The following is a 109,694-nucleotide window of genomic DNA, read 5'->3' on the forward strand; positions in this document are numbered from 1 at the left end:
GGTACTGCAGGGGGGACCCTGTGGGAGAGTAGGACGCCGCCGAACAATCATTGTGGGGAACCCCGCACCTTATGGTGCGGGGTTTTCTGCGTTTAAACTTCGGTTTATGAGTTACGTGATTCGTTCTATACGCGCCGACGAATGGGCCGCCGTCAAGGAGTTGCGGCTCGCCGCCCTTCAGGACCCGGTCGCGCACCTCGCCTTCCTGGAGACGTACGAGAACGCCGCCGCCTGGCCGGACTCCAGGTGGCAGGAGCGGGCCGACGGGGGCTGCGAAGGGGCCACCGGTGCTCAGCAGTTCGTCGGCGTCGCCGCTGACGGGACCTGGGCCGGGACGCTGACCGTGCTGGTCGAGGAGGCCGGGTCCACCGACTGGGCCGGGCATCCCGTCGAGCGGCGCCAAGGGCATGTCGTCGGCGTCTTTGTCCGGCCCGAGCATCGGGGCAGCGGGCTCAGCGAGGCGCTCTTCGACGCCGGGGTGAAGTGGGCCTGGGGCGCTCGGGCCGAACGGGTCCGGCTGATCGTGCACGAGAAGAACATGCGGGCCCAGGGGTTCTACCACAAGGTCGGCTTCGTCCCCAGCGGGCTCATCGTGCCGTTGCCGGGCTCCGAGGACGACGAGCTGGAGTTCGTGCTGGAGAAGCGGGCGTAGGGCCGTTGTCAGACCGGGAGTTCGGCGTGCGGCCAGCGGGACCGTGCCTGTTCGCGGGAGCGGAGCAGGGCCAGCGTCGGCAGGCCCTGCTCGGCACCGGACGCCAGCAGCTCCGGGAGCTGGGGGAGCGGGGCGACCGCGGCCACGTCGTCCAGGACGAGGGTCAGTGGTGGGTCGAGCCGACCGGCCGATGACCGTTCGGCCATGTGCCGGCCACGCTCGACCACGCTGGAGACGAGAGCCGTCAGGAGGGGCATGGCGCCCGGATCGCTCCTGGGGTCCTCGATGGACTCCCCCACTAGGTAAAGAGTGCCCCCTTCAAGGACAAAGGAATCCAGCGCGAGGGCATCTGTCCGGTTCGGTGTGCAGGCCTCGCGGATGTTCACCGTGGACAGCGCGGACAGTGCGCGGCCCGTCAACTCCTGCGCCATGTCCCGTCGTTCGGGATGGGCGGTGAGGGTGGCCTCCAGTTCGCCGGCGGCGCCGGGGGCCGCCTTCGGGTGGGTGCGCAGGATGCGGACCGCGTCCTGGACCTGGTTGCCCTGGGACCAGCGGTGGACATGGCGGACGGTGCGGCCGTCGACGGCGGCGGCGTGGACATAGCTGCGCAGGAGCGTTTCGGCCACGTCGGCCACGGCCTGGTCGATCTTCGCGGTCGGGCGGATCGCGGCCAGCAGTGCCGCCGCCCGTTCCCTGGCCGTGTCCTTCGACTCGCAGCCCGCGATGGGCGACCAGTGCAGGCGGGCCGGGGTGTCGCAGCGGTGGGCGGGGTCGTAGAGGTGGACCGGGCCCAGTTTGGCGCGGGCGTCCTTGGTCTCCTGCCACAGCGCCGGGTCAGAGGTGAGGACGAGGGCCGGGCCCACCGCCTCACGGACGGCCTGCGCGGCGGCGGCGCGGCGTTTCTCCGCAGGGCCGATCACGACGTTCTCCCAGCCGCCGTAGGCCGGAGGAACGGGAGCCGCCGGTTCCGGCACCGGCACCGGCACCGGTACGGGGACTGCGGGCGGCGCCGGGGCCGTGACGACCGGCGGGACGGGCGTCGGCGGGAGTTGCTGCGTCGGGTACGTGGGCTGCGGGGGCTGTGGTTCCGTTCTCGGGGCCGGGACTTCCTGGGGCGCCGGGGGCGGGGTGTGGCGGCGGGCGCGGGCCGCTTTCCAGTGGGCGACGCGGCTCATCGCGAACACCGTCAGCACGAAAAGCAGCATCAGCTGGCCGATGAACAGGCCCCAGAACAGGCCGTATCCGGAGAGCTGGGACGGCGGTGTGGTGGGCCAGGCGCCGGTGAGGTCGCTGGGCCGGCCGATGAGGTGGCGCACGGCGAGCGGCGTCCGCGTGAAGGTCACGCCGTGCGGCCAGCCGCCGCTCGTGAACCAGCCGGCGATGCCGGTGGCCGACCAGACCAGCAGGGTGAGGCCGAGGAGGAAGGCGAGGCTGCCGAGGAGGAGTCCGTCGGGGACGCCGCCCTGACCCTCGTTGCCGCGCTGCTGGTCCGGTCTGTTCACGGCCGTTCGCCTTCCGCTAGGCCACCGTCGACGAGCTGTCGTAGTCGCCGAGGTGCTGTTCGACGAAGGCCGCCGCCCGTTCCTCCGCTTCCAGTTCGGCGGCGCGCAGGGCGTCGTCGGCCTGGTGGTCGAGGGAGGACTCGGTCATCGCGCGGTCGGTGAAGACCAGGGGGCGTTCCGTCTCGGTGATCAGGTGTTTGACGACCTGGACATTGCCGTTGACGTCCCACACCGCGATGCCAGGGGTGAGGGTGGGGATGATCTCCACCGCCCAGCGGGGCAGGCCCAGGACGCGGCCGGTGGCGCGGGCCTCGTCGGCTTTCTGGGCGTAGATCGTTCTCGTCGAGGCCATCTTGAGGATCGCCGCCGCCTCCTTCGCGGCCGCGCCGTCGACCACGTCGGACAGGTGGTGGACGACCGCGACGAAGGACAGGCCGAGGCGGCGCCCGAACTTGAGCAGCCGTTGGAACAGCTGCGCCACGAACGGGCTGTTGATGATGTGCCAGGCCTCCTCGACCAGGAAGATGCGCTTCTTGCGGTCGGGGCGAATCCAGGTGTGCTCCAGCCACACGCCGACGATCGCCATGAGGATGGGCATGGCGATGGAGTTGCGGTCGATGTGGGAGAGGTCGAAGACGATCAGCGGGGCGTCCAGGTCGATGCCGACCGTGGTCGGGCCGTCGAACATGCCGCGCAGGTCGCCGTCGACGAGCCGGTCGAGGACGAGGGCCACGTCCAGGCCCCAGGCGCGGACGTCGTCTATGTCGACGTTCATCGCCTCGGCGGATTCCGGTTCGGGGTGGCGGAGTTGCTCGACGATGTCCATCAGGACCGGCTGGCGTTCGAGGATCGTCTCGTTGACGTAGGCGTGCGCGACCTTGAGGGCGAAGCCGGAGCGTTCGTCGAGGCCGTGGCCGAGGGCGACCTCGATGATGGTGCGCAGCAGGGCGAGCTGGCCGGTGGTGGTGATCGCCGGGTCCAGCGGGTTGAGCCGGATGCCGTGGTCCAGGGCTGCCGCCGGGTCCAGCCGGATCGGCGTTATGCCCAGCTCCTCGGCGATGAGGTTCCACTCGCCGACGCCGTCCTCGCCCTGTGCGTCCAGGACGACGACCTGTCGGTCGCGGAAGCGGAGTTGGCGCAGTACGTAGGTCTTCTCCAGGGCCGACTTGCCGTTGCCGGACTCGCCGAGGACGAGCCAGTGCGGGGCGGGCAGCTGCTGGCCGTAGAGCTGGAAGGGGTCGTAGATGTAGCCCTTGCCGGAGTAGACCTCGCGGCCGATGATCACGCCGGAGTCGCCGAGGCCGGGGGCGGCGGTCGGCAGGTAGACCGCCTGGGCCTGGCCAGTGGAGGTGCGCACCGGCAGCCGGGTCGTCTCGACCTTCCCGAAGAGGAAGCCGGTGAAGGCGTCGGTGAGGACGGTCATCGGGTCCCGCATCAGCGCATCAGCCCTACCTTCGGATTCCGGTGGCGAACGGCAGTGTGTTGACGAAGGCGCGGTGGTGCTCGCGGTCGCACCACTCCAGCTTCAGGTAGGACTTCCCGGCCGACGCCCGGATGGTCCGCTTGTCGCGGGCCAGGGCCTCGGGAGAACGGGAGGAGACGGTGATGTAGCCGACGAGGTTGACGCCGGCGGCGCCGCTGGCGAGGTCCTCGCCGCGTTGGTCGAGGCGGGAGTTGGCGGCGATGTCGCGGGGGTCGACGGTCCGGTTCATCTTGGCCTGGCGGCTGGCCTCGGCCTCGTCGTTGGTCTTCTCGGTGAGCATGCGCTCGATGGCGACCTCGGTGGGTTCGAGGTCCATGGTGACGGCGACGGTACGGATGACGTCGGGGGTGTGGACCAGGAGCGGGGCGAGGAAGTTGACGCCGACCGGGGTCATCGGCCACTCCTTCACCCAGGCGGTGGCGTGGCACCAGGGGGCGCGGGTGGAGGATTCGCGGGTCTTGGCCTGGAGGTAGGTGGGCTCCATGGCGTCCAGCTCGGCGGGCCAGGCGTTGCGCCGGGTCATCGCCTGGAGGTGGTCGATGGGGTGGTCGGGGTCGTACATGGAGTGGATGAGGGAGGCCAGGCGGCCCTGTCCGAGGGGCTGGCGGACGCGGATGTCGGCTTCCTGGAGGCGGGAGCAGATGTCGGTCAGTTCGCGGGCCATGACGACGGCGAGGCCGGCGTCCCGGTCGACCTTGCGGCCGCTGGTGGGGCGGGCCGCGCGGGCCATCGCCTGGGCCTCGGCGGCGAGTTCGCGGGTGTAGTGCATGCAGGCGACGAGGTAGGCGCGGTGCTGCTCGCTGCTCGTGGACACCATCGACTGCAACTGCTCGTAGGACTGGGTGAGCCAGCCCGGTGCGCGGTCGTCGCCGCGCTGGGAGACGTCCTTGGCGTGCGCGTCGGGGTCGGCGGGCAGGGTGCGGGCGAGCATCTGGAGGCGGGTGACGAAGCCGTCTCCGTTGGCGACGTGCTTGAGGAGGGTGCCGAAGCGGTCGACCAGGGCTTCCTGGTCCTCGGAGTCGCGCAGGCCGACGCCGGGTCCCTCGATCTCGATGGCGGCGGTGACGGTGCGCCGGTCCGCGTGCAGCAGAACGGCGATCTCGTCGGGGCCGAACGGGGCGGCGAGCCAGGTGATGCGGCCGATGCCGGGGGGCGGGCCGATCTCGATCTCCCGCCCGTCCAGGCGCACGCCGGCCTCCTGGACGCCGCTGCGGTAGAGGGTGCCGCGCTTCAGGGTGCGCTTGTAACTGCGGTTGATCTCGAACCACTTGTAGAACGTGCGGTGCTTGTAGGGCACGTACACGGCGGCGAGGGCGATCAGCGGGAAGCCGGTCAGCAGGACGATGCGCATCGAGAGGACGGGGACGAGGAGCCCGCACATCATGCCGAGGAACGCGCCCGTGATGATGAGCGCGATCTCGCCGGACTCGCGGTTGCGGCCGACGATCGCGTTCGGCCGGGCGCGTCCGATGAGATACGTCCGGCGGGGCGTGACCGGATGGGACAGGTGGGACTCGGTCGTCAACGCCCTTCACCTCCCGTGCGGTTGTTGCCGCTGTTGCTGGCGTGCGGGGTGTTGATGCCGGTGCTCGACCGGGGTGCGGGTGCGGCGGAGGGGACAGATCCGCCGCCTCCGTTCGGGGTGCGGGCGCTGTGGGCGGCGACGCCCCCGGAGACGGGGTTGGCCGGGCGGGGGGCGCTGGAGGACTGGCCACCGCCGCCGTCGTTGGATCGGGTGCTGTGGGTCTTGATGCCCTGCGCGACCATGGTGGCGGGGGAGCTGAGGACGGCGGCGGCCTTGCTCTCGGCGCCCTGCATGAGGCGGTTGTTGCGGGAGCCCGCGATCTCGTCGCCGAAGCCGGGCACGAAGCGGTAGATCATCGCGCTGGCGAAGATGGCGAGCAGGATGATCGCGAGGCCGGAGACGACGGCGGAGAAGGAGTTGGGGCCGTCGGCGCTGGAGAGGGCGCCGGCCAGGCCGAGGACGATGACGATGACCGGTTTCACCAGGATCACGGCGATCATGACGCCGGCCCAGCGGCGGACGTGGCCCCAGAGGTTCTTGTCGACGAGGCCCGCGTAGACGACGGTGCCCAGCAGGGCGCCGACGTAGAGGAGCGCGGCCCGGATGACCAGCTCAAGCCAGAGGACGCCGGCGGCGAGGATGCTGACCAGGGAGACCACGATCAGCATGATCGGGCCGCCGCCGATGTCGTTGCCCTTGTCGAGGGCGCCGGAGAAGTTGCCGAAGAACGTGGACTGGTCGCCGGTGGACTTCGCGAGGACGTCGGTGACGCCGTCGGTCGCCGAGACGACGGTGTAGAGGATCAGGGGCGTGAACGCGGAGGCCAGCACGGTCAGCCAGAGGAACCCGATCGCCTCGGACATCGCGGTGCCCAGCGGCACGCCCCGCACGGCCCGCTTGGCGACGGCCAGCAGCCACAGGACGAGCGTGAGGATCGTCGACGCGGCGAACACGACGGCGTACTGCTGGAGGAACTTGGTGTTGGTGAAGTCGACGTTCGCGGTGCCCTTGACGGCGTCGCTGAGCTTGCCGACGGTCCAGGAAGCGGCCTCGGCACACCCCTTGGCCAGGGAGGAGAGGGGGTCGGTGGTGGTGGGCACACTGGTGGTGCTGCCGGTGTCGGCGCTGCTGCCGCGCTCGCAGTAGTCCTTGGCGCGGCCCCGGATGAGGTCGCAGGCGCTGTTGCTGGCCGACGGGCTGGGGCTCGCCGTGGTGCTGGGGGTGGTCGAGGGTGTGGGGGTGGGTGTGGGTGTGGGTTCGGCGAAGGCGCGGGTGGCCAGCAGCACCATGGCCGTCTGCACCGTGGCGGCCGCTGCCGTCACCTTGAGGAAGAGGTGGTTAGCGCGCATACGTGAACCCTCCGAACTCCTCGACGGCCTTCGTCATGTCGTCAGCGGTGGAGGCCTTCTGGTCGTCCCCGACCGGGACGGGACCGTCCTTCTGCTGGAAGTCGGTGATCTTCCAGTCGTCGCTGATCCACTTCAGTCGGTACGTGGTGGTGTACCAGCTCTCCGAGACCGGGTTCGTCGACGTCTCGCCGGAGAGGCCGAAGAGCGAGGTGTACCAGACCTCGACGGTCGCCGTGCCGGCGCTGACCGCGGTGGCCTTGGTGCCCACCGGGATGACGCGGGAGACGAAGTTCTGGCCGCTCGGCGCGGAGCCGTCCTTGGTCAGGCCGATGCTGGTGAGGAACTTCTCGCTGGAGTAGGCGCTGTCCAGGCTCGACTGGTGGCTCGCGGCGACGTCGGCCGCGTAGACGGTGTCGACGATCTCGTGCCGTTTGGCGGTGTTGAACATCTCCGCCGACCCCAGGGCCACCGAGTAGTTCGCCGCTGCGCTTTCTGCGCCCTGTTTGGTGTGGGGGTAGCCCGTGGGGATGCCGGAGGCCTTGGTGGTGACCGGGTGTTGGCCGGAGGCGGCTGTCGTGGACGTCTCCGGCTTGGCGCTGCCCGCGTTGCCGGTGGCGGTGTCGTCGTCGCCGCGGTTCGCGAAGGCGATGGCGGCGATCAGTACGACGACGACGCCGACGACCGTGATGAGGCTGCGGGAGGAGGTGCGGCCGGAGCGGCGGGGGTCGCCGGGGCCCTCGGGCAGATGGGTGCGGGTCTGGCCGGTGCCGCCGTAGCCGCCGGGGCCGTTGTCGTCCGAGAGACTCATGCCGCGTCCGCCCCCTCGGCGTCGTGCGGGAACACGTGGGAGTACGACGGTAGCCCTGCCGGGGGCCGCGCGGGGGCGGTGTGGTGAGTCGACATCAGGGAACGCAACCTCAGCCGGGAGGGGAAAGGGAGGGGAGCGGGGACGGAGCGCCGGTCGGGGCGGTCAGACCGCCATGCCGTACACGATCGTGAACAGCGTTCCCAGTGAGCCGATGATGAAGACTCCCGTGAGGCCCGCGATGATGAGGCCCTTGCCCTGTTCCGCGCTGAAGGTGTCGCGCAGGGCGGTGGCGCCGATGCGCTGTTTGGCGGCGCCCCAGACCGCGATGCCGAGGCAGATCAGGATCGCGAACGCCATCACGACCTGGATCATCGTCTTCGCCTCGGTGCCCAGGGTGCCGAAGGGTCCCCAGTCGGGAGCGATCCCGCCGATGATGGTGTTGATGTCTCCCTTGTCGGCTGCGAAGAGCATGTAAGTCACCGCCCCTGGTGGGTAGTTCCGCTGCCTCTGCGGAGGTGCAGAGGCGGACCTCATTCTCGCTGACAATGCCGCTGTCGTATGTCGACTTGGCGTCATTGCTTGGTGGGTTTCGTACAAATAGCGCGTACGGTCACTCTGTGTATCACGGCAGGTCACGCCGGGCAATGAGGCCTGAGCGGAACCTGTGGTGTGGTTCCGTCGTTGACCCCTTCTATGGCCTGCGCCGCTGGCCCGGCCCGTTTCTGACGGTCGGTCGGGCGGATGGCCGGTTCCAGAGTATCCCGGCATGACGAACGGGCCGCGGTCGGTCGTCGCGGCCCGTTCGGTGCGGGAGGGTCAGCCGGTGAAGGCGGAGACCCCCGCGGGGGTGCCCACGCCGGTCGGGCCGTCGTATCCGGACCGCGCGGTGCAGAGGTAACTCGTGGTGCAGGTGCCGTTGTTGCCGCTGGTGACGTCGTTCAGGGCCGAGGTGCCGGCCGAGGCGTAGGGGAACGACGCCGGGGAGGAGCCGGTGGAGGGGGTGCCGGCGAGGGCGTAGACGCCCGCGATGATCGGCGACGAGGCGCTGGTGCCGCCGAAGGTGTACCAGCCGGCGGTGATGCCGTAGGAGTCGTAGACGGAGACGCCGGTGGCCGGGTCGGCTACGGCGGCGACGTCGGAGACGGTGCGCTTGGTGCAGCCGGTGTCGGTCTGCCAGGTCGGCTTGGTGTCGTAGGCGGAGCAGCCGGAGCCGGTCCCCTCGGAGCTGCTGGTCTTCCAGACCGTCTCGGTCCAGCCCCGGGTGGTGGAGGAGGTGGCCAGGGCGGTGCCGCCGACGGCGGTCACGTACTTGGAGGCGGCCGGGTACTCGGCGCCGTAGCCCTCGTCGCCCGCGGAGACGGTGATGGCGACGCCGGGGTGGTTGAAGTACGCGGTGTCGTAGCTGGTGTCGGAGGACGACTCGCTGCCGCCGTAGCTGTTGGAGACGTACTTGGCGCCCAGGGTGACCGCGCGGTTGACGGCGGTGCCGAGGTTGGCCATCGTCGCCGAAGTGGCCTCCACCAGAAGGATGTTGCAGTTCGGGCAGACCGCCGAGGCCATGTCGAGGTCGAGGGAGATCTCCTCGGCCCAGCCGCTGTCGGCGCTCGGCAGGGAGGTGGTGGAGCCGCTCTGGCTGACCTTCTTGAAGCAGCCGTTGGCCACCGTGCAGGCCGGGAGGCCGTAGTACGAGCGGTAGGTGGCGAGGTCGGCGGCGGCGTTGGGGTCGTCGTAGGCGTCGACGATGGCGATGGTCTCGCCGGCGCCGTTGGAGGCGGCGGCCGCGGTGAGGCCGTACGCGGACTGGAGGTTGCTCGGGCCGTAGCCGGAGGGGGCGGCGGCGTCGGCGGCCTTGGGGGTGATGCCGGTGCGGGCGGCCTGTGCCTGCTGGAAGGCGGTGAGGCCGCCGGTGACGCGGTAGGAGTCGCAGGTCAGTTCGCCGGGGTGGGCCGGGGTGGTGCAGGGGGTCGCGGTCCAGGTCGCCTGCGCGGTGGCGGCGGTCTGGGCGGCGTCGGCCTGGACGGCGGTGCCGAAGCCGGTCAGCAGCAGGGTGGCGGTGGCGGCGACCGCGGTGCCCGCGCGGCGCCAACCGCGCTGCGTGGCAGGTCTGTTGCGTGGGGTGGTACGCATCGTGCAGCCTCCTGATGTTCCTCGGGTGGAGTGGAACAGGGGCGGTGCGGGTGCGAGGCCGCCGGTACGGGGTCCCCGGCGGCGGGCGGCGGCCCGCCACGACGATGCGCTTGTCGGGTGCGCGACAAAAGGGGGTCGGCGGAGTTCTGACTTCCGCCTTACCGAACGCGGGCCGCTCCTTGCCGAACCGCGTCGGGCCCTTGACCCAACGCACAGCCGGTCCATGGGAACGGGCGTCGGCGCCGACAGGGCCAACTCCCGTGCCGGGCAACGGAAAACGGGCCGCGGCCGGCTGCCGTGACCCGTTTTCTTCCGTGCCGCCGAGGAGACCCCACGTACTCCTCATCCGGCGGCGCCCCGTGACCCGACGGGGTGGTCCTGCGGTGGTGGCTGACGTCAGCCGGTGAAGGCGTCCAGGCCCTCCGGGGTGCCCCAGCCGGTCGGGCCGTCGTAGCCCGAGCCCGCGGTGCAGAAGTAACTCGTCGAGCAGGTGCCGTTGTTGCCGCTGGTGACGTCGTTCAGGGCGGAGGTGCCGGCCGCCTTGTAGGGGTACTGGGCCGGGTAGTCGCTGCTGCCCGGGGTGCCGGCCAGGGCGTAGACCGACGCGATGATCGGGGCGGAGGCGCTGGTGCCGCCGTAGGTGTTCCAGCCGGTGCCGTCGTCGCCGTAGCTGTCGTAGACGGAGACGCCGGTGGCCGGGTCGGCGACGGCCGAGACGTCGGCGATCATGCGCTTGGTGCAGCCGGTGTCGGTCTGCCAGCTGGGCTTGGCGTCGTCGGCGGAGCAGCCGGAGCCGGTGCCCTCGGTGCTGCTGGTCTTCCAGACGCTCTCGGTCCAGCCACGGCTGCTCGACGACGTCGAGAGCTTGGTGCCGCCGACGGCCGTCACGTACTTGGAGGCGGCCGGGTACTCGGCGCCGTAGGCCTCGTCGCCCGAGGAGGCGGTGATGGCGACGCCCGGGTGGTTGTAGTACGAGGAGTCGTAGGTCGTGTCCGACGACGACTCGTCGCCGCCGTAGCTGTTGGAGACGAACTTGGCGCCCAGCTTGACCGCCTCGTTCACGGCGGTGCCGAGGTTGGCGTCGCTCGCGGACTTGGCCTCGACCAGCGTGATGTTGCAGTTCGGGCAGATGGCGGAGGCCATGTCGACGTCGAGGGAGATCTCGCCGGCCCAGCCGCTGTCGGCCGTGGGCAGGGCGGACGTCGAGCCGGTCTGGCTGACCTTGGAGAAGCAGCCGTTGGCCGTCGTGCAGGCGGAGAGGCCGTAGTACGAGCGGTAGGTGGCGAGGTCGGCCTCGGCGTCGGGGTCGTCGTAGGCGTCGACGATGGCGATGGTCTCGCCGGAGCCCTTGGAGGAGGACGCGGAGGTGAGGCCGTAAGCGGACTGGAGGTCGCTCGGGCCGTAGCCGGTCGGGGTCGCCGAGGTGGCGTCCGGCGTGACGGTCTTGGGGGCGATGCCCTTCCTGGCGGCCTGCTCCTCCTGGTAGGCGGTGGTGCCGCCGGTGACGCGCAGGGCGTCGCAGGAGGCGTAGCCCTTCTTCGGGGTGGCGTCGCACGCCGAGGTGTAGGTGACGTGGGCCTTGGCGACCTGGGCGGCGATCGTCTTGGCGCTCACCTTGTGACCGGTGCTCGCGGTCGCGGGGGCGGGGGCGGCGGTCGCGGTGACAGCGGTGCCGAAGCCGGCCAGCAGCAGTGCGGTGGTGGCCGCGGCTGCCGAGCCTGCCAGGCGCCATCTGCCGGATATGCGGGGGGAGTTGGGCGTGGGCGTACGCAACGTACAGCCTCCTGGGAGAGGTGGACAGAGGCCTGCGGAGGGGGGACCACCGGTGAGGTTCCCGGTGGGGGCGGCGACCCGCGACGAACACTGCGCTTGTTGAGTACGCGACAACAAGACGGGTTTCGGAATCCTGACTTCCGCATTACTGAAGGGGGCGGCGGGCTTACCGGACGATGGCGGGCCGGTGGGGGCGGAATGGCGGCCGCTTGACTTTCTTCACGGGAGGAACACACAGGCGGGAGGGGCGCGGGGGGTAAGGAGCGAGGGGGGCTCGGGTCCGTCCCCGGGGGCGGAGTGGGCCATCCGGCGCTACGGTGAGAAGAACGCAGCCGTCTCTCACCTTCGTGGGTCAGAGTGGGGCCCGATGAAGCGCATCTCACGCATCACCAGGCTCGTGTACGGCGCTGCCTTCCTTCTGGTGCCCGCCGTCACCTCGTCCTCGCTCGCGGCCGCCGACGACGGCCCCGGGCCCCTCGGCGTGACCGCCGTCGCCGCCCTGAACGCGCAGAGCGCGAGAGTCGGCGCCCTCTTCGGCAAGGGCCGCGCGGACAAGCTGCCCGGCGGCCACTTCTGCACCGCCTCCGTCGTGCACAGCCCCCACCGCAACCTCGTCGTCACCGCCGCGCACTGTCTCGACGGCGACGACGGCGGCAAGGGCGCCCTGTTCGTCCCGGCGTACCGGAACGGGCGGGCCCCCTACGGGGTGTGGACCGTGCGGCGCGTGTTCCTGCCGGACGGCTGGGCCAAGGGGCAGGACGAGGACAGCGACGTCGCCTTCGCGGTCCTGGCCGACCGGGACGGCAAGGGCGTCGAGGACTTCGTCGGCGGCAACCGTTTCGTCACCGGCACCACCACCGGGGCCACCGCGGTGACGATCACCGGGTACCCCAACTCCCGTGAGGTGCCCATCAGTTGCACCAACAAGCCGGTCGCGCACAGCAGCACCCAACAGCGCGTGGACTGCCCCGACTTCCCCGGCGGCACCAGCGGCAGCCCCTGGGTCAACGGCGACGGTTCCGTCGTCGGCGTCCTCGGCGGACACGAACAGGGCGGCAGCACGGACGACATCTCCTACAGCGTCGTCCTGGGCACGGAGGCCAAGGAGCTGTACGGGGACGCGGCCGGCGACCCGTGACCGGCGACCCGTGACCGGCGACCCGTGAGCGGGGGGCGGTGAGCGGCGGCCCCTCGCCAGTGGGCCGGGATCGTGCCCCTGTGCGCCCTGACCTGTGAGCCGGGTGCGCCGGGGGTGCCCCCTGTTCTTCGATTCCCTCACTCCATAACACCGCGGCCGCCTCTACACTGACCTGGGCGACGGACTCCCGGTCGGTGAGGGGCGGTTGACGGTGCGTAAGGCATGGGTCGTGGCTTCCGTGGCCGCAGGGTCAGGTCTGGCGTTCATGATGGTGCTGATCGTCGGCGTCTACCTCGTCGCCGGGAACGTCGCCGACGGGGCCGCCGGGGCCGGGAAGGCGCTCGCCAAGGGGGCCGTTCCCGCCGCCTACCGGGACCTCGTGCAGAAGTGGGGCAACCTCTGCCCCGCCCTCAACCCCGCGCTGCTCGCCGCCCAGCTCTACCAGGAGAGCGGCTTCAATCCGCAGGCCAAGAGCCCGGCGGCCGCGCAGGGAATAGCGCAGTTCATCCCCGGCACCTGGGCCACCCACGGCATCGACGGCGACGGCGACGGCGTCAAGAACGTCTGGGACCCCGCCGACGCCATCCCCTCCGCCGCGTCCTACGACTGCCAGTTGGCCTCGTACGTGAAGGACGTTCCCGGGAACGCGACCGAAAACATGCTGGCCTCCTACAACGCCGGCGCGTACGCGGTCATCAAGTACGGGGGCGTTCCGCCGTATTCGGAGACGCGGAACTACGTCAAGACGATCACCACCCTGGAGGAGAGCTTCGCGGCTCCCGTCTCCCGGGTCGACCCCTCCGAGCAGGCCGCCGGGGCGATCTACTACGCGCAGAAGAAGCTCGGCACCCCGTATCTGTGGGGCGGCACGGGAACGGCGGCCCAGAGCGGGCGTTTCGACTGCTCAGGGCTGACGCAGGCGGCCTACGAGAGCGTCGGCATCACGCTGCCACGCGTCGCCAACGACCAGTACAACGCGGGCCCGCACCCGGGGCGCGACGAACTCCTCCCCGGTGACCTGGTCTTCTTCTCCCACGACCCGAACGACTCCCGGGCCATCCATCACGTCGGCATCTACGTCGGCGGCGGCTACATGATCGACGCCCCCCGCACCGGCGCGGTGATCCGCTTCGACCCCATCGACGGGGCGGACTACTTCGGTGCCACCCGGGTCACCGAAGATGGCGCGAAAGCGCTCCCCACGACGGTCTGACCCGAGCCGGAACGCACCCCCTGAGCTGCGGCTATGAGTCTCTCTTCGATAACGTCTGCGTGATCATTCGGTGGAGTGAGGAACGTATGGGCAGGGGCTGTGCGTTCCTGTTGACGTAATGATCTACGCGGTGAGTTACGTGGTGCGCCATACCTCCGCCACTCCGTAGTGATCCACCGCCACGGGGGTGGGAGAGCGCGGCGCACGTCAGGTGCGCCGGGAAGCAGCCGACGAAGGGGCCGCAGCACGATGGCTGGACTCGCCGAATCCGGGTCGAACCCCGACATCGACCTGCTCTACGACATCAACGGCCTCGCCAAGGACGCCCCGCACTGGTTCGACCGGGGCATGGAGTTCGTCGGCGAGTACGGGCTGCCCGTCGCGATGGTGCTGCTGGTCCTCGGCTGCTGGTGGTCGGTGCGCCGCAGGGGCGGGGAGGACGCGCCCACCTCGGTGGCCGCGCTGGTCTGGGCCCCCCTCGCGGCCTCCGTCGCGCTCCTGGTGAACGTGCCGATCCGGGGGTTCGTCGAACGGCCCCGGCCCTTCGTCACCCACCAGGGCATCGACGTCCTGATCGCCGGGAAGACCGACTTCTCGTTCGTCAGCGACCACGCCACGATCACCATGGCGATGGGCGTCGGCCTCTTCGTCGCGCACCGCCGCTTCGGCCTGGCCGGCATCGCCCTCGCCCTGCTTGAGGGCTTCTGCCGGGTCTACATGGGCGTCCACTACCCGACGGACGTCATCGGCGGCTTCGCCCTCGGCACCGCCGTCGCCCTGCTGCTGTCGCCGCTCGCGATGGCGCTGCTGACGCCGCTGGCCAAGGCCGTCGACCGCTCCCCGCGGGCGGGCTGGCTGGTGCGGGCCGGCGGAAGCGCCCGCGCCGACCGCGACAGCCTGATCCCGGGCTCCCGCAGCGGCAGCCAGACGGCAGAGGAACGCGACCTGGCCGCGTGAGGTGAGTCAGGGCGGGGCCGTCCCGGTCACAGGGACTGGGGGTAGGTGAAGAAGGCGGTCGGGTCGTACTGCTTCTTCAGCCGGGTCAGCCGGGTCGCCGCGTCGCCGTAGTAGGCCTTGCGCCAGTCGGTGAGGGTGGGGTCGATGTAGTTCTGGTAGGCCGCGCCGGACGCGTACGGCTTCATCGCGGTGTGCGCGCCGGACAGCCAGGACCGCACGGCCGTACCGGAGGTGCCCGCCTTCCAGGCCCCTATGTACTGCGTCAGCATCCGCGACCGGCGGTGCACGAACGCCGTCGCCGTGGGCGAGACCCGGTTGACCGCGCCGCCCAGCGCGGTGAACGCGATGCTGCCCGAGCCGCCCCGCACCGACGTCAGCTGCGCCAGGAGCTTCTGGATGCCGGCCTCGGGCAGCGAACGGTCGAAGAAGTCGGAGTGCGCCGCGTACGTCTCCCGGCCGAGCGCGCCCTCGGGGGAACGCCCCGGTGTGGTCCCCGGCAGATGGCACTGGACCTGCGCGGAGAACGACGAGCAGCCCGCGTAGATCTCCATCGCCTCCTCGTAGCCGCGCCGGCGCAGCGAGACACTGGTCGCGTCGGCGCCCGCGAGGTGGGCGAGGCGGTCGACGGCGTTCTGGAGTTCGCCGTAGGTGCCCAGGGAGAACGCGGCCACGGAGATGGTCGGGGTGCCGCCCGCCGAGGCGTCCAGGTGCAGCGACGACCAGATCTCGTCGGGCTGGGAGGGGCCCCACTCCTGCCAGGCCTTGAACACGGCCGCCGCCTTCGACCACGGCCAGCTGAGGAAACCGGACACGGCTTGCGGCGCCGGGTGGGTTGTGAAGTGCAGCTCGGTGACGACGCCGAAGTTGCCGTTGCCCGCGCCGCGCAGCGCCCAGAACAGGTCCTTGTTGGTCGTGGCGTTCGCGGTGAGCTGCTTGCCGTCGGCCGTGATCAGGGTGGCCTGCGTGAGGCTGTCGCAGGTCAGGCCGTAGGCCCGGGAGACCACGCCGTGGCCGCCGCCGAGGACCAGGCCGGAGACGCCGACCGTGGGGCAGGAGCCCGCCGGTATCGTCGTTCCCTTCGCGGCGAGCGTCCGGTAGACGTCGATCAGCTTGGCGCCCGCGCCGACCACCGCCGTGTCGCCGCTGGCGCGCACCTTGTTCAGGCGGGACACGTCGACGATCAGGCGGCCGTCGCCGGAGGACCAGCCGCCGTAGGAGTGGCCGCCGTTGCGGATCGAGACCTTGACGCCGTGGGCGCGCGCGTACGCGAGGGCCGTGCGGATGTCGTCGGTGTGCGCGACATAGGCGACGGCGGCGGGCTTCAGGTCGTCGAAACGGGTGTTGTAGAGCTGGCGGGCCGCCGCCCACTCGGCCTCACCGGGGCGGACCAGGGTGCCGTCGAGACCGCGGCCGAGGGCGGTCCAGTTCGCCGGGGCGGCGACCGCGCCGGTGGTCCGGATCGAGGTACCGGTGTGGCTGCCGGCGGCCGTGGACGCGGTGTCCGCCGCGCTGGCGGAGCCGCCGCCCTTGCAGGACGCTGTGGTCACCGCCGCCACCGCGACCGCGCCGCCCCCGATGAACGTCCGTCGTTCCATGCTGTGCCTCCCGTGCGTCTCCTGGTACAGGACGGCACGCCGGGCTGCGGGGTTCCCTGAATCGACACTCCGTGCGAGCGGCGGCCCACGGGAGGAGGGTGAGGTCTGTGCCACCATCGCGGCTGCCGGGACGCGATCCCACCGTGAGCGTTCCGTGACCTAACCACACCGACCGCAGGGGTTCACCTCCCGTTCATTTACGGCCATAGGCGCCTTCACCTGTTCTGCCTAATTTCGGCCTTGCACGATGTGGAGCGCACTGCGAAGACCGCGCCCACATCCCCACAGACTTCGCACGCCGCCGGTTCAGGACGGCGGCTCCTGGAAGGAACACTTTCAAGTGAAGCTTCAGCGCATGAACCGGCGGGCCCTCGCTCTCGGTGCTCTCGCGGTCTCCGGCGCCCTGGCCCTCACGGCGTGCGGCTCCGACGACACCGGCTCCGGCAGCAGCGACGCGTCGGCGTCGGCCAAGGCCGGCTCGATCGACTGCGGCGACGCCAAGAGCGGTCAGCTGCTCTCCGACGGCTCGTCGGCGCAGAAGAACGCGATCGACGCCTGGGTGGCCCAGTTCTCCCAGGCCTGCGGCGTGCAGATCAACTACAAGGCGGGCGGCTCCGGCGCCGGTGTCACCTCCTTCACCCAGGGTCAGCTGGCGTTCGCCGGCTCGGACTCGGCGCTGAAGCCCGAAGAGGTCACCGCGTCCAAGAAGATCTGCTCCGGCGGCCAGGGCATCGACCTCCCGATGGTCGGCGGCCCGATCGCCGTCGGCTTCAACGTCTCCGGCGTGGACAACCTCGTCCTGGACGCCCCGACGCTCGCCAAGATCTTCGACAGCAAGATCACCAAGTGGAACGACCCGGCGATCAAGAAGCTGAACCCCAGCGCGAAGCTTCCCGACCTCAAGATCCAGGCGTTCCACCGCTCCGACGAGTCCGGCACCACGGACAACTTCACCAAGTACCTGAAGGCCGCCACCCCGGGCAACTGGAAGTACTCCGGCGGCAAGGCCTGGCAGGCCCAGGGTGGCCAGGCCGCCGCCCAGTCCTCCGGCGTCGCCGCCCAGGTCAAGCAGACCAACGGCGCCATCGGCTACTTCGAGCTGTCCTACCTCGGTGACGGCGTCAAGCCGGTCAGCATCGACACCGGCGCCGGCTCGCCGGTCGCGCCCAGCAGCGACAGCGCCACCAAGGCCATCGCCGACGCCAAGGTCGTCGGCACCGGCAAGGACCTGTCGCTCCAGCTGAACTACAACACCAAGGCCGCGGGCGCCTACCCGATCACCCTCGTCACCTACGAGATCGTCTGCGACAAGGGCAACAAGTCCTCGACGCTGCCGGCCACCAAGTCGTTCCTCAAGTACATCGCCTCCGAGGACGGCCAGGGCCTGCTGCCGGGCCTGAAGTACGCGCCCATCCCCGCCGACATCATCGCGAAGGTCCGTACCACCATCGACGGACTGAGCTGATCTGAGCGTGCGGCCCGGTCCCGGGCCTGAACCGGGACCGGGCCGCATCGTCCGGTGCACCGCCGCCACGAGCCGTACGGTCCCCCGTACGGCTTCGCAGAGCCGCACTCAGCGTGCGGGTCCGCAGACCGGAGAACCCCGATGGACATAACCACCCAGAATCGCGAAGAAGCGCCCCCGCCCGCCCCGCAGCCCACCGAGGCCGAGCGCAAGCGCGCGGCCCGCGGTGCCACCCGACCCGGAGACCGGATCTTCCTCGGCCTCTCCCGCGGCTCGGGCATCCTGCTGCTGGTGATCATGGCCGCGATCGCGGTCTTCCTCACCTACCGTGCCGTCCTCGCCATCAGCGACGACCACGGCAACTTCCTCACCACCTTCGAGTGGAACACCAGCGTCAACCCGCCGAGCTTCGGCATCGCGGTGCTGGCCTACGGCACGGTGATCTCCTCGGTCATCGCCATGGTCATCGCGGTGCCCATCGCCGTCGCGATCGCGCTGTTCCTCACGCACTACGCCCCGCGCCGGCTGAGCGGCCCGATCGCCTACGTGATCGACCTGCTCGCCGCCGTGCCGTCGATCGTCTACGGCCTCTGGGGCGCCCTGATCCTCGTCCCGAACCTGACCGGCCTCTTCAGCTGGCTCAACGAGTTCTTCGGCTGGACCGGCGTGCTGTCCTGGGACGAGGGCGCGCCGCGCTCGATGCTCACCGTCGGCATCCTGCTCGCCATCATGATCCTGCCGATCATCACCAACGTGAGCCGCGAGGTCTTCCGCCAGGCGCCGCTGATGCACCAGGAGGCCGCGCTGGCCCTCGGTGCCACGCGCTGGGAGGTCATCCGGATGTCGGTGCTGCCGTTCGGCCGGTCCGGCGTGATCTCCGCGTCGATGCTCGGCCTCGGGCGCGCGCTCGGCGAGACGATGGCCGTGGCGACCGTGCTCTCCCCGGACTTCCTGATCCACGCGAGTCTGCTCAACCCGGGCGGCGGCACCTTCGCCCAGAACATCGCCAGCAAGTTCGGCGAGGCGGACGAGTTCGGCCGGGACGCGCTCATCGCGTCCGGTCTGGTGCTGTTCGTCATCACCCTGCTGGTCAACGGCGCGGCCCGGCTCATCATCGCCCGCCGCAAGGAGTACTCGGGGGCCAACGCATGAGCCACGCCGTCACCGAACAGCCGCCCAGCACGCTGCGCGGCGCCACCCTGCCGAAGTGGTCGCCGTGGGCGATCGCCGCCGGGTCCGTGGCCGTCGCCGTCCTCATCGGGACCGTCGCCGGGCTCGGCTCCACCGTCCAGTGGGGTCTGATCGCCGGGCTGCTGTTCCTGGTCGCCAGCTACGCCGTCGCCGCCAAGGTCGAGGGGCGCAGGCAGGCCAAGGACCGCATCGCGACCGCGCTGGTCTGGGTCGCGTTCCTGCTCGCCGTCGTGCCGCTGGTCTCCCTGGTGTGGACGACCGTCGCGCGCGGCACCAAGGTCCTGAACGTCTTCTTCCTCACCCACTCGATGGGCATCGTCCCCGACTCCCAGCCGGGCGGCGGCATCTACCACGCCATCATCGGCAGCCTGGAGCAGGTCGGCCTCGCCACCGTGCTGGCCGCGCCGATCGGCGTGCTCACCGCGATCTACCTCGTCGAGTACGGGCGGGGCGCGCTGGCCCGCGCGGTCACCTTCTTCGTCGACGTCATGACGGGCATCCCGTCGGTCGTCGCGGGTCTGTTCATCCTCAGCATCATGCTGATCTTCGAGATGGAGCCGTTCGGCTTCGCCGGTTCGCTGGCCCTCGCGATCCTGATGGTGCCGGTCGTCGTGCGCTCCACCGAGGAAATGCTCAAGCTCGTTCCCAACGAGTTGCGCGAGGCGTCCCTCGCGCTCGGCATCCCGAAGTGGCGCACCATCCTCAAGGTGGTCCTGCCGACCTCCCTCGGCGGCATCACCACCGGCATCATGCTGGCCATCGCGCGCATCGCCGGTGAGACGGCGCCGGTGCTGCTGCTGGTGTTCGGCAACCGGTTCATCAACAACAACCCCTTCGAGGGCGCCCAGCAGTCGCTGCCGCTGTACATCTACCAGCAGTACGCGAACAGCGCGGGCGCGAACGCGGCGTACGACCGGGCCTGGGCGGCGTCGCTCACCCTGATCGCGTTCGTGATGATCCTGAACCTGCTGGCCCGCGGCATCGCCCGCTGGAAGGCTCCGAAGAGCGGTCGCTGACGCGGCCTTGGCGACCGAGAATTCTGGAAGTGACGTAATCATGGCCAAGCGAATCGACGTGAGCGGGCTCACCGCTTTCTACGGCTCACACAAGGCGATCGACGACATCTCGATGAGCGTCGAACCGCGTTCGGTGACGGCGTTCATCGGCCCCTCGGGCTGCGGCAAGTCGACGTTCCTGCGCACCCTGAACCGGATGCACGAGGTCACCCCCGGCGGCCGCGTGGAGGGCAAGGTGCTCCTCGACGAGGAGGACCTGTACGGCGCCGGTATCGACCCGGTGTCCGTGCGGCGCGAGATCGGCATGGTGTTCCAGCGGCCGAACCCGTTCCCCACGATGTCCATCTTCGACAACGTGGCCGCGGGGCTGCGCCTCAACGGCAGCTACAAGAAGAGTGCCCTCAACGACATCGTCGAGAAGTCCCTCAAGGGCGCCAACCTCTGGAACGAGGTCAAGGACCGGCTCAACAAGCCCGGCTCGGGGCTGTCCGGCGGTCAGCAGCAGCGGCTCTGCATCGCGCGGGCGATCGCCGTCGAGCCCAAGGTGCTGCTCATGGACGAGCCCTGCTCCGCGCTCGACCCGATCTCCACCCTCGCGATCGAGGACCTCATCGGGGAGCTGAAGGAACGCTTCACGATCGTGATCGTCACGCACAACATGCAGCAGGCGGCGCGGGTGTCCGACCGGACGGCGTTCTTCAACCTCTCCGCCGTCGGGCAGCCCGGCAAGCTGATCGAGATCGACGACACGGAGAGGATCTTCTCCAACCCGTCGGTGCAGGCGACCGAGGACTACATCTCTGGCCGTTTCGGCTAGGCCCCGGGGTTTCTGGTCCCCTTGCCGGGGCCGGGTTTCAGCCCCTCGCGGTGCTGCATGGCGGTGCCACCGCGAGGACGAGAAAGGCCCGCCCCTGCTCAACAGGGGCGGGCCCTTCGCCGTCCCCGGGCCCGACGCCGCCCCCCCCGCCTGTCCTCAAGCGCCGGACGGGCTGGTTGATGCTGGCCTGCGTCGATGGGCTCGGGTACAGGACCCGGGGGCTGCGCCCCCAGACCCCCCTTTCGGCCTGGACGGCCTCGTCCTCAAGCGCCGGACGGGCTGGTGTGGGCTGGCCTGCGTTGACTGGCTCGGGTACGGGACTTGGGGGCTGTGCCCCCGGACCCCCCTTTCGGCCTGGACGGCCTCGTCCTCAAGCGCCGGACGGGCTGGTGTGGCTGGCCTGCGTCGGCTGGCTCGGGTACGGGACTTGGGGGCTGTGCCCCCGGACCTCGTCACCACGTCGGCCGAACTCGGGGCCGCGAAGCCTGCACCCGGGTTCTTCGAACGGGTCCTGGCCGCCGCCCATTTGGCCCCGGTCACCACCCTGTACGTGGGGGACAACCCCGCCAACGACATCGGGGCCCGGCCCAGCGCGCCGTGGCCCCTGGGGACACCTCTGGGCCGACACCCCGGAGGCGTCCGGCGCGGACTACCGCATCACCACTCTGCACGACCTGCTCGACATCGTCTCCGCCTGAGCCCTCTCCGGAGGCCGCTGGACGGCGCCAGGGTGAGCGCGTCGCGCACTCGTTGCGGTCCAACTCCGGCCGCAGCGGCGGCGAAAGCGTCCGCTCGTTCAACATCACGGGCAGCCGGATGTGCCGTTCCTTGTCACCGGTGTGGGGGAGACGGCGTTCGTGCGGGGCCGATAGCCTCGCGGGATGACTGGCTGTCTGACGGTGTCCACCGCCACTGAGACCAGGGCGCAGGCGGTGGCCCTCGCGCAGTCCGCTGTCGGTGCGCGGCTTGCCGCCGGTGCGCAGATCGTGGGCCCGGTCGTGTCCGTGTTCTGGCATGCCGGAGAGTTCGGCGAGAGCGAGGAGTACCAACTGCTCCTCAAGACGAGCGCCGCCCGCTACCCGGAACTGGAGGCCCACCTCCTCCAGAACCACCCGTGGTCCAACCCCGAGGTGTGCGCGGTTCCCATCAGCACCGGGTCAGCTCCTTACCTGGAGTGGATCGACCGTACGGCCACGGGCTAGGTCCAGAAGGGCAGTTGGGCACCTTCAGCTCGCCGTCCTCATGGGGCCGGTGTCAGCGTCGCCCACGCGTCGAGCCGCCGGACCACGCCATCCGGCGAGTGGACCCGGGCCTTCAACTCGGCCTCGATCACAGTCGTTTCCCTTCTCCTCGGGCGGTGTCGGTGGACAGGGAGTCGGCGTTCTTCGTGGGGTAGGGCGAAGCAGCCCTGTCTTCAGTCGTGCGGGGTGAGCGGGGTTGTTCTCACGGCGTCGGGGTCAGCCGCGTTCGCCCATGGCGGTGCGCAGCCAGTCGAGCGGAGCCTGCGCGATGAGCTGGTCGGCGAGTTGTCGGCCGGAGTCGGTGACGATGCGGGCCCGGCTGTTGTCGACCCACCGCTGAGCGGCCTCGTAGCCCTGCCCCTTGTACTCCAGCCCCTGGAGCATGCACTCCAGCTTGTCCGCGTCGCGTGCGCAGACCGCCTCCGGCGTCCGACCAGCCTCGTACTCGGCAACGACGGCACGGATCGCGGTCCGCAGCACCTCGGGCATGCCTGCCGTCTGGTCCGCCGTCACCGCGACGGCATCGCCCGGGGCCGCGTACTTCTTCCCCAGGTGGTTGACGTCCCCGGTGCGGGTCTCCTGCGAGTCGTGCCACACCGCCAGATGCGCGGCACGGGCAGCGTCGGCGCCCTCCAGGGTGGCGATGACCGAGGCCATCACCGAGGTACGCCACGCATGCTCGGCCACGCTCTCCGGATCACGCACACCGGCCATCCACCAGCCGGTCCGGCGCGCCGCCTTCAACGTGCCCGCCTCCCAGAGGAAAAGAGCCACGTCCGCCAGATCCTGGTCACCCACAGGTGTCCCCTTTCACGTTTCACGCCTCGGCGAGGCGAATCGCGTACCGGATACCGTCCAACTCCCGCCGGGCCTGCGACGAGAGCGTCCGCTCATCCAACATCACGGGTAGGCATTCGCGCAGTGCCCGACCGGCGGACGTCTGGATACGGAGCAGGTTCGGGCGCGCAGCGAGCAGAGTCCACAGGGTGTGCACGTTGAGATCGAAGAAGCCGTGCTGGGGTGTGAGTCCACGGACGAGGTGGGACATGAGCCGACCCCCGTGCCAGGAGTCGAGCATCGCGTCGCCGATGAAGTCGTCGGACAGTTGGAGGTGGGGGTACTCGCCGATCCAGTACGCCCAGTAGGCCAAGTTCGCTGTCTCGGACCGCTCGTCGGCGCCGAGGGTGCGGTCGATGAAGTGCGCCATGCGTTCGCGGTCGCCCTGTCGAGCGGCGACGGCCGCGACGGACCGGGCGTTGAGCCAGGTCGTCAGCCAGTCGTCCGGCCGCTCGGTCCGCTGCTGGTGTGCCACCCAGGCCGAGGTGTCGGCGGCCTGGTCGAATCCGGCGAGGTAGAGGGCCTGTCGACGCAGCAAGAAGTCCCGGCCGCCCCTGGCCTGCTCGGCAATCTCGCGCATGCGGCTGAAGAAGCGGCGCCGGTCGGCCGTGGAGAGTTCCGGCGCGGATGGCACCGGGCCACGCCGTGGGCGAGGGGGTGCCGGAAGGTTGCTCACGGAGACCGGCGGAATGCCGTTGAGGGGCCAGGTCAGCACCTCGACAAGCTCGCGTTGCATGACCCAGGCACCTAGCGGGTGAGGCTTGGAGGGAGTCGTGTCCTCGAGCACACCGGCCAGCAGTACATCCGCCTCCATCGCTCGCTCAAGAGTGGCGAGCAGTGCGGGCGCCGCGGCCATCTGCGTGAGTCGGTGACGGTACATCAGCATCTGGCCCACGGGCAGAGAGGTCAGCGGCCGCCGCCCCGTCTCCCATCCGGCGATCGTGTCCGGCGCCACCTCCAACTGTTCGGCAAGACGGTCCTGCGTATGTCCGAGTTGCTCGCGGACGACTCGAAAGACGTAACCGGTGATGATGCCCGTGCGGCCTCGCCCGGGTGTTCCCTGACCACCGGTCAGGGTTGCGTCCTTGCGCTGACCCATGACTTGCCCCCTTTTGCCCGGTATTAACGGGTACTTACTCGTACTCACGGTCACTGCAAGTGGTGATCACTCCTGCCTAACGTCGAGAGTGACGACCGGGAAACTCAGCGTAGTGGGCAATTCCCGGTCGGAGCAGAAAACTCCGGTGAGGCGGCATGACCTCCCGGGCCTAGCCGACTGCGAAGGAATCGACATGCCGCACAGAATGGCGAGTCCCCCTCAGAGGGAGACCGGGACCAGCACTCCGTGCGAGGTCCCGCCGGACGCCCTCCCCGCTCTGGCGCTGCCTGCGCTGGCCGACCTCGACGAGCACCAGGCTTCTGGCCGCACATGCGTCTGGGGCGGCGAGCGGCTGACCATCGAAACCGCCGTCGACCTGGGTGAACAGACGGACTCCGCCGGCCGCGTCTGCTTCCTGCGGGCCTGCCGCAGGCACGCCGGTCAGGCCGCCCACCGCGCCCTCATGGAACACGCGCCGAGCTGTGAGCAGTGCACCGACAACGCCGGTGGCTGCGACCTGGGCCGCATCCTGCTGCGCCTCATCCGGGACGGCCGACGGTGATCCGCCCGATCCGGTACTGGAACGGTGTCCCCGTCCCGTTCCTCACCGCCTGGTCCGGCGAGAACCCGCCGCCGCAGGCGTTGGCTGTGCGGCACGGCAGACAGGTCAGCGGCCTCGGCTTCCGTGACGAAGACCCCGCTGTCGACCGGCAGTTGAACGTGCTGTGGATGCGCATGCCCGCCGTACCCGGCGTCGGCGAGCCCCGCTGGGACACCGTCCACGCCCTGCGTCAACGGCAGACCATGACCCGCTCCCGCTGCCAGGTGTGCGGCGGGGGTGTCCTCGACGCCCGTGCGGATCAGCGGTTGTTGTTCCTGTTCGGGGCGTCGGCCGACCGGCATCCCGTCGGGGAGGGGGAGCGCACCTCCAGTCCCCCTCTGCACGCCACCTGTGCTCAACTCGCCGTCCAGCACTGCCCGTTCCTCCGGCGTGGCTGGGTCGCCGCCCTCGTCGGATACACCGTCGATTGGGGTGTGTCCGGCACGGTCTACGACCCGGAGACCCTCACCCCGTTGACGGGGCGTGTGGACGAGGTCCGTTACTTCTCCGACCCGGTCGCCCTGCGGTGGGTCCTCGCCGCCCGCCTCATCGTCACCCTGCACGAGATCGACCCGGTGACCGACCTGGACACCCTCGCCGCCGGGGAACACGCCCGCAACGAGGCCAGGCAGGCATCCCGGTGACCGCCCGACGCAGGTTCCGTGTCCCGCGCTGGTTACGCCGACGTCGGCGCCCAACTGGCCTGCCCTGTAAGCCGTTTCCCCCTACCGGCATCCCGGCCCTGGAACCCTCCCTCTACCGCGCCGAGGTCCGCGCCGAAGGTCCCGTCCACGGCACTGGCGAGAACGTGCAGTGCGTGCTGGCGACGTTCCAGTCCATCTCGCCCAAGCTGGTGCTCCGTTGGCTCAGCTCACGGGCGTTGCACCTCGCCGAGCGGCTCGATCCGACGCCCGCCCGGACGCCGTGGGTGTCGCCGCTGATGCACTCCTTCCGGCTTCCCGAACCCGAAGGCGCCGCCCGGCTGCGGGCCTGGGCCAGCGACTCCGCCGAACTCGACGCCGCCCGCGCGCACATCAAGAGCGGCTACCCCCTCTTCGTGAGGTTCACGGACACCGACTGCACCTACACCCTCACCGTCTGGCCCGTCGCCTTCCATCACACCAACTCGCCCGCCCAGCAAGGCCGTTCCATCCCCGCTCCCGTTCGGTATCGGGTCGGCGGGCTCGCTCACCCTCTCTACGTACTCGCAGCGCAGGACTCATGGACGTGACTGAGATCCCCAACTCCCCTTCCAAAGAAGCCGTCCAGGCTGCCGCCCGCGACGCCGCCCGCGCCGACAGTGATGTCATCATCCGGCGCTACCGGGCCCGCGAGCCCGTCTCCCGCATCGCCGCCGATTACGGCGTCACCGCCAACTGGCTCGGGCTGCGGCTCGTGGAGTGGGGGGTGCCCCGGCGTCACCGGCACGAGGCCCACGCCCTGCGCCGACCCGCCGGGCACGTCTTCCGAGGCCGCTCCCGGCGTCGTTCCACCGCCGAAGTGCGGGCAGCCCAGGCCCAGTTCACCGGCGACCGAGCCGACGTCACCGCCCGCTACCTCGCCGGAACCTCCATCACCAGCCTCGCCCGCGAGTATCAGGTCAGCCCCGTCTGGATCACCGAGCGGCTCGACTGCTGGGACGTTCCCCGGCGGAGGCGGCCCGGCCGGGACCCGGCGGAGTGACGGGGGCGTCCTCGAACTCGCCCACCACCTCACCGAGTTCAACCCGGCCACGCGGCTTCACGTTTCCGCCGCTTGCGCTCTGCACCGGTATCGGGCCTGGCAACTCGGGTGCTGACCAGGCTGGAACGGATACCTGACGTGTCCGCCCGGTGTCGGTCGTCGCGCCCAGGTTCGCCCTAACGGCTGGACCTGCCGGGAAACCCTCGCCGTCGTTGAAGATCGCGAACTAGCTTCGGTGGGCCGACGGAAACGGCCGGGCCAGGCACTTTTACACCGAAGGATGATGACGATCATGGGCGCGTACAAGCAGAGGACCCTCGAACTGTTCAATCTCCTCGACGTCGACCGCAACGGTTACGTCAACCCGAGCGACTCGGAGCTTTCCGCCCTCCGCCAGCAAGCGGGAGCCCCTGCGGCGCTGAACCCTGAGTGGCTCGTCATGGGATTCGTCAAGGAAGGCGACGCGAACCGGGACCGCAAGGTGTCCAAGGACGAGATGCTCTCCTTCGTGGAGAAGGCCATGGTCGGCAAGACGGTCGACACGATGCCTGCCTTCCTCCGTCGGCTCGCGGCCGAGGTCTTCGCCCTCATGGACACCGAGAAGAACGGCCAGGTGAGCAAGGACCAGTTCGCGCGGTACCTGAACGCCTACACCTACTCCTCCTCGGGCGCCGAGGAGGAGTTCACGCGGCTCGACCGCGACGGCGACGGGAACCTCACCGTCGACGAACTCCAGCACGCGACGTTCGCCTATTTCACCGACCCGGAGACCGACGCCCCTCAGCGCTGGCTCCACGCCGCCTTCGCGGACTGATCGGGCGGGCACCCGGTCATCTGCGGCGTTTCTTGCCGTCCAGTTCGTCCCACCATTCGTCGGACTTCGGGTCGCCCGACGGGTCGTCCCACCAGCGGTCCTCGGGGCCTCTGCGGTTCGCGACGATCGCCGCGAACGGCGGGATGACCATGGCGACCACGCACATGCCGACCGCCGCCGGGATCGACCAGATCCGGACGACCGCCCAGGCCAGGACGAACAGCCCGATACAGATCGCCATCATGACGAAGTAGACGCGCCGTCGGCGTGCGTACATGAGTCCAGGGTAGGTCCGGGCGGTGACGAGGGCGATACGCGCGGACAGGGCAGACGGAAGGGCCGCACCCTCCGAGCGGGGGTGCGGCCCTTCCGACTGCGCGCGGGGTCGTCAGACCGCGATCGCGACCTCCGCGAGGCCACCCGTCTGGGCGACCACCGTGCGGTCCGCGGTGCCACCGGGAACGAGGGCGCGAACGGTCCAGGTGCCCTCGGCCGCGTAGAAGCGGAACTGGCCCGTCGCGGACGTCGGGACCTCCGCCGTGAACTCGCCGGTCGAGTCCAGGAGACGCACGTACCCCGTCACGGGCTCGCCGTCACGCGTCACCTGGCCCTGGATCGTCGTTTCACCGGGCTTGATCGTCGAGGCGTCCGGGCCGCCGGCCTTCGCTCCACACATGTCACAGTCCTTCAGGTCGCAGCGGTTTGTTGATGGCGCTTACTTGTTGGCGCCCAGCTCGATCGGCACGCCGACCAGGGAGCCGTACTCGGTCCAGGAACCGTCGTAGTTCTTGACGTTCTCCACACCGAGCAGCTCGTGCAGGACGAACCAGGTCAGGGCCGAGCGCTCGCCGATGCGGCAGTACGCGATGGTGTCCTTGGCCAGGTCGACCTGCTCGTCGGCGTACAGCTCCTTCAGCTCGTCGTCCGACTTGAAGGTGCCGTCGTCGTTGGCGTTCTTCGACCACGGGATGTTGCGGGCCGAGGGCACGTGGCCCGGGCGCTGCGACTGCTCCTGCGGAAGGTGCGCCGGCGCCAGCAGCTTGCCGGAGAACTCGTCGGGCGAGCGGACGTCGACCAGGTTCTGGGCGCCGATCGCGGCCACGACGTCGTCGCGGAAGGCGCGGATCGCGGTGTTCTGCGGCTTCGCCTTGTACGTGGTCGCGGCGCGCTCCGGCTGCTCCTCGACCAGCTCGCGGGCGTCCAGCTCCCACTTCTTGCGGCCGCCGTCGAGCAGCTTGACGTTCTCGTGGCCGTACAGCTTGAAGTACCAGTAGGCGTAGGACGCGAACCAGTTGTTGTTGCCGCCGTAGAGGATCACCAGGGTGTCGTTGGCGATGCCCTTGGCCGACAGGAGCTTCTCGAAGCCCTCCTGGTCGACGAAGTCACGGCGGACCGGGTCCTGAAGGTCCGTGGTCCAGTCGATGCGGATCGCGTTCCTGATGTGGTTCTTGTCGTAGGCGGACGTGTCCTCGTCCACCTCGACGATCGCGATGCTGGGGTTGTCCAGGTTCTCCTGGACCCAGTCGGCGTCGACCAGGACGTCGCTGCGGCTCATGCTCTTTCTCCTCCGGGGCAGATACGGCGGGGCGTGCGAGTGCGGGGGGTGCGGGCTCGGCCGGAAGCGGCGCGCACCGATGCCCTGAGCAGGGCGGCGGGAGACGCGGAGGCGGAAGAACGCCGTCCGCTCAGAAGGTGCGACAGAGCATGGCGGCGACGCGGCACAGGTCTACTGCCCGCCGCTTCGTGAGGTCCGCCTGTCGCTTCATGGTTCCGATCGTAAGGACGGACAGCGCGCCATGTCACCGCCGTGTCGCATTTTGAGACGTGATTGTCCGGCATGTGAGAAGCGGTCGTCGACACCGCGCCACTGTAGGGCGTCCCGTGCCCGGAACCCCGGACCCGCATCTACGGTACGGACACGCGTGTCTCGCCCCTCGGGACGGACGGCCTCGACGCGCCGGTGACGACCAGCCGTTCGTCTACCCGGCCAGGGTGACGTTCGAACCCTTCACCGTGATCTCCACACCGTTCTTCGCGGCTTCCACCTTGTCCAGCCGGATGCCGCCGGGCAGCCCGTCGATCCGCTGCTGGAAGTCGGTGATCGACCGGACCATCGTCTCCGCGATCGTCACCGACCCGAACGAGGGCAACGAGTCCGCCCGCGCCCGCACCTCGTCACCCTCGACGGCGACCGTGCTCAGCACGGTGAGCGGACCCGGGATCTGCACGCCGAGCACCGTGGCCTTGAGGGTCACCTTGATCTTGCCGTTGCCGCCGTCGGAGAGGCCGGTGACCTGCGCGTTCACACCCGGCGCGACCCGCGTCGGCTCGGACTTGGCGGCCTTCAGCAGCTCGGCGTAGGAGATCGTCGCGGTCCCCGTCGCGCTCTTCGCCTTCGCGGAGCTGTAGTCACCGGAGAACGTGACGTCCTTCATGTCGGCCTTGAGATCGTCGATCCGCAGCGTGGACGGGCCCTGACCGGCCGCCGCCCCGGTCTGCGCCTCGTACGTGTCCATGCCGACCTCGACGCTGTCCAGCTCCCCGGACGCCACCTGCGTCAGGAACGGGAACCCGGCGATCGACACGTCCGGCGTCCGCGCCAGGTTCTCCGTGGACTTCAGCCGGTCGGCGACCTGGCCCTCGGCGAAGTGCAGCGCCAGCCGGTCGGCCAGCACGAACAGGCCGCCCAGGATCACGACGACGATCACAAGTGTGCGCAGGGCACGCATTCGGGGTCCCCCCACCTAGGCCGGTCGACGGCGGTGCCGGTCCCGGGGCGACGACGTGCGGCGCCGTCCGGTCCCGGTGTGCGGATGTCCGTCCTGCGCGAGCGTAACCCCGGCGCGGGGCCCGGCCGGGGGTTTGTCGATCACCTGTGACACCCGACCGCACCGAACCGGACATCCTGCCCGCCCCGCGCCCCAACTCCCGTTCCCCCAGGGCCGGTCCGCCTACGCGAGCGCCCGCCCCAGCACATACACCGCCGGTGCCGCCGCCGTCAGCGGCAATGCCACGCCCGCCGTGAAGTGCACGAACCGCGACGGGTAGTCGTAGCTCGCGACCCGGTGCCCGATCAGCGCACACCCGGCCGCCCCCGCCCCGAGCAGCGCCCCCTTCGCCCCGAGCCCCGTCATCCCGCCGACGGCGATCCCCGCACCCGCCGCCGCCAGCAGCGCGACGACGACGGAGACCGGCGTCGGCAACGGCAGCGCGCGGGCCAGTACTGCCACGGCGACCGCGGCCGCCCCGACCGACACCGCGTGCGGCGCGGCCCCCAGCAGGCCGGTGGCCATGATGGCCAGCGCCGCCGAGGTGACCGTCGCCATCAGCCCGTACATCCGCTCGTCCGGGTCGGCGTGCGAACGGAGCTGGAGGACCAGCGTGAGCAGCACCCAGACGCCGATGGTCCCGAGGATCACCGCCGGGGCGTTCGACCGTCCCGCCACCATCAGCGCCGCGTCCGCGACCAGCGCGCCGAGGAACGCCAGCGCGATGCCCTGCCGGGCCGGCCACATCCCGTTCAGCCGGAACCAGCCCGCCGCCGTCAGCCCCTGCAACCCGACCAACGGCACCAGCAGCGCCCACGACCCGACGGCCGCCGAGCCCGCGAGCAGCAGCCCGAGCAACGCCGTCAGCGCGGCCGGCTGCATGCCGGGCTCGATGATCGGCGAACGGCCTTCCAGCCGGGCCCGCTGGGCGTCGGTCACGCGCGCGTTGCCCGCGATGGTGGCGGGACCGTATCCGGCGTCCCCGTCGGCACCGGCACCGGCACCGGTGGCCTCGGCCGGAGGGGCGGGCGGCTGCTGTTGCTGGGCGTCCTGCCAACCCTGGCCCGGGTAAGGGGAGTTGGCGGCCTGCCCTGGGCCCGCGTAGGGCGAGGAGGCGGCAGCGCCGGGTGCCTGGTGCTGGTCGGCGTAGGCCGGGTGGGCCGGGGCGCCGGGTGCCTGGTGCTGGTCGGCGTAAGGAGAGGGGGCGGGGGCCTGGTGGCCGTAGGGCGAGTGGGCCGGGGTCGCCGGGGACTGGGCCTGGTAGGCGGGGTGCGCCGGACCGGTCTGCGCCGGGGAGCCCTGCCAACCCTGCTGCGGCTGCTGTCCGTGCCGCGCGTGATGGCCGGGCTGGGCCTGATGGCCGTTCTCCGGGGGCATCGGCGTGCCCGTCACCCCGTACTGCTGCTGCGCCTGCGGGGGCTGCTGGGGGAGGTACGCGGTCTCCGAGGCGTCGGCGGCCGGGATCGGGGGCTGCACCCGCGTCTCCCAGGTCTGCCCCTGCCACTGCTGGGCGTCCTGATAGCCCTGCTGGCCCTCGTGCTGCCGGCCCTGCTGCTGAGCGCCGGGCCAGGCCTGCTGAGGCTGCTCGGGCTGCTGCTGATAGGGGTTGTAGGACCCCTCGTACGGCTGCTGGTTCGTCATGTCACCCTCCTGCGAACGGCGGGAGCACCTCGACCGTGCCGCCATCGGCCAGCGGTACCGTCTCATGCCCTCGGGTCCCCACGGGGTGACCGTCGACGAGGAACGAACAGCGCCGCAGGACGCGGGTGAGTTCACCGGGGTGTCGCGCGCGCACCCCGGCCAGCGCGTCGCCGAGGGTGGCCGCGTCGAACGGCTCCTCGGCGACCCCGGCAGCGGCCTTCGCGGCGGCCCAGTAGCGCACCGTGACCTGTGGCATCGGTTCCTCAATCGATCGGACGTCGTACGGAAGCACCCGAAAATTCAGGGCCCAGGCTAGCCCGAGCGCCGCGCGCCCCACTCCCCGATGCGGGCCAGCAGCGCATCGTCGGCCGCGTGCTCGGCGTGGCCCATGCCGGGTTCCAGCCAGAGTTCGCCGTGCTCACCGGCCGCCTCGGCCAGCATCCGGGGGTGGTCGAGCGGAAAGTAACCGTCCTGGTCGCCGTGGACGATGAGCAACGGCGTCGGCGCGATCGCCGGGACCGCCGCCACCGGGGAGACCGGTACCGGGTCCCAGTCCCGGTGGTGGATGCGGGTGCGCAGGCCGTACCGGCCGACGAGACGGCCCTCGGGGCGGGTCACCAGCCAGTGCAGGCGGCGCATCGGCGCGGTGCCCCGGTAGTACCAGCGGGCCGGTGCGCTCACCGAGACGACCGCGTCGGCCCCGCCGTGCAGCGCCGCGTGCCGCAGCACCACCGAGCCGCCCATCGAGAAGCCGACGGTCACCACGCGCGCGTGCCCCAGCTCCCGCGCCCACCCGACCGCCGCCGCCAGATCGAGCACCTCACGATCACCCACTGTGGAACGCCCGCCGGAGGCGCCGTGACCCCGGAAGGAGAAGGTGACGACCGCCCCGTGCCGGGCCAGCGCACCGGCCACCCGTCGAACATGCGGCCGGTCCAGATCGCCGGTGAATCCATGGGCGATGACGAACACAAGATCACGGGAAGGTGGCCGGGAGAAGTCGTATACAACTCCGGACGTTTCGTATACGGAATCGATCGACACGCCATCGTCGGTGTACAGAAACGTCCGCAAACGTACGTCTCTGCTCGTCTCGGAATCCGGACGAACCGTGGAACGTGCCACATGACCTGCCCGACTGGTACCCATGTCGGCTATTCTGCTGGGCAGAGGACTCGGGCAGCGTAGCCCCCGGGTCCTTTTGTGCTTTCGGAAGCGTTGTATACGAAGCGGGAAACCGCAGGTGTACGGGGCCCCGGGATCGCAGAGCGAAGTGCCGCACCGCACACGTCCTCGCAGGGACCGAGGAGGAACCGACTGATGAGTTCTCTGCTGCTCCTGACCAACGCCCTCCAGCCGTCGACGGAGGTGCTCCCCGCCCTCGGCCTGCTCCTGCACAACGTGCGGGTCGCCCCGGCGGAGGGCCCCGCCCTCGTCGACACCCCTGGTGCCGACGTCATCCTCGTCGACGGCCGCCGTGACCTCCCCCAGGTGCGCAGCCTGTGCCAGCTGCTGCGCTCCACGGGCCCCGGCTGCCCGCTCGTCCTGGTCGTCACCGAGGGCGGCCTCGCCGCCGTCACCGCCGACTGGGGCATCGACGACGTCCTCCTCGACACCGCGGGGCCCGCCGAGGTCGAGGCCCGGCTGCGGCTGGCCATGGGCCGCCAGCAGATCGTCAACGACGACTCCCCGATGGAGATCCGCAACGGCGACCTCTCCGTGGACGAGGCGACCTACAGCGCCAAGCTCAAGGGCCGCGTGCTGGACCTCACGTTCAAGGAGTTCGAGCTGCTCAAGTACCTCGCGCAGCACCCGGGCCGGGTCTTCACCCGCGCCCAGCTGCTCCAGGAGGTCTGGGGCTACGACTACTTCGGCGGCACCCGCACGGTCGACGTCCACGTACGGCGGCTGCGCGCCAAGCTCGGCCCCGAGCACGAGTCGCTGATCGGGACCGTCCGCAACGTCGGCTACCGCTTCGTCACCCCGGAGAAGGCGGAGCGGGGCGCCGACGAGGCCAAGGCCAAGGCGGCGGCCCGGCAGGTCACGGACCCCGCCGACGCCACCGACGCCGCCGTCGCGGCGGAGGACACGGCCGCCCTGGACACCGTCGAGACGCACGCGGAGGCGTGACACCGCGCACGGGTGGGGCGCGACCTGCGAAGAGTGGGTCGTGAGGAGGTTTCCTCCGGCCCTGCCCGTGGCGGATCTCTCCGCGTAGACTCCGCGCGTGGCCAAGGTGACTCGGGATGACGTAGCGCGACTGGCAGGGACGTCCACTGCCGTCGTCAGCTATGTCATCAACAACGGACCCCGGCCGGTCGCACCGGCCACGCGCGAGCGTGTCCTCGCCGCGATCAAGGAGCTGGGCTACCGGCCCGACCGGGTCGCGCAGGCGATGGCCTCACGCCGCACCGACCTCATAGGGCTCATCGTCCCGGACGCCCGCCAGCCCTTCTTCGGGGAGATGGCGCACGCGATCGAACAGGCCGCCTCCGAGCGCGGCAAGATGGTCCTGGTCGGCAACTCCGACTACATCGGCGAGCGCGAGGTCACCTATCTGCGGGCCTTCCTCGGCATGCGGGTCTCCGGCCTGATCCTCGTCAGCCACGCCCTGAACGACCTGGCCGCCGCCGAGATCGACGCCTGGGACGCCCGGATCGTGCTGCTGCACGAACGCCCCGAGGCCATCGACGACGTCGCCGTCGTCACCGACGACCTGGGCGGCGCCCAACTCGCCGTGCGCCACCTCCTGGAGCACGGCTACGCGTACGTGGCCTGCATGGGCGGCACCGCCGACACCCCCGCCACCGGCGACCCCGTCTCCGACCACGTCGAGGGCTGGCGGCGGGCCATGGACGAGGCCGGGCTCTCCACCGAGGGACGCCTCTTCGAAGCCCCGTACAACCGCTACGACGCCTATCAGGTCGGCCTCGAAGTGCTCGCCGGGCCGAACCGCCCGCCCGCCTTCTTCTGCTCCACCGACGACCAGGCGATCGGCCTGCTGCGGGCCGCGCGCGAACTGCGCCTGGACGTGCCGGGCCAGCTCGCGGTCGCCGGGTTCGACGACATCAAGGAAGCGGCGCTCGCCGACCCGCCGTTGACGACCGTCGCCTCCGACCGCCCCGCGATGGCCCGCGCGGCCGTCGACCTCGTCCTCGACGACGGGCCACGGACACCGGGGACCCGGCGCGAACGCCTCAAGACGTTCCCGTCCCGGCTCGTGGTCAGGGGATCTTGCGGCTGCCGCTGAGCCCCCCGGGGCCCGAGGGGGCCAACGTGCTTGAGTCCAGGGGGACTTGAGGGCAGGTCGGCCGGTGCTCGCGGGGGCTGTGTGAAGGCTTTCTGAGAGAGTGTCGGCTCTCTGCGGGATGTCCTTTATTCCGGGCGAACGAGGTTCTGGCCCCCTTCTCAGCGGGCGCTCAGGAACCTCTCATGGTCGAGGGACAAGCTCTCTTACATGACCGAGAGCTTCCGCCGCAGCGGCGAGTACGAGGACCCGTACCAGGGTGGCCACAACGGCCCGCAGCACGCTTCTTCGCCCGTGAACCCCGAGTGGCCGCCCCCGCCGGCCCACGCACCGGCCGCGCAGCCGGCGGAGCCCGTCACCGAGATCCTCCCGACGACCGCCCCCGCCGCCCAGGGTCCCTACGCGGCCCACGCGAGCGCCGCGTACGGCGACGCCGGGCACGCCGGGAACGGCGGCCACGGGGGTGGGGACACCGCGCTGCTCGCTCCTGCGGCGCCGCCCGCCAAGCCGAAGAAGGCCCGTGGGCCGCTCGCCCTCCTCGCCGCCGTCGCGATCGTCGCCGCGGCCGTCGGGGGCGGCACCGCCTACGCCTTCCAGGAACTGACCGGCAGCAACACCGTCGCCTCCAGTTCCACCAGCACCAGCGTCGTCGCCTCCAGCAAGAAGGGCGACATCGCGGCCATCGCCGCCGCCGTCTCCCCGAGCATCGTCGAGATCAACGCCACCTCGAACTCCGGCCAGTCCACCGGCTCCGGCGTCATCATCACCAGTGACGGCGAGATCGTCACCAACAACCACGTCATCTCCGGCGCCACCTCCATCAAGGTCAGCACCAGCGACGGCAAGTCCTACACCGCGAAGGTCGTCGGCACGGACAGCAAGAAGGACCTCGCGCTGATCAAGCTGGAGAACGCGTCCGGGCTCAAGACCGCGACCCTCGGCAACTCCGCCGGCCTTCAGGTCGGTGACACCGTCGTCGCGATCGGCTCTCCCGAGGGGCTGACCGGCACCGTCACCAGTGGCATCGTCTCCGCCCTCAACCGGGACGTCACCGTGTCCACGGAGGAGAGCCAGAGCCAGAGCCAGGGGCAGGACAGCCAGGGTGGCAGTGGTAGTGGCGGCAGTGGCAGCGGGCAGTGGCCGTTCGAGTTCGGGGGGCGGCAGTTCAACGGTGACACCGGGTCCTCGACGACGACCTACAAGGCCATTCAGACCGACGCGTCGCTCAATCCCGGGAACTCCGGGGGTGCGCTCATCGACATGAACGGCAACATCATCGGGATCAACTCCGCGATGTACTCGGCCGCTTCGTCCTCTTCCTCGTCCTCCTCGGACGCGGGGAGTGTGGGGCTCGGGTTCGCCATCCCGATCAACACGATCAAGTCCGACCTGGCCACGTTGCGTGCGGGTGGCTCCGACAGCTGAGCCGACCTCGTCATCAGTAGGGAGTACGTCATGATTCAGCAGGTTTCCCATGAGGGTGTCGGGGGCGACGGGGTCGGTCCTGCGGGGGTTGAGCTGGCGCTCGCGGTGGCCTTCGCGCTGCATGCGCCTGCTGGGCGGGCGGTGGAGGTGGCTCCCGCGGGGAGTGGGAGTCGCCGGGTTGCCGGGCGCGGGCGGCGGGTCGCGGTTCGCGGCTAGTGCGGTGCCGTTGGGGTGGTCGCGCCCGCGCGGCGGAGCCGCAGATCGATACAGCCCCGCGCCCCTTAAAAGCAGGGCGTTGCCCGGGCGTGGGCTGGAAGATCGCGCCGGCTGGTCGCGCCCGCGCGGCGGAGCCGCACATCGATACAGCCCCGCGCCCCTTAGCGGCGTTGCTCGGCTGTATCTCTTGTAGGTCTGTTGGTTCCTTTACGTGCGAGGCTGAGTGGGTTGGTGGAAATGTTGTCGCACTCTGAGGGACCGCAAAGCATGAGCCCCGTTGATGGTGAACGTGAGACGCAGCGCATTCTGATCGTTGATGATGAGCCCGCCGTGCGGGAGGCCTTGCAGCGCAGTCTGGCCTTCGAGGGGTACGGGACCGAGGTCGCTGTGGACGGGGCCGACGCGCTGGAGAAGGTCATCGGGTATCAGCCCGATCTGGTCGTGCTGGATATTCAGATGCCCCGGATGGACGGGCTGACCGCCGCCCGGCGGATGCGCGGGGCCGGGACCACGACGCCGATTCTGATGCTGACCGCTCGGGACACCGTCGGGGACCGGGTCACCGGGCTCGATGCCGGGGCCGACGACTACCTGGTGAAGCCGTTCGAGCTGGACGAGCTGTTCGCCCGGATCAGGGCGCTGCTGCGGCGCAGCTCGTACGCCGCGTCGGCCGGTGCCGTGCCGGAGGACGACGCGCTGACCTTCGCCGATCTGCGGATGGACCTCGCGACCCGGGAGGTCACGCGGGCCGGGCGGCCCGTGGAGCTGACGCGGACCGAGTTCACGTTGCTGGAGATGTTCATGGCGCATCCGCGTCAGGTGCTGACCCGGGAGCAGATCCTGAAGGCCGTGTGGGGCTTCGACTTCGAGCCCAGTTCCAATTCGCTGGACGTGTATGTGATGTATCTGCGGCGCAAGACCGAGGCCGGGGGCGAGCCGCGGCTCGTGCACACCGTGCGCGGGGTCGGCTACGTGTTGCGTCAGGGCGGCGCCGAGTGAGCAAGGTCGGCCGCCGGTTCCGCGCCCTGCCGATCAGGGCGCGGCTGTCGTTGCTGGTCGCGGCCGCGGTGGCGTTCGCGGTGGCGGCGGTGTCGGTGACGTGCTGGTTCCTGGTGCAGGGGAAGCTGTACGAGCAGGTGAACGCCGACCTGGAGTCGAGCATGCCCCGCTCGCTGCCCGCCTCCCAGGTGCTGACCTCGCTGGCGAACTGCCCCCAGAAGCCGACGTCGTCCTTCCCGTTCGGCGGCCACTTCAAGGGCTACACGCAGATCGTCAAGTCCGACGGCAAGGCCTGTCTGCTCGGCAACTCCCAGGCCCTGGTGAAGGTGTCCGGCATCGACACGTCCGTCGCGAAGAGCCCCGTCACCAAGGTGGCCACCCTGCACAACGGCACCGACCAGGACGGCAATCCGGTCCGGGTGCTCACCGCTCCGCTCATCATCGACGGCGACGGCGGCACCAAGGTGCTCGTCCCGAACGCCGCCCTGGTGATCGCCGTTCCCCTCGACAGCACCGAGTCGACGCTGAACGAACTCGCCCTGATCCTGCTGCTCGTCTCCGGCATCGGCGTGCTCGGCGCGGGCGCCGCCGGGCTCGCCGTCGCGCGGGCGGGACTGCGGCCCGTCGACAAACTCACCGAGGCCGTCGAACACGTCGCCCGCACCGAGGACTTGAGCATCCGCATCCCGGTCGAGGAGGAGAGCGACGACGAAGTGGCGCGGCTGTCACGGTCGTTCAACTCGATGACCACCGCCCTCGCCAACTCCCGTGAGCTGCAACAGCAGTTGATCGCCGACGCGGGCCACGAACTGCGCACCCCGCTGACCTCGCTGCGCACCAACATCGAGTTGCTGACCCGCAGCGAGGAGACCGGCCGCCCGTTGCCCGCGGCCGACCGCAAGGCGCTGCTGGCGTCGGTGAAGGCGCAGATGACGGAGCTGGCCTCACTCATCGGCGACCTCCAGGAACTCTCCCGCGCGGAGGGCCAGCGCGGCGAACGCGTCCAGGTCGTCGCCCTGGAGGACACCGTCGAGGCCGCCCTGCGCCGGGCCCGGCTGCGCGGCCCCGAACTCACCATCACCGCCGACCTGGAGCCCTGGTTCGTCCGCGCGGAACCGTCCGCCCTGGAACGCGCGATCGTCAACATCCTCGACAACGCGGTGAAGTTCAGCCCCGAGTCCGGCACCATCGAGGTCCGCCTGAACGACGGTGTCCTCACCGTCCGCGACCACGGTCCCGGCATCCCCGAGGACGAACTCCCGCACGTCTTCGACCGGTTCTGGCGCTCCCCCAGCGCCCGCGCCCTCCCCGGCTCCGGCCTGGGCCTCTCGATCGTCGCCCGTACGGTGGAACAGGCCGGCGGCCACATCACCCTCACCCGCGCGGCCACCGGCGGCACCGGCACGGTGGCCACGGTCCGGCTCCCGGGGGCGCCCACCCCGCCGCCCGGCGACCCGCAGTAGGCCACCCCCGCGCCGGGCGCCGCCGTGCCCCGGTCTCTGGCGTACCGTGCTCGCACCACTCAGGGTGTGCGGCGGGCGGATGGGGTCGGCGAGGATGAGGGCAGTGCGGTTCAGCCGGTTCGGCGGGCCCGAGGTGCTGGAGATCGTCGAGCTGCCCGATCCGCATCCCGGGCCCGGCGAGGTCCGGATCGCCGTGCGCGCGGCCGGGGTCAATCCCAGTGACTGGAAGAAACGCCAGGGGCTGATGGACGAGGAGCTGCCGCAGACCCTCGGCTACGAGGCCGCCGGTGTCGTCGACGAGATCGGCGCCGGTGTCGTCCATGTCGGCCTCGGCGACCGGGTGTTCGGGTTCTCCCAGGGCGGCGCCGCCCAGGCCGAGTTCGCCGTGCTGGCGCACTTCGCGGCCGTTCCCGCCGCCCTCGGCTTCGCCGGTGCCGCCGCGCTGCCCGCCGCCGTCGAGACCGCCACCCGCGCCCTCGACCAACTCGGCGTCCGGCAGGGCTCCCTGCTCCTCGTCAACGGCGCCTCCGGCAGCGTCGGTGCCGCCGCCGTCCAGCTCGCCGTGGTGCGCGGCGCCCGTGTCATCGGCACCGCGAGCCCGGCCAACCACGCCTATCTCCGCTCCCTCGGCGCCGAGCCCGTCGCCTACGGCACCGGCATGTCCGAACGGGTGCGCGCGCTCGCCGGCGACGGTGTCGATCTCGCCCTCGACGTCGCCGGGAGCGGGGTGCTGCCCGAGCTGATCGCCCTCGCCGGGGACGCCGGGCACGTCCTCACCGTGGCCGACTTCGCCGGGGCCCAGGAGCACGGGGTGACCTTCAGCCGGGGCGACGCCGGACGCGCCCTGCACGCCCTCGACGACATCGGCGCCCTCATCGACGCCGGGCGCTTCGCCCTCCCCGTCGCCCGGACCTTCCCCCTCACCGAGGTCGCCGACGCCCACCGGGCGGGCGAGCGGGGGCACGCCCCCGGGAAACTCGTCCTCCTCGTCGACTGACGCCGACTGCCCACCTTCCACAGCGCCAACGGCGGCTGGAAGGTGGGCAGTTCGGTTCCCGGCGGGGACGGGGTCACCAGCGCAGGATCATCGTCTCGTCCATCGACTGCGGGGCGTCCGCCACCGCGTCGGGGAGGGGGTGGGCGAGGCGGGCGTAGGCGCCGTCCCTGGCCAGGAGTTCCTGGTGGGTGCCGGTCTCGACCAGACGGCCGTGGTCGACCACGAGGATGCGGTCGGCGTCGGGGGCGAGGCTGAGATCGTGGGTGATCATGATGGTGGTGCGCCCGGCCATCAACTTCCGCAACGGCTGCACCACTTGGCGGGCGGCGACCCCGTCGAGCCCGGCCGTCGGCTCGTCCAGGACGAGGACCGGCGCGGCGCGCAGCATGGCGCGGGCGATGGCGACGCGCTGGAGCTGGCCGCCGGAGAGGGCAGCGGTGCCGGGGGCGATGAGGGTGTCGTAGCCGTCGGGGAGGGCGGTGATGAAGTTGTGCGCCGCCGCCTCGCTCGCCGCCTGCCGGATCTCGTCGTCGCTCGCGCCGGGGCGGCCGCAAGCGATGTTCTCGCGGATCGTGCCGTTCAGGATGAGGGTCTCCTGCGGGAGCAGGGCGACGTTCTCACGCAGGAAGGTGAGGGGCAGGTCGGGCAGGGGGACGCCGTCGAGGGTGATGGTGCCCTGCGCCGGGTCGTAGAAGCGGGTCAGCAGCTTGGAGAGGGTGGACTTGCCGGCGCCGCTCGGGCCCGTGACGATCACGAGTTCGCCGGGCGAGGCGGTGAAGGTGACGTCGCGCAGAGAGGCCTTCGGGGACTCCGGGTAGCGGAACGACACCTGGTGCAGGGCGAGTTGGCCGCGCACCGGCCAGGCGGGGACGGGGTGTTCGGGGTCGGTGACGGCGGGCTCGGCGTCCAGGATCTCGCCGAGCCGCTGGGCACCGGCGGTCGCGGCGGTGAGCGTCAGCCCGAGCTGGCCCAGGCTGCGCACCGGCGGGTAGAGGTAGCCGATGAACGCGGCGAACGCGAGCAGCTGGCCCAGCGTCATCCGCCCGGCGGAGATCTCCCACACGCCGACGCCGATCACCGCGAGCACGCACATCGTCTCGACGACCTCGACGAACTGCTCGTACATCTCGCTGAGCCGCGCGCCGCGCACGCTGGCCCGCATCCAGGAACGGGCCTCGCGGTCGAGGCGTCGTTCCTCGTCGGCGCGGCGGTTGTAGGCCTGGGTGAGGACGATGTTGCCGAGGGACTCCTCGACGACGGAGGTGATCGCGCCGTCGGCGACCCGCTCGTCCTGCGACGCGGTCTTGATGCGCCCGGAGAAGCGGCGGGCGGCCAGCAGGAACAGCGGCGCGAGCACGAAGGTGACCAGCGCGAGGTCCCAGCGCAGATAGAGCGCGGCGCACGCGTAGAACACCGCCGAGAAGGCGGCGGAGACGGTGCCGACGACGCCCGAGACGACCATCTGCTCGATGGACTCGACGTCCCCGGTGAGCCGTTCGACCAGGTCGCCCTGGCGGTGCTTCTGGAAGAAGTGCGGGGGGAGGTCCTGGACGTGCCCGAACACATGGGCGCGCAGCCGCAGCACGAAGCGTTCGGCGGTCCAGGTGGCGAGGGAGTTGCCGAAGTAGCCGACGAGGGCGCCCAGTACGGCGACCGCGAGCCAGGCACCGGCCGGCTCCCAGAACGCGCTGAGCGTTCCCGACTCCAGCGCGTCGTCGGTGAGGTTGGCGAAGATCAGGATCGAGGTGGTCTCGGCCAGCGCCGCGACCACCACACAGCCGATGATCGCCAGCAGCCAGGCACGGTCGCCGCGGGTCAGCGGCCAGAAGCGTCGGAAGGCCTCACGGACGTCCGTCATGGTGACAACTCCTCGGGTGTCGGGTGGGGACACAGCCGAGGCGGGGTCCCGGCGAGCGTGGTGCACTCACCGGGGACCCCGCCTCGCGGCGTGTGTCAGCCCTTGTGGCCGACGGGGCGGCGCTTCGGGGTGGCCTTCTTGTGGTGCTTCTTGGCCGGGGCGGGCTTGCGGGTCTTCTTGACGGGGGTGATCTTGCGGAAGCTCATGATGGTGTCCCTTTCGGTGCTGATGTATGCGGTGATTAATGTGCTGGCCCGACTGGTCGCCGCGGCGGCTCTGTCCTGGTTCTGCAACAGTTCCGGCAGATTCGGCGACAGCTCTGTTATTCGGTTGCTTGGAAACCCTGTGATCTACGTGTGTAAAACCCGGGTGAGCAATTACCTGGCGCCTTTTACTTGTGGCCGACCGGGCGACGCTTGGGGGCCGGGGCGGGCTTCTTGGGGGCGTGCTTCTTCGGCGCCGGGGCGGGCTTGCGGGTCTTCTTGACGGGGGTGATCTTGTGGAAGCTCATGGTCATGTCCTTCGCTGCTGGGGTGGTGCGTGGATGAGGTACGGGGTGGGACCGCGGACTACTTGTGGCCGACCGGGCGGCGCTTCGGGGCCGGGGCACCCTTCTTCGGAGCACCCTTCTTGGGGGCGGGCTTCGGGGCCGGGGCGGGCTTGCGGGACTGCTTGATCGGGTGGATCTTGTTGAAGCTCATGTCGTGTCCTTCGCAGGTCAGGTGGTGCGTGGCTGAGGGGGTTGGTGCGGTGCTGCGGTACTGCGGTGCTGCTAGCGGTTGCCGACCGGGCGGCGCTTCGGGGCGCCCTTCTTCGGAGCACCCTTCTTGGGGGCGGGCTTCGGCGCCGGGGCGGGCTTGTGGTTCTTCTTGACCGGGGCGATCTTGTGGAAGCTCATGATGATCTCCTTCGTACGCACGGATGTCGTTCGTTCTGCTTGCTGTCGTCCGGTCCTTCGGCCGGTGTTCCCGGCTGCCGTTCCCTTTCGACATGGAAAACATTACGGCATTTCCGAAGCCGGAAAAGCCTTTTTGCCTTAGACCTCGATAAGTCTGAATGTGCGTTCCCTCTGAAAATAAAAAATCATGCGACCCCAGGAACCGGACCACATCTCACACAGGTTTTATGCCGGAGCGGCGGGCTGGGACAGGTGTCCGGACATGCGAAAGGCGGCCGTGTCGGGGACACGGCCGCCTCTGCGGAACGGGGTGGGCCAGGAGGCCCGCGGAACGCCGGGGGCTACTGAACGACGGTGACGCGGTTCGGGGTCGGCGGGTCCAGCGGGGCCGACGCCGAGGAGGCGCCGGTGAGGTACTGGGCCAGCGCCGTCAGGTCGTCGTCGCCGACCAGGTCGTTGGTGCCGAGGCCGAGCGTCGGGAAGCCGTCGCCGCCGCCCGCGAGGAACGAGTTGGTCGCGACGCGGTAGGTGGCCGCCGGGTCGACCGCGGCGCCGCCCAGCCTGACGGAGTCGGTGACGACACGGTCGCCGCCGGTCCTGGTGAGGTCCAGCGTGTACGTCAGGTTGGCGGACGGCTGGAGGATCTTCGGGGCGCTCGCGTTGGTGCCCGACACCTGCTCCTTGAGCACCTGGATCAGCTGGGCGCCGGTGAAGTCCTGGAGGTTCACGGTGTTGGCGAACGGCTGCACGGTGAAGCCCTCGGCGTAGGTGACGACGCCGTCGCCCTCCGCGCCCTGCGCCGCGTGCGTGAGGCCCGCCCGGACGCCGCCCGGGTTCATCAGCGCGAGGGAGGTCTTCGGGTCCAGCGCCTTGCCGTACGCGAGTTGGGCGTCGGCGATCAGGTCGCCCATCGGGGACTCGGTGCCGGTGTTCGGGACGTCGGCGGATATATAGCCGATGGGGCGGTTGCCGATCGGGGCGGCGAGGGTGTTCCACTTCCCGACCAGGCGCGTCAGGTCGGCGGCCTTGGGGACGGTCCGGGTGACCACGTGGTTCGCGGACTTCACCGACGTCCGGGCGATGTCACCCGTCACGCGGTCGTAGGTCAGCGTGGTGTCGGTGTAGAGGCGGCCGAACGACGCGGCCGAGGTGACCATGCGGGGCTGGCCCGCAGGGTCGGGGATCGTGCAGACGTACGCGTTGTGGGTGTGCCCGGTGACCAGGGCGTCGACGGCGGGCGTGACGTTCTTCGCGATGTCGACGATCGGCCCGGAGACGCCGCTGCCGGAGCCCGACGCGTCGCAGTCGTCGTTGTAGTCGCCGGACGCGGGCAGGCCGCCCTCGTGGATGAGCGCGACGATCGACTTGACGCCCTGTCTGCGCAGCACCTCGGCGTACTTGTTGATCGTCTCGACCTCGTCCTTGAACGTCAGGCCCTTCACGCCCTCGGCGGACACCACACCCGGGGTGTTCTCCAGGGTCACGCCGATGAAGCCGACCTTGACGTCCTTCTTCTTCCACACCCAGTACGGCGCGAGGATCGGCTTGCCGGACTTCTCGCTCAGCGCGTTGGCGGCCAGGTAGGGGAAGTCGGCGCCCTGGAACTTCTGGTCGGTGTAGCAGCCCTCGGTGGGGTGGCAGCCGCCCTTCTGGAGCCGCCCCAACTCCTTCGCGCCCTCGTCGAACTCGTGGTTGCCGACCGAAGTGACGTCCAGATCAAGCTTGTTGAGGGCCTCGATGGTCGGCTCGTCGTGGAAGAGACCCGAGATCAACGGGGACGCGCCGACCATGTCGCCGCCCGCCGCGGTGATCGAGTAGGCGTTGCCCTCGCGGGCGTCGCGCAGATGCGTGGCGAGGTACTCGACGCCGCCCGCGTCAACGGTCTTCGTCGTCCCGTCCGACTGACGTTCACTCACCCGGCCGGAGGAACCCGACGGCGGCTCCAGGTTGCCGTGCAGATCGTTGAACGACAGCAACTGGACGTCCTGGTAACGGCTCTGGTGACCGTGGCCACCGCCGTGCCCCGGCTTGTTGCCGTGCGCGCCGGCGGGCAGGGCGGCGACCAGCGCGCCCGCCGTGGCGAGCGTCGCGGCGGCGGCGACGATGCCGAGCGCACGGCGGCCGGGCCGCGTCCGACGCGGCGTGGTGGACGAGGGTGACGAGGGTGACGAGGGTGACGAGGGTGTGGACGGGATGGACGAGGTGGAATCCGCAGGCATGCGCCCCCCTGAGTGTGCTGAGATCGTGGGCCCCGTTGCGGCGCAGCCTAGGGTCAACGCGCGTAGCGCGACAGGGTTTCCCTGGTCACATCCTGGTCTCCCTTTGCCCGCCCCTTTACCTTTTCCTTTGCCGCTGCTTTGCCGCAACCTCCCGGTACCGCACCCGTACCCTCGTACGCATGACCAGCGACGACACCGCACGGAACACCCCGGCCCGTTCCATCGAGACCTACCCCGCGCTCACCCCGGACCAGACCGAAGCCGTCCTCGCCCTGCTCGCCGAGTCCGCCCGCGAGGACGGGCAGCAGGCGGTCTCCGAACAGGGGCGGCTGCATGTGCGCGGGGGCGTTCGGGCCGGCATCTCCCACCTGCTGCTGACCAGCGACGGTGAGCTGACCGGCTATGCCCAGCTGGAGGACACCGATCCGGTGGAGGCACCGGCCGCCGAACTCGTCGTTCACCCCTCCCGGCGGGGGCACGGGCATGGGCGGGCGCTCGGAACGGCGTTGCTGGCGGCGTCCGGGAAGCGGTTGCGGGTGTGGGCGCATGGTGGGCATCCTGCGGCGCGGCATCTCGCGCAGGTGCTCGGGCTCACGCTCTTCCGTGAACTCCGGCAGATGCGGCGGCCGTTGACCGGGCTCGACCTGCCCGACCCGGTGTTCCCGCCCGGGGTGAGGGTCCGGACGTTCGTCCCCGGGCAGGACGACGCGGCCTGGCTCGCGGTCAACTCCGCCGCGTTCGCCCACCATCCCGAGCAAGGGTCGCTCACGCAGCGGGACCTCGACGACCGGATGGCCGAACCGTGGTTCGATCCCGCCGGGTTCTTCCTCGCGTTCCGGGGGGACGAACTCGTGGGGTTCCACTGGACGAAGGTCCACTCCGTGGAGGGGGTGGGGGAGGTGTACGTCGTGGGCGTGCTGCCCGGGGCGCAGGGGGGTGGCCTGGGGAAGGCGCTCACCACGGTGGGGTTGCGGCATCTCGCGGGTGCGGGTGTGTCCACGGGGATGCTGTATGTCGATGCCGACAACAAGGCCGCGGTCGCCGTCTACGAACGCCTCGGCTTCACCACCTACGAAACGGACCTGATGTACCGAACAGAGAGCTAGGCGCTCCGGTGGTCGGGTGCGGCGCCGTCGTGGTTGGTCGCGCAGTTCCCCGCGCCCCTTATGGGCGTTGCCGGAACCGGTGCTAGATCAGTGACGGTCGCTGGGCGTGCCCCAAAGGGGCGCGGGGAACTGCGCGACAAGCCCCCACCGGGCCGCAGCCGAACGTCGTCCCCTCAAGTTGCCCTTCGGTGAGGGGGTCGTTCGGCTGTGTACCTGGTCAGGATGAGGGTCGTGGTTGTGAGGATGTAGGTCCAGTGGGTGTGGGCCGGGGGCCACTCGGGGGCGCCGGGGGCTGGGAAGAGGGGCCAGTCGTCCGGGAGGAAGAGGGGGGTGAGGAGCGCCGTGAGGAGGACGGCTGACGCCACCTGCCGACCGGGTCGCGACGCCTGACTCAGCCGCACAGCCACCGCCGCCCCAGCGAGCGCCACCGCACACGCCGCCCCCGCCTCCAGCGTCACGTCCCCCACCGGCGGCCGAAACTCCCCCGGCACCGCCAGCAGCGTGGCCGCCCACCACACCACCGTCAGCGGAGCGACCAGCGCCAGCCGCAGCCACGTGCGCAGCGCACGCCCCGTCGGCACCGTCGCCGTGGTGTGCCGAGCCGGGTCGTCCAGGACGAAGGCCAGGCCCAGGGCGTACAACAGCGCGGCGGCACGCAGCAGACTGACGGTCTGCCAGGGCGAGGGCGCGGCATCGGTCACCCGCGGAACAGCGGCGAGCAGCGGCCCAGGACCGGCGGTCACCGCGAGCAGCCGCCAGGGCAGCACCCGCAGGGTGAACGGGGTCAGCGCGAGGAGCGAAGTCACCGGAGGCGGGTTCACGCGTCGCACGTGTCCGCCTCCTTCCCCTTCGGCGCCGGAGTACCCAGCAGGGTCGCCGCCCGGGCCGCCGTCAGCTTCGGGGCCGTCAACTCGGACCAGTTGGCCTTGACCTTGGCGGCGATCTCCGCGCGGGGCCGGGTGAGGGCGTCGCGGACGACCGCCGTCTGGGCCGCCGTCATGGACAGCGGGTCGGTCCGGGAGACGACGATCGCCGAGCCGGAGTCGCTGTCGTCGAGGCGGACGTCGCGCAGGGACCGCACGGGGTCGGGCAGGCCGTTCAGGGCGAGCCACATCACCGTGACCACGCGGCCGTCGCACAACCGGCTCGCCGCGCGTTCGTCCCCGGCGACCAGCACGCCCGCGACGGCGACGGCGAACTCGGGGACACGGTTGCCGCCCCACGCCGTACCGGCCGTCACCTGGTGGCGGACGGTGGCCGGGGTGAGCGCGGCGTCGCCGTCGAGGCCGTACCGCGCCTCGACGCGCTGGCGGACGACCAGGCGCTGGTCGGCGGCGCCGCCCCCGGCCCCGGCCCTGACCTCGCCGACGATCCCGGCCCAGGTCGCCGCGCGGGACGTCCACTCCGGGTAGGCGCAGTAACGCGTCGTGGCCGGTCCTGACGTGACGCAGGTCTGCACCTTCTCCGGGGTGAGCGTGGCCCGCGCCCGCGCCGCCCGCAGGTCGGCCGGCACGGCACCGGTCTGAACGGTTCCCGCGGTCACCGCCAGCGCCAACGCCCCGGCGAGCGCGCCCGCCAGAGGCAGGCCCCGGCCGCCGCCGCGCACCACGGCGAGCAGCGCCAGGGTGAGCGCGAGGCCGACGAGGTACAGAGCGTGCCAGCCGGCCGGGCGGCCCAGCAGGTCGGACGGGAGGGCCGCGGAACTGGACTCCCCGACGATCGGGACCAGCCACCGTGTCCCCCGCTCGCCGACGCCCATCGGGACCACCCCGACGACGAACGACGCGAAGAACAGCACGATGACCGTGGGCGCCGCGAGCACCGAGGGGATCAGCCGGGCCAGCAGCACACCGACCGCCCCGAACAGCAGCACGACCAGCGGGCCGACGAGCAGTTCGGCGGGCGACGCGGTGCCGACGGCGCCGGGCCGCAGCGCCTCGTACCCGAACTGTCCGAGCACGCCCAGCGCGGTGAGACCGGTCACCGGCAGCAGCGACAGCGCGTGCGCGGCCGTTCGGGCGCCGGGGCTCAACGGCAGGACGGAGAAGAGGCGTTCGGTGTCCTGGCGGCGGGACCGCAGGGCGGCGTGGTTGACGCAGAGCAGCACGGCGAGGGCGACGAGGAGCGGCGCGGCCTGCGTGTCCCGGTCGGCGTCCTGAAGCGCCGGAAACCCACCCTCGAAACCAGGCGTGCGCCACACCATCCAGCCGACGTACCCGACGAACGCCACCACCACCGGCACCCGCAGCACCAGCCGACGCCCCTCGAAGAGCGCCAACGCGAGCACCGCGGCCGGGGTCCGCACCGGGGCGCCCCCGGTCACCTCCGACGGAGCTTCCTGAACGACGGTCGTCATGCCCGCGCCTCCGTGCTCGCGTCGTCCAGGGTCAGGAGGTAGCCGTCCTCCAAGGTGGGCGGGAGGAGGTCCGCGCCCGGCGGCGGGGTGCCGACGTTGCGGAAGGTGCCCGTGCCGGTGCGCCAGCCCGCGTGGGCTCCCGGGTCCCGTCCGGTGCTGCTCCACACGCGTCCGGCGGCGCGCTCGGTGAGTTCGGCGGGGGTGCCGTCGAAACGGACCCGGCCGCCGGACATCACCAGCACCCGGTGGCAGAGCATCGCGACATCCTCGGTCTGGTGGGTCGAGAGCAGCACGGTGCGCCCCTCCCCGGCCCGCGCGATCAACTCCCGGAACCGCATGCGCTGTTCGGGGTCGAGCCCGACCGTCGGCTCGTCCAGCACCAGGAACCCGGGGTCACCGACCAACGCGGCGGCCAGGGCGACGCGTTGGCGCATCCCGCCGGACAGCTTCCTGATGCGCTTGCCGCGCACGTCGGACAGGTCGACCTCGGTGAGCACCCGGCGCACCTCGCGGTGGCGGGCGGCCCGGTCGGTCAGCTCCTTGAGGATCGCCACGTAGTCGACGAACTCGAAGGCCGTGAAGTCCGGGTGGAAACCCGGGGTTTGGGGGAGGTAGCCGAGTGCGCGCCGGACCCGTTGGCGGCCCGCGGTGCGGGAGGGGTCGTCGCCGAGCACGGTGAACGCGCCCCGGTCGGCCGGGATCGCGGTCGCCAGCACCCTCAACAGGGTTGTCTTTCCGGCCCCGTTGGGCCCGAGCAGCCCGGTGACCCCGGCGGACAGCCGCAACGACACGTCGTCGAGAGCGAGGGTCCCGCCGAACCGCAGACTCAGCCCGCTCGCGGACACCGTGGTGGAGGTGGCGGCAGCGGCGGAGGTGGCGGCGTTGGGTGTCGTCGTCATACGGCACTCCTGGTCATGACGTCACTCCTGCTCATGGGTACTCCTGCGAAAGTCGAGTGGGCCGAGTTAGTCGAGTAGGGCTAGTGGGGCGAGTGAGTCGCGTAGGGCGAGTGGGGCGAGTGAGTCGCGTAGGGCGAGTGGGGCGAGTGGGGCGAGTGGTGAGAACCGGCTGCCCGGGAGCCCGGATGCCGGATGCCCGGGCTCCCGGTCGCCCCGGGCCCCTCACCTCCCCCCGCCCCCCAGCGCCCGGTCGAAGCGGTCCCGGGACCGGAACAGCAGCGCCCCCGCCAGCACCGCGATCGCCGCCGCCGCTCCCTGGCCCGGGGCCGTGAACGGGGCCGAGGCCGTGCCGGTCGTCGTCTGGTGGGTCAGCGCCAGCAGCGTCAGCCAGGCTCCGCCGGTCAGGGTGGGGGCCAGGGTCGGGCCGAGGCGGGTCGTGAGGGCCAGGGTCGTGGTGGTGAGGGCGAGGGACGGGAGGAGCCAGGCCAGGGCGGCGAGGCCGGGGGAGGGCAGGGCGAGGGTGGCCAGGAGGTCGAGGCCGAGGACCGCGCCGAGCACCGCCGTCGTGCGGATCATCAGGAGGCGGAACCCGTGCACCGGGGAGACCACCGCCATCTCGTAGGTGGGGTCGAGGGCCGGGCCGTAGGAGAGGGCCACCCCGGCGAGCGGGAGCAGCGGGGCCAGGGCCAGGAACAGGGTGGGCTGGTCGCCGGGGCGGATCGCGTAGGTGGCCAGCACGGTCAGCAGCAGCACGCCGGCCACCGCGCCGAGCCACGACAGCCGCAGCACCGGCGTGGCCGCGAGCAGCCGGGCGGTGTGGTCGGGAACGCCGGCCCGCAGCAGCGCCGTTTCGAAGAAGCCCCGGCGGGGGGCGTCGAGTTCGGCGTCCAGGCGTTCCCAGCCGGCGTCGAGCGCGACCGGGTCGGCGAGGGCGGCGAGCCGGGCGCGGCACTCGGCGCAGTGGGTGAGGTGGGTGTCGGCGGACCACAGCGCGGGGGCCGTCAACTCGCCCCGCCCGTAAGCCTTCACGTCCTCTTCGGCCAGATGCCAGGTCATGCCAGTGCCTCCCGCAACTGCGTGCGGGCCCGCATCGCCCGCGTCTTGACCGTGCCCGGCGGGATGCCGAGCAGGACGGCCGCTTCCCGGGTGGTCAGCCCGTCGATCACGGTGGCCTGGAGGACCGCCCGCAGCTCCGGCGAGAGCTGGACCAGGGCGCCCGCGAGGTCCCCGTGCGCCACCGAGGCCAGCACCCGTTCCTCCGCCGAGACCTCGTCCCGGTGCCGCAGCCGGGCCAGCGCCTGCCGCAGCCGGCCGCGGGCCCCGTCGCCGCGCAGGTGGTCGACGAGCCGCCGCGAGCCGATCCGCCACAGCCACCCGGCGGCGTCCGGCGCCCCCTGGTCGCGGAACCCGGCCGCGCCGCGCCACACCGAGAGGAACGTCTCCTGGACGACGTCGTCGACGAGGGACGGGTCGGCGCAGCGGCCGCGCAGCCGGGCCGTCAGCCAGGGCGCGTACCGCCGGTACAGCTCCTCGAAGGCGCGCCGGTCGCTGTCGGCGGCGATGGCCCGCAGCAGCTCCTGGTCGCTTCTCGTTGTGCTCACGTCTCCTCATCGCACGAGCCCCGGCGGACGGTTCTCGGTCCGGGGTTTGACTTTTCCGGGGATCTTCCACCACCCTTTAACTACTCAATTAGTGAAAGGGTGGTGGAAGGCATGGTCGAGTACCGCATCGACCGGCGCTCCGGCGTCCCCACCTACGTCCAGATCGTGCAGCAGACCAAACAGGCGCTGCGACTCGGACTCCTTGAGCCGGGCGACAAGCTGCCGACCGCCCGCGAGGTCGTCGAGGCCACCGCCATCAACCCGAACACGGTGCTGAAGGCCTACCGCGAGCTGGAGCGCGAGGGCCTGGTCGAGGCCCACCGGGGCCTGGGCACCTTCGTGCGGCGCGCCCTGGCCACCACCCCGGCCGACTCCCCGCTCCGCACCGACCTCGACGCCTGGGCCGAGCGCGCCCGCGCCGCCGGGCTCGGCCGGGAGGACGTGGCCGCCCTCTTCACCGCCGTTCTCGAAGCGTTTTTCCAGGGAGACTCCGCATGACCGACACCGCTCTTGAGGCAGCCGCGCTGGGCAAGCGCTACGGGTGGCGGCCTGGGAGGTGGGCCCTGCGGGACTGCACCTTCCGGCTGCCGGCCGGCCGCGTCTGCGCCGTCGTCGGACCCAACGGCGCCGGGAAGTCCACGCTCTTCGCGCTCGCCGCCGGGCTGCTCGCGCCGACCGAGGGCGCCGTCACCGTGCTGGGCACCGACCCGGCGGCCGCCCGTGCCCGGGTCGGGTTCGTCGCGCAGGAGAAGCCGCTGTACCCGCAGCTCACCGTCGCCGACACGTTGCGGATGGGCGCCGACCTCAACCCCGGCCGCTGGGACGCGGCGGGCGCCGAGCAGATCGTCGCGGGCGGCGACCTCGACCCGGGGGCACGGATACGCACCCTCTCCGGCGGCCAGCGCACCCGCGTCGCCCTCGCCCTGGCCCTGGGCAAACGCCCCGAACTGCTGCTGCTCGACGAGCCGATGGCCGACCTCGACCCGCTCGCCCGGCACGAGCTGATGGGCGCCCTGATGTCCCAGGCCGCCCGGCACGGCACGACCATCGCGATGTCCTCGCACGTCGTCGCCGAACTGGACGGCTGCTGCGACCACCTCCTCCTGATCGGCGACGGCCGCACCCGCCTCGCCGGTGACATCGAGGACCTGCTCGCCGCCCACCGCCGGGTCACCGGGCCCGCCGCCACCGACGTCGCCGCCCACACCGTCGTCGAGTCGCGGACCACCGGGCGTCAGCTGACCGCGCTGCTGCGGCCCGCAGGACCGCTCCCCGACGGGCTGAGCGCCGACCAGCCGTCCCTGGAGGAACTGGTCCTGTCCTATCTGCGCAACCCGCAGGCCCCGGACCTCACCCCGGCCGCACCCCGGAAGGCCACCGCATGACCACCACCGCCCTCGCCCCCACCGTGAGCGCCCCGCACCTGGTGCGCTGGCTGCTGCGGCTGCACCGGCCCGCGCTGGCCGTGTGGACGGCGGCCGTCGTCGTCCTGGGCGGCGCCCTGCTCTGGCTCGGCGGGCCGCTCGCCGACGCCGCAGCGGCCGGCTGGCAGCAGTACAAGGCCTGCCCCGCCGGTACGAGCTGCGCCTGGGACCAGGCCGCGGTCCTGCGCTACCAGGACGTCTACCTGTACCTGTCCTGGGCCGTGCTCGTGCTGCCGTTCGCGGTGGCCGCCTGGTCCGGGGCCGCGCTGATCGGCCGCGAGGTCGAGACCGGCACCGCGCGGCTCTCCTGGACGCAGGCCGTGAGCCCGACGCGCTGGCTGGCCGCCAAGCTCGCCGCGCCGGGCGTCCTGATCGCCGTCGGCACCGGGCTGCTGGCGCTGCTGCACCGCAGGGCCTGGCTGGCCGGTGAGCACCGTGTCTACGCGGCCAGGTCCTGGTTGTCGTTCGAGACGTACTACGCCAACGGCCCGCTGCCCGTCGCCCTCGCCCTGGCCGGGCTGACCGGCGGCGCCCTGATCGGCGTGGCCAGGGGCCGCGCGCTCGCCGCACTCGGCGGGGGCCTGTCGCTGACGCTGCTGCTGTGGGGCCTGGTCCAGCTGGCCGTGCCGCGCCTCTACCCCGCCGTCACCACCTACACCGGCCTGCGCCACGACGGGCCGGGCGGCTCCGGCCTGAGCCTCGACTCCGGGCTGGTCACTGCCGACGGCACCCGCGTCCCCGACGTGCACTGCGGCACCATCGACTACCCGCCGTGCCGGGCGGTCTACGACAGGCTCGACGTCGTCAGCTTCTACCACGTCTATCACCCCGAGTCCCACTACTGGCCGCTCCAACTGGTCGGCACCGGGCTGGTGTCGGCCGTCGCCGGGCTGTGCGCGGTGGCCGCGTTCGCCCTGCTGAAGCACCGGACCACGGCGAAGGCGGTCGCCGTATGAGCGCCGTCGACATCGGGCTGGCCCGGGCCGTGCTGCGGCTGCACCGCCACGCCCTCGCGGTGTGGGGCGCGTTCGTCGTGCTCGTCGTCGCCGCCCTGGTGCTGCTGGTCGAGGTCGTCGCCGACCGCGTCCACGACAAGATCGCCACCTGCGCCCGCACCACCGGCGTCTGCGCGGCGAGCTTCTCCACCGTCGACTACGGCATCCCGCTGAACGCGACCGGCAACCTCGTCACCCTCGGGTTCTGGGCCGTCGCCGCCTGGGCGGGCGGTGCGCTGATCGCCCGCGAGCTGGAGAACGGCACCGCCCGCCTCGCCTGGACACAGGGCGTCTCACCGGGGCGCTGGCTGGCCGCCAAGCTCGCCCTGCCCGCGCTGACCCTGGTCGCCGGCGCCGGTGTGCTGGTCGCCGCCTTCCGGTGGGCCTGGGCCGCCCATCCCGACCTCGCGGACGCGGACTGGTCGGCCTCCGCCGAGTTCCTCACCAACGGCCCCGCCCTGATCGCCTACGCCCTGTGCGGCCTCGCCGTCGGCACCCTCACCGGGCTGCTGCTGCGCCGCCAACTGGCCGCGCTGGGCGTCTCGTTGGCCCTGGCCGTCGCGTTCGGCCGGCTCATGGACCACGTCCGCCCGCACCTGTGGCCGACGGTGACCCGCACCGGCGCCGGCGCGGGCGACCTGGTACCGGCCCACGCCTGGGAGGTCGCGGCCTCCTACCAGACCCACGGCACCTCCTGGGCAACGTTCCACCCGGCGTCCCACTTCTGGCCCATCCACCTGGCGGAAACGTCGATAGCCCTCGCCGTAGCCACATTGGCAACCGCCGCCGCCTTCACCGTGCAACGCCGCACCACGGCCTGACCTCCACGGCCACCGGGCCGGTGCGCCGCCGGGCTGCGGGGCTGCGGGGCTGCGGGGCCACCGGGCCAACCGACTCCTCAGCTCCCCAGCCTCCCGGCAGCCGCGTGATGGTCATGTGAAGGGTTGGGCGGGCTCCCTCCTCCCCCTCCCGGCGGTCGTGTGACGTAGCCGTTCTTTCGGTCTTTGGGGGAGCGGCGTACCGTCCAGGAGTGGGGCGGGGGCCCGGCAAACCTTGGTGTGGGGGTTCTTACCGGACATCTCCGGATTCTTTCCGTGCCGACGTTCGCGAGCCGCCCCGCGATATCCCCCACGCCATGTCCCCGTAACCAGTGGTTCAGACAAGCTTGCGACGCTCGCCTCATGACGCCCGCCGCGCCCGCGCCTTCGCCGCCCCCCGGGGGAACCGCCGGAAACGGGGACGCCCCCACCGCCGCACCCCCGCTCACTCCCGCTACGTCCGACGCGCCCGTAAAGGCCCGTACGCGGAAGAATGGGGGCATGAGTCAGTCAGACGCCCAGGAAAAGGTCCAGCACGCGCAGCCCTCCGTGGGCTCCATAGCCGCGCACCGCCCGCACACCGTGGCCGCCGCCGTCTCCGACCTGGAACCCGACCTCGACGCCGACCTCGACGAGTACGAGGAGTCGCCGTACGACGGGCCCCAGCTGCCCCAGGGCCGCTTCCTGGACCGCGAGCGCAGCTGGCTGGCGTTCAACGAACGCGTCCTGGAACTGGCCGAGGACCCCAACACCCCCCTGCTGGAACGCGCGAACTTCCTGGCCATCTTCGCCAGCAACCTCGACGAGTTCTTCATGGTCCGGGTGGCCGGTCTCAAGCGCCGCATCGCCACCGGCGTCGCCACCCGCTCCGCCTCCGGCCTCCAGCCGCGCGAGGTGCTGGAGATGATCTGGGCCCGCTCCCGCGAGCTGATGGCCCGGCACGCCGCCTGCTACCACGAGGACATCGCCCCCGCCCTCGCGGAGGAGGGCATCCACCTGGTCCGCTGGAGCGAGCTGACCGAGAAGGAACAGGCCCGCCTCTTCACCCTGTTCCGGCACCAGATCTTCCCCGTGCTGACCCCCCTCGCCGTGGACCCGGCGCACCCCTTCCCCTACATCTCGGGTCTCTCCCTGAACCTTGCCGTGGTGGTCCGCAACCCGGTCAGCGGCCACCGGCACTTCGCCCGGGTCAAGGTCCCCCCGCTGCTGTCCCGGTTCCTGGAGTGCTCCCCGGGGCGTTACGTCCCCATCGAGGACGTCATAGGCGCCCACCTGGAAGAGCTGTTCCCCGGCATGGAGGTCCTGGAGCACCACGCCTTCCGCCTCACCCGCAACGAGGACCTGGAGGTCGAGGAGGACGACACCGAGAACCTCCTCCAGGCCCTGGAGAAGGAACTGATGCGGCGCCGCTTCGGGCCGCCGGTGCGCCTGGAGGTCGAGGAGTCCATCGACCGCGAGGTTCTCGACCTGCTGGTGCGCGAGCTGAAGATCTCCGAGGCCGAGGTCTACCCGCTGCCCGGCCCCCTCGACCTCACCGGCCTCTTCCGCATCCACGGCCTGGACCGGCCCGAGCTGAAGTACCGCAAGTTCATCGCGGGCACCCACCGCGACCTGGCCGAGGTGGAGTCGGCGTCGGCGCCGGACATCTTCGCCGCCCTGCGCGCCCGGGACGTCCTGCTGCACCACCCCTACGACAGCTTCTCCACCTCCGTGCAGGCGTTCCTGGAACAGGCGGCGCAGGACCCGGACGTCCTCGCCATCAAGCAGACCCTGTACCGGACCTCCGGCGACTCCCCGATAGTCGACGCGCTCATCGAGGCCGCCGAGTCCGGCAAGCAGGTCCTCGTCCTGGTGGAGATCAAGGCCCGCTTCGACGAGCACGCCAACATCAAGTGGGCGCGCAAGCTGGAGGAGGCCGGCTGTCACGTCGTCTACGGCCTGGTCGGCCTGAAGACGCACTGCAAGCTGTCGCTGGTGGTCCGCCAGGAGGGCGACACGCTGCGCCGTTACAGCCACGTCGGCACCGGCAACTACCACCCCAAGACCGCCCGCCTCTACGAGGACCTCGGGCTGCTCACCGCGGACCCGCAGGTCGGCGCCGACCTGTCCGACCTGTTCAACCGGCTCTCCGGCTACTCCCGCCGGGAGACCTACCGACGGCTCTTGGTCGCGCCCAAGTCGCTGCGGGACGGCCTGATCGCGCGGATCAACAAGGAGGTCCAGCACCACCGTGCCGGGCGCCCCGCGTTCATCCGCATCAAGGTCAACTCGATGGTCGACGAGGCCATCATCGACGCCCTGTACCGGGCCTCGCAGGCGGGCGTCCCGGTCGACGTGTGGGTGCGCGGCATCTGCGCGGTGCGGCCCGGCGTCGCGGGGCTCTCCGAGAACATCAAGGTCCGCTCGATCCTCGGCCGCTTCCTGGAACACTCCCGGGTCTTCGCCTTCGGCAACGGCGGTGAGCCCGAGGTGTGGATCGGCAGCGCCGACATGATGCACCGCAACCTCGACCGCCGTATCGAGGCCCTGGTCAGGGTCGTCGACCCGGCCCACCGCGCGTCCCTGAACCGGATGCTGGAGACCGGGATGTCCGACACCACCGCGTCCTGGCACCTCGGCGCGGACGGCGAATGGGTGCGGCACGCCACCGACGCCGAGGGCGGACCGCTGCGCAACGTCCAGGAGATGCTCATAGACGCCCGGAGGCGCCGGCGTGGCACAGCAACACCTTGATCCCACGGCCGGGTCCACCCCCACCGGGTCCTGCCTCGCGCAGTACCTGCGGGCCCAGGCCACCGAGTTCCTGCGGGCGCTCAGACTGCACCGGGAGTCCGGCAGCGGCTCGGCCGGCCCGGACTCCTCCACCGAGGCGGCCCAGGCCCTGCGCCGTTCGGTGCGCCGGGTCAGCGCCAGCCTGCACACCTTCCGGCCGCTCCTCGACACCGAGTGGTCGGAGGCGCTGCGGCCCGAACTCGCCTGGGTGTCAGGCACGTTGGCGATGGAACACGCCTGCGCGGCCCGCCTCGAACGGCTGCTGAGCGCCCTGCACCGGCTGTCGGGAGCGGCGGCCTTCCCCGCCCAGGCCGACGGCGCGGGCCGCACCGGCACGCAGGAGCGCGGCAACCTCACGGTGGGCGCGGCCAAGGCGGGCGCCCTCCTGGAACGCCAGCTGACCCTGGCCAGGACCCGCGCCCACTCCAGCGCGCTCCAGGCGCTGGGCTCGTCCCGGTTCCACGCGGTCGCCGACAAGGTCGCGGTGCTGGCCAGCGAGGTGCCGCTGACCGGCCCCGGCGCCGATCTGCGCCCGTCGGCGTGCGCGGCCGAGGAACGCCTCTCCGCCGCCGTCTCCTCCCTCCCGCTCCTCACCGCGGGCCACCCCTACAACGCGGAGGCCCTCGTCCACGGCCTCTCCCCGGACCCGGCCCCGCATCCGCAGGACGCCCCCTGGCACCAGGTCCGCCTGCTGCTGCGCCTGCACCGCTACTCCCTCGAAGTCCTCAACGACGGCGACACCGCCCCCAGCGACGTCCGCCTCCTCACCGCGAGCGAGGCCCTGGACCGGCACCGGGACGCCTCGGAAGCGGCGGCGGCAGCGGCTGCGGCGGCCCGCACCCCGCGGATCGCCCCGGCGACGGCGTACGCGCTGGGGGTGCTCCACGCCGACCAGCGGCACGAGGTGGAGGCGGCCCGGTTCGCGTTCCAGCAGAGTTGGCAGAAACAGGCGGTACCCACCCGCTGACCCCACGACACGAAGGCGGCGCCACGGTGACCAGCACCCACGACCCCCTGATCCGGGCAGCCGGCTGCGTCCTATGGCGCCCCTCCCGGCTGGACCCCGGGCCTGGAGGTCGCGGCCGGCCCAGCACGGCCGGTCCGTGACCGGATGTGACCACGGCCAGCACTGCCCCACCCGGCTACAGCTGATCGCATGACGCACGAGCCCCGGCATGTCTCCCAAGTCGGGGCGTGGCGGGGCTGTTTCCATTTTTCGTTGTCCGCGACGGGACGCCGAACGCAGTCGTACTCTGGCCGCATGACGTATACGGGAAAAAAAGTCAAGGACACCGGGCGTGGAACTCGGATATGAGACCAACGGCCGCCACCGCACCGCCTACCTCGTCCACCCGGACGGTTCGTGGGCTCGCGCGTCCGCCGAGTGGACCGACCCGCCCGAAGTCCACCAGGGCGGCCCGCAACGGCTCTGGAACGCTCTCGAACGCATCCGCAACCGGCTGAACGCGGAAGGCTCGCTACCGCTGCTCGGCGCACGGGTCCGTATCACCCCCGACGGTGTCTGCCACCTGTCCCGCGGACACTGGCGCGCTTCCCTCGGGGCATAAAGACCCCGGCACGGCGGACAGGACGACCGTCCGGCAGCTCACCGTGCCCGACTGTGGCATCACGACCCGCTCACGTCCTCATCCGTGACGATGGCGATGAGCGCAGCCGCGACCAGGTCCCGGTCCCTGTCGTGCGTGAGTCGAGCATGGGCTTCATCCGGCGTGAGCCAGACAAGGTGACTGACCTCTTCGTTGGGCTCGAAGGCTCCCCCGGTTGCCTCTGCCGCCCAGTAGCGGACCTCTTTATGGCGGCCCTGATGATCGATGTACTGAGCAGAAGGCAACACTGCCCCCAAGCGGCACGTGTGACCGGTCTCTTCCAGGACCTCTCGAAGGGCTGCCTCGTCGAACCTCTCGCCTCGCTTGAGCTTGCCTTTGGGCCAGGACCAGTCAGCCCACCTGGGCCTGAAGACCAACCCGAGTTCCAGCCGGCCGACGGAGGAGCGACGCCACAGCACGCAGCCCGCCGCATGGACCAGAGATGCACGTTCCATGGATTCCATGTTCCCACCCTGGCGGGCCGTCCCAAGGAGGTTCGTTACTGGGTCGCCGAGGCCGTGTCCGGACGGTTCATCCCCAACGACGAGGTGGACCGCCTTCTCTGGCTGGCGCCCCCCGCCGCGATCGCCCGCCTCACCCAGCCCCGCGACCGCGACCTGATCGCGGCCCTCCCCCTGAACTGACTGAAGCGACGGGTCACCCCGCCCCCTCGTGGGAGGTGGCGTCGGTGCGGGCCTGGCTGCGGGCCCGGCGTGCGGGACCTCTCCAGCCGCATCCGCACCGCGCGAAACAGAACCGCCCCTGCTCGACGACCACCGTCCCGTGCCCGTCGGCCGCCGCAGAACCGTCCAACCCACGTTGCGCTGCCACCCCCTCACGGTACCCAGCACCGGTGAAGCCAAGGCATCCGCGTGACGGCGGCGCCCGTCCCGTCGTTATCCGGGCATTCAGGGGGCCCGTGACGGACGTACCGGGGGTAGGCGGACGATGGCGGAGCGACAACAGCACAGGTGGGGCGGTGCTCTCGCGGCGGGCGTCGCGGTCTGTCTCGGCGCGACGGGCTGCTCGGGCGGCGCGCGTGCCGACAACGCCCACCCCGGCGACCCGGTCGAGACCCTGCGCCGGGCGGCGGAGACGTTGGTCACGGCGGGCAGTTCCCGCACCCGCACCGCGATGGAGATGGCCACCGGCGGCACCCGCGTCACCATCCGGGGCGAGGGCGTCTACGACTACCGCCACCGCCTCGGCCGCCTCACGGTCACCCTGCCGCAGGACCCGGCGGGCACGGTCGAACACCGTCCGATCACCGAACTCCTCGCCCCCGGCGCCCTGTTCATGAAGAACCGCGGCGCCGGGGTGCCCGCCGACAAGTGGGTCCGCGTCGACACGGCGACCCTCTCCGACGGCAATCTCGTCACCGGCGGCGCCACCGACCCGTTCGCCGCCGCCGAGCTGCTGCGGGGCGTCCGCACCGCGGCCTACGTCGGCCGCACCGAGCTGGCCGGCACCCCGGTCCTGCACTACCGGGGCACCGCCGACCTCGCCCTGGCCGCGCGGGCCGCCCCCGCCGGTGACCGGGGTCCGCTGGAGGCGGCGGCGAAAGGGTTCGCCACGACGAAGGTGCCGTTCGACGTCTATCTCGACGACGCGGGCAGGCTGCGCAAGGTCAGACACCGCTTCAGCTTCGTCAACACGCAGCACGAGGGGGTCGTCGACGTGGCCTCGACGACGTTGCTCTACGGCTTCGGTGCCGCGGCCGAGGTACTACTTCCAGCCACGCGGGACATCTACGCGGGAAAGATCGCGGAGCAGTGAGGCAGGGGTACGGAGCGGGTCGGCGTCCTGCCCCGGGTGGAGACGGCGGCGGCGAGAACTAGCCCGTCCGTGCCATGCGCGAGGCGGAGCGGGCTCCTTACTCTAGAAAGCCGGTGACGGCAGAGACGAGGTGACGCACGTGGCTCCGGTCGGCGGTACGGCAGTTCAGGACCACGTGGCACTCGCCGAGATCGAGTTGTGCGGGGAGCTGATCATCGCCGCGTCCGCGGCGCACGGGGAGCGCCTGAGCCAGGAGAGCATCGACGAGGTCCTGAACGTGGGCCACCCCCGCACCCTCAAGTCCGACTGATCCGGGCCGATCCGGACTACTCCGGACTGATCCGGGCCGATCCCGCAGGTCAGGTCCGCAGCAACCGCCCGATCGCCTTGGTCGCCTCGTCCACCTTGGCGTCGATCTCGTCGCCGCCCTTGAGGGCCGCGTCGGCGACGCAGTGGCGCAGGTGCTCCTCCAGGAGCTGGAGGGCGAAGGACTGGAGGGCCTTGGTGGAGGCGGAGACCTGGGTGAGTATGTCGATGCAGTAGACGTCCTCGTCGACCATCCGTTGCAGCCCGCGGATCTGCCCCTCGATGCGACGCAGCCGTTTCAGATGCTCCCCTTTGCGCTCGTGATACCCGTGCGTGACGGGATGCGCGACGCTCCCGTCCTGCCCTTCGGAGGGCGTCGGGACCGCGTCGGCCTCGGTGGTCGTCATCACGTCCTCCAGTTCCGGATATATACCCCTGCCGGGTATATGGTAACGAAGTTTGCCGGGTAGAGGGCTTGGGGAAAGCCCCCGTGCTGATCACTGTCCCCGATGGGCGACACTGGTCGGCGGCCCATTAGCCGTGGCCGGATGATGCCCTTAGCATCAGCCTGACCGAAACCGATGCATCCCGAGGACCCCTTGTGCGCTTTCGTCTGACCCCCAGGGAGACGAGCTTCTACGACATGTTCGCCGCCTCCGCGGACAACATCGTCACGGGCTCGAAGCTCCTGATGGAACTGCTCGGGGCGGACTCCTCCGCCCGGGCCGAGATCGCGGAGCGGATGCGGGCAGCGGAACACGCGGGCGACGACGCCACGCATGCGATCTTCCACCAGCTGAACTCCTCGTTCATCACACCGTTCGACCGCGAGGACATCTACGCCCTCGCGTCGTGCCTCGACGACATCATGGACTTCATGGAGGAGGCCGTCGACCTGGTCGTCCTCTACAACGTCGAGGAACTGCCCAAGGGCGTCGAGCAGCAGATCGAGGTGCTGGCCAGGGCCGCGGTGCTGACGGCGGAGGCGATGCCGAACCTGCGCACCATGGACAACCTCACCGAGTACTGGATCGAGGTCAACCGGCTGGAGAACCAGGCCGACCAGATCCACCGCAAACTCCTCGCGCACCTCTTCAACGGCAAGTACGACGCGATCGAGGTGCTGAAGCTCAAGCAGATCGTGGACGTCCTGGAAGAGGCGGCGGACGCGTTCGAGCACGTGGCGAACACGGTGGAGACCATCGCCGTCAAGGAGTCCTGAGCCGACGATGGACACGTTCGCGCTCATCGCGACCATCGCGGTCGCGCTCTTCTTCACGTACACCAACGGCTTCCACGACTCGGCGAACGCGATCGCGACGTCCGTGTCGACGCGTGCGCTGACCCCGCGGGCGGCGCTGGCCATGGCCGCCGTCATGAACCTCGCCGGCGCCTTCCTCGGCTCCGGGGTCGCCAAGACGGTCAGCGAGGGCCTCATCCAGACGCCGGAGGGCTCCCAGGGGATGGGCATCCTCTTCGCGGCGCTGATCGGGGCGATCGCCTGGAACCTCGTCACCTGGTACTTCGGCCTCCCCTCATCCTCCTCGCACGCCCTGTTCGGGGGCATGGTCGGCGCGGCGCTCGCGGGCGGCACCAAGGTCTACTGGGACGGCGTCCTCGACAAGGTCGTCATCCCGATGTTCGTCTCCCCACTGGTCGGCCTGGTCGTCGGCTACCTGGTGATGACGGCGATCCTCTGGCTGTTCCGCAAGGCCAACCCGCACAAGGCGAAACGCGGTTTCCGCATCGCCCAGACCGTCTCGGCGGCCGGCATGGCCCTGGGCCACGGCCTCCAGGACGCCCAGAAGACGATGGGCATCGTGGTGATGGCCCTGGTCATCTCCGACGTCCAGAGCTACGGCGACCCCATCCCGGTCTGGGTGAAGATCATCTGCGCGGTGATGCTCTCGCTCGGCACCTACGCGGGCGGCTGGCGCATCATGCGCACCCTCGGCCGCAAGATCATCGAACTCGACCCGCCCCAGGGCTTCGCCGCGGAGACCACGGGCGCGTCGATCATGTTCACCACCGCCTTCCTCTTCAAGGCCCCCATCTCCACGACCCACGTCATCACGTCGGCCATCATGGGCGTCGGCGCGACCAAGCGCGTCAAGGCGGTCCGCTGGGGAGTGGCCAAGAACATCGTCCTGGGCTGGTTCATCACGATGCCGGCGGCGGCGTTGGTGGCGGCGGGGGCGTATGGGGTTGTGAGTCTGGCGTTTTTGTAGGGGGGCCTCCCGGTGCGGGGGAGGGGCAGCCTCAGCCCATCTCAGCCCGTCCGGCGCTTGAGGACGAGGCCGTTCAGGCCGAAGGGGGGTCTGGGGGCAGCGCCCCCAGGATCTTGTGCCTGGCCAGGCGACGCAGGCCGGCATCAATCAGCCCGTCCGGCGCTTGAGGACGAGGCCCGTTCAGGGCTGAAGCGGGGGTTCGGGGGCGGGACGCCGACGCCGGGGGACGTTCCAGTCGTCGAGCCGCTCGGTGACCCAGACGGGGTTGACCTGGTATTCGCGGGCGAGGCTGGTGATGGATGCCCCGGCGAGGTAGCGGGCGGTGACCTCAGCCTGGTCGGCGGTGAACTGGGCCTGGGCGGCCCTGACTTCGGCGGTGGAACGGCGCTGGGTGCGGCCTCGGAAGACGTGCCCGGCGGGTCGGCGCAGGGCGTGGGCCTCGTGCCGGTGACGCCGGGGCACCCCCCACTCGACGAGGCGCAGGGCGAGCCAGTTGGGGGTGACGCCGTAATCGGCGGCGATGCGGGAGACGGGTTCGTGGGCCTGGTAACGCCGGATGATGACATCACTGTCGGCGCGGGCGGCGTCGCGGGCGGCGATCTTTTCGGCGGGAGTGAGGGGGGCAACGGCCTTGGTGCGGGCGGGAGTTGTCACGGTGACGTCCATGGGTCCTCCGGCGCGAGGACGTAGAGGGGGTGGGCGAGCCCGCCGACCCGATGCCACACCGGCAACGGGGCGGGCGTGGGGGCGGGGGTGTAACTGTCGTGCGGGGTGCGGGAGTTCACGGGCCACACGGTGAGGGTGTAGGTGCAGTCGTCGTCGTCCGTGAAGGTCACGTAGAGCGGGTAGCCGCGTTTGATGTGGGTGCGGGCGGCGTGCAGTTCGTCGGTGTCGGCGGCCCAGGCGCGGAGTTCGCCGGAACAGCCGGGGTCGGGCACACGGAAGGCGTGCATCAGGGGTGACACCCACGGGGTGCCGGTGGGCCGGGGGGCCAGCCGGTCCGCGACCCGCACGGCCTCTCCGGCGAGCCAGCGCAGTATCAGCTTCGGGGAGATGGACTGGAACGTCCCGAGGACCAGCCACTTCGGTTCGCCGGTGCCGGGGGCGGACCACTCGGCGCGGACCTCGGCCCGGTAGCTCGACGGCTCCAGGGGAAGGCCGGTGCGGCGGGAGTGGTGGAGGGTGTTCGGCCACGCGGAACGGCGGCGTCGCCGGGGGCGTAACCAGCGCGGGAGGCGGAAGTTCAGCCGGGGGCGGGTGGTCATTTCGGGTCACGCTTGCAATAGGCGTTCGTGCGGCTCTGCGCGTTGGCACGGGCGAGTTCGGCACGCAGGCGCTGTTCGGGGCTGGCCGGCGAGACGTCGCGGGGATCGACGTCCCACTCGACACCCCCGTTCACGGGACGCAGGTACCAACGGCCGAACAACGCGGCCCGGAACTCACCCACCTTGTCGTGAGCGTCGACCAACAGGGTTCCGAGGGACGGGGCGGGTGGGGGTCCGTGCCTCGTGACGGGAACGGCACCCTTGGACCCGCCCGCGCCCAAGGCGACGGTGTTTACCTCTGCCGTAGGGTTGTCTTCATTCATGCTCGCCACCGCAAAGCTCCCTTCTTGGCTTTTCCTTAAGACAACTGCGGCGGATCAAGATCAGTTGGCACAGACCTTGCACAACGGGGGCTGGGTGTCACACATATGACGGCGCGTCGCACTGACCACATGCGACAGTGAACGCATGGAGAGCACTCCCGCGCCCGGTGAGAACATCGCCGTACTGCGCAAAGCACGAGGGCTGGGACAAGCCAAGCTGGCACGGCTGGCGGGTCTCTCTTTGTCCTACCTGAGCAAGATCGAAGTCGGGACCCGACCCGTCACGCCCCCGGTAGTGGCCGCCGTGGCAAAAGCCATGAGGGTGCCGACCGCGCGGATCTACGGACAGCCCTTCCTGGGCGTGACGGAGCAGGCTGAACTGCTCGACGCCCTACGGGACTCGGTACGGCGCTACACCCTGCCCCGGGAGGACGTTCCGCCACCGGCCCTGCTGGCGGCCGCCGTGGACAGGGCGATGCGGCTGCGGGCCGAGACGCGGTACCTGGAACTCCTCGCGATGCTGCCCAAGCTCCTGGGGCAGGTGACCGCAACGGCCCTGTCATCGCCGGGAGAAGCGGGAGCCTGGGCCCACGTTGTCGACGTGTACGGGTGCGCCTACGCGGCCGCTCACCGCATGGCACAGCCCGACCTCGCCGACATGATCGTGTCCCGGCAGGCCTGGGCCGCCCAGCAGACGTGGAACCCCGAGGCCGAGGTCGCCACGGCCTGGAACGAGGCCGGTACCTATCAGAGCGCCGGCCAGTACGCCGATGGAATCTCCATCGTCGAGCGGGCCATTTCCAAGTACGAGAATGTCGCGCGCGGTAACTCGCCCGCGAAGGCGATGAGTCTGGGCTCCCTCCACCTTCGGGGCGTTGTCCTTGCTTCGCGGCACAAGGACAAAGAAGCGGCTGCCGATCATCTCCGGAAGGCCCACGAGTACGCGGAACTCGTCCAGAGCGACCTGCTCTGGCACAACCTGACCTTCGGACCAGAAAATACGGCTCTCTACGAGCTGGCCGCCCACATCGAGCTGGGGAAGCCCGACAAGGCGGTGGAGATGGGCACGGTGCTGGTGGCCGCGCCTCCCCGGACCCTCACCCCGAACCGCCTCGGCCGGATGTACATCGACATAGCCCGCGCGCGGCTCGACACGAGGGACTACTCCGGCGCCGAAGAAGCCCTGGACAAGGCGTTCGCGGTCTCCCCGCAGATGACTGAGGTACACCCCATGGCAAGAGAGGTGATCCGGGTCCTCTTCGTCCTCCACCAGAGAACCCGGCCAGCACTCATGACGATGGCAAAGCGCACGGGCCTGTCCAACTGAGCCGATGCCCGGCGTGAAGGGTGCCGGGTTCGGCGGGGTCTGAGGCCGGGGACGTTGCCTCAAGTCCGTTCAGGCGGGCGGGGGTTGGTCGCCGTCTGTCGGGGTGTTCGGGGGCTTGCGTGGGTGCGGGTCCATTTGCCTTCCGTGCGGGGTGAGTTGGGGTGCGGGCCGGTCATGGGGGAGGGCCGTGCCCAGCTTCCCGGCCGGGAACTGCCAGGACGACTCCCCTTCGCTGACCCGCCGCCGCTACGCTCGACGCCCCCGCCAACTCCGTTTGCTCACAGGGGACTTGAACGGCTGATGCATACCGACCTCCCCGACCCCGCGATCCTCGCCCTGATCCAGGAACACACCGGCCCGGTCTCCGAACTCCGGTGTACCGCAGGTGGGTTCAGCTCGGATCTGACGGCACTGGTCGGCTGCGAGAAGGGCGCCTTCTTCGTCAAGGCCGTCCGCAACCGGCCCGGCGGCCGACGGGACTCCCTCCTCCGGGAACGGCTGGTCAACGCGTCCGTGCGGTCGCTGTCCCCGCCTCTGCTGTGGGATGTGGAGGACGACGGGTGGGTGGTCCTGGGGTTTGAGGCGGTCGAGGGCCGGGACGCCGACTTCGCTCCCGGGTCACTGGACCTGCCTCTCGTGGTCGACGCCGTTGCCCGGGTCGGCCGACTCCCGCTTCCGGAGGTGGCGCGGGACTGGCGTGAGACCCGGTGGGACCGGTTCGCGAGGGACCGTTCTGAGGCGGAACTGTTCCAGGGGGACTCGCTTCTCCACACGGACGTCAATCCGAGCAACTTCCTTGTCGGAGAACGGGAGTTGTGGGTCGTTGACTGGTCCTGGCCGACCCGGGGCGCCGGTTTCCTCGACCCGGCTCTCCTCGCCGTTCAGCTCATCGCCTCCGGACACACCCCGGCGTCCGCCGAGGGATGGGTCGCCCGATGCCCGGCGTGGCAACAGGCCGACCCCGCCGCGATCGACGCCTTCGCCGGCGCCAACTCCCTTATGGGCGAGGCGTTTTTGGCTCGCAAGCCGGATGCCGGGTGGCTGAGGGCGATGGCCGAGGCATGCCGGGCGTGGGCCGGGCATCGGGGGGGCGGGGTGGAGCAGGGCGGGTAAAGGAACGGGGAGCGGTGCTCTGGGCGGCCAGTGCGTGGAGGTCGCCGTCAACCTCGTTGCCCCGCAAGGGATCGCACCGGTCCGGGGCTACCTGCCGTCGGTGTCTTCGCCGAAGGTGACCTCCAGTTCTGCGGCCAGGGCCTCGGCCAGTTGGAGGGTCTGGGGGCGGTCGATGACGACGTGCCGGAGTGAGGTGAGGCCGCGGAGGTGGGAGAGGTCGTTGCCTCGGAGGTCGAGGCCGCGGTGCTGGCCGCCGTCGAACTCGGTGAGCCGGAGGTCGCAGGCGTCGAACAGGCCGGCGGTCAGCTCGGCGGCGTTGAAGAGGGTCTCGCGCAGTGCGCAGCCGGAGAAGATCACGGGTCCGGCCGTGCGGACGCGGGTGAGCGTGGCGTAGCCGAACGTGCAGTTGTCGAACAGGACGTTGTCGAGGGTGATGTCCTCCAGGGCGGCGCCCATCAGCTTGCAGTCACGGAAGACCGCCCTGCTCACCTTGGTGTCGGTCCACCGCAGGGAGCCCAGGTCGCAGCCGGTGAACTCGACGGAATCCACGCGGAGTTGGTCGAAGCGGGTGCGCCTGGAGGTGAGGCCGGTGACGCGGCCGTCCAGCAAGTGGGTCTCGGCCAGGTCGAGTTCGCGGAGGTCGGCGTCCGTGTACTGGAACTCCGCGAGCCTGCCCCGGCCGCCCTCCAGCGAGGTGACGTTCGAGAGGTAGCGGCCCGGCTCATCCAGGGCGGGAAGGGTGACGCTCGTACGGCGGATCGTGCGGGTTGCCATCAACGGCCTTTCAGCGCGGGCTACTTCTGCTCCGCCCAGGTGTTCCACGTGGGCCGGTTGTCCCACGCTCCTTCAACGATCGTCGGGGCAGGCGGGAGGCCGACTCCATGAGCACGTTCGAAGCCATCGGCAAGATGCCCTACGACTTCTTCCCAGCCCGCCTGCGCTGTCGTGAACTGGCCGAAGCGCTATCCGCCCAAGACGCACCCGTCACCCCCGCGCGTCAGCCCAGCCCGTCAGCCCCGGCGGGGTCCGCGCCGGGCGGCAGTACCCCCGCCAGCGACTCCAGTGACGGGCGGCGACCCCGTTCCACGTGGACGTAGGCCAGGGACGCGGCGAGTTCCGTGTCGCCTGCGCAGATCGCCTCGTACAGCTCGCGGTGTTCCGTGCACAGGATGCCCGGGTCGCGGTCGGAGGTCAGCCGGAACAGCCAGCGCACGCGGGCGCTGATGGGCGCCATCATCGAGTTGAGCAGGCGGCTGCCCGACAGGCGCACGATCGCTTCGTGGAAGGCCGCGTTGGCGGCGGCGATCTCGGCCTGCTGCCCCTCGGCCGTGGCGAGTTCGGCGCGGGCGAAGGCGGGCGAGAGCAGCGCGGTGGAGCGGGCGGCGGCCTGTCCGCTGGCGAGCCGGGCGGCCAGCACTTCCAGGCTCGTGCGCACGCTGAACAGTTCGTCGATGTCGCGCAGGGTCAGCTGGGTGACCATCGACCCGCGCCGGGGCAGCGTGGTGATCAGCCCCTCCGCCTCAAGCTGGGGCAGCGCCTCGCGGATCGGGATGCGCGAGACGTCGAGGCGCTCGGACAGCTCGCGCTCCAACAGCCGTGTGCCGGGCGGCAGATCGCCTTCGATGATGCCGTCCCGCAGGTACTCGTAGACCTTGTGGACCAGGGAACGGCCATCGGTGCCCGAGGACTCCGTGAGTGTCATGGCATACAAGATAGCCGAGGTTCCGTTTCAGCCCCCAGGGGGCTTGATCGGGTTCTGCGGCGTTTGAGTTTGACGGAAACCCCTCTCACCTGGGGTTTTTACGGGGCTGGAATCTGATGCCGTCAGCCCTTACGTCGAGTTAACATCGCAGCCCTGTGGTCATCTGAGCCCCGTTGGTATACCAATAGGACGCACTGGTTGACGGAGGCCCTCATGGATCGCACCGAAACGAGTCACCTGGACCGCACGACCCCGCCCCTCATTCCGACCCCCATCTCGACCCTCATCCCGACCCCGACCCCGACCCCGACCCTCGCCCCGAGCGCGGCCCCCGCATCCCCGGCGGGTGCCGTATGAGTGCGCCGAAGCTCTCCGCGCCGCAGCTCTCCGCGCCGCAGCTCTCCGCGCCGCAGGTCTCCGCGTCGCCGTCGGCGCACCCGGCCAGTAACACCCTCGCGCGGGCTCTCGACGAGGCCGGGTTCACGCGGGCCCAGTTCTGGGTCCTCATGATCATTCTGGCCGGGATGTTCTTCGACACCCTGGAGCAGAACTCCGTGGGGGCGATGGGCAGCCTCATCAAGTCGTCCCTGCACATCGGCAACGACGAACTGACGGCGATCAACAGCTTCACCGTGCTCGGCGGACTGATCGGCCGGTTCGCGGGCGGCTGGATCGCCGACCGGTACGGCCGCCGTACCTCGCTCAGCGTCAACCTCCTCGTCTACACCCTGGGCGGACTGCTCAGCGCCGTCGCGCTGAACTACCCGACCCTGCTGGCGAGTCGGCTGATCGTGGGCATCGGCCTGGGCGGCGAGTTCACCATCGGCATCGCGATGCTGTGCGAGATGGTCGCCACCCGCCACCGCGGCACCCTCGTCGCCATCCTCAACGTCGGCTCCGGCGGCGTCGGCAACTTCCTCTCCTACGGCCTGTTCCTGCTGTTCCTGGGACCGCTCGCCCCCACGCTCGGCGGCGATCAGCTGGTGTGGCGGTGGACGTTCGTGATCCTCGCCCTGCCCGCCCTGATCGTGGTGGTATACCGGCGGCGCCTGCCGGAGACCCCCCGCTTCCTCCTCTCCCAGGGCCGCGTCGAGGAGGCCAACCACTCCCTGGCCCGGCTGACCGGCGACCGGCTCGACCCGAAACACGTACGGTCCGTGCCGCCCGTGCTGACCGAGGCGGACATCCCCGCCCGGCAGGTGAAGGCGTCACCGGCGGCGGTCTTCGGCCGCTCGGTGCTGTCCCGTACGGTCACCATCGGCGCCGCCTCCTGGATGGCGTTCGGCGCGCAGGTCACCCTCAACTTCCTGATGCCGACGCTGCTGACCGAACGCGGCTACACCCTGTCCGACAGCCTGCTCTACACGATGATCATGAACGTCGGCTCGCTGCTCGGGGCCTGTGCCTCGGCGCTGCTCGCGAGCCGCTGCGGGCGGCGGCCGGTCATCGGGGTGGCCGGCGGCCTGGGGTGCCTCACCGCCGTCGCCTTCGCGGTGTTCGCCCACCAGACCGCGGCGATCCTCGTCCTGGGCGCGCTCTTCCAGTTCTTCACCATGCTCACCAACACCACCCTCGCCGTCTGGTCCCCGGAGCTGTACCCGACCCCGATCCGGGCGAGCGGCACCTCCATCGTCAACGGCATCGGCAACATCGCCGGAGCCGTCATGCCCTTCGCCGCCGTCGCCCTGTGGGGCCGGTTCTCGTTCGCCGGTGTCTTCGGGATGGTCGCGGTGATGTACGCGGTGCTCGTCATCGCCTCCCGGTTCGCCCCCGAGACCCGCAGCCGCACGCTCGAAGAGGTCAACGAGACCACGGCCCCCGCACCGACCCACGCCTGACCAGCGGCACCCGCGCCGCCGTAATCCCCCTGGAAAAGGACACCCACATGGACAAGCTCACCGTCTCCGCCACCGCCAACGGCCTGAACTACCTGCCCGAATACCTCGCCGATCAGGAAGGGCTCTTCCAGGACGCGGGGCTCGATGTCACCGCCGTCGCCTGCGACCCGTGGACCGGCGTCCTCGACGACCTCGAATCCGGCCGCGCCGACATCGCGCTCGGCGGCCTGTGGGTACCGGCCATGTACGCGGGCAGCCCCCGCGAACTGAGCGTCGTGTGCCAGCTCAACCACCAGTTCCCGATGGCCATCGCCCTCCGCAACGGCGGTGACACCTCCGCCGGCTTCGCTCTGGAGGACCTGCTCGGCAAGGTCGTTCTGGCGCCCGGCGCGGGCGGCAGCGCCCCCTACGAGTTCACCGCCGGGCTGCTGCGCGAGGCGGGCGTGGACCCGGGCGGCATCCGCTTCGTCCGCGACCTGTCCACGGCGATGCTCGTGGAACTGTTCACCGCCGGGCTCGGTGACGCCATCATCGCGGACCTGGTCACCGCCACCGAACTGGAGGCGTCGGGCGCCGCCCGGATCGTCTTCCGCCACCTCGACGACGGCGGCATCATGCCCAACAGCGTCTACTACTGCCGCACCGAGCGCGTCGAGGAACTCCGCGACCGCATCTCCCGCTTCGTCAGCGGCATCGACACCGCGATGCGGCTCGTGCCGACCGTCGACGCGGGGACCCTCGACGCCATCCTCAAGCACCGCTGGCCCGAGAAGGACCAGGGCATCCTGCGCGAGGCGCAGCGCCAGATGGCCCAGAGCGCCGTGTGGGACACCGTGGCCATCGACGAGAGCGCCAGCGACCGCTGGATGCGCATCCTCGCGGAAGGCGGCCTGGTCACCTCCGCCCCCTCCTACGCCGCCCTCGCCGACGACAGCTTCATGGCGGAGTACCGGTGACGCTGCTGCTCGGCTCCGCCGACCTCACCGGGCTGGTCAGCCGCGCCGAGGTGATCGGGGCGGTCCGCGCCGCCCTCGTCGATCTCGCCGAGGGGCGGGCCGAACAGCCCGCCCCCGTGGCGTTCCCCGGCACCGGCACCACCCAGTTCCTGCCGATGGCCGCGACCTCCCACCGGCTGGGTCTTTCGGCGGTCAAGGTCATGTCCGACGCGCCCGACAACCGCGCGGCCGGGCTGCCGACCCAGCGCTCCACGGTCCTGCTCCTGGACGCCCGCACCGGAGAGTGCCTCGCCGTCCTGAACGGCGAGGTCGGCACCCGGACGCGGACGGCGGCGGCCAGCGCGGTGGCCACCGACGCGCTGGCCCGCCCGGACGCCCGCGTGCTGGGGCTGGTCGGCGCGGGACGCCTCGCGATCGAGCACGTACACGCGCTGCGGGAGGTCCGCGCCCTGGACACCGTGCACGTCTGGTCCCGTTCCCCGGCCACCGTGCGCGCCTTCCGGGACGCGGTCGGTGACCTCGTCGACGTTGTCGAGGCGCCCGACGCGCGGGGCGTGGTGGAGGCGGCGGACATCGTCTGCACCCTCACCCCGGCCCGGCTCCCCGTCGTGCACGGGGAGTGGTTCCGCCCCGGCCAGCACATCAACGCGGTCGGCGCCCCGCCCCGCCCCGACCACCGCGAGATCGACGCGGCGGGCATGGCTCGCGCGAGCGTCGTCGTGGACAGCACCCCCACCCAACTCCTCAAGTCCGGAGAAGCCGTGCTCTCGATCGCGGAGGGAGCCACGACGGCCGAGACCTTCACCCGCGCACTCGGCGCGGTCCTGGCCGGATCGGCCCCGGGCCGCAGCGACGCGCAGGAGGTCACCCTGTTCAACTCGGTCGGCATCGCCCTCCAGGACCTCGCCTACGCGGCCCTCGCCGTGGAGCGCGCGCGGACCGCCGGGATCGGCCTCAACACCCTTACCGCGTACGGCACTTCGGGCCTGCACCTGGCGGCGGGAGCGGGGGCCGCGCGGTGACCGTGATCGCTGTCGTCAACTGCAACACCAGCACCGCCATGACCGACACCATCGCCGCCGGTGCCCGTGCCGTCGCCCTGCCCGGCACCCGCATCCTGCCGCTCACCCCCAGCTGGGGCGTCGCCTCCGCCGAGGGCTGGTTCGACAGCTTCCTCAGCGCCGCCGCCGTTCTGGACCTTCTCCAGAACCTCGACCAGCCGGTCGACGGGGTGGTCATGGCGGGCTTCGGTGAACACGGCCGTGAAGGGGCACGCGAACTCCTCGACGTGCCCGTCGTCGACATCACGGAGGCCGCCGCCCTCTACGCGCTCGTCCTGGGCCGCCGTTTCGGCGTGGTCACCACCCTCGCCCGGGCGGCGGGCCAGATCGAGGACAGCCTGCGCACCGCCGGGCTGCTCGACCGGTGCGCCGGGGTCTTCGCCACCGGCCTGGGCGTGCTCGACCTGGAACGCGACCCGGCGGCCACGGAGGAGGCGTTCCTCGACGCGGCCCGCCGGGCCATGGCCGCAGGCGCCGAGGTCATCTGCCTCGGCTGCGCGGGCATGAGCGGCCTCGACACCCGCATGGCCGACCGGCTCGGCATCCCCGTCGTGGACGGCGTCAGCTGCGCGGTCGGCCTCGTCGAATCGCTGGCCCACCGCCGCCTCACCACCAGCAAGAGCGGAACGTACGCGGCTCCGCTGCCCAAACTCCGCACCCTCGGGCCGGGCGTTCAAGGAGGTGAGAGGGGTGCCTGACGCGCGCCGGACCGTGCGGGCAGTGACGGGGGCCTCGCCGTCACCAGCCCGTGCGCAGCAGGTGGTTGAGGAGGAGGGCCAGTACGACCTGGGCGGTCAGCCAGGCGCGGGGGCGGGTCAGGAACGCGCAGGCCGGTAGCAGCCAGACCGCGAAGGGGAGCCAGATGCGTTCCGTCTCGGCCTTGCTCATGCCGGACAGGTCGGCGGCCAGGACGGCGAGCAGGCTTGCGGACACGAGAACGGCGAGGCGGACGTGCTCGGGGGGCCGGGTGCTCCGGCGCAGCAGCACGGCACCGGTCCGCCGGAGTCCCGGTGCCGTCGCCAGGCCGGTGATCAGGACCGTGCAGGCGAGGTTCGCCCACACCCAGTAGCCGTAGGGGCGGATGCCGCCCACGCCCTGGCGGTAGCGCGTGACCAGCAGCCGGTACGCCTCCCACCAGTCGAACCCGGCGAGCGTGAAGACCGCCGGGACGACGGCCAGACCGGCGAGCGACGCCGCGAGCAGCAGAGGTCGTTGCCCGACCCGCCGTCGGCCCAGCAGGAGCACCGCCGCGAGGAGAACGGCGACGAGGGTGAGGCCGTAGGAGAGGTAGCAGGTGAGCCCGGTCAGGAGGCCGGACGCCGCCGCCCACCAGGGCGACCGGCCGGTGACCGCCAGCGCCAGGAGCGCCACGGCCCACGCGGCGACCGCCGTGAAGTAGGCGTCGGCCGAGGTGCCCATCCACACCGCGGCCGGGGCCAGGACCAGGAAGGGCGCCGCCCGTCGGGCGAGGCTCTCGCCGGCCAGCGCCCGGACCGCGACCAGCACGGCCACACAGGCCGTGGCGCCGACGGCGATGCACCACACCCCGGCCCAGCCGCCGCCCCGCAGCCCGACGCGGTCGAGGAGGACGAAGGTGAGCGTCGCCGCCGGGGGGTGCCCGGCGACATGGGTGGGCCAGGGGGCCGGGGTGCCCAGCACGATGTGGTGGGTGAAGTCCCGCAGGGTGGCCGGGATGTCGTGGAAGCGGGCGACGGCCCCGAGGTATTCGTGCGGGTTGGAGAGCCGCCCCGCGATGCCCCGCTGCCAGCCGTCGACCAGGGCGAGGGAGACGATCCAGACGGTCGACGTCGCCCAGGCCGTCACGAGCAGGGCCCGCCAGCGCAGCCGGGCGGCGAGGGCGGGACCGTAGGCCACCCCGGCCGCCGCCACGAGGACGGCGGCCGGGGTGCCGGGGCCGACGTGCGGGGCCCAAGTGGCCAGCACGGGAGGCCAGTTGACGAACAGGTTGTGGTAGGTGAGCTGGAGGTGGCGTCCGACCAGGACGGCCGCCGTGACGAGGAGGACGGCGGCCACGACGGCGTACAGATCGCGCAGGAGGGGGCGGTTCACCCCCCGCACGCTAGGCCGGGCGAGGGCCGGGATACGTCCGTCCGGGCCGGACGTCAGCGTTTCGTCATGGGTCGTGGAGCCGTTGCGGGGGTGTGCCGGACCTACGGTCGAGCCATGACATGGTCTCCTTCCTCGCCGGGTTTCTGGCGCAGCCCCCTGCGCGGCCCGTGGCTGACCTCGGTGCTGGGCGTCGTCCTGCTCGGCGGGATCACGGTGCTGTTCGTGACGGGGCTGGTGTCGTACGCCGCCTACAACCCGAACCTGGCCCCGGTGAACGACCAGACCCCGGGCAAGGGGCTGCTCGGCTTCTACCTCTTCTCCTGGCCGACCCACCCGGCCTGGCTGTACCGGCTGAACCAGGGCGTGCACGTCACGCTCGGCATCACGCTGATCCCGGTGCTGCTGGCCAAGCTGTGGTCGGTGATCCCGAGGCTGTTCACCCTGCCGCCGGCCCGCTCGCTCGCCCACGCGCTGGAGCGGCTCTCGCTGCTGTTGCTGGTCGGCGGGGCCCTGTTCGAGTTCGTGACGGGCGTGCTCAACATCCAGCTGGACTACGTCTTCCCGGGCTCCTTCTACCCGCTCCACTTCTACGGGGCGTGGGTGTTCTTCGCCGCGTTCACCGCCCACGCCGTCCTGAAGACCCCGGCGGCGGTACGGAACCTGCGCCACCTGGGGGAGCGGGACCTGTCCACCCCGGTGCTGTCGGCCCCGGTTCCGTCGGCGCCGGTCCCGTCCGAGCGGGCCTCTGCCGACCTGGTCCCGTCCGTCTCGGTCGCCTCCGCCTCCGTCCCGTCCGATCTGGTCTCCCCGCGGCCCGATCCGGCGACCTTCTCGCGGCGCGGTGCCCTGTGGTTCGTCGGGGGCGGCTCGCTGCTGCTGTTCGTGACCACGGTCGGGCGCGGCTTCGACGGCGTGCTGCGGCGCACCGCCCTGCTGGCCCCGCACGGGGGAGCCGCACCGGGCAGCGGTCCGAACGGCTTCCAGATCAACAAGACCGCCCGGTACGCGGGGATCGACGCGGCCGAGACGACCGAGGACGCCTGGCGTCTCGTCGTCACCGGACGCACCGGCACCGTCCGCCTGAGCCGGGCCCAACTGGCCCGCCTCCCCCTGCACAGCGCGGCGTTGCCCATCGCCTGCGTCGAGGGCTGGTCGACGTCCGACCAGTGGTGGCGCGGGGTGCGGCTGCGCGACCTCGCCGCGCTCGTCGGCCACGACGTCGATCCGCCGGACGTGCTCGTCGAGTCCCTCCAACGGCACGGCGCCTTCCGGCACGCCGCCCTGCGCGCCAACCAGGTCGCCGACGCCCGCTCCCTGCTCGCCCTGTACGTCAACGGCGAGGAACTCTCCCCCGACCACGGCTTCCCGGCGCGGATCATCGTGCCCGCGGCGCCCGGCGTGCTCAACACCAAGTGGGTGGCCCGCATGACGTTCGGAGACCTGTGATGCGCCCGAGGATGCCGATGCGGGGACGGGTTAGGGGGCCGAGAATGCCGATGCGGGGACGGGTGAGGTGGCCGAGGATTCCGATCGGCAGTCCGTTCCAACTGCTGGTGCTCGCCGCGTCGTTCGCCCTCGTCGGGTATGCGGGCGTGCGGCTGCTGGCCGGGGACTGGTTCGGGGTGGCGGTGTGGTTCGTGGGGGCGGCGCTGCTGCACGACCTCGTGCTGGTGCCGCTGTACGCGGCGCTCGACCGGGCCGTCACCCGGGGGCTCGACGCGGCCCGGCACCGGGAGTGGACGGGGTACGTCCGGGTCCCGGCGGCCTGGTCCTGCCTGCTGCTGCTGGTGTGGTTCCCGCTGATCAGCGGGATGGTGGACCGGCGTTACCGGCTGGCCACCGGAGTCTCCCCGGCGGGCTTCCTGGCCCGCTGGCTGCTGATCACCGCCGTGCTCTTCGCGGCCTCGGCGCTGCTGCTGGCACTGCGGCTGCGCAGGGCGACGAAACAGCGCCCTCCGGCCGTCCACTGACCGACGGCCCGCCACCCGGCCCGGCGGGCGTGCCGCAGCAGCGCCGGGGTGCCCAGCCGCGCCCAGGGGAACGTGCCGTCCGGGCCGTCGCCGTGAGCGACGTCGACGACCTGCACCTCGGCCCGTTCGTCGATGTCCACCGGCGCGGTCTCGGCGATCAGCAGGCCACCGGGGCGAAGCAGCCCGGCCGTCCGGCGCAGCAGGGCGCGCGGATCGCCGCCGATACCGACGTTGCCGTCCATCAGCAGGACGGTGCCCCAACGGCCCTCGCCGGGCAGGGAGTCGAAGACGGAACGGCGCAGCGCCTGCCCTCCGAGCCGTACCGCGTGCTGAACGGCGGCCTCGCTGACGTCGATGCCGAGGGCGGTCCGGCCGCGCGCGGCGAGCGCCGCGACCAGCCGCCCGGGGCCGCAGCCGACGTCCAGCACGGCGCCCTCGCACCGGTCGAGCGCGTCCAGGTCGACCGGGTCGGCGTGCGCGCACCAGCGTTCGACGTCGAGCGGGAGCAGCCACCCGTCGGCCCGGCGCAGGAACAGCGGGCCCCGGCCGGTGCGCAGGGCGGTGGCGTACGGGTCGGCGACGGCCCAGGCGGCCGGAGCGGGCGTGCCGGTCATGGGAGCGTCACCGGCCGGTACCGGTCCAGGCGGGCCGCGAACGCCCCGTGCGGAACGAGCGCGGCGACCGCAAGGGCGTCGGCGGCCGTGTCGACGTCCCGCAGCCGGGGCAGGTCCCGCACCCGCAGCCCCGCCCGCACCAGCCGCTCCCGCTGGACGGCGCCGGTGACGGGCGTCGACATGGGCACGCCCCGCAGCAGCGCGGGGTCAGGGTCGGCCAGGCCGAGGGCCCAGAAGCCGCCGTCCTCGGCCGGACCGAGGTACGCGTCGCACTCCGCGAAGTCGACGGTGAGCAGCTCGGGCGTCACCTGGGGGGTGTCCATGCCGATCAGCAGGGCGGGGCCCGCGCACCCGGCGAAGGCGGCCGCGAGCCGTTCGTCGAGACCGCCCGCGCCCTGCCGAACGACGTCGAAGCCGGGCGGCAGCCAGGGGCCGGGTGCGCCGTCCAGCACGAGGACGCGGCGGGCGGCGGGCGCGGCGGCCACGGCCCGCAGGGTGTCGGCGAGCGCGGCCTCGGCGAGCGACGCGGCCTGCGAGGGCGTGAACGGCGGGGTGAGCCGGGTCTTGACCCGACCGGGCACCGGTTCCTTGGCGATGACGAGGAGGGTGGTCACCGGGCCGTCCGCTCGCCCACGGGTGCCTCGTTCAGCACGCGGCTCATGTCCCGCACCGCCTGCCAGGTGCCGCGCCAGGTGCCCGTCACCTTCGAGGCGCCGGTGCGGGGCAGGTAGGGCACGTCGTGCTCGGCGACGCGCCAGCCCGCGGCGGCGGCACGGACCACCATCTGGAGCGGATAGCCGCTGCGCCGGTCGGTGAGGCCGAGGGCGAGCAGGGGTTCCCGGCGGGCGGCGCGCAACGGGCCGAGGTCGTGCAGGCGCAGTCCGGTACGGCGGCGCAGCAGCCGGGCGAGCGCGAGGTTCCCGGCCCTGGCGTGCGCAGGCCAGGCACCGCGTCGCTGCGGTCGGCGGCGGCCGAGCACCAGGTCGGCCGCGCCGGAACGGACCTCGCGGACGAACGGTTCCAGCTGGGCCGGGTCGAGGGAGGCGTCGCAGTCGCAGAAGCACACGATCTCGGCGGTGGCCGCGGTGAGCCCCGTGTGGCAGGCGGCGCCGAACCCTCGCCGGGGTTCGTGCAGGACGGTCGCCCCGAGGGCCCGGGCGATCTCCCCGGAACCGTCGGTGGAGCCGTTGTCCACGACCAGGGCTCGCCAGCCGGCCGGAATCCGGGCCAGGACCCAGGGGAGGGCCTCGGCCTCGTTCAGGCAGGGGAGCACGACATCTACGTCCGCGTCGGTGATCACGGCTCTCACCCTACGAACCGGAATCGGGCATATCGGTCCTTAGCTCCTTACGAAACGCGAACGTCGGCTCCTGCGGAACGCGAACGTCCACTCCTTACGAAACGTGGACGTCCAGGCGCCGGGGGCCGACGGGAGCCGCACGGAGGCCGGCCGGGTGCGAGGCTGGGCGCATGCAGCAGCCGTACGAGACGGGCGGCGCGGACGCCCGCACCCGGGTCCTGGTCGTCGACGACGACCCCACGGTCGCGGAGGTCGTCGCCGGATACCTGGACCGGGCCGGATACGCCGTCGACCGGGCCGACGACGGTCCGGCGGCCCTGGCCCGGGCCGCCGCGCACTGGCCCGACCTCGTCGTGCTGGACCTGATGCTGCCCGGCATGGACGGCCTGGAGGTCTGCCGCAGGATGCGCGGCCACGGGCCCGTGCCGGTCATCATGCTCACCGCGCGCGGCGACGAGGACGACCGCGTCCTCGGCCTTGAGGTCGGCGCCGACGACTACGTCACCAAGCCGTTCAGCCCGCGCGAACTCGTCCTCAGAGTGGAGTCGGTGCTGCGCCGCACCCGCCCCGCGACGGGGACGCGGGTGCTGAGCGCGGCCGGGCTGACCGTCGACCCGGCCGCCCGCCGCGCCACCAAGAACGGCAGCGAACTCGCCCTCACCCTGCGGGAGTTCGACCTGCTCGCCTTCTTCCTGCTCCACCCGGGGCGGGCGTTCGGCCGGGAGGACCTGATGCGCGAGGTGTGGGGCTGGGACTTCGGTGACCTGTCCACGGTCACCGTGCACGTCCGCCGGCTGCGCGGCAAGGTCGAGGACGACCCGGCCCGGCCCCGGCTGATCCAGACCGTGTGGGGCGTGGGCTACCGCTTCGCACCCGACGGCGGGCAGGAGAGCTGACCGTGCGCGACACCCTCCTCATCGCCCTGTACGCCTTCGCCGGTGCCGCCGTCACCGGCCTGGCCGGGGCCGGTGCGCTGCGCCTGCTGCGCCGCCGTTCGCTCACCGCCTCGCTCGCCGTGACAGCGGCGGTCGGCGTGGTCGCCATGCTCACGGGCACGCTCGCCGTCGCCTGGGCGATGTTCCTGTCGCCGCACGACCTCACCGTGGTGACGACCGTGGTCGCGATGGCGGCCGTGGTCTCCCTCGCGACGGCGCTGCTGCTGGGCCGCTGGGTCGTCGCCCGCAGCCGCGCCCTCGCCGCCGCCACCCGCTCGTTCGGTGACGGCGGCGCCTTCGCCGCGCCCGACGGCCCGGCCACCGCCGAACTGGAGTCACTCGGACGGGAGTTGGCGGCGACCAGCGCCAAGCTCGCCGCGTCCCGCGACCGGGAACGCGCGCTGGAGACCTCCCGCCGTGAACTGGTCGCCTGGATCTCCCACGACCTGCGCACCCCGCTGGCCGGGCTGCGGGCCATGTCCGAGGCGCTGGAGGACGGCGTCGCCGCCGACCCCGACCGTTACCTGCGACAGATCCGCACCGAGGTCGAACGCCTCAACGGCATGGTCGGTGACCTCTTCGAACTCTCCCGCATCCACGCCGGCACGCTGCCGCTGACGTACGCCCGGGTCTCCCTCTACGACCTGATCGGTGACGCCCTCGCCGGCGCCGACCCGCTCGCCCGCGCGCACGGCGTACGGCTGGTCGGGGACGACGTGGCCGCCGTCCCGGTCGAGGTCGACGGCAAGGAGATGAGCCGCGTCCTGGGCAACCTGCTGGTCAACGCGATCCGCCGGACCCCGGCCGACGGCACGGTCGCGGTGGCCGCCGCGCGCTCGCCCGAGGGCGTGGTCGTGTCCGTGACGGACGGCTGCGGCGGCATCCCCGAGGAGGATCTGGCCCGCGTCTTCGACACCGGCTGGCGTGGCACGCACGCCCGGACGCCCCCGGCGGGCGCGGGACTTGGCCTCGCCATCGTGCGCGGCATCGTGGAGGCCCACCACGGCCGGGCCACGGTACGCAACATCCCGGGCGGCTGCCGCTTCGAGGTACTGCTACCCGCCGCCGTTTCCTGAACAGGGGGCGGCAACGACGGTCCCGGGACCTGCCCGACGGACCACACCGCAGACACGGCCCTCGGCACGCCGCAAGCCCTTCGAGGCTCTTGGATGCCCTTCACGCCCCTTCGATGCCCTTCGATGCTCTTCGAGCAGGCGGTACCCCACCCCCGACCCACCTCCGCCGCGCATCCGCCGCGCATCCGCCGCGCATCCGCCGCGCATCCGCGCGCACCAGGCCCAGTTCACGTCCGCCGCCAAGGCCCCGTTGCTTCCCCGCGACGCGACCGGCCGGACCGCCCCTACGCCCCCCGCGCCCCGGCCCGCGCGAACTCCGCCATGCCCTCCGCGAAACCGACCCGGGGCCTCCAGCCCAGTTCGGCCCGCAGCCGTGCCGAGTCGGCGGTGATGTGCCGGACGTCCCCGAGCCGGTACTCGCCGGTGACGACGGGCTCGGGCCCCCCGCACGCGTCCGCGAGCGCCCGCGCCAACTCGCCCACGGTGCGCGGCTCACCGCTGCCCGTGTTGTACGCCGTCAGCGCCCCGCCCGGCACCTCGGCCGCCTCCAGCGCGGCCACGTTGGCGGCGGCGACGTCCCGCACCTGCACGAAGTCCCGCCGCTGACGGCCGTCCTCGAAGACACGCGGCGCCTCACCCCGGGCGAGCGCGGACCGGAAGAAGGAGGCGACCCCGGCGTACGGGGTGTCGCGGGGCATCCGGGGCCCGTACACGTTGTGGTAGCGCAACGACACCGCCGTGCCGCCCGTCGACCGGGCCCAGGCGGCGGCCAGATGCTCCTGCGCGAGCTTGGTCGTGGCGTACACGTTCCGCGGATCGACCGGCGCGTCCTCCCCGACCAGCCCGGGAACCAGCGCCTCCCCGCACACCGGGCACGCCGGTTCGAACCGCCCCGCGTCCAGATCGGTGACCGTCCGTGGCCCCGGCCGCACGACCCCGTGCCGCCCGCACGCGTACCGCCCCTCGCCGTACACGACCATCGACCCGGCCAGCACGAGACGCGCCACCCCGGCGTCGGCCATCGCGGCGAGCAGCACGGCGGTGCCGAGGTCGTTGCGCGAGACGTACTCGGCCGCGTCGGCGACGCCGTTGCCGAGCCCGACCATCGCCGCCTGATGGCAGACGGCGTCGATCCCGGCGAGCGCGCGGGCGACCGCCACCGGGTCGCGCACATCGGCGCCGGGAGCCGCCCGGACGTCGTACACGACGGGCTCGTGCCCGTGGGCCGTGAGCGCCTCGACGACATGGGACCCGATGAACCCGGCACCGCCGGTGACCAGTACACGCATACGCCCACGCTAGATCCGCAACCCCGCCCCACCCCACGACCGCCCCACCACGTCACCACTCCGTAAGACCCGCCAGGCCCATCCCAACGGGGCGGAACGCCACCCCACGAGACGCGGTCCGGCCACGACGGCTCCGTCCTGCGGTTCCCGCGCTTGCGCCGGGCGGTCCCGGCCCCCGGAGACGTGGCGTGTCTTCGGGAGCCGGTCTGCTCTCAGCGCCGCGAGAGCAGGTGCGCGATCTCGGTGGCGACGCCGCCCGCGATGAACAGAAAGGCCTCCTTGGCCTTCCGCTTGAGGGCCAGCAGGTCGCGGCGGACCGTTCGTTTGGGCGCGGTGACCCGCCTCCGCCCGAGGTTCAGATCGAGATACGGGCGGGATTTCTTCGGCTTCTTCGCCTTGCGGGAGGTCTTCGTGGGCATGGCTGTCTCCTGTCCGTCCGGATGTGAGGGACAGGACTTTGAGGGACGCGGGGGTTAGCCCCGCAACTCCTGCCTGACCTGTACTTTCTCCGCTCGCGCGGGCGCTTAGCACAGACGGGGGTTAGCTCCGCAACTCCCGCTGTCCGGCGGTCTTCTGACTCGTTCGAGTGGAGCGTGCGGTTGGGGCGTGACCGCTGAAGCTCAAGGGAGGCGGCCGGGGAAGCGATTTTCTCGTGCTGCTCCGGAGGCAGGGCGTGCCATGAATTCTGCTGTCTTGTCGATGCGTTGAACGGCCTCCCCGAACGGGGCGGCCGAGGAATCCCGTTCGGCCTCTTCGGAAAGGGCCGTGCGCGGGTGAGGACACCATCGATGAAAGGACGGCTCAGATGACAGCCATCACGAACGCCTGGGTGTACGAGAGCGGTGCGCTCGGCTTCAGGCGCGGTGAGGACGTGCACATCACGGACCGGGGTCAGGGTGACATCCGGTCGATCGTGGACCTGGTCAGCGGTCTGCCTTCCGGCTGGGGGAACCCGGACTGCGTCTGGCACTACCAGAACAGCGGCGCCTACGGGGTCGTCCAGGGCGGGGAGGTCTACTTCAGCGACAAGTCCGACGTCCGGAAACTGCACGAGGCGTTCCCCACTCTTCCCAGCGACTGGCTGGACGGCATCATCGACGCGTGGGTGTACGAGAGCGGTGCGCTCGGCTTCAGGCGCGGTGAGGACGTGCACATCACGGACCGGGGGCAGGGTGACATCCGGTCGATCGTGGACCTGGTCAGCGGTCTGCCCTCCGGCTGGGGGAACCCGGACTGTGTCTGGCACTACCAGAACAGCGACGCCTACGGGGTCGTCCAGGGCGGGGAGGTCTACTTCAGCGACAAGTCCGACGTCCGCTCTCTCCACGAGGCGTTCCCGAGCCTGCCCAGCAACTGGTAGGCCACCGGAACAACTCCACCGTGAGGTGCGGGACCGAGCCGACCGTACCCGGGGAAGCGGCACAACCCCCGGGCACGGTCGGCCTCTTGCGCCGCCGGGACGGTAGGGACCGGGGTCCGGTGCCGATGCCAACGGCGGTTCCGTCAAGGTGAGTCGGGCTGCGCCGGCAAGCTCGCCCGCGAGGAACAGGGCGCCCCGCGATGACGAGGTCGCCGGGCGCTTTCTCTCCCGTCACAGGGTGACGACCTGTCCGTGTCCCGCCTCGTGGGCGAGGGCGACGGCCCAACGGGCGAGGGCCACGTCGAGATCGGGGCGGCCGACGCAGTTCACGTGCCAGGGGCGTCGCCGGGTGTCCCAGGGGGCGTCGGTGAAGTCGTGGACGGCGGGTCTGGCCCGTGCGGGGTCCTGCCCGGCCCACCAGATCGCCAGGGACTGGACGCCTCTCCGCAGGGTTCCTTCGAGGTCGTCGGCGATCAACGCCCCGCTGCGGGCGCACCGTTCGACGAAGGCCAGGGGCGCTTCGTGACCGCCGAGGTTCACATGGACGGCGTCGTCGTCGAGCCAGGAGCCGCTGAAGACGGGCGCGGCGGCCGTGGTGGCCGTCACGAGCAGGTCCGCGCCCTGCACGGCGTCTTCCGGGCAACGGGCCGTCACCAGCCGGTACGGGGTGGGACCGATGGCGGTCGTGAGCGCGTCGGCACGCAGATGGGGCGAGTAGAGGCGCACCTCGCGCGGGCCGGGGCCGTCCAGGCGGGCCCACAGCCGGGCCAGGGTACGGGCGATGTCGCCGCTGCCGAGGATGCCCACGACCTCGGCGCGGCAACGGTCCCGCACGACGCAGGCGTAGGCGGCGGTGCGGAGTGAGGACAGGAGCGTGGAGCGGACGAGGGCGGTCGGGCGGACGGTCGCCGGATCGTAGAGCACGTACAACGCGCAGGCCCGCGGCAGCCCCCGGACGCGGTTGAGCGCGTTGGCACCGACCGCCTTGAAACCCGCGGTCTCGGGGCCCGGCGCGGTCCCTCCCATCGCCTGTCCCTCCTGCGGTTCCCCGCGCGGGAGTCGAGGGTGTACCTCCGCGACCGGTTCGCCCGGTTCAAGAGCGAGCGGCGCGGCTGCTGGGGCCCGGCCGGAGCCGGTCACCGGAGGGCGAGCCTCCTGGGGTGATGACGGGGGAGGCGCTCGGTGGGCTCTCCAAGTGCCGTGGCTGAACGTATCGTTGGCCGATGCGCGCACACCCCGTCGACCGTCCGGCCGATCTCGACATGGTCCGTGAGTCCTACGACCGCGTGGCCGACAACTACGCCCACATGGTGGTGACGACGGGAATCGGTGACATCCGGCAGCACCACTGGCTGAAGGCGGCCATCGACGCCTTCGCCGACACCGTCGCCGGGCTCGGTCCCGTCCTCGACGTCGGCTGCGGCCCCGGCACGGTCACCGCCTACCTCGCTGAACGCGGGCTCGACGTGTCCGGCGTCGACCTCTCACCCCGGATGATCGAGAACGCGCGCCGACTGCACCCGGAGTGCCGGTTCAGCGTCGGGTCGGCCACCGAACTCGACCTCGACGAGGCGTCCCTCGGCGGGGTGCTCGGGTGGTGGTCGCTGTTCAACCTGCCCCGGGACGTCCTCCCGCAGGTCCTCGCCCAGTTCGTCCGGGCGTTGAAGCCGGGCGGGTACTTCATCACGGCCACGCATGTCGGCGACGAGGACGCGGTGCGCACCGAGGCCTACGGGGGTGTGCCCGTGCGCTGGACGACCCACAAGTGGCGGCCGGAACAGTTCGTGGACCTGATCGAACAGGCCGGTCTGGAGACGGTGGCCGAACTCCGGCTCCCTCCCGAGGAGTACAGCGGGCCCGGGGTGGTCGTCATGGCCAAGCGCCCCGGCTGACGGGCTCGGAGTCGGGGAACGTCGTTGCCCACCTGCGGTTCACCCGTTCGAGTGAAGATCATTGAGGCCACCGCTCGGGGCGCACAGCCGTATGGACACTGTGGACATGTCAACATTTCCGCAAGGCAACTTCACCATCGTCAACGACGAGACCGGCCGCTGTGTCCGCGTCCGGCTCGGCAGGTCCACGGATGTCAGCGACTGGAAGGAGGGCACCAAGTACCTCCAGACGGTGACCGAGAAGCCGTTGCTCGAACTCGGCGAGGCGGACAACAGCCCCGCGACCGTCTGGTGGTTCCACACCGGCGACGACGCTCAGGAGCGCCGGCCGTTCAACCAGATCGTCAGCTACCCCGTCGGCGAGTACCAGAACATCGGCCGTCACTGCGTGTGGCTCTACACCGACGCGCTCGAAGAGGAGAAGGAGAAGCAGCGCGCGGCCCGGCAGTTCGCCGACCGGCTGGACAGCATGCCCGAGCCGCTCAGGGAGAGGCTCGGTGAGCTGATCCCCGCCGACTGGAAGGCCCAGCATGCGAAGAAGACGGCCGGCGAACTGAAGTTATGGCAGTGGCTGCGGGAGATTCAGGAGCGGGCGCGTGCCAAGGTCGAGGCCGAATTGGAGGCTTGGGAGACCGACGAGGAGCCGTTGAGCGACGACCAGTTGGACGCCCTCGAAGCGCTCCGGGAGCGGGAACTGGAGTACGGGTTCGCGTGGAACGCGGCGCAGGCCAGGGACGAGGCGCTTCCGGAAGAGCCGGAGTGGACCGAGGAGGAGAAGGCGCTGCGGGAGGAGATCGCACCCCGGTACGAGGAGATCCGCGCCTACGCCGAGGAGTTCATCTCCGAGTACGAGGAACCCCGGCTCAAGGACCTGGAGTTGGAACGGCAGGCCAAGATCCTCGCGGACGAGCGGCGCAGCTGGCACGAGAACTGTGTTTTCCTCACGTTCCACGGGGAGAGCGGGCTCGGCAGCATGAGCAAGGAGCACCTCTCCGTGCTCCGCGCCTATCTCGCCGGGGCCGCCGAGGAGGGCATCCACCCGACGCCCGACGCGCCCGGCGCGCGGACCGGAATGTACGGCTCCGGCGCCAGTCGTGGCCGGGGCAGCACCTACCGGTGGGTGTACGACGGCACCTACATCTACGGCGCGGACAGCGGGACCGTGCCGTCGGAGCGGACCTACTGGACCGACGACAACGGCTACCTGGTCGGCAAGAACAAGGGCGGCCCCGGCCAGACGTGGACGATCGCCCCGTGGACGCCGACCCCGCGACCCGAGGCTCGCCCGTTCTCCCTCATGCTCACGGGCCTGTTCGGCCCCATCGGCGATTTCCTGCGCGTCTTCGGCATCTGACGGCCCCTGGGCGGAGAGCGCCGCGTCGGCTCAAGTCCGTTGCCGCAGAAGGTCGTTGGCCGCTCGGGGGAGAACGGCGGTGCGAACGGCCGTCGGGCTGACGGGTGCCGCGCGATGCGTGACGCGTGACGTGCGACGCGTGACGTGCGCGAAGAGCGCCGCGCCCCCGCCGGGAACGTTCCCCGGCGAGGGCGCCCCGCGGTCGGCATGGGCCTCCGGCGTCAGGTGCACGTGCCGGTGACGTAGCGCCACTTCTGGTCGGCGGCGCTGGCGCGGAGGGCATCCGCGACGGCGGTCTCGACGGCCTGTTGGCACTCCTCGGACATCTTGCCGACGCTGAGGGTGTTGGCCAGGCCCACCGCGGCGATCGAGGAGGAGCCGATCTGCGCCTGGATGTTCTGGCCGGCGAACGGGGACGACAGCACACCCTGGTTGTCGATGCGCATCGTGGCGTCGTGGACGATCGTCCCGCGAGTCCACAACTTCGGGTACTTCGTCGCGAGGGCTCCGCCCAGGGTGGCCAGCTGCTTCTTCTCCTTCGCGCTCGGCTCCTTGACCTTCGCCTTGCTCCCTACCTCGATCGTGATGTCGTTGGCCATGGTCGGCTCCGTTCGTCGCTGGTTTCTAACGGCCGCCGTCCTGAAGGAAGAAGCGGCCGCTGGTGAGGTCGTAGGGGTGGCCAGTCGCACCCCCTCGTACACATAGCCGGGGTCCCGGTTGCGGATCAGGCAGGTGCCGCCGCTCAGCGTGTAGGCGTCGCCGGGGTCGGCGTCGAGCGAGGCGTTGACCTGGAGCCGCGTCCCCGCCGTGGCCGGGATGGCGCAGGCGTAGACGCGGCACGGGTGGTCCCAGGTCGCCACGGTGGTCTCGGTCGGAGTGAACGACGCCCAGACCACGAGCGTGGGTGACGTCGGCGGCGGAACCTTGCAGAGCGTCACCCGTTGACCGTGGCGGGCTGGAACAGGCCCGAGGTGATGGCCTGGACGTCCCCGATACGGAAATTCGGGTTCGAGTCGAGGACGGTGTAGGCGTTGGGAGCCTCCGGGCCGGGGAATGACGGGAGTGGTGCTGAAGCGCGACTGGGATCTTTCCATGCCGGTGGCGGGGAATCGCAAGACCCGTCAGGAAATTGACTCGCCGGAGTGAGAGCGAACCCGTCGCGTATCTCCTTCACCCGTACGTGAAGGTTGATGATTCTACGGAAATGGATTCCCCTCGAATATCCAGGTAGGCGCCCTCTCGCCCGCCACTCCTGATCCCTGTCGAGATCGCCGCGTCAATCTCCGGTAATCGCGTTGTACCCGCACCCCGAGAAACTGGCGGATCGGCCGTGCTATTACCTTCCACGGGGGCTCACCTGGAACCCACCACCGTGGAGAACGGCACCGACAAGGACGTTCAGATCTCGGCGCGCGCCGACTGCGCCGACCCCTACGACACGGTCAGCGCCGGAAAGCGGGCGTCCTTCCATGTCACCCCCGTGGGCAGCGTCTATGACCGATTGAGCGAGAGCCGGTCCGAACACAAAGCCCGGCGCCCCTTTGTACGAGCACACCGATCCACCCCATCCGAGGAGTTCCCGTGTTCGACGAGATCACGTTCAAGAAAGCCGCCAAGAGTGCGGAGAGCCTCTACCGTGAGAACGGGCTCGACAAGAACATGAGAGGCGAGGACGCCTTCACCGACGCGGGGATCAAGGTGGCCTGGTGCGTGTACGAGGGGGTGACGAAGGCGCGCCAGAAGTACAAGGAGAATTTCCTCGGCCTGATCGCCGGTGGTATCGAAACCGATACGGACCCCGAGAAGCAGGGCGCCAGTATCGAAAAATATGTGCGGGAGAACTTCGGCACCATGGACGAGACACCCGCGACTTCTACGGCACGGGCGTCCTCAGCAGCGCGAACTGGTCGATGCTGGTGAACGACGCGTGGTTGCTCGCCGGGGTGCACAGCGGAGTCGAGTTCTTCCTCGCGTCACGGCGGACCGAACGCAACATCTGGGACGCGAACAACAAACGCCTGCGGGTCTTCGGGCGCGAACTGATCGGCATGACGTCCTTCGGCTTCACGTTCAAGGACAGCCAGTGGCCCCAACTGGGCGAAGTAGCGGTCAGGACCGGAAAGGCCCAGACCCCCGACTTCCTCACCTACCAGAAGGAGGTCATGGCCCGTCAGGGGAAGTGGCGCGACCTGCTCGCGCCCCCGTCGGCGCAACCGGTCATCACCGCCCTCACCCCCGCGAAAGGCCCGGCGGCCGGAAAGACGAAGGTCACCATCACCGGCAAGAACATGGCCAGGGTGATCAAGGTCGGCTTCGAGAACACCGTGGTCCCCGCCACGGACAACACCGCGACCAGCGTGCAGACCACCACACCCCGGCACGGCGCGGGACCGGTGTACGTCACCCTCTTCAACGACGACGGAGTGGCCTCCGAACCGCGCCTCAAGGCGTTCACCTACATCTGACCCACCCGCCGGAACGGCGAGGCCCACGCCGCGCGCTGGAAGAACCTGGAAGGACCTGGAAGAACGACGCCCCCGCCCCGGAGCCTCGCGCGTCCGGACGGGGGCATCGTCGATGCGTACGTCAGCGCACGCACCGCACACCGGCGCAGTGCGCCCGGCCGGTGATCACCCGCTGAAGTCGCCGCGATAGCCCACGGGACCCCCGCCCGGGAACTGCGCGGTTCCCTAGAAGCCGGTCCCGCCGTCGAAGAAACTGACATTGCCGCCGCCGTTAGCGTTGCTCCAGGAGAGCGTGGTGCCAGAGGTCGGGACGTTGCCGGCGTCCGGGAAGCTGCCGAAGCCGGTGTGGACCTCGGTGGGGTAGGACGGAGAGCCGTCGTCGGCGGTGGCGATCCCCCCGGTGGCCAGCAGGAGAACGGCGGCTGAGGCGGCCGCGAGGACAAAGGTGGGCGTGCGCATGAGAACTCCTTGGGGTCGACCGGCTGGATCACGGGACCAACCGAATGGCTTGCGGGACCATTCGACCGGCCCTCGACCCGCACCCCACGCCGACACGTCGACCCGCCGACACGAGTCGCCCCATCGGACGGTCACCCCGAGACCCCGGGCGAGCCCACCCACCGCCGGACGGCGAGCCCCGGGGCGGGCAGGAGGACAGGCAACGGCGACCTCGGCGTCGTTGGGAGTCCAACTCCCCTTGCTGGACAGGACGTTCACGACTCCCGTCGCGCGGGGTTCACATCACCGCGTCGGTCTGGAGGGGGCCTGCGGTGATGCGCAGTTCTCGGATGCGGACCGGCTCCTCGTCGTCGAGGTAGAAGATGTGCATGAACGGGGCGCGCACCACGTGGTCGGGGTCGGTCTTCCTGGCCATGGTGGCCTCGCCGCGCAGCAGACGGACACCGTCGCCCGCCGTCCAGAACTCCAGGACCTCGTGGGCGATGATCAGCGGTTCGTCGATCTTGACGAAGAACGCCTTGATGGCCTCGACGCCGTGGACGTGCGCGGTGCCGAAGAACATGTCGGTGTCCTCGGTCAGCGGCGCGAAGCCCTCGTCGAACTCCAACGTGTCGATGGCGTCCATGAACTTCAGGACCCACGCGGGGACGGGCGTCGCGTGGGCGGTGGTCGCGTGTCCGGTGTCGTTCATCGCCGTCAACTCCTGGTCGGGCTAAGGGCTAAGGGCTAAGGGCTACGGGCTACTGGCTATGGGTTGGCCTCGTCCGCGCTGCGGGAACCCTCCTGGGCGGGCAGGGGGCGCAGGGTCGACGCCTCCATCGGCGCGTGGCAACTGCCGCACGCGAGGTAGGGGTCGGTGGGGTTGCCGCACGTCGTGTGCATCAGGGGGTGGTGCACGGCTTCCCCGGCTGTCGCGTTGGCCTCGGCCCAGCGCGTGATCGCCACGATGGCCGGGACGATCAACTCCCGTGCACTGTCGGTGAGTTCGTACTCGTACCACGGCTTGTCGGCGCGGTAGGGCCGCTTGGAGAGCAGGCCCAACTCCGTCAGGCCGGCCAGCCGCGCGGTGAGCATGTTCGCCGAGATGCCGAGCGCCCGCTTGAGTTCCCCGAAGCGGCTGACCCCGAAGAACACCTCCCGCAGGATCTGGTAGTTCCAGCGCTCGGAGAGAGCACTCAGAAACTCCTGCCCATGCCGGAAGCTGACGCGTTCCGTCCGCTCGGACACGCCCCCTCCTCTCCGACGCCCCGATGGGCAGTAGCAGTAGCAGTAGCAGTGATGGGCAGGAGTAGTACGGAACAAGAAGTAGTACTGAAACGCTACCACTTGACCCCGGTCACGCCCTCGAACCCCGGGCACACCCCTGTCTCGCCGCGTGGGATCGTGCCGGTGTGCCGCGCGTGAGTTGAGGGTCGTGAGGTGATGTGCGGAGTCGGCGGCTGTGGTCGTGTTGTTCGGCAACCGGGGGATCAACTTTCCATCACAATAGGTGATCCCCTTATAACTCACGGTTGTGGATGATGGAGGTTCCGAGCCGCCTCGGGGTGGCCTGAGAGAGGGAGATCCATGCGCGTACGAGATGTGACGCCCCGCCGATCTGTCAGCAGGACCGCACGGTTGGTGCCGTTGGCGGCCTGCCTGCTCGTCGTGGCCTCGGGGGCGACCGCCGCGGGTGCCACCGCACGCGACGCCGCCCCCTCCTCCCTGTTCAACACCAACTCCGGCCTGTGTCTGAACGTCAAGGACAACTCGACTACCGAGAGCGCCCCCACCGAGATCTGGAACTGCGACGGCCGACGGTCGGAGCAGTGGCAACTGCGCGACAACGGAACGCTCTACAACCCGCATTCGAGCAAGTGCCTGAACGTCAAGGACAACGCGACGTTCCCCAGCGCCCGCACCGAGATCTGGTTCTGTGACGACCGGCGGTCGGAGCAGTGGCGACTGTACGGCGACGGAGTGCTCCACAACCCGAACTCCGGGCTGTGCCTGAACGTCAAGGACAACGCCACGTACCCCAGCGCCCCCACCGAGATCTGGAACTGCGACGGCCGGCACTCCGAGGTCTGGAAGCGCTTCGACCCGTCCTGACCACCCGGCACCACCGCCGAACGGGCCCTCTCGGCCCGGGACTTCAGCGGCGGAGGGCCGCCCTCCGCCGGAAAGGAACAGCGCATGCGCACCCGTGCCCTCACCGCTCTGCTCACCCTCGGCATCGGCATGGCCGTCTCGCTCGGTGCCGCCACCACCGCCACCGCCGCCCCCCTGGACGGCGGCGTCACCCCGCAGCAGTGCAGGGACGGCGGGGGGATGCCCATCCAGGACTTTCCCCAGAGCGGCTACTGCCTGGGCGGCGAATACGCCAGGCAGCCCCTCGACCTCGACTGAGTCACCCGGTCGCCGTAGATCCGGTTCCACCGGCGGTGGTGACTTTCCGCCGGTGGTGGTCCGGGAGGGGTTCGGGGTGGGTGGATGCGTAGGGAATGCCGTGGGTTCCCTTTATTTTAATGTCTTCACCGAATGGGTGCGGGAAACTCTTCGGGGGGACCGGAAAAGGGAATCAGGGGGTGAGATGTGGGCGTAAGTCCGACATCTTCGAGAGTCCTTCGGATTGGGTAAACCCGCATGTCAGAGGCTTGTAACAGGACGCCTGGCGGGTTGGATCGTCGAAAATCCTGTGATGGACTGTGGATTGTCCGAGGGGCGCGGGGAAGGAATCGCCATCCCTTTTCCGCGCTCGCGACTCAGTTCACAGAGGAGTGAAGATAAATGCCCAACCTCAAGCGTGCCGCAGTTGTCGCCGTCGGTCTCCTTGCTCTTTCCGGCTCCGCTGTCGGCGCGGCTCAGGCTGCCGAATCGGTGCACCAGGGCGCGGACATCATTTTCCCCGGCACCACCATCGAGGACTGCACGGCGGCCGGTGACAAGTTGCAGGCCGAGGGCAAGATCGTCGGCTACGCCTGCATGGTGAACGACAACGGCACCGTCTCGGTGACCCCGTACTACAACGACTGACCCCGCCCCCGTCAGAGGGCGCTGACCCGACCGGCACCGATCTGCCCGGTGCCACGGTGAGCGCGTGCGTCCCCCGGTGCCTGGCGCCGGGGGACGCACGCGTGGTGCCGGGCGGCTACAGGCCGAGGGCCTGGGCGGCGAGTTCGGTGCCGCGCACGCGGGCCTCGATCTTGGCGAAGGCCGTGTCGCGCGAGGTGCTGGTGTCGTCCGCGAAGGTGGCGAAGCCGGTGTCGTCGCAGGTGCCCAACTGCTCCATCGGGAGGTGTTGGGCGGCCTCCAGGACGCGGTCCCGCACCTCCTCGGGGGTCTCGACGCGAGGGTCGGCCGGGTCGGTGACCCCGACGAACACCCGCGCCCCGGACGGCAGTTGGTCGGCGACGACCTTCAGGACGCGGCCACGGTCGGGCTCACAGGCCAGCGGGAGGGAGAAGGTGCCCACCTGGAGCCGGAACAGCCTCGGCAGCAGCTCGGCGTAGTCGACGTCGAGGCTGTGGGAGGAGCCCTGGTCGGCGCCGGGGTCGGCGTGCACACCGAGGCGGGCCCGCTCGTCCTTGCTGAAACGGTCCAGGACCTTGTTGTTGAGGGCCACGAAGTCGTCGAGGAGGGCGCCGGACGGGTCGAGCTTCAACGACAACCGGCCCTCGGTGAAGTCCAGTTGGACGCGGTGCGCGCCCGCGTCGAGGCAGCCCCGGATCTCCGCCTCGGCCTCGTCGACGAGGTCACCGAGGAACGCCTCACGGGAGTAACCGTCGATGCCCCCGGCCGGGTAGAGCAGGCTCAGCAGGGACGGCGCGACCACGGCCTGCTTGACGGGGAGTTGGGTGCGGGCGCGGGCGGCACGGAGGTAGCTGTCGGCCCGCACCTGGTAGCGGAACGGTCCGCCGGTCAGCATGGGCAGTTGGCGGGTGTGCCCGTCGGCGAAGGGGATGGTGACGCCGTCGGGCGTGAGGCTCTTCAGGCCGGTGACGGGGTAGGTGAGGGAGTTCGGCTTGCGCTGGTCGCCGTCGACCAGCACCGGGCAGCCCAGCTGCGCCAGCCGGTCGAGGGTGTCCGCGACGGCGGTGTTCTGGACGCTCGCCAAGTCGGCGTCGTTGATCCGCCCTTGGGCATGATCGGTCAACGCCTGAATCAGCGTGCGGGGACGGGGAAGGCTGCCGATCGGCTCGGTGGGAATGCTCATGATCCGCACCCTAAGAGTGCCCGGTATGTGCCGGAACGGGAGCAAAATCCACCCGGTATCCACTCGATGCCACCCTTTCTCCCCGCCCCCAGGCCGTCCGGCACGGCATCAACAGGGCCTGCCCGCACCGAAGTTCACCCGATCGAGTGGGTGACAGGGGGGCGCAGGTTGATCACCGGAGAGCGCCACCGGACGGCCGCCTCTCCGGCGCCGACAGGCTCCCCGGGGTCAGGGGCTCCGAGGCGGTCAGGTCCTGGGTGCCGATGACCGACAGGAGTTCCAGCTGTTCGGCGCCCGGGGTGCCGGGTGGGGCGGTGAACCAGAGGAGGCGCTGGCGGCCGTTCTCGCTGAGGAGGTTGTGGCAGTCGAGTTCCATGACGCCGAGCAGGGGGTGGACGATCCGCTTGCGGTCCACGCGGCGCACCGCGACATCGTGGGTGTCCCAGAGCGCCGCGAACTCCTCGCTCTGGCGGCGCAGCGCGGCGATCATCTTCGTGACCTCCGCGTCCCGGCCGCGCCGGGCGGCCGCCGCCTGGAGGTCGGCCACGAACGACCGGGAGTGGTGCGGGTGGTCCTCGGGCGGATAGATCTCGCGCGCCCCCGGGTCGGTGAACCAGCGGTACACCAGGCTCGCCGCCGGACCCCGCCGCGCCGGGGACGTGCCGAGGAGCGTCACGGCGAGGTCGTTCTCCACCAGGGTCTCGTGCAGGTCGGTGATGACACGCGCGGGGGTGTTGGACAGCCGGTCCAGGAGCCCGAGCAGCGCGGGCTGCACATGCGCCGACGGTCCGTGCGCCGACGGCGGGACGGGACGTTCGGCCAGGTGGAAGAGGTGGTCGCGCTCGTCGCCGTTCAACCGCAGTGCTCGGGCGAGGGCGGCCAGGGTCTGGGCCGAGGGCTGCACGCGGCTCTTCGCGCCGCCCCGTTCCAGCTCCGTGTAGTAGTCGACGGACAGCCCCGCCAGCTGCGCGACCTCCTCGCGGCGCAGCCCGGGGACACGGCGGCGCGGGCCCTGCGGGAGACCGACCTCGGCGGGGCGGATGCGGTCGCGCCGGGTCCGGAGAAAGGCACCTAGCTCGGGAAGGTTCACGCCTCCATGGTCGCGCGTGCGGCGGGGCGCAGCCAGGGGGTGGCATCCCCTGGGTGGACGCAGCCCTGGCTGCGGACGCGGAACCGGCCGATCGTGGAGACACAGCAGGGCAACGGCGAGACCGCGGCCCGCCCCCTCCACCCCAGGAGCCAGCCATGCCAGCCCCCACCTCCCCCGACGGCACCGCCACACCGCGTGTCGCCATCGTCACCGGCGGCTCGCGCGGCATCGGCCGCCGGACCGTCGCCCGGCTGGCCGCCGACGGATACGCCGTCGTCGTCGGCTACGGCGGCAACCAGGACGAGGCCGAAGCCGCCGTCCAGGAAGCCGTCACCGGCGGCGGCCGGGCGATCGCCGTGCGCGCGGACATCGCCGACGAACATGCCGTCGCGGCCCTGTTCGACACGGCGGAGAAGGAGTTCGGCGGCGTCGACGTCGTCGTGCACGCGGCGGGCCGGATGCAGTTGGCCCCGATCGCCGAACTGGACCTCGCCACCCTGGACGACCTGCACCGCACCAACATCCGCGGCACCTTCGTCGTCGTCCAGCAGGCCGCCCGCCGGGTGCGTCCCGGCGGCGCGATCATGACGTTCTCCACCTCCGTGGTGGGGCTGGCCTTCCCGGGCTACGGCGCCTACGCCGCGAGCAAGGGCGCCGTCGAGGCCCTGACCCTGATCCTGGCCCGGGAACTGCGGGGCCGCGACGTCACCGCCAACTCCGTCGCGCCCGGCCCCACGGCCACCGACCTGTTCCTGGCCGGGAAGGACGAGGAGACCGTCGCCCGGCTGGCCGCCCAGCCGCCGCTGGAGCGCCTCGGCACCCCGGACGACATCGCCGAGGTCGTCGCCTTCCTGGCCTCCCCGGCCGGCCACTGGATCAACGGCCAGGTCATCCGAGCCAACGGCGGAATCGTCTGAGCCGCCCCCCCATGAACCCCCACTGAACCCACGAACCCACGAACCCACGAACCCACTGAACTCACTGAACACCCACAGTCACCGCGCCGATCGACGAAAGGCCCTGTCATGAAGAACGACGGCACAGGGGACGCCACCGCACAGGTCGTCCTCGTCACCGGGGCCTCCAGCGGCATCGGGGCACTGTCCGTGCGCGCGCTGGCCCGCGCCGGGCACACCGTGTACGCGGGCATCCGGCAGCTCGCCACCCGCAACGCGACCGCCGCGGCCGACCTCACCCGCTACGGCACCGACCACCACGTCGACGTCCACCCCGTCGAACTGGACGTCACCTCCCAGGACTCCGCCGATGCCGCGATCGACCGGATTCTCACCGAGCGCGGCCGGCTCGACGTGGTCGTGCACAACGCCGGGCACATGGTGCTGGGCGCCGCCGAGGCGTTCACCGTCGAGCAGCTCGCCCACCTGTACGACGTGAACGTCCTGGGCACCCAGCGCGTCAACCGGGCGGCCCTGCCGACGTTGCGCGCACAGGGCTCGGGACTGCTGGTGTGGATCGGCAGCTCCAGCACACGCGGGGGCTGCCCGCCGTTCCTCGGCCCGTACTTCGCCGCCAAGGCCGCGATGGACGCGCTGGCCGTCAGCTACGCCGCCGAGGTGCTGCCGTTCGGCATCGACACGGCGATCGTGGTGCCGGGCGCGTTCACCAGCGGCACCCAGCACTTCGCCCACGCGGGCGTTCCGGCCGACGCCGACCGTGCGGACGCCTACGACCGGCGGCACCAGCCCCTCATCGGTGAACCGGGCGATCTCGGCGCGCGCCTCGCCGCGCTCATCCCGCCGGACGCCGACGTGGCCGACGTCGCGGACGTCGTCGCCCGCCTGGTCGCGATGGACCACGGCACCCGGCCGCTCCGCACCCACCTGGACCCCAGCCGCGACGGCAGCGAAGTCGTCTCCGCGGTCGCCGACCGCGTCCGCGCCGACTTCTTCCGCCGCATCGGACTGGACAGCCTGCTCACCGCAGGCAGCTCCCTGTAACACCCATCGATCAACACCCCATCCAGAGAAGGAACTTCAGCCATGCCTTTCGCGAACTTCAAGGTCCTTGAGAAGACGCTCACCCGCGAGCAGAAGGAGAAGATCGTCACCCGCACGACCGAGCTGTACGTCGAGCTGTACGGCGAGCAGGCCCGCAACACCACCATGGTCCTGATCGAAGAGGTCCCCGACGGCGGCTGGGGCATCTCCGGCCACGTCCTGACCCTCGCGATGCTCGGCGGCCCGGCCCCGACCGAGTGACCCCAACACCGCCCGCCGGTCCAGCACATTGAGACCGAGGCCCCCCGGATCGAGCACCCGCCACCCGGCACCGCTCATCCGGGGGCCGGCGCGACGCCATCCGTCAACGGCCTTGCGGCGCGGGTCAGTTCATCCTGGCCGTCATCCTGCTCCTCACGACGGCACGATCGTCCCGCGCATGGTTCGCCCCGCACCACTGACCGACCGGCAACGGGTGCTCAGCCGGGGCGGTCCGGTGGCTTCGCCGCCCCACCAGCTCTTCCGTTGGCCTCGGGCGCCCCGGGAAAAGTGCGTGCCGCTGAAAACGTCCGCCCTTATCGTGGCCCGATGGCGATGATCAGGCAGGTTCAGGTCACCTTTGACTGTGTGGAGCCCGAGCGTGTTGCTCGGTTCTGGTGCGAGGTGTTGGGGTACGTCGTGCCGCCGCCTCCGGAGGGGTTCGACAGCTGGGGTGACTTCGACCGCTCGTTGCCGCCCGAGCGTCAGGGCGCGGCGTTCGCCTGCGTCGACCCCTCGGGCGCGGGCCCCCGGCTGTTCTTCCAACGCGTCCCCGAAGGCAAGGTCGTCAAGAACCGGGTCCACCTCGACGTACGGGCCGGTACCGGGCTCGTCGGCGAGGAACGGGTGGCCGCGCTGGAGGCCGAGTGCGCCCGCCTGGTCGCGCTCGGCGCGGTCCGCGGCCAACTCCTGCGCGCCGACGGCTTCAACGAGTCCTGCCTCGGCATGCAGGACGTCGAGGGCAACGAGTTCTGCCTCGACTGAGCTGCCCGCCCGACCTGCGTCAACTCTGGTCGTAGGGCGTGGTCATGAACTCGGCCAGGACCGTGCCGCCCGGGTCGAGGGTGTAGAGGCCTCGGCCGCCGTACCCGTGGTTGATCTCGCCCTCGGCGGTCTTGCCCGGGTTCGGCCAGTAGGGGACGCCGCCCCGCTTCAGGCGCCCCAGGATCGCGTCGAACTCCGCGTCGGTCACGAGGAAGGCGACGTGAGACTCGTTGATGCGGTCATGCGGGACCAGGTCGTCGGCGAAGTCGATGCCGACGCCGTTCTCCGTGCTGACCTGCGTGAAACGGCCCCAGTCGAGCGGGGTGGGCGCCGCCATCAGGTCGGCCAGGAACGCGGCGGACTCCCGCCGGTCCCGGCAGTGGACGATGAAGTGGTTCAACTCGTTCGACATCTCAACTCCTGTGCAGCATGGGGTATTTCGGTGCGAGGGGGAGGAGAAGGGGGGGAAGAAGAGGGGAGGAGGGGGAGGCTGATGGGGCGAGTTCGGCCCCCCGCCCGGCCCTCGGTCGGCCTCGGCGCCGCAGCTCTTCAGCACGCCAGCTCTTCAACTCCTCAGCTCTTCAGCGTGCCGCCGAACCTCTCCGGGACCAGGTCCGCCTGTTCCGCGCCGCTCCTGATCAGGGCGATGATCGCGTCCGCCGCGCTCTCCGGCGACTGGGGTTCGAGGCCGCTGGACGCCTCCATCGTCAGCGCGTCCTCGACACTGCCCCGCACCGTGCCGACGAACTCGCTCTCGGTGATCGACGGGTACATCAACGACACCGCGATCCCGGCGTCGGCGAGTTCCGCGCGGGCGATGGCCGAGAGCTTCTGTAGCGCCGCCTTGGACGCGGCGTATCCGCCGGACCCGGGCAGCGTGGACCAGGTGATGCCGGAGCTGACGTTGACGATCGCCCCGGCCCCCTGCCGACGCATCACCGGGAGCACCGCCTGCATCATGACCAGCGGCGCGACGAGGTTCAGCTCCAGGAGGGCCCGGAAGTCGTCGGGGTCGATGGCCTCGACGGTGGCTTGCAGCCCCTGGCCCGCGTTGTTGACGAGGACGTCGATGCGGCCGAACCTCTCGACCGCCGCCCGCACGGCCGCCTCGACCTGCGTCCGGTCCGTCACGTCGCACGGTACGGCCAGGGCGTCGCCGCCCAACTCCTCGGCGAGTTGCCGGATGCGGTCCTCGCGGCGGGCGAGCAGCACCACGCGGGCACCGGCCCGGGAGGCGGCCCGTGCGGTGGCGGCTCCGATGCCGGACGAGGCTCCGGTCACGAGCACGGTGGCTCCGTCGATGTCCATGGCGGGTCTCCTTGTCTGTGGATCAGGCTCCCCGAGCGGTCCCCTCAATACTATCAAACGATAGCTATCACGTGACAGGAATGTATTCTCGCGGTATGAGCGATGCCGAAGCCGCCAGCCTCCACGAGCTGGCCGACCTGATCGTCGCCGTGGGGCGGCAACTGCGGCCCCCGAGCGACCCCGCGTTCGAGCCGTGCACGCCGATCGAGATCAGCGTCATGCGGTTCATCCACCGTAACCCCGGCACCTCCGCCCGCGAGGCGGCGACCGCGACCCTCCTGCCCACCAGCAACTTCAGCCGGGTGCTGCGCGGGCTGGAGAAGCGGGACCTGGTGGACCGGGTCGTGGACGAGCGCAGCGCCCGCAGCGTGCGCCTCTACCCCACGGACAAGGCCCGCCAGAACCTCCAGTACCTCCGCGACAACTGGGACCAGACCCTCCGGGGCATCATCGACGACCCCGCCACCATCGACGTCGTCAACACCACCCTCCGCCGAATCGAGAAGGAACTGGTGGCCCGACGGAGGGGCGAGGCGGATCAGGACCACTGAACAGCCAACTGGCCTACGCGAGCTAGGAGTCGGGGCCCGGCGGGATGGCCGTTCGGCTCCCTCTGGCGCGTCAGCGCCTGAGTCCGGTGCCTCCGTCACCTCCTGTACGAACACCTGCTCCTACGACGGGGCCCGGTCTCCAGCCGTTGTGACTCCTGGTCGCGGAAGATCCCTAAAGTGAGGCTCCGCCGCGGGAGGGCCCTTCCGGGCCGGTGATTTTAGGCGCGGGTGGCGCCGGCTGAGGAGTTCGTGCCTGCTGGTGTGCGTGTTGCTGCCGAGCGGTTTCCTCGGTCTGCCGTTGTTGCGGTGTCAGGGTGGTGCGGCGCTCCTGTTCCCGCGAGGTCTGTTGAATACGTCCCTGGATGTCGTTGAACTGGTGGTGGGTGGTCCGGGCTGTCTCGCGGGCATGGGTGACGTCTTCGAAAGCCGCGTTCCTGGCCCGCTCTATCAGGTCCGGTGCCGCACCGGCGGCCGTGAGACGCGCGACGGTCTCACCACCGTCCCACTCGAACCGATCGGCCAGCTCCCGGGCGGTCGAAGCGGAGTGGGCCGCGCGTTCGGACAATCCCTGGGCCGCGTTCGTCAGATCGGAGTGGTGCTGGGCCAAGGCGTCGTCGCTCAGTAGTGCCAGCCCGCTCGGCGCGGCGGAGAGGCGGGCCGAAGTGCTCTGTCCGGTAGCGATCGCCGTTGCGGCAGGGTCGCCCGCATCGAGCTGAGTCGCCCGGTGCCGGGCGACGTGGCTGCCCTGAAGGGCGGTGGCCATGAAGCCGGCCGCGACGTTGCCGCTTTCTGGCGGGGCCGTCCTGGCGTCCAGAGCGGCGAGGCGGGTCATGTCCTCACGGCTGAACACATCGCCGGGGAGCATACGGGAGGCGGCGCCGGTCACGTCGATCGTGTGCTGCTGCCCCTGCGCCTCCACCTGGAGGCGGTAACCGAGGTACTGGCGGTCGTTGTCGAAGATCAGTTCCCCGCGGACCTGGCCGTCCGACGACCGAGCCCAGGTGGCGATGGGGTCGAGTGCCTGTGGCAGCCGGGAGACTCGGCCCAGACAGGCCACGTAGGCGTCCCCCTCGATACCGAGCGGTCGGCCCTCGTTGTCGAGGGCCGTGAGGAGGGTCCGGTCGTCGGGCGAGACCTTGGTGCCGACCGCGCCGAGGTAGTGGCCCGAGAAGGTCACGAGCCGGCCGTCACCGCCGTACTCGGAGTCGTGCTTACGACGCAATGCCGTGTACTGGGCGTCGTTGTGCAGCACGAACGGGGCGTCCTTGCCGACCATGAGGACCTTGGCGTCCGGGTTGGCCTGAAGGATGATCTCTGCGTTGGCTATGGCAGCGCCGCCGACGCCCGCGATCACCCAGTCCTTGGCGATGGCAGGGTCATAGTCACCGTCTCCGACCTCGTCGCCGATCAGGACCCGGCCGGGTGCGACGGCACGTGCCTGATCCCATGCCGCAGTGGCCTGGAGAGTCTCGATCGCGGCTGCCACCCGAGGGTCCGCCGATGCCTCCAGCGCGGCAGAGGCTCCCGGTCCGGCGAGCAGACTCAGGGCCTCAGCGGCGGTGCCCTCGCCCTCGGAGAGATCGAGAAGCCGACTGCGCACCGGGTCGGCTTCAGCCCTGTCCGTTGCGGCAAGGCGCTCCGCGAGAACGTCGATCGCTTCCGGGACCGTGGGGATCTGACGGTTGGCACCCGGGACGATCTCGGGCGGGATGCCCGTGGCGATGACCGGAGAGCCCTGGACCTCGACCCTGACCGGAGAGGACCCGTCGGTCGGGCTGATCTCGGCGATCAGACGACCCTCGGCGCTGACGGTCAGTTCCGCGCGCCCGTCGACGAGGGGCCCGCGGGTTGCGACGGTGTCTTCCCAGAGCTGAAGGGCGGGCAACGGTACCCGCTGCTGCGGGTCGGCGAACTGGTAGGGATCTCCCATGCCGCTCTGCCGTAGGTGCCTTACCTGATCGGCGGATTGGACTATCGCTTCGATGGGGTCCACGTGCCAGCGCCCGCGCGCGTCCACCAGCAGGGCGTTCGGGTCGCGCCCTGTGAGCGCGGCACCTCCTCCGATCATGACCTCGTACTGAGGGTGTCGACCCTCCGGAAGCGCTGCCTGCTTCTCCCGCAGGCCGTCAAGCGTCTGACTGCTCAGGGAGGTTCGTCGCTGTGCCGCAGTCGCGGCTGCCTCCCCCAACTCCTCGCGTGGCAACGCGGTGCCGTCCGGCCGGAGCCCAGGCATCGGGAACTCTCCGAGGACCCGCGGGGCCTGAACCTGAGTGCTGCGCGCCTCCCGCGCCACAGCCAGTGTCTGCGCGTCGTCCGTGCTCAGCCGCTCGATGGGCACGGCGATCGCCGTCATGGCGGCACGCGCTTCGGGTACGAGGTGAGGGCGCACGATGTCCAGGCGTACATCGGCGGTCTGCTGCTCACGTACGTGTCTCTGCCCGTCAGCCATCGGGGCCTGCGGCCTCAGAGCCGACTCGTCGACGAGCACGGAGAAGAGGTCGCGGGCTTCCTGGCGCTCGGGGGCAGTCAGCTCCGCGTCGTTCATCCGCGTTGCCAGGTAATTGAGCGCGCCCACTCGGCCCAGGTCCGCGTCCGACAGCTCCAGATGTGCGGGTGCCTCCACACCGGGAGTCAGAAGGTCCCCCAGCGGTATCCGTGCACCGACGGTGGAGCGGTCCCGTACGGCCAGCAACGTGGCCACCTCGTGCGACAGCACCTGGGCGACCCGCTCAGGGGGCAGGGTGTCGGCGAGTTGGACGACGTACCGGTCGGTCGTCGTGTTGGTGAAGGTGCGTGCCGCCATCGGTCGTGGCAGAGCCGCAGTGTCCAGACGCAGTTCGATTTGTTTGCCGTCCGGATCGCTCAGCGTGAAGAAGCGCCGACCGTCCTGCTCGCTGAGGGAACCGCCTCGCAGCCGCTCGGAATACAGGTCCCGCAGCACCTTGGGAAGGACGGTCTCCGCCTGTTCCAGCAGCCGTTCCTCGTCGATACCCAAGTCCACCGAATCCCCCGTTCGCCGTACTGATTCCCGTAAGATCATGGCATGTTGATCGCTCGTTCGACGCAAGAAGCGCACCTCTACATGGACCTGCATCCTTGTGTCTGCGGTGCCCCGATGGCTGAGTGGCAGCACCGCCTTGATGATCGGGCCGGGGTGTTGGTCAGCGTGTACGAGGGCGTCTGCCCGCAGTGCGGCCGCACCCGTCTGTTCGAGTTCTTGGTCTCCGGCGATCGGCCGTCGGCGCAGTCGGCCTTCGGCGGCCCCGATGCGTCACGGATCATCGATCCCGGCGAGTTCCTGTGGGCCAGCGACCGAGTGTCCACCGCATCAGGACTGCAACTTCTCCATCTGCCGCTCGCCGAGCAGAGTGAGGTCCGTCCGGCAACCGCCTACGCGATCGCCGCACTCGAAGAGGTCGCCAAGTTTCTGCCCGAAGGCGCTGACGAGATCCCGGCCGACCGGTTCACCTCGGAACTGGGACGTGACGTCTATACGAAGGACCCGACGCGGTTCACCCGAGCGGACATCGGCGCCGCGTTGGAGCTCAAGCGGAGGATTCTCGCAGGCATCGACCGCCTCAGCCCGCCGCAGGACTGAAGCCACCGGCGGTACCGGGCACTACGGTTCTGCAATCCGTTTCCGCTCCGGCTTGTCCGCCATGACGCCCTCCAACGCCTCGGCGTCATGGCGGAGCCACCTCAGTGGCCATCCGGCGTACTTCAGCCTCGGCCGGATGCCGGGCGGGGGCGGTGGTGTCCACGGAAGTGGCCAGGTACATCTCGAAGTCGTCCTCCGCCCCCGGGGCCGGCGGAGGCGGAGGCGGAGGCGGCAGCTCCTGGTGACCGCTGACGCAGGCCGGGAGCTTCAGGTACGGGCGGAGTGCGTGCACCGTGCTGATCCACTCGGCCTCGGAGAATTCCCGCCCTGGTACCTCCCCGCCTTCGTAGGCGCGCACCCAGCCCACGTACAGAGCGGTGAGGATCTCCTGCACCCACCGGTGCCGGTACCAGCAGGGCGGGATCTCGTTGTGCAGCTCGGCCGTGTAGCGCAGCCACTCCACCCAGCGGCGCAGTTCACGCAGCCGGCTGCGGCGTTCCGGCGGGGACATGGCCGACCAGACCCAGTGGTGTGGCTCCGTCACCGTGCTCGGGACAGGGGGACCGGCGGGCCAGGGGGGAGCCGGTTCGGCGAAGTGGTCAGTCATGGTTCGCGCTCTCCACCGCAGTCTCCGGGGTCTTGCCGAAGTCGACCGGTCTGTTCCCGGTGCTCTGCCGTGGGGCCGCGAGTAGTTGTTTGAGATCACGGTCGCGGAAGGTCAGGCGCATCTTCACCTTGATCGGGGGCTGATTGGAGTACTGGGCGATGGCGGTGAATTCCTTGAGCTGTTGTAGGGAGTGCACCGGGGCGAGGTCGGTCTCGGTGGGTGAGGTGTTGGTGGAGAGCTCACCGCGGGAGCGGCCGTGGGAGGTGCGCATCATCTCGGTGCGCCCGTACAGGCCGGAGAAGTAGCGCAGCGTCTCCAGGTCGCCGCAGCCGGGCAGCAGCATGCGCAGGCCGCTTGCGGAGAGCACGGTGTTGGCCTTCTGAGTGCCGAGCCTTTCCCGGAGTTGGGACAGGTCGTGCCACACGGTCAGCACATTGATGCCCATACCGCGGCCGGTGGTGAGGATGTTGGGCAGCCGAGGGTAGCGGAGCATGTTGCCCGCCTCGTCGACCATGACGCCCAGGCTCGGGTCAAGAGGTGTGCCGGTGGCGTTGTAGGCGGCTTCGGCGCCATGGATGATTGAAGCGATGATCGAGGTCAGCAGGGGGGCGAAACGGTCGGCATCGGCCTCGGAGGCGATCAGGCAGACCGTGCCGTTCTCGGCCAGCAGGTCCTCGACGCTGAAGTCGGTGCCGGAGCAGGTCTCCCGGACCTCCTCGTCGGCGTAGACGCGGGCCAGGACGTTGAGGCTGAACTGGATGGAGCCGACGCCGTCCTCGTGCAGCCGCAGCCAGGGCGAGGCGTAGTCGTCGGCGACCTCCGTATAGCCGTGCTGCTGGAGGACGGAGCGGACGTGGTCGACGGCGTCCTTGCCCAGGGAGAGCCAGCGGCGCATGGCGTCGATGCCCCCGCCGGAGAGGTTCGCGGCCAGCAGTACGCCCTTGAGGACGCTCTTGGCCTGGTCGATCCAGGGAGCCGCGCGTTGGTCGTCGCCGGCCGTGGAGGCTTCGGCCATCCACCCGGCCATCCGGTCGGCGGCCTTGGCGTCGGTGCAGTACTCCACCGGGGACCACTTGTCGGTCTCCCGGCCGGGGACGCCGGCCGGCGCGATCACCCAGACCGGGCCCAGGGCGAGGCGGCGGGCGTAGATGATGTCGAGGTCGGCGGCCTTGGTGGTGGTCACCACCAGCGGGCCCTGCCATTCGGCGGCGTTGGGCAGCACAAGGCCGGTGGTCTTGGAAGAGCCCGGTACGCCGAACACCGTTGCGCTGATGTTGGGTTGGGCGGCCACGATCTTGTTGGTCTGTGCCCCGCGCCCGGCGGTGATGCGGTTGGCGCGCAGCTTCGGGTCCTGGGGGGCCCTGAGTCTGCGTTCGACTTTCGTGCCGCCCCACTGGGCGCCGCCGGTGTGGCTGCCGGAGTTCAGCCTGGCGACGATCTTGAGCAGCGTCAGAAAGAACGTCAGCAGCAACGCCACCGTGAGTACGTAGAAGAGCCAGGCGGGCGGGGCCGGGGAGAACACCGTGCCGGGGCCGTCGACCAGGGCGCGGAGCACGGTCTCTGGGATGCCTGTCCTCGCACGGGCCCACCCGTGACCGGACAACAGGGCGGCGAGCGGGGCAGCGATCAGTACAGCTCCGCCCAACCCCACGGCGAATCCCACTCCGTACGCGGCGAGCAGCGTGTTGTCGTCGAGTCCGGCGCCGGTGCTCCGATCGGCCACGGTCACACCACCATCCTTTCGTCCGTTTCGAACAAGGCCTTCTCGGTGTGGGACAGCAGCAGTTGGACGGCGTGCGATCCGCCACCGCGTCCGACCTTCCACAAGGCTCTGCCGCGCTGGCCGGCGCCCCAGCTTCCGATCAGCTCGCACTCGGCATCGGTCAGCCCGATCGCCTCGCGCGTCATCTGAAGGGGCTTGGTGTCCTGGGCCAACTGGATGCGGGTCTCGCAGCTCGCGATCAGATCCTTGGCTATGGCAGTCGCTTCCGACCCGGCGGCACCAACGCTCTCGAAGTCGCTGAGCCGGTGCGTCGCCAGGAGCTGGATCGTGCCGGTCGCGCGGGAGAGACGCAGATCGGCGTCGATCTTCCGCACCATGGCGGCGCCGCCGGAACGCATCTGCCGCCACAGTTCGTCCCGGACGACGATCCAGGGACGTTCGCCGGGCCGGTCGATCGCGGACTGGGCCCAGGAGGAGACACAGGTAAGTACCATCGCCACGGTCTCGTCCCCGTACTGTTCCAGGGCTGAGATGTCGACGGACTGGATCGGGGCATTCCAGTCCAGACCGATCGAGGTCTTCTCGTCGAAGAGGCCGCCGAGATGGCCGGTGATCATCCCGCCGAGTGCGGAACGCAGGGACGCCATCTGTTCCCGGGCGAGCTGAATGTCGTCGTCCCGCACGCGCAATTCGCGCGCCATGGCCCGGCTCGGGTCGCGCAGTTTCGCGTAGACGAGGGGGAGCGTCGGTGTTTCCAGGTGGCTCTGCCCAGAAAGCTCGCCGGTGACCTCGCGGACCGCGACGTCGAGGCACTCCTCCTCCTGCGGTCGCAGGTTCCGCTTCAACTGGAGCTCCAGCAGGGCCTTGAGAAGCGTCAGCCTTCGGCGGTGGATCTCCTTGAGGCGGGCCTGGAGGACGGCGTGGTCCGTGATGTTCTCCAGTTCGTAGCCCAGCGGGCCCGCGTCCAGGGGGTTCAGCCGGCCCGGCAGGCCGGGGCCGAGGCGGACCGGCTCGACCCCCAAGTGTTCGCAGAGCGCCTTGTACTCGCCCTTGACGTCGCCCGCGATCAGCGTCCGATGCCCCAGTGCCATCAGACGGAAGCAGAGCGCCTTGATGTGAGCGCTCTTCCCACTGCCCGGGATGCCGGTCACCATGACGTTCGGGTTGGTGCACAGGCCTTCACGGACCCAAGCGGCCGGGTGCGCCGAGAAGGCCTGCATGGTCATGGTGTTCCAGCCGACGTATACACCGATCGGCGGCAGTGTCGCCGCGTGCAGGAACGGGTAGACGCCGCTGGCGCGCTCGGTGTCGGCGCGGAAGACCTCTGCCTTCGCCAGTGAGGCTGCCCGCCCAGCGAAAGGCTGGGCCCAGCCCTTGCGCGGCGCGACACGCATGGCCGCCTCGGGACTCTCCAGCAGCCGGGCGCGGCGCAGTTCCCGCGTGGAGAGCTGTCGGGGGGTGGGTATGCCTTCGAACTCGTTGAGGAAGTCACCCAGCCGGGCGGCTTTCAGTCTGGTGTCGCCACCGTCTTTGCCACGGAAGAAGAACGGCATCACAGACCCACTCGTCGGTCGGGCAGTCCTTGGCCGAGCGGGAGGGCCGCGATGGTGAACGCATCGTCCTGGGCGCCCCATGCGCGGCGAATCTCCAACCCGGCCGAGGACGCGTCCGCCTGGAGCTCGGCGCACGCGGTCTCCAACTGCTCAAGGTCGGTCACCGTGACGGCGATCAGCGCCGTGAGCCGAACGACACCGTGCCCGCTCGCCCGGGCGGCATCCTGGGCCCGCGCTGTCATCGACTCGCGGCGCTCGTCCTCGCTCTCCGCCCTGCCGGTCTTCGAGCGCAGTTTCCGTGCCGCTTCCCGTTTGGTCTTCTCGCGGGCCAGTTCCTGCCGTGCCTTGGTCGGACCGATCGGTTCGTACACCAGCGTGAGGGATCGGCGCGCGTTGCTGCGCGGACGCAAGAGCGGTTGGAGGAAGGTCGCGTACACCTCCGACTGGGGGAATCCTCTGACCTGGTAACTGACCGTCCACGCGCCGTCGTGACGGTAGAGACCCCAGACGGTTTCCGTCGCTGCCGGTCCTGCGACCTCCGGGGCGACCCCCTTCGGGGCGCCGTCCCAGCGCGGTTCGTCCGCTGCTGTGTTGCGGGCGGAGAGGGAGAGCTGGGCTTCGGGGTCGAAGGCGGTGCGGATCGCCTGGGCGACACCTCGGGGGCTGAGCCATTCCGTGACCTGGAGACCGGCGCTCGACAGTGAGTTCGCCATGGCGTTGATCTCGCGGACGAGGACGGCGGCCGCGCCGATCTGGCCACCACCGGCACCCTTTACGGCAAGCCGGGCGCGGGCGGAGGACAGGGTGATGGACAGATAGGTCTCGCGGGTGATCGCGGCGGGACCGGCTCCCTGCATGAGTTCGTCGAGGGCCTGAACGGCGACCGCGGGGGCGTCGGGGGACATGTGACGCTCGGTCCAGGAGCGCAGCGCCGCACCGTCGTCGGGGAGGCTTCGTTGGTGGACCGAGATCCTGGTGATCGCCCCGTCCTCCTTGCAGTGACCGCGCAGGAAAGTGGCCCAGCCCTTGACGCGGGCGTTCTGACGCTCGGTGTCGATCAGGGCCAGGCCGGGGAAAGTGACCCGGCAGATGGCCGTATAGGTGTTGTCGATCGGGTTGTGCATGATCCCGATCTGCCCGCCGAGTCCGTCCGGTGCCTCCAGAAGGTGCAGCCGGGCGAGCCGCCCGGGCAGGTCCATCGGCTGGGCGCCGTCCTTTGTCCGGGGGGCGAACAGCCCGGAGAAGAAGAGATTGCGGTTGGTTGCCACGGCGATCTGATGCCTTACTGCGAGGATGATCCACTCGTCGGCCGACAGGCCGAGCACCCGCCCGTATGCGAGCACGAGCAGCACGCCGGACAGTGGGAGAGCGAGGACGGCGGCGCCCCAGGAGCGGGTGTAGATGGGGAACATGGCGATGACCGCGGCGGCTGCCAGGAGGATGAAGCCGAGGCCGCTCAGGTTCCCCATGAAGCCGGAGCGCTCCGATTGCCAACCGCCGTACAGGGCGGGTTCGGTCTGGGCCACGGGTCAATCCCCTTCCGGCGAGGTGGGCGTCGTCGGCGTCGACAACGGTGCGGGTGGAGGAGGGTCGCTCTCCTGGGACGTTGCCCGGGCCTCGGGAGCGGACGCGGGTGCCTCCTCACCGCCGCGAGGCGGGACCACGACATGACGGCCGCCCGGGGAACCAGAACCCAGACCCGCGTTGGCCGCGGCGTTTGCGAACGAGCTTTCGGCCACGTCCTTGCCCACGGCTGCGAGCTGGAGCCCGACCGAGGCGACGCCGCCGGCCTTGTTCATGAAGGTGCCGCTCTTGCTGCCCGTCATGGCTTTGGAAAAGGCGCCACGGCCCCCACCGTCGGCGCTACTGGAGTTCTCGCTCTCCAGGGCCTTGGTGTAGTTGCCGCCGCCCCCGGCGGTGCCCGCACCGCTGAGGGCAGGCTGGTTCCCGCCGAACATGCTGCTGGCGGAACTGCCGACGCTGCTGATCATGCCCGAGGCGGTCGACGAACCGTCGCCGCTGCCGGTCATGACGATGAATTTGGCCAGGACGGGCCAACTGGTGGCCGCGACCACGAAGATGATCAATCCGACGATGACGTTCTGGGCGCCCTCTGCGGTGGACATCGCCGAGAACCCTATGGAGAAGACGATCACGATGACCGGCTTCATCAGGATGAGGGCGATGAGCGCGTTCCGGGTTTTCGGCCACCAGTCCTTGGTGGCGTCGGACATGGAGCCGGCGAGGGCGATGGGGATCATCGAGACCAGAATCATGATGCCGGCCTGTCGGATCAGCATCTCCATCCAGAGGGCGCCGATCGCCAGGATGCAGACGATCGAGATGATGATCACGAAGCCGACCGCGGTCGGTGCGATGCCGCTTCCGGTGATCAGCGCGGTGCTTGCGGCCGCCGCACCTCCGCCGCCGACAAGTCCCCCGAAGAGCGTTCCGAGTTGCTTCTCCATCGCCTTCGACGCGTCACCGCCGGGGCTGCCACTGTCGAAGGTGTAGTTGATCAGGGCGGTACTGAGGGTGTCGGACCAGTCGAGGGCCACTTGTACGGCGAAGAGATAGACGCCAAGAATCACGCCCCACTTGGCCAGACCGGTGACGGCTGTGACCAGGGGGCCGCCCTGCTGGGAGATCGCCAGTTTGCCGAACTGCACCAGCAGCAGGAACGCCGCGATGATGACCGACAACCCCGTGGTGATGCCGAGCACCGGTCCGATCCCGGTGTCTGCCAGACGGATCGTGCTGACGTCGTTGAAGACATCCGCGAACTGCTTCAGTACCCAGACGACCGAGTGGCCCAGCATGGAGGCTGCTTCCTCCAGGGCGTTGGCGGCCATCTCACTGATCTTGCCCGACACCCAGTCCAGCGGAGTCTTGGCGGGCGGAGGGTACTTGTTGGAAGCCTCGTTCTTGCAGACCGAGAAAGCCTTCTTGTCCTCTTTCACGCATTTGACGAGATAGCTGTGGAATTTCTCGTAGTTGGCTGCGCCTTTGTCGGCTGTCTTCTCCCAGCGCTTCAACTCGTTGAGTTCGAAGGTGCGCGCGTCCTCGGGATCGGCGGAGCCCTCGCCGATGCACACCGTCATGCCCGCGGGGTAGTCCTGGCAGTCCTCGGGGGCTCGGCAGTTCAGCCGCTTCTTCGTGTCGGAGTCGTAGAGGTCGCAATATTCGCCGGTCTGTTTGTTGATGCCGACCGTCT

The 109,694-nt window shown here is 70.8% G+C and carries 112 protein-coding genes and 3 pseudogenes (1 of these 115 running past the window's edge); 57 read left to right on the forward strand and 58 right to left on the reverse strand.

Annotated features, from left to right (window positions below; all coding sequences use genetic code 11):
- Positions 1-106: 106 nt before the first annotated feature.
- The gene (locus ACIQOU_RS28000; protein WP_401540568.1) at positions 107-652 is read left to right on the forward strand and encodes a GNAT family N-acetyltransferase; all 546 of its coding nucleotides are present in this window, start codon (positions 107-109) and stop codon (positions 650-652) included.
- A gap of 8 nt (positions 653-660) precedes the next feature.
- Here the strand turns inward: ACIQOU_RS28000 and ACIQOU_RS28005 are convergent, their stop codons facing one another.
- The 8 genes from ACIQOU_RS28005 to ACIQOU_RS28040 form a co-directional block, all read right to left on the reverse strand.
- Positions 661-2,154: a type IV secretory system conjugative DNA transfer family protein gene (locus tag ACIQOU_RS28005; protein ID WP_401540570.1), complete on the reverse strand. Its 1,494-nt coding sequence runs from the start codon at positions 2,152-2,154 to the stop codon at positions 661-663.
- A 16-nt stretch (positions 2,155-2,170) separates the two neighbouring features.
- Complete coding sequence (locus ACIQOU_RS28010) at positions 2,171-3,589, reverse strand: ATP-binding protein (RefSeq protein WP_401540573.1); 1,419 nt, start codon at positions 3,587-3,589, stop codon at positions 2,171-2,173.
- 13 nt (positions 3,590-3,602) lie between these two features.
- Complete coding sequence (locus tag ACIQOU_RS28015) at positions 3,603-5,162, reverse strand: SCO6880 family protein (protein ID WP_401540576.1); 1,560 nt, start codon at positions 5,160-5,162, stop codon at positions 3,603-3,605.
- Complete coding sequence (locus ACIQOU_RS28020) at positions 5,159-6,511, reverse strand: hypothetical protein (protein WP_401540578.1); 1,353 nt, start codon at positions 6,509-6,511, stop codon at positions 5,159-5,161. The genes ACIQOU_RS28015 and ACIQOU_RS28020 overlap by 4 nt, the downstream gene beginning before the upstream one ends.
- The gene (locus ACIQOU_RS28025; RefSeq protein WP_401540581.1) at positions 6,501-7,319 is read right to left on the reverse strand and encodes a hypothetical protein; all 819 of its coding nucleotides are present in this window, start codon (positions 7,317-7,319) and stop codon (positions 6,501-6,503) included. Before ACIQOU_RS28025 ends, ACIQOU_RS28020 begins: the two co-directional genes overlap by 11 nt.
- 162 nt (positions 7,320-7,481) lie before the next feature.
- Positions 7,482-7,790, reverse strand: a complete 309-nt coding sequence (locus ACIQOU_RS28030) for a hypothetical protein (protein WP_093830416.1) — start codon at positions 7,788-7,790, stop codon at positions 7,482-7,484.
- A gap of 345 nt (positions 7,791-8,135) precedes the next feature.
- Complete coding sequence (locus tag ACIQOU_RS28035) at positions 8,136-9,446, reverse strand: peptidase S8 (protein WP_401540584.1); 1,311 nt, start codon at positions 9,444-9,446, stop codon at positions 8,136-8,138.
- A 396-nt stretch (positions 9,447-9,842) separates the two neighbouring features.
- Positions 9,843-11,219, reverse strand: a complete 1,377-nt coding sequence (locus tag ACIQOU_RS28040; RefSeq protein WP_401540587.1) for a peptidase S8 — start codon at positions 11,217-11,219, stop codon at positions 9,843-9,845.
- Between the two features lie 367 nt (positions 11,220-11,586).
- Here ACIQOU_RS28040 and ACIQOU_RS28045 point away from each other — a divergent pair, with 367 nt between their 5' ends.
- From ACIQOU_RS28045 to ACIQOU_RS28055, 3 genes are all read left to right on the forward strand, one after another.
- The gene (locus ACIQOU_RS28045) at positions 11,587-12,357 is read left to right on the forward strand and encodes a trypsin-like peptidase domain-containing protein (RefSeq protein ID WP_401540590.1); all 771 of its coding nucleotides are present in this window, start codon (positions 11,587-11,589) and stop codon (positions 12,355-12,357) included.
- A gap of 205 nt (positions 12,358-12,562) precedes the next feature.
- Positions 12,563-13,570 (forward strand): NlpC/P60 family protein, encoded by a 1,008-nt coding sequence (locus ACIQOU_RS28050; RefSeq protein WP_401540593.1) that lies wholly within the window; start codon positions 12,563-12,565, stop codon positions 13,568-13,570.
- Positions 13,571-13,819: 249 nt separating this feature from the next.
- On the forward strand, positions 13,820-14,527 hold the full coding sequence (locus ACIQOU_RS28055) for a phosphatase PAP2 family protein (protein WP_401540596.1): 708 nt from the start codon (positions 13,820-13,822) through the stop codon (positions 14,525-14,527).
- A 26-nt stretch (positions 14,528-14,553) separates the two neighbouring features.
- Here ACIQOU_RS28055 and ACIQOU_RS28060 read toward each other — a convergent pair whose 3' ends face one another.
- Positions 14,554-16,122: an FAD-binding oxidoreductase gene (locus ACIQOU_RS28060; protein ID WP_401540599.1), complete on the reverse strand. Its 1,569-nt coding sequence runs from the start codon at positions 16,120-16,122 to the stop codon at positions 14,554-14,556.
- 340 nt (positions 16,123-16,462) lie between these two features.
- Between ACIQOU_RS28060 and pstS the strand changes: the two genes are divergently transcribed.
- From pstS to cutA, 5 genes are all read left to right on the forward strand, one after another.
- Positions 16,463-17,587, forward strand: coding sequence for a phosphate ABC transporter substrate-binding protein PstS (gene pstS / locus ACIQOU_RS28065; protein ID WP_401540602.1), 1,125 nt, complete (start codon positions 16,463-16,465; stop codon positions 17,585-17,587).
- 141 nt (positions 17,588-17,728) lie between these two features.
- A complete protein-coding gene (pstC, locus tag ACIQOU_RS28070; protein WP_401540605.1) occupies positions 17,729-18,739 on the forward strand; it encodes a phosphate ABC transporter permease subunit PstC in 1,011 nt (336 codons plus the stop codon).
- Positions 18,736-19,794, forward strand: coding sequence for a phosphate ABC transporter permease PstA (pstA, locus tag ACIQOU_RS28075; RefSeq protein WP_401540608.1), 1,059 nt, complete (start codon positions 18,736-18,738; stop codon positions 19,792-19,794). The genes pstC and pstA overlap by 4 nt, the downstream gene beginning before the upstream one ends.
- Before the next feature lie 40 nt (positions 19,795-19,834).
- Complete coding sequence (gene pstB / locus ACIQOU_RS28080; protein WP_401540610.1) at positions 19,835-20,611, forward strand: phosphate ABC transporter ATP-binding protein PstB; 777 nt, start codon at positions 19,835-19,837, stop codon at positions 20,609-20,611.
- Between the two features lie 881 nt (positions 20,612-21,492).
- The gene (gene cutA, locus ACIQOU_RS28085) at positions 21,493-21,813 is read left to right on the forward strand and encodes a divalent-cation tolerance protein CutA (RefSeq protein ID WP_401540613.1); all 321 of its coding nucleotides are present in this window, start codon (positions 21,493-21,495) and stop codon (positions 21,811-21,813) included.
- A 255-nt stretch (positions 21,814-22,068) separates the two neighbouring features.
- Here the strand turns inward: cutA and ACIQOU_RS28090 are convergent, their stop codons facing one another.
- Both ACIQOU_RS28090 and ACIQOU_RS28095 read right to left on the reverse strand, forming a co-directional pair.
- Positions 22,069-22,650 carry an HD family hydrolase gene (locus ACIQOU_RS28090; RefSeq protein WP_401540616.1) on the reverse strand — a complete coding sequence of 194 codons (582 nt, stop codon included), beginning with the start codon at positions 22,648-22,650 and terminating at the stop codon, positions 22,069-22,071.
- A gap of 19 nt (positions 22,651-22,669) precedes the next feature.
- Positions 22,670-23,788: a helix-turn-helix domain-containing protein gene (locus ACIQOU_RS28095; protein WP_401540619.1), complete on the reverse strand. Its 1,119-nt coding sequence runs from the start codon at positions 23,786-23,788 to the stop codon at positions 22,670-22,672.
- 193 nt (positions 23,789-23,981) lie between these two features.
- On the opposite strand from ACIQOU_RS28095, the gene ACIQOU_RS28100 reads away from it, so the two are divergent.
- The 5 genes from ACIQOU_RS28100 (at position 23,982) to ACIQOU_RS28120 (ending at position 26,886) form a co-directional block, all read left to right on the forward strand.
- A complete protein-coding gene (locus ACIQOU_RS28100) occupies positions 23,982-24,350 on the forward strand; it encodes a hypothetical protein (protein ID WP_401540621.1) in 369 nt (122 codons plus the stop codon).
- Positions 24,347-25,033 (forward strand): hypothetical protein, encoded by a 687-nt coding sequence (locus tag ACIQOU_RS28105; protein WP_401540624.1) that lies wholly within the window; start codon positions 24,347-24,349, stop codon positions 25,031-25,033. Before ACIQOU_RS28100 ends, ACIQOU_RS28105 begins: the two co-directional genes overlap by 4 nt.
- 173 nt (positions 25,034-25,206) lie before the next feature.
- A complete protein-coding gene (locus tag ACIQOU_RS28110) occupies positions 25,207-25,620 on the forward strand; it encodes a hypothetical protein (protein WP_401540626.1) in 414 nt (137 codons plus the stop codon).
- On the forward strand, positions 25,617-26,072 hold the full coding sequence (locus tag ACIQOU_RS28115) for a hypothetical protein (RefSeq protein WP_401540629.1): 456 nt from the start codon (positions 25,617-25,619) through the stop codon (positions 26,070-26,072). The genes ACIQOU_RS28110 and ACIQOU_RS28115 overlap by 4 nt, the downstream gene beginning before the upstream one ends.
- A 292-nt stretch (positions 26,073-26,364) precedes the next feature.
- Positions 26,365-26,886, forward strand: a complete 522-nt coding sequence (locus ACIQOU_RS28120) for an EF-hand domain-containing protein (RefSeq protein WP_401540632.1) — start codon at positions 26,365-26,367, stop codon at positions 26,884-26,886.
- Positions 26,887-26,902: 16 nt separating this feature from the next.
- Here ACIQOU_RS28120 and ACIQOU_RS28125 read toward each other — a convergent pair whose 3' ends face one another.
- The 8 genes from ACIQOU_RS28125 to ACIQOU_RS28160 all read right to left on the reverse strand — a co-directional run bounded on the left by ACIQOU_RS28125 (position 26,903) and on the right by ACIQOU_RS28160 (position 32,444).
- Positions 26,903-27,163, reverse strand: coding sequence for a DUF3099 domain-containing protein (locus ACIQOU_RS28125; RefSeq protein WP_401540634.1), 261 nt, complete (start codon positions 27,161-27,163; stop codon positions 26,903-26,905).
- Between the two features lie 111 nt (positions 27,164-27,274).
- Complete coding sequence (locus ACIQOU_RS28130; protein WP_054232391.1) at positions 27,275-27,562, reverse strand: DUF1416 domain-containing protein; 288 nt, start codon at positions 27,560-27,562, stop codon at positions 27,275-27,277.
- A gap of 39 nt (positions 27,563-27,601) precedes the next feature.
- Entirely contained in the window at positions 27,602-28,441 is an 840-nt protein-coding gene (locus tag ACIQOU_RS28135; RefSeq protein ID WP_401540637.1) for a sulfurtransferase, read from the reverse strand.
- A 130-nt stretch (positions 28,442-28,571) separates the two neighbouring features.
- Positions 28,572-28,652, reverse strand: a complete 81-nt coding sequence (locus ACIQOU_RS28140; protein ID WP_350310325.1) for a putative leader peptide — start codon at positions 28,650-28,652, stop codon at positions 28,572-28,574.
- 213 nt (positions 28,653-28,865) lie between these two features.
- Complete coding sequence (locus tag ACIQOU_RS28145; RefSeq protein ID WP_401540639.1) at positions 28,866-29,615, reverse strand: DUF2993 domain-containing protein; 750 nt, start codon at positions 29,613-29,615, stop codon at positions 28,866-28,868.
- A 222-nt stretch (positions 29,616-29,837) separates the two neighbouring features.
- Entirely contained in the window at positions 29,838-31,295 is a 1,458-nt protein-coding gene (locus ACIQOU_RS28150; RefSeq protein WP_401540641.1) for a hypothetical protein, read from the reverse strand.
- A gap of 1 nt (position 31,296) precedes the next feature.
- Positions 31,297-31,551, reverse strand: coding sequence for a MoaD/ThiS family protein (locus tag ACIQOU_RS28155; protein WP_401540644.1), 255 nt, complete (start codon positions 31,549-31,551; stop codon positions 31,297-31,299).
- Between the two features lie 56 nt (positions 31,552-31,607).
- Complete coding sequence (locus tag ACIQOU_RS28160; RefSeq protein ID WP_401540647.1) at positions 31,608-32,444, reverse strand: alpha/beta hydrolase; 837 nt, start codon at positions 32,442-32,444, stop codon at positions 31,608-31,610.
- A 171-nt stretch (positions 32,445-32,615) separates the two neighbouring features.
- Between ACIQOU_RS28160 and ACIQOU_RS28165 the strand changes: the two genes are divergently transcribed.
- The 6 genes from ACIQOU_RS28165 (at position 32,616) to ACIQOU_RS28190 (ending at position 39,642) form a co-directional block, all read left to right on the forward strand.
- Positions 32,616-33,425, forward strand: coding sequence for a response regulator transcription factor (locus tag ACIQOU_RS28165; RefSeq protein ID WP_401540649.1), 810 nt, complete (start codon positions 32,616-32,618; stop codon positions 33,423-33,425).
- 97 nt (positions 33,426-33,522) lie between these two features.
- Positions 33,523-34,545: a LacI family DNA-binding transcriptional regulator gene (locus tag ACIQOU_RS28170; protein ID WP_401540651.1), complete on the forward strand. Its 1,023-nt coding sequence runs from the start codon at positions 33,523-33,525 to the stop codon at positions 34,543-34,545.
- A gap of 207 nt (positions 34,546-34,752) precedes the next feature.
- Entirely contained in the window at positions 34,753-35,967 is a 1,215-nt protein-coding gene (locus tag ACIQOU_RS28175) for a S1C family serine protease (RefSeq protein ID WP_401540653.1), read from the forward strand.
- A 483-nt stretch (positions 35,968-36,450) separates the two neighbouring features.
- The gene (locus tag ACIQOU_RS28180) at positions 36,451-37,182 is read left to right on the forward strand and encodes a response regulator transcription factor (RefSeq protein WP_401540656.1); all 732 of its coding nucleotides are present in this window, start codon (positions 36,451-36,453) and stop codon (positions 37,180-37,182) included.
- A complete protein-coding gene (locus tag ACIQOU_RS28185) occupies positions 37,179-38,645 on the forward strand; it encodes a sensor histidine kinase (RefSeq protein ID WP_401540659.1) in 1,467 nt (488 codons plus the stop codon). The genes ACIQOU_RS28180 and ACIQOU_RS28185 overlap by 4 nt, the downstream gene beginning before the upstream one ends.
- A gap of 94 nt (positions 38,646-38,739) precedes the next feature.
- On the forward strand, positions 38,740-39,642 hold the full coding sequence (locus ACIQOU_RS28190; protein ID WP_401540661.1) for an NADP-dependent oxidoreductase: 903 nt from the start codon (positions 38,740-38,742) through the stop codon (positions 39,640-39,642).
- Positions 39,643-39,715: 73 nt separating this feature from the next.
- On the opposite strand, the gene ACIQOU_RS28195 is transcribed toward ACIQOU_RS28190, so the two are convergent.
- The 4 genes from ACIQOU_RS28195 to ACIQOU_RS28210 form a co-directional block, all read right to left on the reverse strand.
- On the reverse strand, positions 39,716-41,500 hold the full coding sequence (locus tag ACIQOU_RS28195) for an ABC transporter ATP-binding protein (protein WP_401540664.1): 1,785 nt from the start codon (positions 41,498-41,500) through the stop codon (positions 39,716-39,718).
- Between the two features lie 569 nt (positions 41,501-42,069).
- Positions 42,070-42,201: a hypothetical protein gene (locus tag ACIQOU_RS28200; protein WP_401540666.1), complete on the reverse strand. Its 132-nt coding sequence runs from the start codon at positions 42,199-42,201 to the stop codon at positions 42,070-42,072.
- Between the two features lie 71 nt (positions 42,202-42,272).
- Positions 42,273-42,398, reverse strand: a complete 126-nt coding sequence (locus tag ACIQOU_RS28205; protein ID WP_401540668.1) for a hypothetical protein — start codon at positions 42,396-42,398, stop codon at positions 42,273-42,275.
- A gap of 341 nt (positions 42,399-42,739) precedes the next feature.
- A complete protein-coding gene (locus ACIQOU_RS28210) occupies positions 42,740-44,617 on the reverse strand; it encodes a bifunctional metallophosphatase/5'-nucleotidase (protein ID WP_401540671.1) in 1,878 nt (625 codons plus the stop codon).
- Positions 44,618-44,796: 179 nt separating this feature from the next.
- Between ACIQOU_RS28210 and mshD the strand changes: the two genes are divergently transcribed.
- A complete protein-coding gene (gene mshD / locus ACIQOU_RS28215) occupies positions 44,797-45,723 on the forward strand; it encodes a mycothiol synthase (protein ID WP_401540674.1) in 927 nt (308 codons plus the stop codon).
- Between the two features lie 173 nt (positions 45,724-45,896).
- On the opposite strand, the gene ACIQOU_RS28220 is transcribed toward mshD, so the two are convergent.
- The 5 genes from ACIQOU_RS28220 to ACIQOU_RS28240 all read right to left on the reverse strand — a co-directional run bounded on the left by ACIQOU_RS28220 (position 45,897) and on the right by ACIQOU_RS28240 (position 50,579).
- Complete coding sequence (locus ACIQOU_RS28220; protein WP_401540676.1) at positions 45,897-46,553, reverse strand: ABC transporter; 657 nt, start codon at positions 46,551-46,553, stop codon at positions 45,897-45,899.
- On the reverse strand, positions 46,541-48,079 hold the full coding sequence (locus ACIQOU_RS28225) for an ABC transporter permease (protein ID WP_401540679.1): 1,539 nt from the start codon (positions 48,077-48,079) through the stop codon (positions 46,541-46,543). The genes ACIQOU_RS28220 and ACIQOU_RS28225 overlap by 13 nt, the downstream gene beginning before the upstream one ends.
- Positions 48,076-48,978, reverse strand: a complete 903-nt coding sequence (locus ACIQOU_RS28230) for an ABC transporter ATP-binding protein (protein WP_401540682.1) — start codon at positions 48,976-48,978, stop codon at positions 48,076-48,078. The genes ACIQOU_RS28225 and ACIQOU_RS28230 overlap by 4 nt, the downstream gene beginning before the upstream one ends.
- 222 nt (positions 48,979-49,200) lie before the next feature.
- Complete coding sequence (locus tag ACIQOU_RS28235) at positions 49,201-50,034, reverse strand: zf-HC2 domain-containing protein (RefSeq protein WP_401540685.1); 834 nt, start codon at positions 50,032-50,034, stop codon at positions 49,201-49,203.
- The gene (locus ACIQOU_RS28240; RefSeq protein WP_401540687.1) at positions 50,031-50,579 is read right to left on the reverse strand and encodes an RNA polymerase sigma factor; all 549 of its coding nucleotides are present in this window, start codon (positions 50,577-50,579) and stop codon (positions 50,031-50,033) included. Before ACIQOU_RS28240 ends, ACIQOU_RS28235 begins: the two co-directional genes overlap by 4 nt.
- 111 nt (positions 50,580-50,690) lie before the next feature.
- Here ACIQOU_RS28240 and ACIQOU_RS28245 point away from each other — a divergent pair, with 111 nt between their 5' ends.
- The 7 genes from ACIQOU_RS28245 (at position 50,691) to ACIQOU_RS28275 (ending at position 58,156) form a co-directional block, all read left to right on the forward strand.
- The gene (locus ACIQOU_RS28245; protein WP_401540690.1) at positions 50,691-51,077 is read left to right on the forward strand and encodes a GntR family transcriptional regulator; all 387 of its coding nucleotides are present in this window, start codon (positions 50,691-50,693) and stop codon (positions 51,075-51,077) included.
- Positions 51,074-51,964 carry an ABC transporter ATP-binding protein gene (locus tag ACIQOU_RS28250; RefSeq protein ID WP_401540693.1) on the forward strand — a complete coding sequence of 297 codons (891 nt, stop codon included), beginning with the start codon at positions 51,074-51,076 and terminating at the stop codon, positions 51,962-51,964. The genes ACIQOU_RS28245 and ACIQOU_RS28250 overlap by 4 nt, the downstream gene beginning before the upstream one ends.
- Entirely contained in the window at positions 51,961-52,959 is a 999-nt protein-coding gene (locus ACIQOU_RS28255) for an ABC transporter permease (RefSeq protein WP_401540695.1), read from the forward strand. The genes ACIQOU_RS28250 and ACIQOU_RS28255 overlap by 4 nt, the downstream gene beginning before the upstream one ends.
- Positions 52,956-53,819: a hypothetical protein gene (locus tag ACIQOU_RS28260; protein WP_401540697.1), complete on the forward strand. Its 864-nt coding sequence runs from the start codon at positions 52,956-52,958 to the stop codon at positions 53,817-53,819. Before ACIQOU_RS28255 ends, ACIQOU_RS28260 begins: the two co-directional genes overlap by 4 nt.
- 498 nt (positions 53,820-54,317) lie before the next feature.
- Entirely contained in the window at positions 54,318-56,549 is a 2,232-nt protein-coding gene (locus ACIQOU_RS28265; protein WP_401540700.1) for an RNA degradosome polyphosphate kinase, read from the forward strand.
- Positions 56,530-57,555 carry a CHAD domain-containing protein gene (locus ACIQOU_RS28270; RefSeq protein ID WP_401540703.1) on the forward strand — a complete coding sequence of 342 codons (1,026 nt, stop codon included), beginning with the start codon at positions 56,530-56,532 and terminating at the stop codon, positions 57,553-57,555. The genes ACIQOU_RS28265 and ACIQOU_RS28270 overlap by 20 nt, the downstream gene beginning before the upstream one ends.
- Before the next feature lie 331 nt (positions 57,556-57,886).
- The gene (locus ACIQOU_RS28275) at positions 57,887-58,156 is read left to right on the forward strand and encodes a hypothetical protein (RefSeq protein WP_401540706.1); all 270 of its coding nucleotides are present in this window, start codon (positions 57,887-57,889) and stop codon (positions 58,154-58,156) included.
- 59 nt (positions 58,157-58,215) lie between these two features.
- Here the strand turns inward: ACIQOU_RS28275 and ACIQOU_RS28280 are convergent, their stop codons facing one another.
- The gene (locus tag ACIQOU_RS28280) at positions 58,216-58,650 is read right to left on the reverse strand and encodes an NUDIX hydrolase (protein ID WP_401540708.1); all 435 of its coding nucleotides are present in this window, start codon (positions 58,648-58,650) and stop codon (positions 58,216-58,218) included.
- A 21-nt stretch (positions 58,651-58,671) separates the two neighbouring features.
- On the opposite strand from ACIQOU_RS28280, the pseudogene ACIQOU_RS28285 reads away from it, so the two are divergent.
- Positions 58,672-58,839 (forward strand): annotated as a pseudogene (locus tag ACIQOU_RS28285) (DNA mismatch repair protein MutT); the annotation flags it as partial.
- 13 nt (positions 58,840-58,852) lie between these two features.
- Here ACIQOU_RS28285 and ACIQOU_RS28290 read toward each other — a convergent pair.
- The gene (locus tag ACIQOU_RS28290; RefSeq protein WP_401540711.1) at positions 58,853-59,026 is read right to left on the reverse strand and encodes a hypothetical protein; all 174 of its coding nucleotides are present in this window, start codon (positions 59,024-59,026) and stop codon (positions 58,853-58,855) included.
- Positions 59,027-59,143: 117 nt separating this feature from the next.
- On the opposite strand from ACIQOU_RS28290, the gene ACIQOU_RS28295 reads away from it, so the two are divergent.
- The gene (locus ACIQOU_RS28295) at positions 59,144-59,971 is read left to right on the forward strand and encodes a hypothetical protein (RefSeq protein ID WP_401540714.1); all 828 of its coding nucleotides are present in this window, start codon (positions 59,144-59,146) and stop codon (positions 59,969-59,971) included.
- A gap of 130 nt (positions 59,972-60,101) precedes the next feature.
- Positions 60,102-60,281, forward strand: a complete 180-nt coding sequence (locus ACIQOU_RS28300; RefSeq protein ID WP_401540717.1) for a hypothetical protein — start codon at positions 60,102-60,104, stop codon at positions 60,279-60,281.
- Between the two features lie 49 nt (positions 60,282-60,330).
- Here ACIQOU_RS28300 and ACIQOU_RS28305 read toward each other — a convergent pair whose 3' ends face one another.
- A complete protein-coding gene (locus tag ACIQOU_RS28305) occupies positions 60,331-60,684 on the reverse strand; it encodes a metal-sensitive transcriptional regulator (RefSeq protein ID WP_401540719.1) in 354 nt (117 codons plus the stop codon).
- A 194-nt stretch (positions 60,685-60,878) separates the two neighbouring features.
- Between ACIQOU_RS28305 and ACIQOU_RS28310 the strand changes: the two genes are divergently transcribed.
- Positions 60,879-61,499, forward strand: coding sequence for a DUF47 domain-containing protein (locus ACIQOU_RS28310; RefSeq protein ID WP_401540721.1), 621 nt, complete (start codon positions 60,879-60,881; stop codon positions 61,497-61,499).
- Positions 61,500-61,506: 7 nt separating this feature from the next.
- The gene (locus ACIQOU_RS28315) at positions 61,507-62,505 is read left to right on the forward strand and encodes an anion permease (protein ID WP_401540723.1); all 999 of its coding nucleotides are present in this window, start codon (positions 61,507-61,509) and stop codon (positions 62,503-62,505) included.
- Between the two features lie 180 nt (positions 62,506-62,685).
- On the opposite strand, the gene ACIQOU_RS28320 is transcribed toward ACIQOU_RS28315, so the two are convergent.
- From ACIQOU_RS28320 to ACIQOU_RS28330, 3 genes are read right to left on the reverse strand one after another with little or no spacing between them, the layout of a single operon-like run.
- Complete coding sequence (locus tag ACIQOU_RS28320; RefSeq protein WP_401540725.1) at positions 62,686-63,171, reverse strand: hypothetical protein; 486 nt, start codon at positions 63,169-63,171, stop codon at positions 62,686-62,688.
- Positions 63,156-63,770 carry a hypothetical protein gene (locus ACIQOU_RS28325; protein ID WP_401540728.1) on the reverse strand — a complete coding sequence of 205 codons (615 nt, stop codon included), beginning with the start codon at positions 63,768-63,770 and terminating at the stop codon, positions 63,156-63,158. Before ACIQOU_RS28325 ends, ACIQOU_RS28320 begins: the two co-directional genes overlap by 16 nt.
- Entirely contained in the window at positions 63,767-63,973 is a 207-nt protein-coding gene (locus ACIQOU_RS28330) for a hypothetical protein (protein ID WP_401540731.1), read from the reverse strand. Before ACIQOU_RS28330 ends, ACIQOU_RS28325 begins: the two co-directional genes overlap by 4 nt.
- 265 nt (positions 63,974-64,238) lie before the next feature.
- Here ACIQOU_RS28330 and ACIQOU_RS28335 point away from each other — a divergent pair, with 265 nt between their 5' ends.
- Together ACIQOU_RS28335 and ACIQOU_RS28340 are read left to right on the forward strand one after the other, a co-directional pair.
- Entirely contained in the window at positions 64,239-65,420 is a 1,182-nt protein-coding gene (locus ACIQOU_RS28335; protein ID WP_401540734.1) for a helix-turn-helix domain-containing protein, read from the forward strand.
- 300 nt (positions 65,421-65,720) lie between these two features.
- Positions 65,721-66,533: a protein kinase gene (locus ACIQOU_RS28340; protein ID WP_401540737.1), complete on the forward strand. Its 813-nt coding sequence runs from the start codon at positions 65,721-65,723 to the stop codon at positions 66,531-66,533.
- A gap of 87 nt (positions 66,534-66,620) precedes the next feature.
- On the opposite strand, the gene ACIQOU_RS28345 is transcribed toward ACIQOU_RS28340, so the two are convergent.
- The gene (locus tag ACIQOU_RS28345; protein ID WP_401540740.1) at positions 66,621-67,307 is read right to left on the reverse strand and encodes a pentapeptide repeat-containing protein; all 687 of its coding nucleotides are present in this window, start codon (positions 67,305-67,307) and stop codon (positions 66,621-66,623) included.
- A gap of 86 nt (positions 67,308-67,393) precedes the next feature.
- Between ACIQOU_RS28345 and ACIQOU_RS28350 the strand changes: the two are divergent.
- Positions 67,394-67,522, forward strand: a pseudogene (locus tag ACIQOU_RS28350) (MerR family transcriptional regulator); the annotation flags it as partial.
- A gap of 8 nt (positions 67,523-67,530) precedes the next feature.
- Here ACIQOU_RS28350 and ACIQOU_RS28355 read toward each other — a convergent pair.
- Entirely contained in the window at positions 67,531-68,235 is a 705-nt protein-coding gene (locus tag ACIQOU_RS28355) for a GntR family transcriptional regulator (RefSeq protein ID WP_401540742.1), read from the reverse strand.
- A 353-nt stretch (positions 68,236-68,588) separates the two neighbouring features.
- Between ACIQOU_RS28355 and ACIQOU_RS28360 the strand changes: the two genes are divergently transcribed.
- The 4 genes from ACIQOU_RS28360 to ACIQOU_RS28375 are packed head-to-tail and all read left to right on the forward strand — an operon-like array spanning position 68,589 to position 72,788.
- Positions 68,589-70,073, forward strand: coding sequence for an MFS transporter (locus ACIQOU_RS28360; protein WP_401540745.1), 1,485 nt, complete (start codon positions 68,589-68,591; stop codon positions 70,071-70,073).
- Between the two features lie 47 nt (positions 70,074-70,120).
- A complete protein-coding gene (locus ACIQOU_RS28365; RefSeq protein ID WP_401540747.1) occupies positions 70,121-71,029 on the forward strand; it encodes an ABC transporter substrate-binding protein in 909 nt (302 codons plus the stop codon).
- Positions 71,026-72,051 carry an ornithine cyclodeaminase family protein gene (locus tag ACIQOU_RS28370; protein WP_401540750.1) on the forward strand — a complete coding sequence of 342 codons (1,026 nt, stop codon included), beginning with the start codon at positions 71,026-71,028 and terminating at the stop codon, positions 72,049-72,051. Before ACIQOU_RS28365 ends, ACIQOU_RS28370 begins: the two co-directional genes overlap by 4 nt.
- The gene (locus tag ACIQOU_RS28375) at positions 72,048-72,788 is read left to right on the forward strand and encodes an aspartate/glutamate racemase family protein (protein ID WP_401540753.1); all 741 of its coding nucleotides are present in this window, start codon (positions 72,048-72,050) and stop codon (positions 72,786-72,788) included. Before ACIQOU_RS28370 ends, ACIQOU_RS28375 begins: the two co-directional genes overlap by 4 nt.
- A gap of 40 nt (positions 72,789-72,828) precedes the next feature.
- Here the strand turns inward: ACIQOU_RS28375 and ACIQOU_RS28380 are convergent, their stop codons facing one another.
- Positions 72,829-74,160 (reverse strand): hypothetical protein, encoded by a 1,332-nt coding sequence (locus tag ACIQOU_RS28380; protein ID WP_401540755.1) that lies wholly within the window; start codon positions 74,158-74,160, stop codon positions 72,829-72,831.
- A gap of 66 nt (positions 74,161-74,226) precedes the next feature.
- On the opposite strand from ACIQOU_RS28380, the gene ACIQOU_RS28385 reads away from it, so the two are divergent.
- Positions 74,227-75,606, forward strand: coding sequence for a molybdopterin-dependent oxidoreductase (locus ACIQOU_RS28385; RefSeq protein WP_401540758.1), 1,380 nt, complete (start codon positions 74,227-74,229; stop codon positions 75,604-75,606).
- A gap of 379 nt (positions 75,607-75,985) precedes the next feature.
- On the opposite strand, the gene ACIQOU_RS28390 is transcribed toward ACIQOU_RS28385, so the two are convergent.
- The 3 genes from ACIQOU_RS28390 to ACIQOU_RS28400 are packed head-to-tail and all read right to left on the reverse strand — an operon-like array spanning position 75,986 to position 78,044.
- Positions 75,986-76,744, reverse strand: coding sequence for a class I SAM-dependent methyltransferase (locus tag ACIQOU_RS28390; protein ID WP_401540761.1), 759 nt, complete (start codon positions 76,742-76,744; stop codon positions 75,986-75,988).
- On the reverse strand, positions 76,741-77,358 hold the full coding sequence (locus ACIQOU_RS28395) for a DUF2064 domain-containing protein (RefSeq protein WP_401540764.1): 618 nt from the start codon (positions 77,356-77,358) through the stop codon (positions 76,741-76,743). The genes ACIQOU_RS28390 and ACIQOU_RS28395 overlap by 4 nt, the downstream gene beginning before the upstream one ends.
- Entirely contained in the window at positions 77,355-78,044 is a 690-nt protein-coding gene (locus tag ACIQOU_RS28400; RefSeq protein WP_401540767.1) for a glycosyltransferase family 2 protein, read from the reverse strand. Before ACIQOU_RS28400 ends, ACIQOU_RS28395 begins: the two co-directional genes overlap by 4 nt.
- Before the next feature lie 170 nt (positions 78,045-78,214).
- Here ACIQOU_RS28400 and ACIQOU_RS28405 point away from each other — a divergent pair, with 170 nt between their 5' ends.
- Entirely contained in the window at positions 78,215-78,940 is a 726-nt protein-coding gene (locus tag ACIQOU_RS28405) for a response regulator transcription factor (RefSeq protein ID WP_401540770.1), read from the forward strand.
- A 2-nt stretch (positions 78,941-78,942) separates the two neighbouring features.
- Positions 78,943-80,055 (forward strand): sensor histidine kinase, encoded by a 1,113-nt coding sequence (locus ACIQOU_RS28410; RefSeq protein WP_401540772.1) that lies wholly within the window; start codon positions 78,943-78,945, stop codon positions 80,053-80,055.
- 284 nt (positions 80,056-80,339) lie between these two features.
- On the opposite strand, the gene ACIQOU_RS28415 is transcribed toward ACIQOU_RS28410, so the two are convergent.
- Together ACIQOU_RS28415 and ACIQOU_RS28420 are read right to left on the reverse strand one after the other, a co-directional pair.
- Positions 80,340-81,344 (reverse strand): NAD-dependent epimerase/dehydratase family protein, encoded by a 1,005-nt coding sequence (locus ACIQOU_RS28415; protein WP_401540774.1) that lies wholly within the window; start codon positions 81,342-81,344, stop codon positions 80,340-80,342.
- Positions 81,345-81,556: 212 nt separating this feature from the next.
- Positions 81,557-81,763 (reverse strand): hypothetical protein, encoded by a 207-nt coding sequence (locus ACIQOU_RS28420; protein ID WP_401540777.1) that lies wholly within the window; start codon positions 81,761-81,763, stop codon positions 81,557-81,559.
- Between the two features lie 386 nt (positions 81,764-82,149).
- Here ACIQOU_RS28420 and ACIQOU_RS28425 point away from each other — a divergent pair, with 386 nt between their 5' ends.
- A complete protein-coding gene (locus ACIQOU_RS28425) occupies positions 82,150-82,704 on the forward strand; it encodes a hypothetical protein (protein WP_401540779.1) in 555 nt (184 codons plus the stop codon).
- Positions 82,705-82,935: 231 nt separating this feature from the next.
- Here ACIQOU_RS28425 and ACIQOU_RS28430 read toward each other — a convergent pair whose 3' ends face one another.
- Positions 82,936-83,730, reverse strand: coding sequence for an NAD(P)-binding domain-containing protein (locus ACIQOU_RS28430; RefSeq protein ID WP_401540781.1), 795 nt, complete (start codon positions 83,728-83,730; stop codon positions 82,936-82,938).
- A 197-nt stretch (positions 83,731-83,927) separates the two neighbouring features.
- On the opposite strand from ACIQOU_RS28430, the gene ACIQOU_RS28435 reads away from it, so the two are divergent.
- Together ACIQOU_RS28435 and ACIQOU_RS28440 are read left to right on the forward strand one after the other, a co-directional pair.
- On the forward strand, positions 83,928-84,596 hold the full coding sequence (locus ACIQOU_RS28435; RefSeq protein ID WP_401540783.1) for a class I SAM-dependent methyltransferase: 669 nt from the start codon (positions 83,928-83,930) through the stop codon (positions 84,594-84,596).
- A 106-nt stretch (positions 84,597-84,702) separates the two neighbouring features.
- On the forward strand, positions 84,703-85,950 hold the full coding sequence (locus ACIQOU_RS28440; protein WP_401540785.1) for a hypothetical protein: 1,248 nt from the start codon (positions 84,703-84,705) through the stop codon (positions 85,948-85,950).
- Between the two features lie 221 nt (positions 85,951-86,171).
- Here ACIQOU_RS28440 and ACIQOU_RS28445 read toward each other — a convergent pair whose 3' ends face one another.
- On the reverse strand, positions 86,172-86,888 hold the full coding sequence (locus ACIQOU_RS28445) for a hypothetical protein (RefSeq protein WP_401540788.1): 717 nt from the start codon (positions 86,886-86,888) through the stop codon (positions 86,172-86,174).
- Positions 86,889-87,531: 643 nt separating this feature from the next.
- Between ACIQOU_RS28445 and ACIQOU_RS28450 the strand changes: the two genes are divergently transcribed.
- On the forward strand, positions 87,532-87,870 hold the full coding sequence (locus tag ACIQOU_RS28450) for a hypothetical protein (protein WP_401540791.1): 339 nt from the start codon (positions 87,532-87,534) through the stop codon (positions 87,868-87,870).
- A complete protein-coding gene (locus ACIQOU_RS28455; protein WP_401540794.1) occupies positions 87,861-88,415 on the forward strand; it encodes an IPT/TIG domain-containing protein in 555 nt (184 codons plus the stop codon). The genes ACIQOU_RS28450 and ACIQOU_RS28455 overlap by 10 nt, the downstream gene beginning before the upstream one ends.
- Positions 88,416-88,580: 165 nt before the next feature.
- On the opposite strand, the pseudogene ACIQOU_RS28460 reads toward ACIQOU_RS28455, so the two are convergent.
- The 4 genes and pseudogenes from ACIQOU_RS28460 to ACIQOU_RS28475 form a co-directional block, all read right to left on the reverse strand.
- Positions 88,581-88,640, reverse strand: a pseudogene (locus ACIQOU_RS28460) (hypothetical protein); the annotation flags it as partial.
- Positions 88,641-88,874 carry a hypothetical protein gene (locus tag ACIQOU_RS28465; RefSeq protein WP_401540797.1) on the reverse strand — a complete coding sequence of 78 codons (234 nt, stop codon included), beginning with the start codon at positions 88,872-88,874 and terminating at the stop codon, positions 88,641-88,643.
- A gap of 277 nt (positions 88,875-89,151) precedes the next feature.
- A complete protein-coding gene (locus tag ACIQOU_RS28470; protein WP_401540800.1) occupies positions 89,152-89,565 on the reverse strand; it encodes a nuclear transport factor 2 family protein in 414 nt (137 codons plus the stop codon).
- 56 nt (positions 89,566-89,621) lie between these two features.
- Positions 89,622-90,101 (reverse strand): winged helix-turn-helix transcriptional regulator, encoded by a 480-nt coding sequence (locus ACIQOU_RS28475; RefSeq protein WP_401540803.1) that lies wholly within the window; start codon positions 90,099-90,101, stop codon positions 89,622-89,624.
- A gap of 339 nt (positions 90,102-90,440) precedes the next feature.
- Between ACIQOU_RS28475 and ACIQOU_RS28480 the strand changes: the two genes are divergently transcribed.
- The 3 genes from ACIQOU_RS28480 to ACIQOU_RS28490 all read left to right on the forward strand — a co-directional run bounded on the left by ACIQOU_RS28480 (position 90,441) and on the right by ACIQOU_RS28490 (position 91,889).
- Positions 90,441-90,965: an RICIN domain-containing protein gene (locus ACIQOU_RS28480; protein ID WP_401540806.1), complete on the forward strand. Its 525-nt coding sequence runs from the start codon at positions 90,441-90,443 to the stop codon at positions 90,963-90,965.
- Positions 90,966-91,049: 84 nt separating this feature from the next.
- Positions 91,050-91,262, forward strand: coding sequence for a hypothetical protein (locus ACIQOU_RS28485; protein WP_401540809.1), 213 nt, complete (start codon positions 91,050-91,052; stop codon positions 91,260-91,262).
- A 381-nt stretch (positions 91,263-91,643) separates the two neighbouring features.
- Positions 91,644-91,889, forward strand: a complete 246-nt coding sequence (locus ACIQOU_RS28490; RefSeq protein WP_401540812.1) for a hypothetical protein — start codon at positions 91,644-91,646, stop codon at positions 91,887-91,889.
- Between the two features lie 115 nt (positions 91,890-92,004).
- On the opposite strand, the gene ACIQOU_RS28495 is transcribed toward ACIQOU_RS28490, so the two are convergent.
- Together ACIQOU_RS28495 and ACIQOU_RS28500 are read right to left on the reverse strand one after the other, a co-directional pair.
- On the reverse strand, positions 92,005-93,069 hold the full coding sequence (locus ACIQOU_RS28495; protein ID WP_401540815.1) for a cobalamin-independent methionine synthase II family protein: 1,065 nt from the start codon (positions 93,067-93,069) through the stop codon (positions 92,005-92,007).
- Between the two features lie 172 nt (positions 93,070-93,241).
- A complete protein-coding gene (locus tag ACIQOU_RS28500; RefSeq protein ID WP_401540818.1) occupies positions 93,242-94,159 on the reverse strand; it encodes a helix-turn-helix domain-containing protein in 918 nt (305 codons plus the stop codon).
- A 155-nt stretch (positions 94,160-94,314) separates the two neighbouring features.
- Here ACIQOU_RS28500 and ACIQOU_RS28505 point away from each other — a divergent pair, with 155 nt between their 5' ends.
- From ACIQOU_RS28505 to ACIQOU_RS28520, 4 genes are all read left to right on the forward strand, one after another.
- Positions 94,315-95,076 carry an SDR family oxidoreductase gene (locus ACIQOU_RS28505; RefSeq protein ID WP_401540821.1) on the forward strand — a complete coding sequence of 254 codons (762 nt, stop codon included), beginning with the start codon at positions 94,315-94,317 and terminating at the stop codon, positions 95,074-95,076.
- A 108-nt stretch (positions 95,077-95,184) separates the two neighbouring features.
- Positions 95,185-96,117 carry an SDR family NAD(P)-dependent oxidoreductase gene (locus ACIQOU_RS28510; protein WP_401540824.1) on the forward strand — a complete coding sequence of 311 codons (933 nt, stop codon included), beginning with the start codon at positions 95,185-95,187 and terminating at the stop codon, positions 96,115-96,117.
- Between the two features lie 42 nt (positions 96,118-96,159).
- Positions 96,160-96,378 carry a tautomerase family protein gene (locus ACIQOU_RS28515; RefSeq protein WP_401540827.1) on the forward strand — a complete coding sequence of 73 codons (219 nt, stop codon included), beginning with the start codon at positions 96,160-96,162 and terminating at the stop codon, positions 96,376-96,378.
- 327 nt (positions 96,379-96,705) lie between these two features.
- Positions 96,706-97,140, forward strand: coding sequence for a VOC family protein (locus ACIQOU_RS28520; RefSeq protein ID WP_401540830.1), 435 nt, complete (start codon positions 96,706-96,708; stop codon positions 97,138-97,140).
- Between the two features lie 19 nt (positions 97,141-97,159).
- Here the strand turns inward: ACIQOU_RS28520 and ACIQOU_RS28525 are convergent, their stop codons facing one another.
- Both ACIQOU_RS28525 and ACIQOU_RS28530 read right to left on the reverse strand, forming a co-directional pair.
- Positions 97,160-97,552, reverse strand: a complete 393-nt coding sequence (locus ACIQOU_RS28525) for a VOC family protein (RefSeq protein ID WP_401540832.1) — start codon at positions 97,550-97,552, stop codon at positions 97,160-97,162.
- A gap of 161 nt (positions 97,553-97,713) precedes the next feature.
- Complete coding sequence (locus ACIQOU_RS28530; RefSeq protein ID WP_401540835.1) at positions 97,714-98,448, reverse strand: SDR family oxidoreductase; 735 nt, start codon at positions 98,446-98,448, stop codon at positions 97,714-97,716.
- Positions 98,449-98,543: 95 nt separating this feature from the next.
- On the opposite strand from ACIQOU_RS28530, the gene ACIQOU_RS28535 reads away from it, so the two are divergent.
- The gene (locus ACIQOU_RS28535) at positions 98,544-98,999 is read left to right on the forward strand and encodes a MarR family winged helix-turn-helix transcriptional regulator (protein WP_401540838.1); all 456 of its coding nucleotides are present in this window, start codon (positions 98,544-98,546) and stop codon (positions 98,997-98,999) included.
- 172 nt (positions 99,000-99,171) lie between these two features.
- On the opposite strand, the gene ACIQOU_RS28540 is transcribed toward ACIQOU_RS28535, so the two are convergent.
- Complete coding sequence (locus ACIQOU_RS28540; protein ID WP_401540841.1) at positions 99,172-101,994, reverse strand: hypothetical protein; 2,823 nt, start codon at positions 101,992-101,994, stop codon at positions 99,172-99,174.
- Between the two features lie 48 nt (positions 101,995-102,042).
- Between ACIQOU_RS28540 and ACIQOU_RS28545 the strand changes: the two genes are divergently transcribed.
- A complete protein-coding gene (locus tag ACIQOU_RS28545; RefSeq protein WP_401540844.1) occupies positions 102,043-102,597 on the forward strand; it encodes a hypothetical protein in 555 nt (184 codons plus the stop codon).
- A gap of 85 nt (positions 102,598-102,682) precedes the next feature.
- On the opposite strand, the gene ACIQOU_RS28550 is transcribed toward ACIQOU_RS28545, so the two are convergent.
- The 5 genes in view from ACIQOU_RS28550 to ACIQOU_RS28570 are tightly spaced (at most 55 nt apart) and all read right to left on the reverse strand, a layout consistent with a single transcriptional unit that may run on beyond the window.
- Positions 102,683-103,141: a hypothetical protein gene (locus ACIQOU_RS28550; RefSeq protein WP_401540847.1), complete on the reverse strand. Its 459-nt coding sequence runs from the start codon at positions 103,139-103,141 to the stop codon at positions 102,683-102,685.
- Between the two features lie 55 nt (positions 103,142-103,196).
- Positions 103,197-104,933: a type IV secretory system conjugative DNA transfer family protein gene (locus ACIQOU_RS28555; protein ID WP_401540850.1), complete on the reverse strand. Its 1,737-nt coding sequence runs from the start codon at positions 104,931-104,933 to the stop codon at positions 103,197-103,199.
- Positions 104,930-106,480, reverse strand: coding sequence for a type VI secretion protein (locus tag ACIQOU_RS28560; RefSeq protein ID WP_401540852.1), 1,551 nt, complete (start codon positions 106,478-106,480; stop codon positions 104,930-104,932). Before ACIQOU_RS28560 ends, ACIQOU_RS28555 begins: the two co-directional genes overlap by 4 nt.
- Positions 106,480-108,006: an SCO6880 family protein gene (locus ACIQOU_RS28565; protein WP_401540855.1), complete on the reverse strand. Its 1,527-nt coding sequence runs from the start codon at positions 108,004-108,006 to the stop codon at positions 106,480-106,482. The genes ACIQOU_RS28560 and ACIQOU_RS28565 overlap by 1 nt, the downstream gene beginning before the upstream one ends.
- A 3-nt stretch (positions 108,007-108,009) precedes the next feature.
- A protein-coding gene (locus ACIQOU_RS28570) for a conjugal transfer protein TrbL family protein (RefSeq protein WP_401540858.1) crosses the window boundary here: on the reverse strand, positions 108,010-109,694 show its 3' portion. It continues 130 nt past the right edge of the window; only the last 1,685 of its 1,815 coding nucleotides appear in the window; its start codon lies off the right edge, out of view; the stop codon is at positions 108,010-108,012.

The organism is Streptomyces sp. NPDC091279 (assembly GCF_044757465.1).
GTDB lineage: Bacteria > Actinomycetota > Actinomycetes > Streptomycetales > Streptomycetaceae > Streptomyces.

Bases quoted from the DNA above. Each gene is read 5' to 3' on its own strand.
- pstC (WP_401540605.1), top strand. From the start codon at position 17,729: ATGGACATAACCACCCAGAATCGCGAAGAAGCGCCCCCGCCCGCCCCG.
- ACIQOU_RS28020 (WP_401540578.1), bottom strand. From the start codon at position 6,511: ATGCGCGCTAACCACCTCTTCCTCAAGGTGACGGCAGCGGCCGCCACG.
- ACIQOU_RS28405 (WP_401540770.1), top strand. From the start codon at position 78,215: ATGCAGCAGCCGTACGAGACGGGCGGCGCGGACGCCCGCACCCGGGTC.
- ACIQOU_RS28205 (WP_401540668.1), bottom strand. From the start codon at position 42,398: ATGAGCTTCCACAAGATCGCCCCGGTCAAGAAGAACCACAAGCCCGCC.
- ACIQOU_RS28390 (WP_401540761.1), bottom strand. From the start codon at position 76,744: ATGACCGGCACGCCCGCTCCGGCCGCCTGGGCCGTCGCCGACCCGTAC.
- ACIQOU_RS28435 (WP_401540783.1), top strand. From the start codon at position 83,928: ATGCGCGCACACCCCGTCGACCGTCCGGCCGATCTCGACATGGTCCGT.
- pstB (WP_401540610.1), top strand. From the start codon at position 19,835: ATGGCCAAGCGAATCGACGTGAGCGGGCTCACCGCTTTCTACGGCTCA.
- ACIQOU_RS28175 (WP_401540653.1), top strand. From the start codon at position 34,753: ATGACCGAGAGCTTCCGCCGCAGCGGCGAGTACGAGGACCCGTACCAG.
- ACIQOU_RS28505 (WP_401540821.1), top strand. From the start codon at position 94,315: ATGCCAGCCCCCACCTCCCCCGACGGCACCGCCACACCGCGTGTCGCC.
- ACIQOU_RS28490 (WP_401540812.1), top strand. From the start codon at position 91,644: ATGCCCAACCTCAAGCGTGCCGCAGTTGTCGCCGTCGGTCTCCTTGCT.
- ACIQOU_RS28000 (WP_401540568.1), top strand. From the start codon at position 107: ATGAGTTACGTGATTCGTTCTATACGCGCCGACGAATGGGCCGCCGTC.
- ACIQOU_RS28355 (WP_401540742.1), bottom strand. From the start codon at position 68,235: ATGACACTCACGGAGTCCTCGGGCACCGATGGCCGTTCCCTGGTCCAC.
- ACIQOU_RS28440 (WP_401540785.1), top strand. From the start codon at position 84,703: ATGTCAACATTTCCGCAAGGCAACTTCACCATCGTCAACGACGAGACC.
- ACIQOU_RS28035 (WP_401540584.1), bottom strand. From the start codon at position 9,446: ATGCGTACCACCCCACGCAACAGACCTGCCACGCAGCGCGGTTGGCGC.
- ACIQOU_RS28025 (WP_401540581.1), bottom strand. From the start codon at position 7,319: ATGAGTCTCTCGGACGACAACGGCCCCGGCGGCTACGGCGGCACCGGC.
- ACIQOU_RS28305 (WP_401540719.1), bottom strand. From the start codon at position 60,684: ATGACGACCACCGAGGCCGACGCGGTCCCGACGCCCTCCGAAGGGCAG.
- ACIQOU_RS28545 (WP_401540844.1), top strand. From the start codon at position 102,043: ATGTTGATCGCTCGTTCGACGCAAGAAGCGCACCTCTACATGGACCTG.
- ACIQOU_RS28430 (WP_401540781.1), bottom strand. From the start codon at position 83,730: ATGGGAGGGACCGCGCCGGGCCCCGAGACCGCGGGTTTCAAGGCGGTC.
- ACIQOU_RS28190 (WP_401540661.1), top strand. From the start codon at position 38,740: ATGAGGGCAGTGCGGTTCAGCCGGTTCGGCGGGCCCGAGGTGCTGGAG.
- ACIQOU_RS28155 (WP_401540644.1), bottom strand. From the start codon at position 31,551: ATGCCACAGGTCACGGTGCGCTACTGGGCCGCCGCGAAGGCCGCTGCC.
- ACIQOU_RS28250 (WP_401540693.1), top strand. From the start codon at position 51,074: ATGACCGACACCGCTCTTGAGGCAGCCGCGCTGGGCAAGCGCTACGGG.
- ACIQOU_RS28340 (WP_401540737.1), top strand. From the start codon at position 65,721: ATGCATACCGACCTCCCCGACCCCGCGATCCTCGCCCTGATCCAGGAA.
- ACIQOU_RS28145 (WP_401540639.1), bottom strand. From the start codon at position 29,615: ATGCGTGCCCTGCGCACACTTGTGATCGTCGTCGTGATCCTGGGCGGC.
- mshD (WP_401540674.1), top strand. From the start codon at position 44,797: ATGACCAGCGACGACACCGCACGGAACACCCCGGCCCGTTCCATCGAG.
- ACIQOU_RS28455 (WP_401540794.1), top strand. From the start codon at position 87,861: ATGCTGGTGAACGACGCGTGGTTGCTCGCCGGGGTGCACAGCGGAGTC.
- ACIQOU_RS28135 (WP_401540637.1), bottom strand. From the start codon at position 28,441: ATGAGCCGCAGCGACGTCCTGGTCGACGCCGACTGGGTCCAGGAGAAC.
- ACIQOU_RS28120 (WP_401540632.1), top strand. From the start codon at position 26,365: ATGGGCGCGTACAAGCAGAGGACCCTCGAACTGTTCAATCTCCTCGAC.
- ACIQOU_RS28165 (WP_401540649.1), top strand. From the start codon at position 32,616: ATGAGTTCTCTGCTGCTCCTGACCAACGCCCTCCAGCCGTCGACGGAG.
- ACIQOU_RS28485 (WP_401540809.1), top strand. From the start codon at position 91,050: ATGCGCACCCGTGCCCTCACCGCTCTGCTCACCCTCGGCATCGGCATG.
- ACIQOU_RS28385 (WP_401540758.1), top strand. From the start codon at position 74,227: ATGGGTCGTGGAGCCGTTGCGGGGGTGTGCCGGACCTACGGTCGAGCC.
- ACIQOU_RS28210 (WP_401540671.1), bottom strand. From the start codon at position 44,617: ATGCCTGCGGATTCCACCTCGTCCATCCCGTCCACACCCTCGTCACCC.
- ACIQOU_RS28360 (WP_401540745.1), top strand. From the start codon at position 68,589: ATGAGTGCGCCGAAGCTCTCCGCGCCGCAGCTCTCCGCGCCGCAGCTC.
- ACIQOU_RS28235 (WP_401540685.1), bottom strand. From the start codon at position 50,034: ATGACCTGGCATCTGGCCGAAGAGGACGTGAAGGCTTACGGGCGGGGC.
- ACIQOU_RS28535 (WP_401540838.1), top strand. From the start codon at position 98,544: ATGAGCGATGCCGAAGCCGCCAGCCTCCACGAGCTGGCCGACCTGATC.
- ACIQOU_RS28060 (WP_401540599.1), bottom strand. From the start codon at position 16,122: ATGGAACGACGGACGTTCATCGGGGGCGGCGCGGTCGCGGTGGCGGCG.
- ACIQOU_RS28045 (WP_401540590.1), top strand. From the start codon at position 11,587: ATGAAGCGCATCTCACGCATCACCAGGCTCGTGTACGGCGCTGCCTTC.
- ACIQOU_RS28010 (WP_401540573.1), bottom strand. From the start codon at position 3,589: ATGCGGGACCCGATGACCGTCCTCACCGACGCCTTCACCGGCTTCCTC.
- ACIQOU_RS28180 (WP_401540656.1), top strand. From the start codon at position 36,451: ATGAGCCCCGTTGATGGTGAACGTGAGACGCAGCGCATTCTGATCGTT.
- ACIQOU_RS28255 (WP_401540695.1), top strand. From the start codon at position 51,961: ATGACCACCACCGCCCTCGCCCCCACCGTGAGCGCCCCGCACCTGGTG.
- ACIQOU_RS28480 (WP_401540806.1), top strand. From the start codon at position 90,441: ATGCGCGTACGAGATGTGACGCCCCGCCGATCTGTCAGCAGGACCGCA.
- ACIQOU_RS28195 (WP_401540664.1), bottom strand. From the start codon at position 41,500: ATGACGGACGTCCGTGAGGCCTTCCGACGCTTCTGGCCGCTGACCCGC.
- ACIQOU_RS28100 (WP_401540621.1), top strand. From the start codon at position 23,982: ATGCCGCACAGAATGGCGAGTCCCCCTCAGAGGGAGACCGGGACCAGC.
- ACIQOU_RS28345 (WP_401540740.1), bottom strand. From the start codon at position 67,307: ATGGCAACCCGCACGATCCGCCGTACGAGCGTCACCCTTCCCGCCCTG.
- ACIQOU_RS28030 (WP_093830416.1), bottom strand. From the start codon at position 7,790: ATGCTCTTCGCAGCCGACAAGGGAGACATCAACACCATCATCGGCGGG.
- ACIQOU_RS28225 (WP_401540679.1), bottom strand. From the start codon at position 48,079: ATGACGACCGTCGTTCAGGAAGCTCCGTCGGAGGTGACCGGGGGCGCC.
- ACIQOU_RS28470 (WP_401540800.1), bottom strand. From the start codon at position 89,565: ATGAACGACACCGGACACGCGACCACCGCCCACGCGACGCCCGTCCCC.
- ACIQOU_RS28260 (WP_401540697.1), top strand. From the start codon at position 52,956: ATGAGCGCCGTCGACATCGGGCTGGCCCGGGCCGTGCTGCGGCTGCAC.
- ACIQOU_RS28280 (WP_401540708.1), bottom strand. From the start codon at position 58,650: ATGGAACGTGCATCTCTGGTCCATGCGGCGGGCTGCGTGCTGTGGCGT.
- ACIQOU_RS28365 (WP_401540747.1), top strand. From the start codon at position 70,121: ATGGACAAGCTCACCGTCTCCGCCACCGCCAACGGCCTGAACTACCTG.
- cutA (WP_401540613.1), top strand. From the start codon at position 21,493: ATGACTGGCTGTCTGACGGTGTCCACCGCCACTGAGACCAGGGCGCAG.
- ACIQOU_RS28230 (WP_401540682.1), bottom strand. From the start codon at position 48,978: ATGACGACGACACCCAACGCCGCCACCTCCGCCGCTGCCGCCACCTCC.
- pstA (WP_401540608.1), top strand. From the start codon at position 18,736: ATGAGCCACGCCGTCACCGAACAGCCGCCCAGCACGCTGCGCGGCGCC.
- ACIQOU_RS28130 (WP_054232391.1), bottom strand. From the start codon at position 27,562: ATGTGTGGAGCGAAGGCCGGCGGCCCGGACGCCTCGACGATCAAGCCC.
- ACIQOU_RS28520 (WP_401540830.1), top strand. From the start codon at position 96,706: ATGGCGATGATCAGGCAGGTTCAGGTCACCTTTGACTGTGTGGAGCCC.
- ACIQOU_RS28530 (WP_401540835.1), bottom strand. From the start codon at position 98,448: ATGGACATCGACGGAGCCACCGTGCTCGTGACCGGAGCCTCGTCCGGC.
- ACIQOU_RS28150 (WP_401540641.1), bottom strand. From the start codon at position 31,295: ATGACGAACCAGCAGCCGTACGAGGGGTCCTACAACCCCTATCAGCAG.
- ACIQOU_RS28325 (WP_401540728.1), bottom strand. From the start codon at position 63,770: ATGACCACCCGCCCCCGGCTGAACTTCCGCCTCCCGCGCTGGTTACGC.
- ACIQOU_RS28245 (WP_401540690.1), top strand. From the start codon at position 50,691: ATGGTCGAGTACCGCATCGACCGGCGCTCCGGCGTCCCCACCTACGTC.
- ACIQOU_RS28055 (WP_401540596.1), top strand. From the start codon at position 13,820: ATGGCTGGACTCGCCGAATCCGGGTCGAACCCCGACATCGACCTGCTC.
- ACIQOU_RS28495 (WP_401540815.1), bottom strand. From the start codon at position 93,069: ATGAGCATTCCCACCGAGCCGATCGGCAGCCTTCCCCGTCCCCGCACG.
- ACIQOU_RS28560 (WP_401540852.1), bottom strand. From the start codon at position 106,480: ATGCCGTTCTTCTTCCGTGGCAAAGACGGTGGCGACACCAGACTGAAA.
- ACIQOU_RS28095 (WP_401540619.1), bottom strand. From the start codon at position 23,788: ATGGGTCAGCGCAAGGACGCAACCCTGACCGGTGGTCAGGGAACACCC.
- ACIQOU_RS28265 (WP_401540700.1), top strand. From the start codon at position 54,318: ATGAGTCAGTCAGACGCCCAGGAAAAGGTCCAGCACGCGCAGCCCTCC.
- ACIQOU_RS28335 (WP_401540734.1), top strand. From the start codon at position 64,239: ATGGAGAGCACTCCCGCGCCCGGTGAGAACATCGCCGTACTGCGCAAA.
- ACIQOU_RS28140 (WP_350310325.1), bottom strand. From the start codon at position 28,652: ATGAAGCGACAGGCGGACCTCACGAAGCGGCGGGCAGTAGACCTGTGC.
- ACIQOU_RS28465 (WP_401540797.1), bottom strand. From the start codon at position 88,874: ATGCGCACGCCCACCTTTGTCCTCGCGGCCGCCTCAGCCGCCGTTCTC.
- ACIQOU_RS28420 (WP_401540777.1), bottom strand. From the start codon at position 81,763: ATGCCCACGAAGACCTCCCGCAAGGCGAAGAAGCCGAAGAAATCCCGC.
- ACIQOU_RS28295 (WP_401540714.1), top strand. From the start codon at position 59,144: ATGGCGGAGCGACAACAGCACAGGTGGGGCGGTGCTCTCGCGGCGGGC.
- ACIQOU_RS28510 (WP_401540824.1), top strand. From the start codon at position 95,185: ATGAAGAACGACGGCACAGGGGACGCCACCGCACAGGTCGTCCTCGTC.
- ACIQOU_RS28160 (WP_401540647.1), bottom strand. From the start codon at position 32,444: ATGGGTACCAGTCGGGCAGGTCATGTGGCACGTTCCACGGTTCGTCCG.
- ACIQOU_RS28200 (WP_401540666.1), bottom strand. From the start codon at position 42,201: ATGAGCTTCAACAAGATCCACCCGATCAAGCAGTCCCGCAAGCCCGCC.
- ACIQOU_RS28315 (WP_401540723.1), top strand. From the start codon at position 61,507: ATGGACACGTTCGCGCTCATCGCGACCATCGCGGTCGCGCTCTTCTTC.
- ACIQOU_RS28415 (WP_401540774.1), bottom strand. From the start codon at position 81,344: ATGCGTGTACTGGTCACCGGCGGTGCCGGGTTCATCGGGTCCCATGTC.
- ACIQOU_RS28525 (WP_401540832.1), bottom strand. From the start codon at position 97,552: ATGTCGAACGAGTTGAACCACTTCATCGTCCACTGCCGGGACCGGCGG.
- ACIQOU_RS28125 (WP_401540634.1), bottom strand. From the start codon at position 27,163: ATGTACGCACGCCGACGGCGCGTCTACTTCGTCATGATGGCGATCTGT.
- ACIQOU_RS28320 (WP_401540725.1), bottom strand. From the start codon at position 63,171: ATGGACGTCACCGTGACAACTCCCGCCCGCACCAAGGCCGTTGCCCCC.
- ACIQOU_RS28425 (WP_401540779.1), top strand. From the start codon at position 82,150: ATGACAGCCATCACGAACGCCTGGGTGTACGAGAGCGGTGCGCTCGGC.
- ACIQOU_RS28515 (WP_401540827.1), top strand. From the start codon at position 96,160: ATGCCTTTCGCGAACTTCAAGGTCCTTGAGAAGACGCTCACCCGCGAG.